Raw genomic sequence first — 101,899 nt, 5'->3', positions numbered from 1 at the left:
TAGGCCCCATCCTGGGGCCCAGCGCTTGACAGGCATCCATGCCTGTCACCTCCCTCCGCAAGACCTGCGTTCGGCCTTCTGAAGTCGCGAAGATCAAAAGCAAGATCAAAAGCCAAAGCAACAGCAACAGCAACAGCAACAGCAAGAGCAAGAGCAACAGCAAGAGCAAGAGCAACAGCAAGAGCAAGAGCGTCTACAGCGGGAATGATAACTTCAAACGTGCCGCGATATATAACCCGTGTAGGAGCGGCCTTGTGCCGCGATGGGCCGCGCAGCGGCCCCAGTAACAGCGATATTGCTCAAATTTTGGGGCCGCTACGCGACCCATCGCGGCACAAGGCCGCTCCTACACGAGAATTGAGTAGTCTTCAAAGAATATACAAGCTTAACCAGTATATTGGATTAACATGTGCTGTAGCGCTTACAGAGTAATAACAATGCACATAGAACCAAGCCAATAAGCCAGACGGCCGATACTGTGGCAGTTCTGACAACGCTCGCCATTGTACGTATTCCAATGGCGCGAATTTGCCAGCGCCCTGGAAGGCCCCAGGATCCGAGCCTACCTGCCCATCATGGCACCACTATCGCAGCACCCGACTTCATTCACCCAGTCGCTTCAACCCTTCCAGGCAGGTAGCCAGGTGATAAGGCGTAGTCGACGGCATATCATGCCGGCTGACATCGCCCTGCCCATCCCGGCATTCATACCATCCCGCCTGCCGCAAGAACCGCCCCTGCAGCGCCTGCAACAGCTGGGGCAGCTTCACGTCTGCGTCAGGGCGCAATGCCAAGGCCCTGGCGTATTCAGCCTGTGCCCAGATACGCTGGGTCGCATCCAGCACGTGCCCTTGCACATCCAGCATCGCCAGCACCGCCATGTTTTTCACGCCATGGCGCTCGGCAAAGGCGAACCCCCGCTCAATGGAAGCATGCAACGCCCTCTCACGCAGCAGCGGCGAGGTGTGCAGCAAATAGAACCACTCGAACTGGTGACCCGGCTCGAACCAGTTATCCACAGTGCCCCTGGGCTTTTCCAGCATCAGGCCGTGGGCAGGCTCGATGAAGTGGGCCTGCATCGCTGTGCATAACTGCAAAAGTGACTGCTGCACAGCCTGGTCATCACGCACGGCCAACACCTGCAGGAAGGCCTCTGCCAAATGCATCTGCGGATTTTGCAGCGCGCCACTGCCCAGGTTGCCCCAGTCCTCACCCAGGCTGGCCTCGTACAAGCCATCATCCCGGACAAAGCGATGCTCGATGACGTCCAGCGCAGCAGCCAGGGTGGAGACCACCAGGTTGTCGCGGACCTGGCCCCAATAGTGCGCGCAGGCGAAGACGATGAACGCGTGGGTATAGAGGTCCTTGCGCCGGTCCAGCGGCTTGCCCTGGGCGTCGATGCTGTAGAACCAGCCACCGTGTTCGGGATCATGAAAGTGCTTTTGCAAGGAGCGGAACAATGCCGCGGCGCGTTCGGCCGCACCCGGTTGATCGATGCGGCTGCTGAACAGGTACAACTGGCGCGCGCACGCCATGGCCCGATAGCGCTGCACAGGCAGCGGCCGATGCTCAGCGTCGAGCGCTTCGTAGGGCAATGCCAGTTCGGTGTTCCAGCCTGGCCCCTGCCATAGAGGCACGATGCACGTGGCAAAGTGCTGATTGAAGTGGGTCAGTTCGGGCAGGGTGGGGCGGGGGTTGGACATCTTGGCGCTCGTCGCTGTCGGGCAGGGCGCCATGGTAGCAGAAGTCGGGTTTGCCGAGCCCGTCAGCCAGGGTTGCCAAGGCCTTGCCAATGCCGCGCACCGACGAAGATGAAGCGCAGTTGCTGGGTGATCTTTTCCTGAGGCGTCAACGCCTGGGGTTCACCCCTGTCTGGCCTGTCGATCAATTCGGGCAGGGTGGCGAACACGGTCTTGACCACCAGGTCCGCCATGACGGTAAGCGCAGCATTGTCCAGGTGCTGCCAACGCTGCATCCGGCCCAGGTCGGTGGCCAGGTCAGCGGTGATGTTTTCACGCAGTTGGGCGATGGCCTGGCGCACGGGCTGCGACCCTCCGTACTGCTCACGTGCCAGGAACAGAAACTGGGCACGGTGGGCAGCGACCACGTCGAGGAATATACGGACCGACGCATCCGTGATACCGCCCAGCTCGAACTCGTTGTGTCGCACCAGCCGGATGGTCTGGCGGAAGGTATCGTCCACCTCGCTGACCAGTGCCAGGCCCAGTGCATCCATGTCCGGGAAATGTCGGTAGAAGCCGGTGGGCACGATGCCGGCCGCCTTGGCCACTTCGCGCAGGCTGATGCTGCCAAAACCGCGACCACTCTCCATGAGCAGGCAGGCGGCGTCGAGCAGGGCCTGGCGGGTCTGTAGCTTCTGTTCGGCACGCGGCAACATGATGCAGGTTTCTATAGAGGGTGGCTGGGCACTCTAGTTAAAAAAACGAAGCCCGGTCAATGGACCGGGCTCGAAGGGGTAGGTCAGGCAGACGACAGCGCGGTGCGTCTTGCATAAGGTCAGCTCACCCGTGCCGTTTGCGACAAGCGATCTGCACCGCCTTCGGCAACACGGCCGCTGCGCTCGATCAGGCGATCAGAACCACCTTCGGCAACACGGGCGCTGCGCTCGATCAGGCGATCGGAGCCGCCTTCGGCAACACGGGCGCTGCGCTCGATCAATCGGTCTGAACCGCCTTCGGCAAGTGTTTCAAGCGGTTGGATGTTTTGAACAGCGCTCGAACGTGATTCGGCGGTCAGGTGCTGCTCGGCACCTGGCAGGGCAAACGCATTGGCTGCAAGCAGGGAAAGGGTGAGGGTCAACAGGTGGCGTTTCATGATTCGGTGCTCCTGTGCGGGGCTGGAAAGTGGGTGTGTAGCCAATGCTACGCCGCGCACCGGCACAGAGAAGTTCATCCGGGTAATGGTAAAAATCGACCTCATTGATATCAGCCGCCAAAGGCTCTATTCAGAGCCCTGGCAGGGTCGCAGGTGGCTTGATGGCGTGGGTACGCACGAGATGCGCCAAGCGAACCGGACGCGCCAGGCGCACCCAGGCACGGGAAATTCTTGGCTATCCTCCCCCTGAGATAAAACCCTCACGCCTTTCATCAGTCCCAGATACATGACCCCTCACCGCTACGCTTGTTTTTGCCTTGCCGCATGGAGACTCACGCAATGACGCGCCCCGCCAGAATCATCCTCTGGACCCTGACCACACTGCTGACCGTGCTGGCAATCCTGGTCGTGGTGATTGCCACCTTCGACTGGAACCGCGTCAAGCCCCTGCTCAACGAAAAGGTGTCCGAGGCCTTGCATCGGCCCTTCGCCATCAATGGCAACCTTGCAGTGCACTGGCGCACCGAGCCTGAAGAAGGCGGTTGGCGGGCGTGGATACCCTGGCCGCATTTCACGGCTGAAGACCTTACCCTGGGCAACCCGGACTGGCTCAAAGAGCCGCAGATGGTTGCACTGGAGCGTGTAGAATTTCGCCTGTCGCCGCTGCCGCTGTTGTTCCACCAGGTCAGCATCCCGCGTATCAACCTGACCAAGCCGACTGCCAGCCTGACGCGTCTGGCGGACGGCCGGGCCAACTGGAATTTCGACTTCGGCCCGAAGGACGAGAACGAAGAGCCGTCCAAATGGCAGATGGACATAGGCGCGATCGGTTTCGACCAAGGCAATGTCAGCTTTGACGACCAGACGCTCAAGGCTCGCATGAAGGTCCAGATCGATCCTCTGGGCAAGCCCATTGCGTTCAGCGACATCGTGGGCAAGGCCACGGCCGAGAAGTCGGCGCCTGCACAGGACTATGCGTTCGGGCTCAAGGCGCAGGGGCGCTACAAGGATCAGCCCGTGTCCGGCACCGGCAAGATTGGCGGCCTGCTGGCACTCAAAGCGTCCGATCAACCCTTCCCGCTGCAAGCGGATGTGCGCATCGCCGATACCCATGTGGTACTGGCCGGTACCCTGACCGACCCGCTCAACCTGGGCGCGCTCGATCTGCGGCTGCGCCTGTCAGGCGCCAGCCTTGGCAATCTGTTCCCGTTGACCGGCGTGACATTGCCTGACACCCCAGCGTATTCCACCGATGGCCACCTCAACGCCAACCTGCACGCCGAGCAAGGCGCTACCTTCGAATACCAAGGGTTCAATGGCAAGATCGGTGACAGCGACATTCACGGTGACCTGGCGTACGTCGCCAGCAAGCCTCGGCCCAAGCTCACGGGCAAGCTCCTCTCCAACCAGCTCCTGTTCAAGGACCTTGCACCACTGATCGGCGCTGACTCCAATGCCGAGCAAAAAGCCCGTGGCGGTGCCAGCAAGCAGCCGTCCGACAAGGTCTTGCCGGTCGAGGAATTCCGTACCGATCGCTGGCGTGCCATGGATGCCGATGTCACCTTCACCGGCAAGCGCATCGTGCACAGCGAGCAGCTTCCTTTCAACGACCTGTCGGCCCACGTGATCCTGGAAGACGGCCTGCTGCGCCTGGAGCCGTTGAGGTTCGGCGTAGCGGGCGGCAACCTGGCATCACGCATTCGCCTGGACGGCCGCAACGTTCCGTTGCAGGGGCGTGCACGGCTTACTGCGAGGGGGTTCAAGCTCAAGCAACTGTTCCCCACCTTCGCACCGATGCAAAGCAGCTTTGGCGAGCTCAATGGGGATGCCGACATCACCGGTCGCGGCAACTCCGTGGCAGCACTGCTCGGTAGCGCCAATGGCGACCTGCGCATGCTGGTCAACGATGGCGCCATCAGCCGCAGCCTCATGGAAATCGCAGGTTTGAACGTGGGCAACTACATCGTCGACAAACTCTTCGGTGATGAAGACGTGAAGATCAACTGCGCCGCTGCCGATGTCGGTATCAAGGATGGCCTTGCCAGTACGCGGCTGTTCATTTTCGATACCGAGAACGCGATCATCTATATCAACGGCACCGCCAACTTCGCCAACGAGCGTCTGGACCTGAAGATCACCCCGGAATCCAAGGGGTTGAGGCTGTTCTCCCTGCGCTCGCCGCTGTATGTGCGGGGGGCTTTCGCCAAACCTAGCGCCGGGGTGCAGGCCGTACCGCTGGCACTGCGCGGCGCCGGTATGGTTGCCCTTGGGGTGGTCGCGGGGCCCGCGGCCGGTCTGTTGGCGCTGATCGCACCCAGCAGTGGGGATGATCCCAACCAGTGCACACCATTGTTGCAGCAGATGAAGGAAGGTAAGGCGCCGGCGGCCGTCAAAGGCCGCAAGTGATGGCGGGGCATGGGCCTGCGAGCTGAAACCTTGAAGCGGCTGCGCAGCCCATCGCGGCCGGTCCAGCGCCCCGGCAAGGTCGCTCCTTGAAATCGGTTAGCCTTCGAGGCGGCATCAGGCAGTTGCTTCTGCAAAGTCCAGGCCCCGCTATCGCAGCCCATACAGGACCAAGGTGAAAGCGGCCGAGTGCCGCGATGGGCCGCAGCGCGACCCTGGCAATATGCGCTGCGAAGCTCAGATCCTGGGGCCGCTGCGCGGCTTGCAGCCAGTCCAACGCCCCGGCGGAGCCGGTCACGGGCTTAGGCAACCCAGAGTTAAGGGAAAGATCGCCAGTGCTTCACGATCTCAGAGAATTGGGGGGATGGTCCGGTCAGGGCGCCAGACCGACCGCAATGGGCTGCGAAGCAGCCCTGCGTGAGCAGCATTGCCGCATCAGCGGCATTGCCAATTGCTACAGGCCTTACAGACCATCGAGCAGGTCGGACATGTCGTCGGCGTGTTCTTCTTCCTGCGCCAGGATGTCTTCGAAGATGCGGCGAGTGGTCGGGTCCTTGTCGCCGATGTACTGGATGATCTCGCGGTAGCTGTCGATGGCGATACGCTCGGCTACCAAGTCTTCCAGGACCATTTCCTTGAGGGTCGTGCCTGCCACGTACTGGGCGTGGGAGTTCTTGCTCAGGTTGTCCGGGTTGAAGTCAGGCTCGCCGCCCAGCTGCACGATACGCTCGGCCAGCTTGTCGGCGTGTTCGGATTCCTGATTGGCATGCTCCAGGAATTCTTCGGCAGCCACGCTGGCCTTGACGCCAGAAGCCATGAAGTAGTGACGCTTGTAGCGCAGGGTGCAGACCAGTTCGGTGGCCAGCGAATCGTTGAGCAGCTTGATGATGCGCTCGCGATCGGCATTGTAGCCTTCGGTCACGGCACCGTTTTCCACATGCTCGCGCGCGCGCTGGCGCAAGGTCTGAATGTCGGTCATTTCAGTCGTGTTCATGTTTCATCTCCAAAAAGCATCAGGTAGTCGTAGTCAGGTAGCGGAAGCCTTACGCGCCTTTGACGGCCTCGCGGTCTTCTTCACGTTGTTTGCAGGTCTTGAAACCCTTGGCATCCACATGGCCGGTGGCATCGAAGCGTACGTAGTACGGCTGCTGCTTGCCGTCGCGGTTGAGGATGTAGTCGTTGCAGGTACCGCCATTGGGCAGGTCGATGACGTTGGACGGGCTGCCGCCGATGGCGATGACGCGCTGCATGGTCATGCCATTTTCGACCTGCTTGACCAGGGGCTCGTTGCGGTAGGTCACGTAGTCCACCGGGTTTTCCGGGCGGCTGCCGCATGCCGTCAGGGTGGCGCTGGCCAGAAGGATTGCCAGAGTCTGCTTGAACATCGTCCCGCTCCTTGCACAAAAGGGTATGTGCAGGTTTTGAACCTCACGCAGCGCCAGGAGTTCGATCGAGGTAGCCAATTGCCTGCGTGCAAAAAGGTTGTCGTGCACTTGATGACAAAACGGGCCTCGCGTCAGCGCTTGTCTACACTGCAGGTGTCACCGTGCGTTGGGCGCGGGCTCAGGAGAACACGACATGAAACGGCTGCACATTCCGTTGCTGATGGTTGCGCTGTTGTTCAGCGCCCAAGGTTTCGCGGCAAATACCGCCCAGCAGGAAAAGATGAAAACGTGCAATGCAGATGCCACGGCGCAATCGCTCAAGGGCGACGCCCGCAAGGCCTTCATGAGTACGTGCCTGAAGAAACAGGTGCCACAGACCCAGCAGGAGAAGATGAAGACGTGCAATGCCGATGCCACCGCCAAGGTGCTCAAGGGTGATGAGCGCAAGGCCTTCATGAGTGAGTGCCTCAAGAAGAAATGATCGGTGCCTATGCCTGCAGGCATAACGCTGGCAGACTGCGGATCTTCTTCGTTGGCTGCCGCTGAGGCTGTATGACCTTCACCCCCCGCCAAGTCACCCTGGCCAGTTTGATTATCGTGTTCGCAGGCTTGCTGTTGGCGTTGCCGTTGAAGCTGCTGCCCAGCCTGCTGGCAGGCCTGCTGGTGTTCGAACTGGTCAACATGCTCACGCCGCGTCTGCAGCCATTGATTGCCGGGCAGCGTGCGCGCTGGCTGGCAGTGGCGCTGCTGGGCACGCTGGTGGTGATCAGCCTGGCGCTGCTGATCGCCGGGGCGTTCAGCTTCCTGTTGCATGAAGCGGAAAACCCTGGCGCTTCGCTGGACAAGTTCATGGCGTTGGTTGAGCGGGCGCGCGGGCAGTTGCCGCCGTTCATCGAGGGCTATTTGCCGGCCAGTGCTGCTGAGTTCAAGGTGGCGATCGGCGACTGGATCAAGAGCCATCTCAGTGATTTGCAACTGGTGGGCAAGGGCATGGCCCACATGTTCGTGACCCTGCTGATCGGCATGATCCTGGGGGCTATCGTCGCCCTGCAGCGCATACCCGACATCTCCCGGCGCAAACCACTGGCAGCTGCCCTGTTCGAGCGCCTGAGCCTGCTGGTACAGGCGTTTCGCAACATCGTTTTCGCCCAGATCAAGATTTCCCTGCTCAATACCGCATTCACTGGCATCTTTCTGGCCGTGGTGTTGCCGTTGTTCGGGGTGCACCTGCCGCTGACCAAGACCTTGATCGTGCTGACGTTCCTGTTGGGTCTGCTACCGGTCATCGGCAACCTCATGTCCAACACCCTGATCACCATCGTCGGGTTATCGTTGTCGGTGTGGGTGGCAGCGGCGGCGTTGGTATACCTGATCGTCATCCACAAGGTGGAGTACTTCCTCAACGCCAAGATCGTCGGTGGGCAGATCAGGGCCAAGGCCTGGGAACTGCTGTTGGCCATGCTGGTGTTCGAAGCGGCGTTCGGCCTGCCGGGGGTGGTGGCAGGGCCGGTCTATTACGCTTATCTCAAGAGCGAGCTGCGCAGGATGGAGCTGGTTTGAAGGCGGCCACGACGGGCCTGCTCAGGACATAACAGGGCCGGCGCCAGGCTTGGTCAGGCGGTTACAGCCAGCGCTACCGTCAACGAGGGGCGACACAAGCGCCCCTTACCCCGTCGTTTCGTCACGCGCCATAACGCTTGCGTGCCTCAATGGCCAGCCCACTGCCGATGCTGCCAAAGATATTGCCTTCCACGTGACGGGCATTGGGCAACATCGCCGCCACACTGTTGCGCAGGGCTGGAATGCCGCTGGAGCCGCCCGTGAAGAATACCGTGTCGACCTGGCCCTGACTGACCCCGGCCTTGGCCAGCAAGTCCGTGACACTGGCCCGCACCCGTTCCAACAGGCTTTCGATGGCCGTCTCGAACAGGTTGCGAGACAGGTCCACGCCAAGGCCTGGTTCGATGCGGCCGAGGTCGACGTGACGACTCGGCTGTTCGGTCAATTCGATCTTGCTGGCTTCCACTTCCATGGCCAGCCAATGCCCGGCGCGCTCCTCGATAAGTTTGAACAGCCGATCAACGCCAAGGGTGTCCTCGATGTCGTAGCGCATGTTGCCCAGCGCCAACTGCGACTTCTGTGAGTACAGCGCGTTGATCGTATGCCAGGTGGCCAGGTTGAGGTGATAGCTGGTTGGCATCAAGGCACCGCTTTTCATGCGGCTGCCATAACCGAACAGCGGCATCACCCCTTGCAGGCTCAGCTGCTTGTCGAAGTCCGTGCCGCCGATGTGTACGCCACCGGTTGCGAGGATGTCGCTCTGGCGCTCGGCCACCGCGTGCCGCTCCGGCGACAGCCGAATGAGGGTGAAGTCGGACGTACCGCCGCCGATGTCGACGATCAGCACCAGTTCTTCACGGCTGATGCCCGACTCGTAGTCGAACGCCGCGGCGATGGGCTCGTACTGGAACGATATGTCCTTGAAGCCGATCTTGCGTGCCACCTCGGCCAGCGTGTCCTCGGCTTCCTGGTCGGCTGCCGGGTCCTCGTCGACGAAGAATACCGGGCGGCCGAGTACCACCTGATCGAACTCACGCCCGGCCTCAGCCTGAGCGCGGTTTTTCAGCTCACCGATGAACATGCCCAGCAGGTCCTTGAACGGCAGTGCGCTGCCCAGCACGCTGGTGTCGTGCTTGATCAGCTTGGACCCGAGCAGGCTCTTGAGCGAGCGCATCAAGCGCCCCTCATAACCTTCGAGGTATTCGTGCAGGGCCAGCCGGCCATAGACAGGGCGGCGCTCCTCGATATTGAAGAACACCACCGAGGGCAAGGTGATCTTGCCGTCTTCCAGGGCAATCAGCGATTCCATGCCCGGGCGGTGCCAGCCAACCGTCGAGTTGGAGGTGCCAAAGTCGATGCCAAGGGCGCGGGCCGGGGATACGTCGGACATGGGGAAAAAGCTTCCGGAGGCAAAACGGCCGCGCAGTGTATGCCAGCTGGCGACAGAATCAAGACCGGTCGTCTGCCATGGAGCAACCCCAAGCGGGCCTTGAAAGGCTATGCTTGATCCCTATCTTCTCCAGCAACACGCACATTCACACTGGTGATCCCTAGATGGACTTCAAAGACTACTACAAGATACTTGGCGTAGAGCCCACGGCGGACGACAAGGCGATCAAGGCCGCGTACCGCAAGCTGGCCCGCAAGTATCACCCTGATGTCAGCAAAGAGCGCGACGCCGAAGACAAATTCAAGGAAGCCAACGAGGCCTACGAAGTGCTGGGCGACGCGCAGAAACGCGCCGAATTCGATGAAATCCGCAAGTACGGCGGCCAGCATGGCCGGCCGTTCCAGGCACCGCCGGGCTGGGAAAGCCGAGGCGGGGCCGGGGGTGGTTTCGAGAGTGGCGATTTTTCGGACTTTTTCAGCTCGATGTTCGGCGGTCGTGGAGGCAACCCGTTCGGGGGTGCCCGTCAACAACAGCGCAGTGCCGGCAGGCGAGGGCAGGACGTGGAGCTTGAACTGGCGGTATTTCTGGAAGAAACCCTGAGCAAAGAGTCCAAGCAGATCAGCTTTCAGGTACCGCAAACCAATGCCATGGGCCAGCGCACCGGGTTCACCACCAAGACCCTGAACGTGAAGATCCCGGCCGGCGTGACCGATGGCGAGCGCATTCGCCTCAAGGGCCAGGGTGCCCCGGGGGTCGGTGGCGGTGCCAATGGCGATTTGTTCCTGACCATCCGCATGGCCCCGCACCCGCTGTTCGACGTCGAAGGGCACGACCTGATCATCACCGTGCCGCTGGCACCCTGGGAAGCGGCCCTGGGCACCAAGGTGGCGGTACCTACGCTCGAAGGCAGGATCAACCTGACCATCCGCCCCGACAGCCAGAGCGGGCAGCGCCTGCGGGTGCCAGGCAAGGGCCTGGCCGACAAGCAGGGCCAGCGCGGCAACCTCTATGCACAGCTCAAGGTCGTAATGCCGACCACCTCTGACGAATCTACCCGGGAACTGTGGGCCAAGCTTTCCGAGAAGGCCGCGTTCGACCCGAGGGCACAATGGAGTAAGTGATCATGAGCAGCACCCTGATCGTTCAACTGGACATGCATACCTTGTGTCAGGAAGCCGACCTCACGGCGGACTGTGTGATCGAGATCGTCGAGCACGGCATTGTGGAGCCAACCGGGCGCAGGCCTGAAGACTGGCTGTTCGACGATCAGGCACCGCTGCTGGCAAGGCGCGCGGCCAAGCTGCACCAGGAGCTGGAACTGGAATGGGAAGGCGTGGCGCTGGCCCTGGAATTGCTCCAGGAGGTGCAGCAGCTACGCAACGAGAACAGCATGCTGCGCCAGCGCCTGGGCAGGTTCACGCAGATGTGAAGGGAAGCAGTCGCGGGCAGCGCTGGAACACTGGCCAACGCAGCCTTGTGACTTCAGGCAAGGCTGCATGATGGCTGCCTGGGCGAGGTGTCAGGGCAGGTCTGGCTCGGCCCCTGGGCTCAGCACCCGCTGCATGAAGGTCAGGTCCAGCCAGCGCCCGAATTTCACCCCCACCTGCGGCATCTGCCCGGTAACCACGAAACCCAGGCGCTCGTGCAGGTGCACAGACGCTGCGTTGCCGCTTTCGATGGCCGCGACCATGACGTGCTTGCCGCAGCCTTGGGCGCGCTCGATCAACGCATTCATCAGCGCCGGCCCAAGCCCTTTGCCGCGCTGATCGCTGCGCACATATACCGAATGCTCGACCGTATGGCGAAACCCCTCGAACGGGCGCCAGTCCCCGAAGGAGGCGTAGCCCAGCACGTCGGCGCCGTCCACGGCCACCAGTATCGGGTAACCCTGTTGCGCACGGGCGTCGAACCAGGCCTGGCGGTTGGCCAGGTCCACCGGCGTCTCGTTCCAGATGGCCGTGGTGTTGCGCACGGCATCGTTGTAGATGTCGAGGATGGCCGGTAGGTCGGCAGGCAGGGCGTCGCGGATTTCGTGACTCATGGCAGCGTCTCGCTAGGTCGAAGCGTGCAGGTTAAATGGTTACCAGCCCGCGTACACCTTCGGCCTGCATGTTTTCGCCCCGGCCACGCTGCACGATCTGGCCACGGGCCATGACCAGGTAGTGATCAGCCAAGGCCTCGGCAAAATCGTAGAACTGCTCGACCAGCAGGATGGCCATGTCGCCGCGCTGCGCCAGCCGCTGGATGACCGCGCCTATTTCCTTGATCACCGAAGGCTGGATACCCTCGGTGGGCTCATCGAGAATCAGCAGGCGCGGACGACTGGCCAATGCCCGGCCGATGGCCAGCTGCTGTTGCTGCCCCCCGGACAAATCCCCGCCACGGCGTAGCTTCATCTGCTCCAGCACAGGGAACAACTCGTAGATGAAGGCAGGCACTTCACGCGCCTCGCGCCCCGCAAAGCGTGACAGGCCCATCAGCAGGTTTTCCTCGACGCTCAGGCGCGGGAAAATTTCGCGGCCCTGTGGCACGTACGCAATGCCGGCCTGCACCCGGTGGTGCGGCTTGAGTGCGGTGATGGGCTTGCCTTCCCATTCCACGCTGCCTTCGCGCACGGGCACCAGGCCCATCAGGCAACGCAGCAACGTGGTCTTGCCCACGCCGTTGCGGCCCAGCAGGCAGGTGACCTCGCCCAGCCTGGCTTCGAAGGACAGGCCGCGCAGAATATGGCTGCCGCCGTAGTACTGGTGCAGCGTATCGATCTTGAGCATGCAAGGCTCCTGAAGTAACGGGGTTGTGCGCCCCCGGCAGCTCACCGGTGTACGCGGGAAGACGTGCGCCTGTTCAACGACCGAGGTACACCTCGACCACACGATCATCGGCCTGCACCTGCTCAAGCGATCCCTCAGCCAGCACCGAGCCCTGGTGCAGCACCGTCACATGGTCGGCGATGCTGCCCACGAACCCCATGTCGTGCTCGACCACCATCAGCGAGTGCTTGCCTGCAAGCCCCTTGAACAGCTCGGCGGTAAAGGCGGTTTCGGCGTCGGTCATGCCGGCCACGGGTTCGTCGAGCAACAGCAGTTGAGGTTCCTGGACCAGCAGCATGGCAATTTCCAGAAACTGCTTCTGGCCGTGGGAGAGCAGCCCGGCCTGACGCGTGGCCAGCCCGTTCAGGCGCACGGTGGTCAGGACTTCGTCGATCCTGTCGCGTTGCTCGCCGCTCAGGCGCGACCTCAGGCTCGCCCACACCGACTTGTCGGTCTTGAGCGCCAGCTCGAGGTTTTCATACAGGCTCAACGCCTCGAACACCGTGGGTTTCTGGAACTTGCGGCCGATGCCAGCCTGGGCAATCTGGTACTCGCTCATGCGCGTCAGGTCGAGCGTGTCGCCAAAGTAGGCACTGCCAGCGCTGGGCCGTGTCTTGCCGGTGATCACGTCCATCATCGTGGTCTTGCCCGCACCGTTTGGCCCGATGATGCAGCGCAGCTCGCCCACGCCGATATACAGCGTCAGCGCATTGAGTGCCTTGAACCCATCGAAGCTGACGCTCACCTCTTCAAGGCTCAGCACGGTGCCATGCCGCGCGTCCAGGCCTGGTACGCGGGCATGGCCCAGGCCTATGGCGTCGCGGCCGATACCCTGCGGGTCGAAGGCAGGTTCGAGCATGAACTCCGGGTGTACCGGGGGCAGGCCTCTCATGACTGGCTCCTTTTGTTCCACAGGCCAACCAGGCCCTTGGGCAAGTACAGGGTCACGAGGATGAACAGCGCGCCGAGGAAAAACAGCCAGAATTCCGGGAAAGCCACCGTGAACCAGCTCTTCATGCCGTTGACCAGCCCCGCGCCCAGCAGCGGGCCGATCAGGGTACCGCGCCCGCCCAGTGCCACCCAGACAGCGGCCTCGATGGAGTTGGTGGGCGACATTTCGCTGGGGTTGATGATGCCGACCTGAGGCACGTACAGCGCGCCTGCCAGGCCGCACAGCATGGCGCTGAGCACCCATACCAGCAGCTTGAAACCACGCGGATCGTAGCCGCAGAACATCAACCGGTTCTCGGCATCGCGAACGGCCGTCAACAGGCGCCCGAACTTGCTGCGCGTCAACCGCCAGCACAGGTACAGGCTGGCGACCAGCAGCGCAACGGTGAGCAGGAACAGTACGGCGCGGGTCCCGGGTGCGGCGATGTCGAAGCCCAGCAGGGTGCGAAAGCTGGTGAAGCCGTTGTTCCCGCCAAAACCGGTCTCGTTGCGAAAGAACAGCAACATCCCGGCAAAGGTCAGGGCCTGGGTCATGATCGAGAAGTACACACCCTTGATCCGCGAGCGGAAGGCAAACCAGCCGAACACCAGGGCCAGCATGCCAGGCGCCAGCACCGCCAGGCACAGGGCCCAGGCAAAGTGTTGGGTGCCGGCCCAGTACCAGGGCAGCTCGTTCCAGGACAGGAATGTCATGAAGCCTGGCAGCCCCTCCCCGGCGGCCTGGCGCATCAGGTACATGCCCATGGCGTAGCCGCCCAGGGCAAAGAACAGACCATGGCCGAGCGACAGCAGCCCCGCATAGCCCCAGACCAGGTCAAGGGCCAGGGCCACGATGGCATAGCAGAGGATCTTGCCCACCAGCGTGAGCACATAGGCCGACACATGCAGGGCGTGGTCGGCGGGCAGCAGCGACAACAGCGGCAAGGCGAGCAGTAGCGCCAGGGCGGCGATACCCAGCGCCAGCGACAGGCGAGGGCCGGCTTTGTGCGCAGCGGTGACAAGCAGTGGCTGGTTCATCAGTCGATCACCCGTCCCTTGAGGGCAAACAGGCCTTGCGGGCGCTTCTGGATGAACAGGATGACCAGCGCAAGGATGAGGATCTTGCCGAGCACCGCACCGATCTGCGGCTCCAGCAGTTTGTTGGCGATGCCCAGCCCGAACGCCGCCCAGAGGCTTCCGGCCAGTTGGCCGACACCCCCGAGCACCACCACCAGGAATGAATCGATGATGTAGCTTTGCCCCAGGTCCGGCCCCACGTTGCCGACCTGGCTCAAGGCCACGCCGCCCAGGCCGGCGATGCCCGAACCCAGGCCGAAGGCGAGCATGTCCACACGCCCGGTGGACACGCCGCAGCACGCCGCCATGTTGCGGTTCTGGGTTACGGCGCGCACGTTCAGGCCCAGGCGCGTGCGGTTGAGCAGCAGCCAGGTCAGCAGCACCACGGCCAGCGCGAACGCGATGATCACCAGGCGGTTGTAAGGCAGGATCAGGTTGGGCAGAACCTGGATGCCACCCGACAACCAGGCCGGGTTGCTGACCTCGACGTTCTGTGCGCCGAACAGCAAACGCACGGCCTGGATCAGAATCAGGCTGATGCCCCAGGTGGCCAGCAGGGTTTCCAGAGGGCGGCCGTACAGGTGGCGGATCACTGTACGTTCCAGTGCCATGCCGACACCGGCACTGACGGCGAACGCCACGGGCAGGGCGATCAGTGGGTAGAACTCCAGGGCACCCGGTGCATAGCGCTGCACCACTACCTGCACCATGTAGGTGCTGTAGGCGCCGAGCATCAGCATCTCGCCATGCGCCATGTTGATCACACCCAGAAGTCCGAACGTGATCGCCAGCCCCAGCGCCGCCAATAGCAGGATCGACCCCAGCGACAGGCCACTGAAGGCCTGACCGAGCACTTCACCGATCAGCAGCTTGCGCTTGACCTGGGCCAGGCTGGTTTCGGCGGCGGTACGCACCGTGGGGTCCGTTTCCATCTCGGGTTGCAACAGCGCTTCAAGGCGGGTGCGGGCCGTTGGGTCACCGGTTTCCCCTAACAGGCGTACGGCCGCCAGGCGCACCGAAGGGTCGCTGGCGCCGAGCTGCAGGTTGGCCAAGGCCAGGCCCAAGGCTGCCCGCACGGTCGCATCCGGCTCGCTGGCGTAGCGCCGGTCGAGCAAGGCGACCTGAGCCGGTTGTGCGCTCTTTTGCAACTGCCTGGCGGCGGCTAGCCGGGCGGCGCTGTCGTCACTGAGTAACCGGTGGCTGGCCAGGGCATTGTCGATCAGCCCGCGCAGGCGGTTGTTCAGGCGCACCTTGCGGCTGTCGTCCTTGGCGATTCGGCCGGCCTGCAGGTTTTCCAGCAGCGCCAGTCGGCCCGGCTCGGGTTGTGCGGCCCAGGTATCGAGCAGGCGCGCCTGCTCGGCGGGCTTGGCGGCGAGGAAAAACTCGCCTTCGCTGGCGTCTACTGCCATGGGCAACAGCAGTAGCAGGGTAAGCAGGAATCTGAGCATGAGGCTCTCCTGTGAATCAGCGCTTACGCGCAGGCGTGCCCGAACAGCGGGCCGCCCACGGGCGGGCTGCGGCGCAGCCCAGGGCCTCAGTTGCCTTTCACGGCGTAATCAGGGCGCTTGTCGTTGCCTGGGATGAAGGGGCTCCAGGGTTGCGCCCGCAGCGGTTGCTCGGTTTCCCACACCACGCTGAACTGCCCATCGTCCTGGATCTCGCCGATCATCACTGGCTTGTGCAGGTGGTGATTGGTCTTGTCCATGGTCAGGGTGTAGCCCGAAGGGGCCTTGAAGGTCTGCCCGGCCAGCGCTTCGCGCACCTTGTCCACATCGGTGGATTTGGCTTTTTCCGCCGCCTGCGCCCACATGTGAATGCCCACATAGGTGGCTTCCATCGGATCGTTGGTCACCGCCTTGTCGGCGCCAGGCAGGCCTTTGGCCTTGGCATAGGCCTTCCAATCAGCGACGAACTTCTGGTTGACCGGGTTATCCACCGACTCGAAGTAGTTCCAGGCGGCCAGATGGCCCACCAACGGCTTGGTGTCGATGCCTCGCAGCTCCTCTTCGCCCACCGAGAACGCCACGACCGGCACATCGGTCGCTTTCAGGCCCTGGTTGGCCAGCTCTTTGTAGAAGGGCACGTTGGAGTCGCCGTTGACCGTGGAAATTACCGCCGTCTTCGCCCCGGCCGAGAACTTCTTGATGTTGGCGACGATGGTCTGGTAGTCGGCGTGGCCGAACGGCGTGTAGACCTCCTCGATGTCCTTGTCGGCTACGCCCTTGCTGTGCAGGAACGCACGCAGAATCTTGTTGGTGGTGCGTGGGTAGACGTAGTCGGTGCCCAGCAGGAAGAAGCGCTTGGCGCCGCCGCCGTCCTCGCTCATCAGGTATTCCACCGCCGGAATCGCCTGCTGGTTGGGCGCAGCGCCGGTGTAGAAGACGTTCGGCGACATCTCTTCGCCTTCGTATTGCACCGGGTAGAACAGCAGACCATTGAGCTCCTCGAATACCGGCAATACCGATTTGCGCGACACCGACGTCCAGCAGCCGAACACCACCGCGACCTTGTCCTGGGTCAGCAACTGGCGGCTTTTTTCGGCGAACAGCGGCCAGTTGGACGCCGGGTCCACCACCACCGGCTCCAGCATCTTGCCGTTCACCCCACCTTTGGCGTTGATTTCATCGATGGTCATCAAGGCCATGTCCTTGAGCGACGTCTCGGAGATGGCCATGGTCCCGGACAGCGAATGCAGGATGCCGACCTTGATGGTCTCGGCTGCCTGGAGGCTCCAGCTAAGGCCCATCGCCGCCATCGAGGCGCTGAGGGTGAAGGCCTTGATCAGACTGCGTCGCTTCATGTGCTCTCTCCGCTGAGATCGGGTAGTGGTAGTCAGTGGAGAGATTGCAAAGGCTGTGCCTGACGACCGCGCACGCTCGGTAGAGCGGTTGTGCAAGGAATCGGCGCGCAATCGAGAGCCAGGTTGGTGCCTGCCGAGCTGGCCTGCACAGGAATGGGGCTGATGATGAATATTTTTGACACATAATGGGCACTTGAGTACCGTGCCGCATCGCAGTAGTTTCTGCGTTCGGGATTGGCGTCCCGCTGTCAGAACCGGGCACATCGCACCTGCGATAGCGTGTCCTGCATGGTTGCACCCGTCATGGGCGGATCCGTGTGTGGGAGCCTTCGGGCTCACCGGAACTTCTGACCGGTAACGCCAACCCGCACGGCTCCGTCCACCCATATTGGCGTATGGGCACGGAGATACACTTCAGAAGGCTTCAGGAGATGCACCATGCTCAAGAAGATCGTTCCAGATCCACCCCGCACATCTCGTTCCGTGACCGCCAGTGCCGATTTCGGCACCTGCAATCAGGCTCATGATCCAATACTGTCGGTTCAGGCTGGGATCGATAGCGAGGATGCACTTGTATGCGCCGTTGCCGCGCTGAAAGCGGCTTATGAAACCAATGCCGCAGCACTGGAAAGGGTGGGAGAGCCGCTTCGTAGTTTACTGACCGCGACGGAAAACTCGCTAGAGAAAGGTTTGGCCCTGGCCGAGGCAGTGCTCAAGGGGTTGGAGCAAGGCTGAAGCGGCCTGGCTGTTGTGCGCCCATTCGCCAGTTCTGCCTGAGAATGGGCTGCACAGTTTGCTGATCAGTTGCTCGACGACCCACGTACGGCAGTACGCGGCTGGCGCCGGCTACGCACGAACTGGTAGGTCACCGCCAGGATCACAAACCAGATCGGCGTCACCACCAGCGCCGAGCGGGTGTCGGCTTCAAGGCTCAGCAGCACAAGGATGCCGGCGAAGAACGCCAGGCACACGTAGCACATCAAGCGCCCGCCAGGCATCTTGTAGATCGACTGCTCGTGCAGCGCCGCGCGGTGCTTGCGGTAGCTCAGGTACGACAGCAGGATCAACGTCCAGACGAACATGAACAGTACCGCCGACACCGTGGTGACCAAGGTGAAGGCTTCGATCACGTTCGGGACCAGGTAGATCAGCACCGCGCCGAGCAGCAGGCACAGGCAGGAGAAGTACAGGCCGTTGGCCGGCACGGCGCGGCGGGACAGTTTTTCGAACGCTTTGGGCGCATCGCCTTCCTGGGCCAGGCCGAACAGCATGCGGCTGGTGGAGAACACCCCGCTGTTGGCAGACGAGGCCGCCGAGGTCAGCACCACGAAATTGATGATGCTTGCCGCCGCTGGCAGGCCAGCCAGTACGAACAGCTCAACGAACGGGCTCTTGCCCGGCACCACGTCGCGCCATGGGGTCACGGCCATGATCGCGATCAGTGCCAGTACATAGAACACGATGATGCGGATCGGGATCGAGTTGATCGCCCTGGGCAGCGTGCGCTCCGGGTTTTTGGCTTCGGCTGCCGTGGTGCCGACCAGCTCGATGCCCACGAAGGCGAAGACTGCGATCTGGAACCCGGCGAAGAAGCCCATCAGGCCGTGGGGAAACATGCCGCCGTCATTCCACAGGTTGGCCAGTTGAGCCGTGCGTCCGCTGGGGGAGGTGAAGCCGGTAATGACCATGTACAGGCCGGTGGCGACCAGGCCCAGGATGGCAATGATCTTGATCAGGGCAAACCAGAACTCCATTTCGCCGAACAGCTTGACCGTGACCAGGTTCAGCGACAGCAGCACGGCCACGCAGGTGAGCGCCGGTATCCACTGAGGCAGGTCGGGAAACCAGAACTGGGTATAAGCCGCAATGGCCACCACGTCGGCGATGCCGGTGACCACCCAGCAGAACCAGTAGGTCCAGCCGGTGAAGTAGCCCGCCCAGGGGCCGAGCAGGTCGGCGGAGAAGTCGATGAACGACTTGTAGTTCAGGTTCGACAGCAGCAGTTCGCCCATTGCGCGCATGACGAAGAACAGCATGAAGCCGATGATCATGTAGACGAAGATGATCGAAGGCCCAGCCAGGCTGATGGTCTTGCCCGAGCCCATGAACAGACCGGTGCCGATGGCACCGCCAATGGCGATGAGCTGGATGTGTCGGTTGGTGAGGTTGCGTTGCAGGTGTTGGTCGTCGGGTGGAGTCGGCGCAGTTAGCGTCATAGGCTGCATTCCCTTGTAGAGGTCAGTCGCATTGGCTGACGTAGCCGGCTAGGCTATCACGCACTGCAAAGGTGCGGGCGTGACAGATCGACACGATATCGCGAGTGCAGGGCGCTTTAGAAATGATCGGGGTCAAGCGTCGGCGCTTTAGAGAATAATCCTGCACCTACAGGCAGGGGCCGTGAAACGCTCGGCGGGCCTTTCGGCCCGCCTGGGGTTTCACGACAGCCGCCTACGGGCCGCTATGCCTGCGCCGCCGCCCTTGCCCGCCGCACCATCAGGTTGTCGAGTACCCACATCAGCACCATCGACACCCCCACCAAGGGGAAAACGAGCCCCAATGCCAGCATCACCACCACGGCCGTCTTCCAGCGCGGCAGGTCGTGGCGCAAGGGGGGAACGCCCAGGCCGCCTTCGGGCCGTCGTTTCCACCACATCACCAGGCCACTGACCGAACCCAGCAGAATCATCAGGCACACCAGTGCAATGACGATCTGGTTCAGCGGGCCGAACATCTTGCCCTCGTGCAGCATGACCCCAAGTTCCGTGGCGCGGGCTACAGGGCTGTAGTCCTGCCAGCGCACATCGGCCAGCACCTTGCCGGTGTACTGGTCCACATGCAGGGTGGCGTCGTTGCGTGGGTCGTCGGCGAATACCGCGACGGTGAATACGCCGTCGGCCGTGGTTGGCCAGGTGATGCTGTAGCCCGGCTCCACCTGCCGCGCAGTGGCGATGTCCTCGACCTGTTGCAAGCTCACATTCGGTGCGGCCGGTTGGCTGGACATTGTGTGATGCCCGGCATGCTCGGCATGGGCGCCAGATTGAGGCATCGGCGTGTTCTCCATGGCCCAGGGCACGGTCTGGCGGTGAGCATGGTTGAGCTCGCGCGCCTGCTGGTCCGACTTCGGCACATCGTTCCACATCGCTACCGGAAAGCGGTTCCACAGGTCGGCATATTGCTTGCCCCAGAACCCGGTCCAGGTCATGCCGCTGAGCAGCATCAACAACAACAGCGCCGAACCCCAGAACCCACTGACCGCATGCAGGTCGCGCCAGAACAGCCGGCCTCGGGCGGCCAGGCGCGGCCACAGCACGCCTGCGCCCAGGCGCCCGCGAGGCCACCACAGGTACAGGCCCGAAACCACCAGCACGATGCCCCAGCCTGCGGCCAGTTCCACCAGGCGATCGCCCAGGGTGCCCACCATCAATTCGCCGTGCAGGGCGCGGGCGATGGCCTGCAGATTGCGCTTGCCGTCCTGCTCGCCGAGGATCTTGCCGCTGTACGGGTCGACGAACACGTTCAGCTCGCGGCCCTCTTCGTGCACCACGAACTGCGCACTGCGCTGCGCGTTCAGCGGCGGCAGGTACTGGCCCACATGGCCTTCAGGGTGGGCCTTGCGCACTTCGGCCAGCATCACATCGGCCCCTTGGCGATGATGGCCGGCCTCAACCACCATCAGGTCGCGGTACAGCCATGGATCGAGCTGCGGCTTGAACAGGTATACCAGCCCGGTGAGGGCCAGCAGGATCATGAATGGGGCCACGAATAGCCCTGCATAGAAATGCCAACGCCAGGCCAGGTTGTAGAATGAAACGCGTGTTCCTCTCATGGGAACCTCCAGGTAAACCCGCACAGGGCGCAGTCACTGCCGCGCCCGCGGTGGATGTCAGAAGCTGAAATCGACTTTGGTCCAAACGCTCCGGCCGGGCTCATTGACCGGTTGAGGATCGCTGGCCGGGTAGCCGAAACCGGCATTGCCCGCCAGGTTCAGGTGTTCGGCGTAGGTCTTGTCGAACAGATTGTCGACCCCTGCACTGAGTTTCAGATTTTTGCTCACCTTGTACGCGCCGTTGAGCGAGAACACCCCAAACCCTGCACTGGCGTCATAGTCTTTGCCAACCACATTGCCCTGGTTGCGGGCGATGCGGTTCTGCGCTGCGACCAGCCGCCAGAGCGCGCCTGCGCTCCATGCATCGCGGCTGTAGGTCAGGCCCAGGCGGCTTTCCAAGGGCGGCATCTGGGGCAGTGCCTTGCCATCGCTGCTGTTCTTGCCCCAGGCGTAGGCCAGTGTGGCATCGGCCTTCCAGGTATCGCTCAGCGAGTAGGCCGCACCCACTTCGCCACCCATGATGCGGGCGTCGATGTTCTGCGCCTTCGAAGTCGCCATGCCCATCATGCCAGTGCGGTAGTCGAACAGGATGTAGTCGCGGATCTGCCCGACATAACCCGAAGCCCAGGCTTCCAGCCGTTCGCTGCGGTACTGGACACCGAAGTCGAGCTGCGTCGTCTTCTCGGGTTCGATGCCGTCGAAGGCATTGACCGACCCGGTGGGCGCTGTTTTCGGCGAAAACAGCTCCCAGTAGTCCGGGAAACGCTGGGCGTGCCCAAGGCCGATGTAGGCCGTTGCCGGCAGGGCTGCCAAGTCGTGTTCGTAGCGCACGAAGCCGCTGGGCAGCGTGTCGGCGCGGGTGTCGTTGCGGGTCGGGCTGGCCTGGCGCAGATCCCGCGCCGACGCGCGGTCCAGGCGGGCGCCGGTGATGACCCGGTCGTCGCCGCTGAGCGACCAGGTCAGCTCGCCGAACACGCCGTAGTTGTGAAAATCGGCATCCTTGGTCCAGGCCTGGCTTTTGTGCGCATCCACGCCCATGCCTCCGCGCTGGCGATGCGCGTTGGTCTGTGCGTCGATACCGCTGATCAACTGCACATCGGCCCAGCGCCAGGTCGCCTTGAGGCGTGCACCCATCGTGCGGCGGTCGACATTGCTGACCATCGGCATGCCCATCATGCCGCTGCCAGAGGGTGTGCGAAGGCTGTAGTTGTCCATCACATGGTCGGCATAGTTGTAATAGGCCTGGGCTTCGATCTTGTCGAGTACCTCGCCGAGGTTGGATTTTTCAAAGCGCAGGCCCAGGCTTTCACGCTTGAACTGCGAACCGTCCATGCCCCGACCGGCATAGCGCGCCTCCCCATCGCCCTTGCCGGCGGTGAGTTCGAGCAACGTATCGGCATCGGGCGTCCAGCCCAGGGCGACATCGCCGTTCCATTTTTCCCAGCGCGACGGCACTGAATCGCCAGCCCCGTCATGGTAGTCATCGGCACGCGACTGATTGCCGACGAAACGGGCATAGGCCTGACTGTTGCCGACAGCAGCGTCCAGCACCTTGTCAAAGCGGCCATTGGTGCCGGTGAGCAGGCTGGCATTGACGCGGCTGCCAAGGGTGCCGAATGCCTCGGGGTCACGCTCGAACAAGACGGTGCCTGCCGACCCGCCCGGCCCCCAGATCACGCTCTGCGGGCCTTTGATCACGGTCAGTCGGTCGTAGGTTTCCGGGGCGATGTAGGCGGTTGGGGCATCCATGCGGTTGGGGCAGGCGCCCAGCATCAGCCCGCCATTGGTGAGGATGTTCAGCCGCGAGCCGAACATGCCACGCAGTACCGGGTCGCCGTTGGTGCCGCCGGCACGAATGGCCGAAAAACCGGGAATGGTTTTCAGGTAATCGGCACCGTCACTGGCCGGCACGGGCTGGCGAGGGTCCTTGGGGTTGGTGACCACGGTCAGTGGTGAGCTGGGGGCGATGGCGGTGATGACCGTAGGGCCGAGCTCAGGTGCAGCGGATGAATGGGCAACGTGGCCAGGGTCTGCCGCCAGTGCGACAGGGGTCAGCAACGAGCCACACAGGGCGGCGATGGTCCCGCGCAGGGACAAAAGAGGGGTGCAGCCGGACATAATGATTCCAGTCGATCAGTCGTGAGAAGACGCGAAGCGATCAGGCTTCGTGCGCTAATGGGTCAAACACTGATCGAAACGGGCGGTGCGCGGCTGCGGGCGCCGGGGAAAACGGCCTGCCTGGCATGCCCGTGGCGCGTGGCAGGCTGAAGATGGACCTGAGACAGGGCGGCTGCCAGGTTGAGGGGGCTGAGCGCCTGGGGCAATGCAGGGCAGTTGAACAGCAGGCTGCAGTAGCCGCACTTTTCCCACATCACATGAAGCTGGCCGTCCTGGCTCGGGCCGTGATGAGCGTCGCCATGCTGATGAGCAGCCGGCATCGGCATGTCCATCGGCATGGCCATGCCGGCGCCGTGGTGATCCATGGGCATCGACTGGGAAACCAGCGGCCCGATGAAAATCATCCACATGGCGAACAGGCTCAGCCATCCGCCACCGGCGCGCCTGCGATCAGGGCGGGTGGTACGGAGCTGGCGGTGTGGCGACGAGCGCATCACGCCCTGTCAGCGGCAGTCAGTGCTGATGAGCCTGCGGCTGGCCAGTCGGCGGTGCTTTCTGCACAGCCACTTGCACGGTGATGGGGCCGGCTTTCTCGAAGCGAAGGGTCAGCGGGAAGCGCTGGCCATCGGTCAGCAGGCTGCGATCCTTGGGCTGCATGAGCATCACATGGTAAGCGCTGGGTGCAAACACCAGATCCTTGCCTGCGGGCACTACCACGTTTGGCACTTGCTGCATGCGCATGGCACCGGCCGCGCTCATGGCGTGCTCGTGCAACTGGGTGTCATCGCTGATGGGGGACTCGGCGCTCAGCAGGCGGTCATCGGTGTTGCCATTGTTGTGCACCACGAAATACGCGGCGACGTTGGGGGCATTGGGCGGCAGCTGCAATGACCACGGATGGGCGATATGCAGGTCGCCCACGGTGTATTCGTGAGCATGGGCGAAGGCGGTGGGCAGCAGGAGGGCGGCCACGGCAAGAGCGTGCTTGAGCATGATGGATGTCCCGATGGAATGAGGTTCAGGCAGGCAGCGTGAAACACTCAGGCAAGCGGGGAGGCACGGGGGTTGAGCGCGGGCCTGAGCTGGCGCGGCGTAGGCGTGGGTGGCGCATCCAGCGACAGTGGGCCGGCAAGACGAGCAGGCGGGGCATGCAGCTGTAACGCTTGGCCGCTCAATGCGAGTGGCGGCGCGGCACCCAGGCAGCACCAGCAGTGCATCGTGCTGGCGCTGTCATCGCTTTGCGGGCCCAGGTCGATCTTGGCCAGGGCCTGCACATCGACCTTGGCCTTGTTGGCCATGCTGGAACAGAAAGCCCCCCACAGCAGTTGCTCTGCCGGGCCTTTGGGCGCAGCAGAGGACAACGGCATGGCCAGCAGGTTGAACAGCACCGCTAGGCAGGCTATCCAGGCAATGTGCCGACGTGGGGGCATGGAGAGATCCGGTCAGGAATCGTGGTGACTATTGTACGGCCGAGTATAAGCAAATTTGGCAGGGTGCGGTGACGTGACGCAGGTGGCGTGCCTGGCCGCTGGCTTCGCGATGCCCTGGCACCGCGAAGCCGTTCAGGTTCAGGCCTTGTTGCGGCCCATCAGGCCGCGTACGGTTTCCTGCAGGTCGGCAGGCAGTACCACCACCTTGGCGTTATTGCTGCTCGCCAGGTTTTCCATGGCCCCGACGTAACGCTCACCGAGCAGGTACATGGCCGGGACGGTTTCGTTGCCGACCGCTTCCTTGACCAGCGAGATGGCCCGCGCCGAGGCTTCGGCCAGGCTGATCTGCGCCTCGGCATCCAGCCGGGCGGCCTGCAGGCGCGCTTCGGCTTCGAGTACTGCCGCCTGCTTGGCGCCTTCGGCACGGGTGACGTCGGCCTTGCGCTCCCGCTCGGCGGCCGCCTGGCGTTCCATGGCCAGCTGCATGTTCTGGGACGGCTTGATGTCCTGGATTTCCACCGAGCGCACGGTCACGCCCCAGTCTTCGGTCTGTTCGGACATGGCCTCGCGCAGGCGCGCCTTGATTTGCTCGCGGCTGGAAAGGGCTTCGTCCAGGTCCATGGCGCCGACGATGGCGCGCAGGGACGTCATGGTCAGGCTGGTGACGGCAAAGGCGTAGTCCTGCACGCCATAGGACGCCTTCTGCGGGTCGATGACCTTGGCGAAGCACAGGGCGTTGGCGACGATGACGGCGTTGTCGCGGGTGATGATTTCCTGTTCCTGCACATCGAGGATGATGTCCTTGGTCGGCAGGCGATAGGCAACCACGTCCATGTAGGGGATGACGACGTTGAGGCCAGGCTTGAGGGTGGTGTGGTAGCGGCCCAGGCGCTCGACGATCCATTCCTCACCCTGGGGGACGATGCGTACCCCCTTGAACACGGTGATCAGGACGAACAGGGCGATGGCGCCGACGACGATGAGGCTGGTCATGATGGCAAATTCCTTTTTTACGGATTCAGGCCCGGATGACGCGGGCGGTATTTCCTTCGACGGCGATCAGGCGTACCCGCTCGCCAGCCGGGATGGTGGTATCGGCAATGCAGGTCCACTCCTCGTTGCCCAGTACGGGCTTCTGAAAGCGCACCCGACCTTTCTGGAATTCGGACACACCCGTGGTCAGCAAGCCGACCTCGCCGATCACGCTGGCGGCGGTCCAGCGCTCATCCGGCTGCTTACGGCGAAACACCTTGAACCACAGCAGGGTAGTCAGCGATGAGAGCACGACCCAGAGCAACCCTTGCATGTCCAGCTCCAGGCCTGGAAACGCCAGGGAGGCCAAGGCCACCAGCACGGCACCGATACCGAACCACAGGATGAAGAACGTGGGCAGGACCAGTTCGAGCAACATCAGCGCGATGCCGAACACCAACCAGATCCACCATTGCAATTCCATATCAGGCACGTCTTCCGAGGGGGGCGCCCGAGTTTAAGGCAGGACTGCGACACATGGCCACTTGCAGGCGCTCGGAAAATGCCCAAAGGGGTGTAGGAGCTCAACCCCCCTAGGCGCTATGCAAGGGGCTTTCGTCACATAGCAGACAAAGCCGCCACCAGTTCCGGTAGGGCATGGAACGTCCGATCGGCAATCGGCAATGTCGGTCGCTTGAGAATGAACACCGGCAGGCCTAGCTCTCGGGCTACTTCCAGCTTGGGTTCGGTGGCGACGCTGCCGCTGTTCTTGCTGATCAGAACGTCGATGCACCGGTCGGTGAACAGCGCACGCTCCTGGTCCAGGTCGAAAGGCCCGCGGGCACCGATCACCTCGCAGCGCGCATTGCCAGGACAGGCCTGCAGGGCGCGTAATGTCCAGAACTGGCCATCCGGGATGGCGTCCAGGTGCTGCAGGGGTTCCCGGCCCAGGGTGAACAGCGGTCGGGCATACGGCCCAATGCCCTGCATCAGCGCCGGCCAGTCTTCGACTTCGCGCCAGTCATCCCCCGCCTGTGCCTGCCAGGCCGGACGGTGCAGGGCCCAGCAAGGGATCCCGACACGCTGCGCGGCGCTGGCCGCGTTGGCGCTGATACGGGCGGCGTAGGGGTGGGTGGCATCGACCAGCAGCGTGATGCCGTTTTCACGCAGGTACTGGGCCAGCCCAGCGGCCCCCCCGAAGCCGCCCACGCGTACCTGGCACTGCAGGTCGTCGGGCACCCGGCCGATGCCGGCAAGGCTATAGATGTGGTCTGGGCCCAGCAGGCGTGCGATGGCCAGCGCTTCGGTAATGCCGCCGAGCAGCAGAATGCGCGCCTTCATGGCTGGCCCGCTCGACCGACGATGCCGCCCTGGCGGTCGATGGCGACCACCTCGACGCTCACCTGCGCAGGCACGACGCTACGGGCGAAGGCCAGGGCATGCTGGCACACGGCATCGCCCAAATGGACACCGGCGCTGTGGGCCAACGCCAGGGCCTGCTGGCTGGTGTTGGCGGCCACGATGGCAGCCTGAAGCGCCGGATCGGCCCCGCCTGCTGCTGCCCAGCCCGCCAATTGCGGCAGGTCGATGCTCGAATGACGGCTGTGCAGGTCCATGTGCCCGGCGGCCAGCTTGCTGATCTTGCCGAAGCCCCCGCACAGGGTCAGGCGGGGCACCGGCACCTTGCGCAGATGCTTGAGCACCGCCCCAACGAAGTCGCCCATCTCGATCAGGGCGATTTCCGGCAGCCCGTAGACACGGCGCATGGTGTCCTCGCTGGCGTTGCCGGTGCACGCGGCAATGTGGGTGTAGCCGTTGGTGTGCGCCACGTCGATACCTTGATGAATGGAGGCAATGTAGGCTGCGCAGGAGAAGGGGCGCACGATACCGCTGGTGCCCAGGATCGACAGGCCGCCGAGGATGCCCAGGCGTGGGTTCATGGTCTTGAGCGCCAGGGCTTCACCGTCCCGCACGTTGAGGGTGACCTCGAACCCGCCGGTGTAGCCGCATTCGACGGCCAGGCCCTGCAGGTGGTCCGTGATCATACGCCGTGGCACCGGGTTGATGGCCGGTTCGCCCACGGCCAGGACCAGCCCAGGCCGGGTCACAGTGCCCACGCCTGTGCCTGCGACGAAGTGCACACCGGCCTGGGCACGCAGGCGCACCTGGCTGAACAGCAGTGCACCATGGGTCACGTCCGGGTCGTCGCCGGCGTCCTTGAGCGTGCCTGCTTCGGCGTAATCGTCAACCAGGCGGCAGAACTCCAGGCGCATCTGCACCACCTTGCCCTTGGGCAGGGTGATACTCACCGCATCGCTGTCTGCACCGGTGAGCAGCAGACGCGCTGCCGCCAGGCTGGTCGCGGTGGCGCAGCTGCCAGTGGTCAGGCCACTGCGCAGCGGGGCGGCCTGTTCGCGGGTTTCTTCACGCATCGGCCGGCTTGACCACGTCGAGCAAGGTGATGGGCAGCGCCTGGCGCCAGGTATCGAACGCACCCAAGGGCTGGGCATGGGCAACATGAATGCGTGTCAGTTCGCCACCGTGCTGCGCCTTGAAGTGGGCCAGGGCCAGTTCGCTTTGCACCGTCACGGCGTTGGCCACCAGCCGACCGCCTGGGCGCAGGCTGGACCAGCAATGCGCCAGTACCCCTGGACGGGTGACCCCGCCACCAATGAACACCGCATGCGGCGGTTCCAACCCTTCCAGTGCCATGGGGGCCTTGCCGCGCACCAGGTGCAGGCCAGGCACGCCCAAGGCATCGCGGTTGTACTCGATCAACCCCTGACGGCCCTCGTCGGCCTCGATGGCCACGGCGCGGCATGCCGGGTGTGCACGCATCCATTCGATGCCGATAGAGCCGCAGCCCGCGCCCACGTCCCAGAGCAGCTGCCCGGGCTCGGGGGCCAGCCGGCCCAGGGTGATGGCGCGCACATCGCGCTTGGTCAGTTGGCCGTCGTGCCGGTAGGCGTCATCGGGCAGGCCTGCCAGGCGGTGCAGGCGAGGCGCTTCGGGCGCTGCCACGCATTCGATGGCCACCAGGTTGAGCGCAGCCGTTTGCCCGTGCTGCCACGTGGACGCCTGCCCGTGCAACTGGCCCTGGGCCTCGCCACCCAGGTGTTCGAAGACCCATAGGCGGCTGGGGCCGAAACCCCGTTCGCGCAACAACGCGGCAATGGCCGCCGGGCTGTCTCCATCGTTGCTCAGTACCAGCAGGCGCAGGCCGCCATGCAGGTGCGCGTTGAGCGCGGCCAGGGGCCTTGCCACCAGCGACACCACCTGCACGTCCTGCAGCGCCCACCCAAGGCGCGCAGCAGCCAGGGCGCACGAGGAGGGCATCGACAGCACCTGCATTTCGTCGGCAGGCACCTGGCGCGCCAGGCTGGCGCCCACCCCATAGAACATCGGGTCGCCACTGGCCAGCACGCACACAGGCGAGCCGCGCAGCGCCAGTACCGGCGCTAGCGAGAAAGGGCTCGGCCAGTGCAGCCGTTCGCCGGTCACGCAACGCGGCAGCAGGGCCAGCTGGCGAGGGCTGCCGAAAATCCGTGTCCCACTGAGCAGCGCTCGGCGAGCCTGTTTGCCCAGACCGCTGAAACCGTCTTCGCCGATGCCTACTACTGTGAGCCAGGGTGCCATTGATACCTCTAGAGTTCGTGCGTGTGCAGCACGCCCAATTGTGCCTTTACCCGAAAGATGCTCGACCACCGGCTTTTCATGCGGGCGGCCAAAGCAGGCATAATACCGCGCCTTCTCCACTCAAGCGCAGTTTCACGGATTGCCGGACACCTCAGCGATGCCACCTCACGCTTCCTACAGTTCGCCTCGCCCCTCGGCTTGTCCGGGGTTGTGGCGTATCGTCAGCGCCCTGGATGGCGGCATTTGCCGGATCAAACTGCCAGGCGGGGTGTTGCTGGCCCAGCAGGCCGAGGCCGTCGCCAGCGCCGCCGAGCGCTTCGCAGGGGGGGTGATCGAGGCCACCAACCGGGGCAACCTGCAAATCCGTGGCGTCGGCCCTGATCACCAGGGCCTGGTGGCGGCGCTGCTTGCAGCTGGGTTGGGCCCGCGTGAAGCAGCCGGCGACGATGTTCGTAACCTGATGCTCAGCCCACTGGCCGGGCTTGACCCGGCGATGGTGCTGGACGTCAGGCCGCTGGGGGGGCAAATCCTTGACCTGCTCGAGGGCACGCCACGCTTTCACGCGTTATCGGCCAAGTTCGCCCTTCAGCTCGATGCCGGTGAACGCCTGGCCATGCTCGATCACCCGCACGACCTGTGGCTCTCGGTGCTTGAGCTTGAGCAGCAGCCCTGGCTCGCATTCGGCCTGGCCGGCAGCCTCGGGGAGAGTGACGTACTGGGTGCGGTGCCGTTCAGCCAGGGCTTGACCTTGGTACGCGCCGTGCTCGAACGTTTTCTGGACCTGGCCACCTCAACCCAGTCGCGCATGCGGCATGTGCTGCAGACCTGCACGGCTGCCGACTTCATCGGTGGGCTTGGCGTGGCGTTGCGCCAAGACCCCGCCGTGCTGGGCTGGCGCCGGCCGGTTCGCCCAGTAACGTGGCTTGGGGCACTGGCTCAGCGGCGTGGGGTTGCGCTTGGCGTGGCACCGCCACTGGGGCGGCTCACCCCGGCCATGCTGCGTGAGGCAGCGCGTGTCGCGCGTGAACAGGGCGACAGCAGCCTGCGGTTGACCCCCTGGCAGAGCCTGGTGCTCCCCAACCTGGCGCCCGGCGCCATCGATCAGGCGCAGCGCAGCCTGATGACGGTCGGGCTGCTCTGCCACGCGGCCGAGCCCTTGGCGCGCATCAGCGCCTGCACCGGCGCCAGCGGCTGTGCCAAGGCCTTGAGCGAGACGAAGGCCGACGCCGTGGCACTGGCCGCATTACTGGGGCCCGGAGCGCCTGCCAGCGTGCATCTTACTGGCTGCCCCCGGTCCTGTGCCCTGGCCCACACCGCCCCGGCCACACTGCTGGCCCGCGCGTCCGGGCGCTACGATCTTTACCAGCGTGACCCCCGCCTGCCGGGGTTCGGCGCCCTGCGCGCCACTGACATTACCTTGAATGAAGCAGGCGCCATGCTCGACCTGCCGACGGAGCACCTTGATGATTGACTACATCCGCGATGGTCAGGAGATCTATCGCAATTCCTTCCGGATCATTCGTGAGGAAGCCCGACTTGAGCGGATTCCCGCAGACCTCGAAAAGCTTGCGGTACGCGTGATCCATGCCTGCGGCATGGTCGATGCGATCGATGGCCTGCAATTCTCCGAGGGCGCCGGCCAGGCCGGCCGTCAGGCCCTGCTGCGTGGCGCGCCGATCCTGTGCGATGCGCACATGGTCGCCGAAGGCATCACCCGGGCACGACTGCCAGCGAACAACCCGGTCATCTGCACCTTGCGCGACCCGAGCGTACCGGACTTGGCCAAGGCTGCTGGCAATACACGCTCCGCCGTTGCCCTGGAGCTGTGGCGCCCCCACCTGGAAGGCAGCGTAGTGGTGATCGGCAACGCGCCGACGGCGTTGTTCTACCTGCTGGAAATGCTCGACGCCGGTGCGCCGCGCCCAGCTCTCATCCTGGGGTTCCCCGTCGGCTTCGTTGGCGCTGCCGAATCCAAGGCCATGCTGGCGGCCGATAGCCGTGGTGTGCCCTTCGTGATCATGCAGGGGCGGCTGGGCGGTAGCGCCATGGCCGCCGCGGCCGTGAACGCCCTGGCCACGGAGGTGGAATGATGGCCCCGCGCGGACGCCTGATCGGCCTTGGCGTAGGGCCGGGCGACCCTGAACTGATCACGCTCAAGGCCCTGCGCCTGCTGCGCGAGTCGCCGGTGGTCGGCTACTTTGTCGCCAAGGGCAAGCGCGGTAACGCATTCGGCATCATCGAAGCGCACCTGCAACCCGAGCAGACGCTACTACCGCTGGTCTATCCGGTGACCACCGAAGCCTTGCCCGCGCCTCTGTCCTACGAGCAGGTAATCAGCGACTTCTACGACGAAGCCAGTGTCCAGGTGGCCGAACACCTGGACGCAGGGCGTGACGTGGCGGTGATCTGCGAGGGTGACCCGTTCTTCTATGGCTCCTACATGTACCTGCACGACCGCCTGGCCCAGCGCTATGAAGCGCAGGTGATTCCTGGCGTGTGCTCCATGCTCGGTGGGGCCTCGGTGCTGGGTGCACCGCTGGTCTATCGCAACCAGAGCCTGTCGGTGCTCTCTGGCGTCTTGCCGGCTGAAGACCTCAAGCGCCGCCTGGCCGACGCCGATGCGGCCGTCATCATGAAACTGGGGCGCAATTTTCCCAAGGTGCGGCAGGTGCTCGGTGAGCTGGGCCTGCACGAGCGTGCGCTGTATGTGGAACGCGCCACCATGGCCAACCAGAAAATCGTACCGCTGGACCAGGTCGACCCGCAGTCCTCGCCTTACTTTTCGCTGATCATCGTGCCGGGGGAAAAATGGCAGGGCTGAACACGCAGGTGGCACCGGCCATCGTCATCCTGGGGCAAGGCAGTCTGACCACCGCCCGTTGCCTTCAGCAGGTCTACGCCCAAGCCACGATTTACGGCCTGCAAGGGCGCGTCCAGGGGGCGGACCAGGATTACAGCACTTTTGGCGATCTGCTGCGCAGCCTTTACCAGCGTGGTACGCCGATCATCGCTTTGTGCGCCGCGGGGATCGTGATCCGCAGCCTGGCCAGCCTGTTGGGCGAGAAAGGTAGCGAGCCGCCTGTGCTTGCCGTGGCAGAAGACGGCAGCGCCGTGGTTCCTCTGCTCGGTGGCCTCAGTGGTGTCAACCAGATGGCGCGCGACATCGCCGCTGCGCTGGGTGTTTCAGCGGCCATCACCACCAGCGGCGAGTTGCGCTTTGGTACGTGCCTGCTCAATCCGCCCCAGGGTTACGCCTTGGCGGATCTGGAACAAGGCAAGCGTTTCGTGTCCGACCTGCTGGCTGGAGAGCCGGTTCGCATCGAGGGTCAAGCACCGTGGCTGGCGCAGGCTCAGTTGCCTGCCAGTGATGCCGCGCAGCGCACCATCCATGTGGGCCATTTGGCGCGCCCCGCCAGCCGAGACGAGCTGTTGATCCATCCCCGCTCCGTCGTGGTCGGTCTCGCCAGCGGCGATCTGCAGACGATTCGTGACGCGCTGCAGCAGGCCGGTATCGCGCAGGCATCGCTGGCCTGCGTGCTGGCCGATGAGCGGGCCATGGCGGACCCCCGGTTGCATGCCGCCGCGCAGGCGCTGGGTGTCGAATTGCGCTTTGCGGCAAGGCCCGACGATGTGGCTGGCATGGTGGGCGCTGCACTGCCCGATGCGCGGTTGCAGTGCCAGGGTGAGGTAGTCATCGCCGTGGCACCTGCGCCGGTCGAGGTGACTCAGGTTGGCCGTCGCCGTGGACGGCTGGCCGTCATCGGTCTGGGACCCGGTGCAGCGGAGCTGATGGTGCCAGCGGTCGAGGCTGAGCTGGCACGGGCCGAGGATGTGCTCGGCTACGAAACCTACGTACGAATGGCAGGCCCATTCCGGGACGATCAGGTGCTGCACTGCACCGACAACCGTGAGGAGATGCAGCGCGCCCGCCACGCATTCGAACTGGCCGCGCGGGGCCGTTCGGTGGTGGTGGTGTCATCGGGCGATCCAGGTGTATTCGCCATGGCCGCTGCGGTCCTTGAGGCGTTGCACGAGTCCACGAATCCTGACTGGCACGCTGTCGATCTGGAGATACTGCCTGGCGTATCGGCCTCGTTGGCAACGGCTGCACAGGCTGGCGCGCCGCTGGGGCATGACTTCTGTGTCATGTCGCTGTCGGACAATCTCAAACCTTGGTCGATCATCGAAAAACGGCTGGACCTCGCTGCCCAGGCCGATCTGGTGCTGGCCTTCTACAACCCGATTTCCAAAGCACGTCCGCACCAACTGGGGACCGCGCTGGACGTCGTGCGCCGGCACCGTGGTGCTGATACACCTGTAGTCCTTGGCCGTGACATTGGTAGGCCGGGGCAGGCTTTGCGCGTCGTCTCTTTGGCCCAACTGGTGCCAGAAATGGTCGATATGCGCACCATGGTGCTGGTGGGCTCATCGACCACGTGCACCTTCGAGCGCCCCGATGGCGGGCAGTGGGTCTACACGCCGCGGTGGTATGGCGCCAAGCCCTGAAGCATGGCAGTTCGATCCGAGGGGGAAGCGTTTCGAGGCAGGATGAGTAGCGTCGAGCGGTTAGGTTCAAGGCCGAAACTACCTGGTTTCGACCGGACCCAACTGGAGCCTTAGACATGACCACCAACAAAGAAAACCTTGAACTGCAAGTCCTGCCTGACATGAACCTGTTCGTGTTCCCCGACACCATGAGCGAGGCCAACCGCAACGCGGCCAAGGCCTGTCACTCCCTTGCTACCCAGGGCGCCAACAGGCAGCACCACCCGATCCAGCAAACCCAGGCCTGGTTCAACCAGTACGTGTTCCTGATGTCGAAGATGGGTTGGACACCCACGCGCGTTGATGTTCAGCGTATTACCCAGAGCGACAGGCACCTGGAGATCAGCAACCTGATCGGTAAAGGGCTGCAAGCTGCCTATGGCGCCTTTACGGGCGACGTGGCATCGGCGCTGGAAGGCTTGGGCAAGACGGTCGTTTCCGCACTGGCTGCCAGCACCAAGAATGTCGAATTGCTGGATCGCAAGTCCGTTGAGGATGACCGCAACAGCCTGAGCCTGAACAAGTGTGAGCAGACCGGTGCTGGCCAGGTCGCCATGATGGTGAGCGCAGTCCAGACCGATGCCAAGCCTGACAAGAAAGCCAACTACCTGTTGGCCAAATGGGAGAGTAGCGGCACCACCAACTACGCCTGCGGTGCCGTTCTGAACCTCGACCAGCGCCAGTACGAGAAAGTGCGCGCCGTGGTTGAAACCAAGCTCGACGACAACGCCCTGGAAGTGTTGCTGGCCCTCGAAATCTAACCTGTCGGTGTGACTCACCGGGGCCTTGGCTTCGGTGAGCCTGGAGGGTGCATCAATGTCGAATAACTACAGCGTGTGGCGCAATGGCAACAGTCTGGTGCTCGTCGACAAGACCATCAGCGAGTCTTGCAGGCACGACATGCTCAATATCCAGTTGGCGGCCTACCTCGCCGCGTGCAATGGCGGTGACTCAGGGGCTGATGGTGACAGCTGGCTCAAGGAATACATACGTGTGCAGAGCAGTTTCGGCTGCACGCTTGCCACGCTGCGGTCGCAAACCATACCCATGGTGCCGGTTGCGGCGTTCAGGCCTTGGGACTTGCTTTGCGACAGTCTTCTCCAGGCTACGCCTCACCGCCTTCGCGAAGCTGTCGCGCAGTGTCTGGCAGCCTGCGCGAGCAGTGAAACACGTGATAACCGGATGGGGGAGCGCTGTGATCTTGGCGAACACCATGGCGACACTGGCCTGAACTACGCGCATGCCGAGGTTCGGCTGGTGCTGCCTGAGTATTCCATCATCAGCACTCAACTGAACCTGGGAAGTCGAGAGCCTCTTGATCCTGACTGGCTCTGGCAACCGTTCGACCCTCAGGCGGTGCAGGCGTGCTGGCAGTTCCAGGGGCAGTACTTGATCGATTCCAGGCGTATGAACCTCATCGGGCCGGGGCTGGCAAAAAAACTTCAAGGCAAGCTGGCCCATCATCGCAGCGAAATCAGCGCGCAGGAGCCGAACCATGACTAACACCGACGCATCATCTATCGCTGGCCAGCTGGTCCACAGCAGCGTGCTGGTTTTTCTGCCAGGCGTATGCCCGCAAGCACGTTCAGACATACTGTTGGCCAATGCCTTTGCGCAGCAGGTGGCATGGGGGGATTTGCAAGACGGTCTTGAACCTGACTGGTTCAGGAATTACTGGCGCAACCTCGCTGCCCTTGGCTTCGATGGCAAGCTGGCGCCAGTAGGGCGGCGGCCGGGGCCTGACCGCGGCAGCCTTGCTGCGCAGGCGGTCGAGCACATCAGTCAGGCGAGCTCTCCACGGCTGGCCGAAGCGGCCGACCAGGCGCTGGACGCCCTACGGCGTGATGACAGCGCGCTGAAACTGTTCAGCGCCCATTCGATCGTGGGCAATCAAGCGCGTGTCCAGTTGTTGCCCTGTGCTCAGCGGTCGAATGGTTTTATCGACATGGTGCTGCTGCACATGGATATCTCGATGAAGAAAAGCACCAGCGACTTCCTGTTCATGGGCGCAAGCGACGGGATCAGTGTGAGAGACCTGCGCCTGGAGGTGATCCATTTCAACCTGCAAGGGTTTCGTGAGGATTATCGGCGCAGGGCAGAGGCCAGCGTTGCGCGAACGGCCGAGCGTGTCATCAGGGATCTGGTGCTCTAGTTGCGCGGCTAACTGCCGTCAGGGCCCATGCCCTGATCAGCATTGGCCGGCTGTTGGCTGGCCCAGTGTTGGATCAACTCTCGCAGTTGGGACAATTCGACGGGCTTGGCCATATGGCCGTCCATGCCGGCTTGCTTGGCGCGGTCCTTGTGCTCGGCAAGGATATGCGCGGTCAGTGCAACGACGGGTGTGCGCACGCGCTGGTTGGCGGCTTCCCATTCGCGCAGGCGCCTGGTTGCCGAGAAACCATCCAGAACTGGCATTTCGCAATCCATGAGCACCAGGTCATAGCGCTTGGCTTTCATCGCTTCAAGGGCTTCTTCGCCGTTTGAGGCAGTATCGGGCTGCAGGCTGAGCTTGCCGAGCATGCCGCGGATGACCTTGGTCGAAATGGTGTTGTCCTCTGCGACCAGTACGCTGAAACCTGGGGGCAGGTCGAGGGCCTGGGGCTGGCCTGGTGCAGCAGCCGGCAGCGCCTGCTCGCGGCCGCGTTGAGCCAGTTCTTCGGCCAGCGTGGTCTTGAGCGTGTAGCCAGCGACCGGTTTGGCCAGTATCCGCTTGATCCCGGCATTGCGGGCGATGATCTTGCTGGGCGCGTTGCTGATACCGGTCAGCATGACCACCAGGATGTCGTGATTGAGGCTGGGGTCTTCCTTGATCTTGGCGGCCAGTTGCATGCCGGTCATGCCGGGCATGTTCTGGTCCAGGAGCACCGCGTCGAAGTAATCGCGAAGGTGAGCCTTGGTACGCAGCAGAGCCAGGGCTTCCTTGCCTGAAGGCACTGCGCTGACATTCATGCCCCAGGCGCTGCACTGTTGGACCAGTACCTTGCGGCACGTGTCGTTGTCGTCCACCACCAGTACCCGCGCATCGCGCAGCGGCCCGTCCAGGTCAGTCGGGGGTTGCTCGAGGCAGGCTGGGTCCAGGGGCAAGGTCAGCCACAAGGTATTGCCGGTGCCGGTGCTGCTCTTAATGCCAAACTCCCCATGCATCAGGCCAATCAGCTGCTTGGCGATTACAAGCCCCAGGTGGCCGCCCAGCCGATTACTGGACAGGAAGTGCCTGCTGTGCAGTTCCGCCTGCAGCAGCGCCTCGCGATCGGCTGCCGGCAAGGGGTCGCCGCTGTCCTGTACCGCGATGCGCAAGCGGGGCACCTCGCCGCGCTGGTCCAGTGCAACGACAAGCAGAATTTCCCCCTGGTCGGTGTTTTTCAGCGCGTTTTCCAGCAGGCTCGACAGCGCCTGGCGCAAGCGGGTGGGATCGCCGCTGACCACACGGGGCACCTGGGGCTGGGTGAAGCTGATCAGCTCGATGTTCTGCTGCTCGGCCTTGGCCCGAAAGATGTTCAAGCAGTCTTCGATTAGCGCGTTGAGGTCGAACTGGACATCGTCGAGTTCGATCTGACGGGATTCGAGCTTGGAGATATCGAGTATCTCGTTGATCAACGTGAGCAGCTCGTTGCCCGCGCTGTGAATGGTCTGAACGTAATCGCGCTGTTTGACGGACAACGGCGTGCCCAGCAGCAGTTCGGTCATGCCCAGCACGCCGTTCATGGGGGTACGTATTTCGTGGCTGATCTTGGCCAGAAATTCGGCCTTGGCGTTGATTTCGGCGTCACTGGCTGCCAAGGCGCGGCTGACACTGAAGCGCTCCTCATTGATGCGTCGCAGCCGGTCGCTGACCGCCAGGTTCAATAGCAGCCCGCTCGCCACTGCCAGCCCCAACAGAATGCACAGCAACCAAGGCGTGGGGGTGCGTGTAAGTCCAAGCAGGGCAGGCAGCAGCACCAGCCCGCCAACGTTGAAGATGATCATCGCCAGACCGAACAAACGGGCGGGTGCGTAACCGCGGTACCAATGGTAGCTGCTGACCACCAGCATCGTGACACTGCCCAGTGCCATCAAGGCATAGGTCATGAGATTGAGCGGCAAGGTGTCGATGAACAGCAGCACGATCCCGCTCACGCCCACCAGCAGCATCTCGCCGCTCAACAGCCGGTTAAGGCGCGGCGAGTTGCGCGGTGCGAAGAAGTGCTGGGTGAAGTACAGCCCTGCCAGCCCCGCCAGGACCAGCGTAAGGTACGCCGCTGGTGTCTGGGCGCTGTACCACACATGCCACCATGGGCCGCTGAGGTTCAGCAGGATCAAGCCGCTGAGCAACATCAAGCCATGGTAGAACGCCAGGATCAGGGCAGTGCTCGAGCGGCTGTAGATGAAGCGAATCAGGTTATGCAGGATCAGCATCACCAGGCCACCGAACAGCATGCCGAACAGCAACGGCTGGGTCTGATTGGCGGCGGCGCGCGCAGCGGGCTCAAGGCTGATGGCCGGGCGCAGCTGGTGTTCCGATACCAGGCGCAGGTAGATATCCAGGCTTTGCGTGCTGTTGGGCAACGGCAGCAAGTGGTCGCTGCCGCGCAATGTGGGGTTGGCACTGCCGGTGTGGCGGCCGTGATGCAGGTGGCGTATCAGCTTGTCGCCTTGCAGGGCGTATAGGTCCAGACCAGAAAGATCAGGCGCGAAGACGCGCAGCAGTTGTTCCTGCTCACCGGGCTCTAGTCGGTAATGCAGCCACAGGGCCTGGTCGGGGGGCGCCGCATCGAGTTCTGCCAGCTCCAGCGGGCTGAACTGGTTGCGATAACGGTCCGAGCGCACGTCGCTCAGTTGCAGGTTGCCCTGTTCGTCGAGCAGCAGGGCCCATCCACTGTCATGCTCCGCCATCGCGGGGAACATGCAGATCAGGGTCAGCAAGCTGACGATCAACGCTGAGGCAATCCGGAGCCGGCGCACTACGAAATCCCTTCTTGGCCCATGTGCGGGGTGCTAACTATGCGCGGCGTTTCGAGTTGAAGGCAAGGCCCGCGGGCACGCCAACGAGCCGGTTGCCGTGCGCCCGGCTGCACAGGTCCGGGCGCCTCGACAGTGCAGCGATAAAGCGGTTATTGCTCGCCACGTTCCCGGGCAATGGCCCGGTAGCCGATGTCGGTCCGGTAGAAGCTGCCGTCCCAGGTGATCTGCTCGGCCAGGCGATACGCTTGCTGCTGAGCGGATTCGACGGTCTCACCCATGGCCGTGGCGCACAGCACGCGCCCCCCAGCGGTAACCACGTCACCGTCCTTCAAGGCAGTGCCCGCATGGAATACCTTGCCTTCGATTTTTGCGGCCGCCTCCAGGCCTGAAATGGCTGCGCCCTTGGCGTAGTCACCAGGGTAGCCGCCTGCGGCCAGCACCACACCCAGACTAGGGCGTGGGTCCCACTGCGCCTCGACCTTGTCCAGGGCCTTGGCAAAAGCTGCTTCGATGAGCAGCACCAGGCTCGACTCCAGGCGCAGCATGATCGGCTGGGTTTCCGGGTCGCCGAAGCGGCAGTTGAATTCGATGACCTTGGGGTTGCCCGCCTTGTCGATCATCAGGCCTGCATACAGGAAGCCGGTGTAGACATTGCCTTCTTCAGCCATGCCGCGCACGGTCGGCCAGATCACCTGATCCATGACCCGCTGGTGCACCTGGTCAGTGACTACAGGGGCAGGGGAGTAGGCACCCATGCCGCCCGTGTTCGGGCCGCTGTCCTGGTTGCCGACGCGCTTGTGGTCCTGGCTGGTGGCCATGGGCAGCACGTTGTGGCCGTCGACCATGACGATGAAGCTGGCTTCTTCGCCATCGAGAAATTCCTCGATGACCACGCGCGAACCCGCTTGACCAAAGGCATTGCCCGCGAGCATGTCTCGCACGGCCGCTTCGGCTTCTGCCAAGGTCATGGCGACGATCACGCCCTTGCCAGCGGCCAGGCCATCGGCCTTGATCACGATCGGCGCGCCTTTTTCCTGCAGGTACGCCAGGGCCGGTTCGATCTCGGTGAAGTTCTGGTAGTCGGCCGTCGGGATCTTGTGGCGGGCCAGGAAGTCCTTGGTGAACGCCTTGGAACCTTCCAGTTGCGCAGCGCCCTGGGTAGGGCCGAAGCAGTCCAGGCCACGGCTGCGGAACAGGTCGACCACACCGATGACCAGTGGCGCTTCCGGGCCGACGATGGTCAGGTCGACGTTCTTCTCGGCAAAGTCAGCCAGTTGCTCCAGGGCGCAAACGTCGATGGCGACGTTCTCGCACTTGGCCTCGATGGCGGTGCCAGCGTTGCCTGGAGCCACGAAGACTTTTTCGACGCGTGGGTCCTGGGCGACTTTCCATGCCAGGGCGTGCTCACGGCCGCCGCTGCCGATGATCAAAACTTTCATGTCAAAACCTCTAGATCTGTCGAGCGAGAAGCTGTGCCCCTCGCTGTGCCAGGTCGCACCGCAGCAGTTGCCTGCCTGGGTGCGGCCGATTGCCCTGAATCAGTGGCGGAAGTGGCGCATGCCGGTGAACACCATGGCGATGCCGGCTTCGTCAGCGGCAGCGATCACCTCGGCGTCACGCATCGAGCCGCCGGGCTGAATGACCGCGCTGATGCCGACCTTGGCCGCATTGTCGATGCCATCGCGGAATGGGAAGAACGCGTCCGAGGCCATGACGGCACCCTGCACCTGCAAGCCAGCATGCTCGGCCTTGATGGCGGCGATACGGGCGGAGTTGACGCGGCTCATCTGGCCCGCGCCCACACCGATGGTCTGGCGCTGCTTGGCATAGACGATGGCATTGGATTTGACGAACTTGGCCACTTTCCAGGCGAACACCAGGTCGTGGATCTCTTGCTCGGTGGGTGCACGCTGGGTGACGATCTTCAGGTCATCGGCGGTGATCATGCCGATGTCACGGCTCTGGACCAGCAGCCCGCCGTTGACTCGCTTGAAGTCCCAGCCGGCAGCCCGCTCCGCTGGCCACTCGCCGCATTCGAGCAGGCGCACGTTCTGCTTGGCTGCAACCACCTCGCGCGCAGCCTGGGAGATCGTCGGTGCGATGATCACCTCGACGAACTGGCGCTCGACGATGGCTTTGGCGGTTTCGCCGTCCAACTCGCGGTTAAAGGCAATAATGCCGCCGAAGGCCGATTCGGTGTCGGTGGCGTAGGCCAGATCGTACGCTTTGCGGATACCACCTTCGTCTTCAGGCACCACGGCCACGCCACACGGGTTGGCATGCTTGACGATGACGCAGGCTGGCTTGACGAAGCTCTTGACGCACTCGAGCGCAGCGTCGGTGTCGGCCACGTTGTTGAAGGACAGCTCTTTGCCTTGCAGCTGCACGGCAGTGGAAATGCTGGCTTCGCCTTTCTTGGCTTCCACGTAGAACGCCGCGCGCTGGTGCGGGTTCTCGCCGTAGCGCATTTCCTGGGCCTTGACGAACTGGGTGTTGAAGGTGCGCGGGAAATCGCCGCGTGCTTCGGTGCTCAGGGTTTCCCTGGCCTGGTCCACGGTGCCCATGTAGTTGGCGATCATGCCGTCGTAGGCGGCGGTGTGTTCGAAGGCCTTGAGCATGAGGTCGAAGCGCTGGGCGTAGGTCAGACCGCCGGCCTTCAGGCCCTCGACGATGCTGGCGTAGTCACTGGCGTTGACCACGATGGCCACGTCCTTGTGGTTCTTGGCAGCCGAGCGGACCATGGTCGGGCCGCCGATGTCGATGTTCTCGATGGCGGTCGGCAGGTCGCAGCCAGGCTTGGAAATGGTGGCTTCGAAGGGGTACAGGTTGACCGCCACCAGGTCGATGGGCTTGATCCCGTGCTCGTTCATGATCGCGTCGTCGGTACCGCGACGACCGAGGATGCCGCCATGGATCATCGGGTGCAGGGTCTTGACCCGGCCATCCATCATTTCGGCGAAGCCGGTGTAGTCGGCCACTTCCACCGCGTTGACACCGTTGTCCTTGAGCAGCTTGTAGGTGCCGCCGGTGGACAGTATCTCGACCCCGAGCAGTTGCAGCTCACGGGCAAATTCGAGGATACCGGTCTTGTCGGAGACGCTGATCAGGGCGCGGCGGACTGGCAGGCGGGTAGTCTGGTCGGTCATTTCGGGTTCCAATAACGCGGTGGAGTCAGCAAAAAAGGCGTCTGTGTTGAGACAGGCGCCTTTTTCGATCGGGATTCTGGCTTACAGCAAGTCGTATTGCTTGAGCTTCTTGCGCAGCGTGCCTCGGTTCAACCCGAGCATCTCGCTGGCTTTGGTCTGGTTGCCCTTCACATAGCTCATCACGCTTTCAAGCAGCGGCGCCTCGACTTCGGAGAGCACCAGGTTGTACACGTCCGTGACGGTCGCGCCTTCGAGGTGGGCGAAGTAGTTGTGCAGCGCCTTCTCGACGCTGTCGCGAAGGGTCTGGCCCTCTTCGCTTGGCGTGTTCAGGTGCTGTTTCAGGTTGGCGTTGTCGCTCACGGGCGTTGTTCCACTCACAAATGTTTCGGTCATCATCGTCATGCGGCCACCCCTTGTCCGTCCTGTGTCTCAAGGCTCTGTCGACGTTCACTGAAAAACGCGCGAACGTTGGCGCACTGCGCTTGTGTGTCTTCCAAAGCGTTGAACCGGGAGCGAAACTCCTTGCCGCCGGGTCGTGTCGCCAGGTACCAGCCCACGTGCTTGCGGGCGATTCGCACGCCCATTACATCGCCGTAGAAGGCGTGCAGGGCGGCCAGGTGCTCTAGCAGGATGCGTTCCACCTCGTCCAGCTGCGGCGCTGGCAAATGCTCGCCAGTGCGCAGGTAATGCTCGATCTCGCGAAAGATCCAGGGCCGCCCTTGAGCGGCCCGGCCGATCAGCAGGCCATCCACGCCCGTGGCGTCGAGTACTGCCTTGGCCTTTTCCGGCGAGGTGATGTCGCCGTTGGCGAAGACCGGGATGGACACCGCTTGCTTGATAGCGGCGATGGTGTCGTATTCGGCTTCACCGGTGTACAGGTCGGCGCGTGTGCGGCCATGCACCGCAAGCGCCTGGATGCCAGCCTGTTCGGCGATCTTCGCCACGTTCAGGCCATTCTTGTTGGCCCGGTCCCAGCCGGTGCGGATTTTCAGCGTCACCGGAACGTCCACGGCGCCCACGACGGCGTGCAGAATTTCGCTGACCAAGGCTTCATCTCTCAATAAAGCAGAGCCTGCCGCCTTGTTGCAGACTTTTTTTGCCGGGCAGCCCATGTTGATATCTATGATCTGGGCGCCCGCGGCGACATTGGCCTGTGCAGCCGCCGCCATCATCTGTGCATCGCCCCCGGCGATCTGGACCGAGCGGGGCTCGGGATCGCCTTCATGGATGCGGCGCAGGCTCGACTTGCGGCTGTTCCACAGGGACAGGTCGCTGGAGACCATTTCCGACACCACCATGCCTGCGCCCATGCGCTGGCAAAGTGTTCGGAACGGCTGGTCCGTGACCCCAGCCATGGGTGCGAGGATCAGGTTATTGCGCAGTGTATAAGGGCCGATGCGTACCGCCGACATAGGTGTTCCCTGTTGTGGGGCCGAATCTTGAGGTTCGAAAAAGGGTTGGCATGATACCCGCTCTGGATGACCGGATAAAGATGGATTTGGATAAAATCTGAACAACTGCGGGTTGCCGCCCCTGCACCCTGGGCTCCGGGTCGTCAGACCCGGACAAGCGGCATCATGGCCGGCGTGGCGGCAGCGTACCGGGGAGGCCGCCTGGGTTTATTCCGGCGAGCGGAAGCTCAGGCTGTAGTTCACCGCTCGCTGACCTGGGTCGAGAATATCCAGTGCGATGTGGATCGGGGTCTGGCTGGGCATTTCGCCGCGTCCGGCCAGCTCCCCGGACAGGTATTCGGCCGGTTTGAAGCGGCGACTGGCGATCAGCTGGCCGTTGAGGTCCGAGAAGCGCAGTTCGAGCAGTGGAAACGGTTGGGCGAAAGGGGCGCGGTTATAGATGATGGCGTCCACGATCAGCGCCCCTTTGAAGTCCGGGTGGCTGCGCACCACCAGGTTGCTGCTCTTGATCCGGTTCACATCGACGCGAGAGGGGACCTGGCAGCCAACGACCGGGCACACCTGCTCGAACAGTGGGCGATACTGGTCCTGTCGGGACAGCTCGTCGAAATGGAACCACACATACTGCAAGGCTAGCGTGGCGGCAGCGATCAGCGTCAAGCCACCCCATAACAAACGCTTGCCCCAGGCCGGGGCCGGTTTCTCCCAGCCCAGTTGCAGCGGGTCGTCCACCACATCCACCAGGGGTTCCTTGCGCCTTGGGCGTTCGACCTTGTCAGTGACTTCAGGCTCCAGACGCCCCATGGGCAACGGCGCCTCGTCGTGTTCATCGTCGGCGCGCAGGCTAGTTGCCAAAGGTTCGTCGTCGTGCGCGGTGAGGCCGGCAATCGACACATCGTCATCGTCATCGGGGCGCAGCGGCGCTCCCAGTTTCGGCTCATCTTCACTCGTAACGATGCTGCCCAGCGGCGGCTCACCTTCTGCATCGGTGTCCAGGTCAGCGGTGAAGGTCGGCTCGGTACGCGCCTCGCGCCGTGAATCTGCCTGGGGGGCGGGCTTGAGCACGGGGGCGGCATCAGCCTGTTCCGGTTCAAACGGCTCGCCGGCTGCAGTGCCGAAGACCTCGTCCAGGCGTTCCTCTGTGTCCTCCTCGTGACGCCGTGCCTGCAGCACGGGCGTCTGCTCGGCCTTACCCACCTGTACAGGCGTGTGGCGGCGTTCCAGGCGCTCCAGTTCCTTGTCCAGATCGAGTTCGTCCAAGGCCTGGGCGGTCTGGGCCCAGGCCTCGTCGTCCGGCGCTATGGGGTGCCCTTGCGCGGGGGTGGGCGCGGCAGGTGACGGCGCTGCCTCGGTTGCCGGCAGCGGGTTCGCCTGAGGGGGGGCGCTGCGGTTCTGTGCCAGCAGCTGCTTGGCGGCATTGAACACTTGCAGGCACTGGCCGCAACGCACCACGCCACGGGCCACGCTCAACTGGTGGTGGGTAACACGAAAGCTGGTCTGGCAATGCGGGCACTGGGTGACGAAACTGTCGGTCATGCGGCGATCCGGAGGCTGTGCTGAGGGCTATTCTAGGTTCGACTAGCGGCGGCGACCACTGATTCGCACCCAGCCATCGCGAACGACGATGGGGTCCAGGTCGAAATCGGCAGCGTAGGCGGCAGCCACTTCTTCACCTTGTTCGGCGAGGATGCCCGACAGCGCCAGCAGGCCGCCCGGGCGAACCAGGCCGCTGAGTTGCGGTGCCAGCGACACCAATGGCCCGGCCAGGATGTTGGCCACCAGCACGTCGGCCTGCATGGCAGGCATGTGCTCGGGCAGGTAGAGCGCGAACAGCTCGTCGGCAATGCCGTTGCGCTGGGCATTGTCGCGAGAGGCCTCGATGGCCTGCACATCGATGTCCGTGCCTACCGCTTCGCGCGCGCCCAGCAGCAGTGCAGCGATGGCCAGAATGCCCGAGCCACAGCCGAAGTCCAGGACCTGGGTGCCTTGCAGTTGCTGACCGTCGAGCCATTCAAGGCACAGCGCTGTGGTGGGGTGCGTGCCCGTGCCGAACGCCAGGCCAGGATCGAGCAACAGGTTCACGGCCTCCTTTTCCGGGGCATCGTGCCAGCTGGGCACGATCCACAGCCGGCGGCCGAAGCGCATCGGCTGGAAATTGTCCATCCAGCTGCGTTCCCAGTCCTGGTCTTCGATCACTTCGGCCTGGTGCTGGGGCAGCTCGACCCCCGTCAGCAGGCGCAGGTGCGCGAATACCTGCTCGGGGTTGGTGTCGGCCTCGAACAGGGCCAGCAGATGGGTGTGCGACCACAGCGGCGTGGTATTGAGGTCTGGCTCGAAGATGGGTTGATCTTCGGCGTCCATGAAGGTGACCGACACCGCGCCGACTTCCAGCAGCGCGTCTTCGTAGGTTTCGGCTTGTTCCGGGCTGATGGCCAGACGTACTTGCAGCCAGGGCATGGCGTGTACCTTTGATAGATCCAGAAGGGCAGCCCAAGGCTGCGCGGGAGCCTGGCAGTTTACGCGAGTGCGTGGGGTTTGTAGAGACGCCTACGCCTGCCAGGTGCCGGTGCCTAGACAAAGCACAGGGACAGGGATTCGGCCCGGTAGGCGGGCTTGTCCTCGTCTTTTATCTCCAGTGTGGCGATGGCCTTGAGCAACCATTGGCCGGGGCGCTTTTGCTGCACATCGGCCAGCTCCACATGCAGGCGCACCTGGCTGTCGACCTTCACCGGCTGGATGAAGCGCACGCTGTCCAGGCCGTAGTTGACGACCATTTTCAACCCCTGTGGCAAGACCAGGATGTCTTCGATCAGCGCAGGTATCAGGGACAGGGTCAGAAACCCATGGGCGATGGTGCAGCCGAACACGGTCTGCGCCGCTCGCTGCGGGTCGACGTGGATGAACTGATGATCGCCAGTCGCCTCGGCGAAACGGTCGATACGCTGCTGGTCGATGGTCAGCCAGGCCGAGTGGCCGAGAGACTTGCCGACGTATTGAGTAAGCGCGGTGACCGGCACTAGCGGCATGGTGATCCTCCTGGGTATGAAATGGTACGTACGTGCAAGATCAACACGCCTGGCCTGGCCGGTCAAGTTGCGCTCGGCGCTGGCAGCGTGCCCATGCTTATAATGAGCCGCACGCCTTGAGGAGAACGTTATGCTGTTGCGGGGTTTGACCTGGCTGGTGCTGTTCCAGCTGCTGGGGACGGCAGTCAATCATCTATTGGTTCCCGTCTTGCCGGGGCCGATCATCGGCCTGTTGCTACTGCTGGGCTTTCTGATGGTGCGCGGCGAGGTGGGGGCCCCCCTCAACGAAGCTGCCGGCAGCCTGCTGCGCTACTTGCCGCTGCTGTTGGTGCCTCCTGCCGTGGGGGTGATGGTGTATGCCCGCGACATCGCCGCCGACTTCTGGGCCATTGTCGGTGCGCTGCTGATTTCCTGCCTGCTGACGCTGGTGGTGGTGGGCGTGCTGATGCAGAAACTCATTCATCGTCAGGCCCGGCGCGAGGACCAGCCATGATGCTCGACTGGCAAGGCGCAGTGAGTGCAGTGGTCCACCACCCGTTGTTCGGCATTGGCGTGACCTTGGGGGCCTACCAGCTGGTGCTGGCCGGGTATGAGAAGACCCGTTGGATCTTCCTGCAGCCGGTGCTGGTGTCGATGGCGCTGGTCATCGGCGTACTGCTGCTGTGCGGCATCGACTACGCCGAATACCGCAAGAGCACCGAAATCATGAACATCCTGCTGGGCCCTGCCACCGTGGCCTTGGCGGTGCCGCTGTTCTTGAACCTGCGGCGCATTCGTCAGTTGTTCTGGCCGACCTTGACTACGCTGGTACTCGGAGGCCTGTTCGCCACGGTGTGTTGCCTGTTGCTGGGGTGGTGGTTTGGCGCCGAGCACATGATCCTGATGACCATGGCGCCCAAGTCCGTCACCTCGCCCATCGCGATGCTGGTAGCCGAGCAGATCGGTGGGGTGGCGGCGCTAGCTGCGGTCTTCGTGCTGATTACCGGGGTAATCGGGGCCATTTTCGGGCCTGCCTTGTTGAGCCGCTGCGGTGTGCTCAGCCCCGAAGCGCGGGGCATGTCCCTGGGCATCACGGCCCACGCGGTCGGCACCTCGGTGGCCTTGCAGGAAAGTGACGAATGCGGCGCCTTCGCCGCGCTGGCGATGAGCCTGATGGGCGTGGCAACGGCAGTGTTCCTGCCGCTGGCCGTCAGCCTGGTGGCTTGAGGAGTGATGATGATGCTACCGCTGTTTCCCCTCGACACCGTGCTGTTTCCAGGGTGTTTTCTCGACCTGCAGATTTTCGAAGCCCGCTACCTGGACATGATCGGGCGTTGCATGAAACAAGGCGAAGGCTTTGGTGTGGTCTGCATCGTGGAGGGCGAGCAGGTCGGCAAGGCGCCGCCCGTGGTGGCGTCCATTGGCTGCGAAGCCGTGATCCGCGATTTCGTCCAGCAGGAAAACGGCCTGTTGGGCATTCGCGTCGAAGGCGTGCGGCGTTTCGATCTGCAGGCCACCGAAGTGCTCAAGGATCAGCTGCTGGTGGGGCAGGTGCAGTGGCTGCCTGATCTTGAAGACAGCCCCTTGCAGGAAGCGGACGACGACTTGCTGGCGCTGCTGCTGGCCTTGGGCGAACACCCGATGGTCGAGGCGCTCGACATGCCCCGGCCCGTGGACGGGCGTCAGGCGCTGGCCAACCAACTGGCCTACCTGCTGCCCTTCACCGAGCAAGACAAGCTGGACTTGCTGGCCCAGGACTCGCCCGAGCAGCGGCTGGGCGAGATCCACAGGTTGCTCGAGCGCATCCAGGGTGAGCTGTTTGCCTAAATAGCGCCGGGCGTCAGTACTGGTACCTGAGCAGCGCGTGGGGCAGGGCGTGGGTGGCAAAGAAGGCCAGCAAGGCGATGCAGGCCGGCAACACCAGCCACCAGACTTTCAGGGGCAGGGCCGGCAGGGTCTGCCGGTACTGGGACAACGTCAGGCTGATCGCGCAGACGCAGCAGGCCAGCAGGGCACCGGCCAGGATGTCGGTGGGCCAGTGTGCACCCAGGTACACCCGCGACAGGGCGATGGCCAATGCCGGAATGCAGCCCAGCATGATCCAGGTCAGGCGCATGCGCGGTGGCTGGCCGCGGCCGGCGAGCACCGCCAGTACCAGAAAGAACGCAAACGACGCCGAGCTGTGGCCGCTGGGCATGCTGTAGCTGGTCAGCGGGTCGGTCAGCACTTCCGGGCGGGCCCGGGCGAACAGCCACTTGAGCGTGCCGTTGGCGATGGCGGTGCCCATCAGCGCCCCAGCGGCGAAGAAAGCGTGCCGCCACTGACGTACCACCAGCAGCAAGCCTGTCAGCAGCCCGCCCAGAAAGAATTGCGTGCGAAAATCCCCAAGCCGCGTCACCACCACCACGGCGCCGTCGATGGCCTGGCTGCGATGCTCCTGGACCAGGGTCATCACCCCGTCGTCGAAGGCGTGCAGGTAGGGCCAACCGAGAAATACCCCGGCCAAGGCCAGCAGGCACAGGGCACCAATTAGCCGTGTGCCGTGCCGGCGGTCGCGGATGCTGGTGCTCAGGCTAAGGCCGATGATCACCGCCAGCGTGCCAAAAATGATGCCGGCCTGGGGCCAGAAGCCTTCGGGCAGGGGCAGGCGCATGGCAGCGCCGGTGGCCCAGCCGGGCAGCAGGTAGGCGATCGACCACCCGGCAGCTGCCACCAGGCTAACGGCGACGAAGCGCAGCAGGGGCATGTCGAACATGCCTGCGACCATTGGCAGCATGGGCCGCAATGGGCCGATGAAACGGCCTACGAGCAGGCTGGCGATGCCATAGCGCTTGAAGTAGGTTTCGGCGCTGCCGATCCATTCCGGGTGGTGTCGCAACACCGGCAGGCGGCGAATGTTCTGGTGGAAATGCTTGCCGATCATGTAGGACAGCGCGTCACCCAGTAACCCACCCAAAAAGCCCAGCAGCAAGGTCTCGCCAAGGCCCAGCACGCCGCTGCCTGCCAGCACGGCTACCGCGAACAGCAGCACCGTGCCGGGGACGATGATGCCGGCGATGGCCAGGCATTCGATGCACGCGACCAGGAAGATCGCGACGCCCAGCCACTGTGGGTTGGCGCCCAGCCAACCGGTCAGGCCGTCGAGCCATTGTTCCATGGTTCAGTTCTCTTGTTCGATGATGGAGAAGTCACGGCCTTCGACCTGGCCGCGCCGCAATGGGTTGCGCGTGCAGAACCGGGCGTACGCGGCATCGACGAAGCGGTACGGCAGGTGCTCGTCACGCCCGTGGGGAATGCCCAGGCGCGCTGCCTGGATCACCCGGGGCACCGGGTTGGCGCAGTCGTCCACATACAGCCGCTGCGGGTCGAAGCGCTGCGCATCCCACTGTGGCACCTTGAGGCCCAGCGCCCGGCACAACAGCGTCTGCCCTGCGCACAGGCGCTCGACGGGGCGCAGGTTGCCGCTGGCGTCGGGGTTGTTCAGGTGCATCTGCGCCAGGCTGTCGGGCCCGGACAAGGCATCCTGCCACGGGTAGGCAGACTTGATGAGCACCGCATTGCCGGGGCCCTGGGCGCTGAAGTTCAGGGAGTCCCCGCCGCGGGCGTAGTACATATAGATGTGCCCACCATCGAGAAACAGCGCCTTGCGCTTTTCGGTATAGCCCAACGACGCATGGCTACCCTTGTCGGTGAGGTAATAGGCCTCGGTCTCGATGATGCGGGCGGCAAGCCACAGGTTGCCCTGGCGGTGGCGGATGACCTTGCCCAGCAGGGCTTTGGCCAAGGTCTGGGCGTCGCGGTCGAAAAAGCTGTCTGGCAGTGCTGGCATGCAAGGGCTTCGCAGGCTAAAGGCATGAGGGTAACAAGCGCTACCTTAACCGAATCTGAAACCTGCGAATATGCGACGGCGCACGTCAGCGATTTCCACAGAGTCCTGCGTTCTTATGGATAAGCCCGGTTACATCTTTCCTACGGATTACCCACAGCTTTTTTTACCATCCGCCACCCACCGCTGGGCGTACACCTGCGCGACAGTTATAATCAGCCGTTTCCCCACCGCCAAGACACCGAGCCCATGACTGAGTCCGTTCTTGACTACATGACCCGCCTGGGTCGCGCAGCCCGTGAAGCGTCCCGGGTAATCGGCCGTGCCAGTACCGCGCAGAAGAACCGTGCGCTGCACGCTGCCGCCGACGCGCTGGATGCAGGGCGTGACGCGCTGATCGCAGCCAACGAGCAGGACTTGGCCCACGGCCGTGCCACCGGGCTGGAAGCCGCGTTGCTCGACCGCCTGGCCCTGACCCCGGCGCGCATCGATGGCATGATCACCGGCCTGCGCCAGGTGGCCAGCCTGCCTGATCCGGTCGGCGCCATTCGCGACATGAGCTACCGCCCATCGGGTATCCAGGTCGGCAAGATGCGCACGCCGCTGGGCGTCATCGGCATCATTTACGAATCACGCCCGAACGTCACCATCGACGCGGCCAGCCTGTGCCTGAAGTCAGGCAATGCCACCATCCTGCGCGGTGGCTCCGAAGCCATCCACTCCAATCGCGCCATTGCCGCCTGCATCCAGCGCGGCCTGGCGGCGGCAGGCCTGCCCGCGGCCGTGGTCCAGGTGGTGGAAACCACCGACCGCGAGGCGGTGGGCGCGCTGATCAGCATGCCCGAGTTCGTCGATGTCATCGTGCCGCGCGGCGGCCGGGGCCTGATCGAGCGCATCAGCCGCGACGCCCGGGTACCGGTCATCAAGCACCTCGACGGTATCTGCCATGTCTATGTCAGTCAGCATGCCGACCTGGACAAGGCCTGGCGCGTGGCGTTCAACGCCAAGACCTACCGTTACGGCATCTGCGGGGCAATGGAAACACTGCTGGTGGACCAGCAGGTCGCCGAGCGCTTCCTGCCCGAGATGGCGCGCCGCTTCCAGGAAAAGGGCGTTGAGTTGCGCGGTTGCGAACGTACCTGTGCGCTGATCGACGCGCACGCGGCCAGCGAAGATGACTGGCACACCGAGTACCTCGATGCAGTACTGTCCATCCGTGTGGTGCAAGGCCTGGATCAGGCCATCGAGCACATCAACCACTATGGCTCGCACCATACCGACTCGATCATCACCGAGCATCAGGGGCAGGCGCGCCAGTTCATGGCGGAAGTCGACTCGGCCTCCGTCATGCTCAACACCCCGACGTGCTTCGCCGACGGCTTCGAATATGGCCTGGGTGCCGAGATCGGCATTTCCACCGACAAGCTTCACGCCCGTGGCCCGGTCGGCCTCGAAGGCCTGACGTGCGAGAAATACGTGGTGATCGGCGACGGTCAACTGCGCGGCCAGGAGTCCTGCTGAGTTGAATCAGGCCCAGGCAGTGCGCCGCGTCGGCATTCTTGGCGGCACCTTCGACCCGGTTCACATCGGTCATCTGCGCAGTGCGCTGGAAGTCGCCGAGTTCATGGCCCTGGACGAGCTGCGCCTGCTGCCCAATGCTCGCCCGCCGCACCGAGACACGCCGCAAGTGGCCGCGCATGATCGTCTGGCCATGGTGCGGGGCGCCGTCGCGGGCGTTGCAGGCCTGAGCGTGGACGCACGTGAACTGGCACGGGACAAACCGTCGTACACCATCGATACGCTGGAGTCGATCCGTGCCGAGCTTGCCGCTGACGACCAGCTGTTCCTGGTGCTGGGCTGGGACGCCTTTTGCGGACTGCCGGGTTGGCACCGCTGGGAAGAACTGCTGCAACACTGCCACATCCTGGTGCTGCAACGCCCGGATGCGGACGTAGACCCCCCCGACGAACTGCGCAACCTGCTGGCTGCCCGTTCGCAGAGCGATCCCACCGCCATGTCCGGCCCGGCGGGAAACATTTCGTTCGTCTGGCAGACACCGCTTGCGGTGTCGGCTACACAGATCCGACAGCTGCTGGCCAGCGGCAGGTCGGTGAGGTTCCTGGTGCCGGACGCCGTACTGGCCTACATCGAGGCGCACGAACTGTATCGTGCACTCAACTGACGGTGCCCCTGGCACCTCATCCTACGAGTTGAACGAGTTTTATATGACCAAGCAGAAAATTTACGGCGACGAACTGGTCGCAGTGACCAAGGCAGCGCTGGAAGACGTCAAGGCCCAGGATATCCAGGTCATCGACGTGCGTGACAAGCACAGCCTGACCGACTACATGATCATCGCCACCGGTACCTCCAACCGTCAGATCAACGCCATGGCCGAGAAGGTCCGCGAGGCGGTCAAGGCCAAGGGCGCGCAGCCGCTGGGTGAGGAAGGCAAGGGCGACAGCGATTGGGTGCTGCTGGACCTCAACGATGTCATCGTGCACATGATGACCGCGGCTGCACGCCAGTTCTACGACCTCGAACGCTTGTGGCAGGGTGCCGAGCAGAGCCGCGCCGCCGATGGCAAGCACCACAGCCCGGACCATGTCCACGAGTACTCCGACAAGCTCAAAGATCGCGAATAAGGAAAGCGCCGTGCGTCTGCGCCTGATCGCGGTCGGCTCGCGCATGCCGAAGTGGGTCGAGGAGGGCTGGCATGAGTATGTCAAGCGCCTGCCGGCCGAACTTTCGCTCGAGCTGGTGGAAATACCGCTGAACACACGCGGCAAGAATGCCGACGTCGCCCGCCTGATTCGCCAGGAGGGCGACGCCATGCTCAGCAAGGTGCAACCCGGCGAGCGCGTCGTGACCCTTGAGGTTCATGGCAAGCCGTGGAGCACCGAGCAGCTGGCTGGTGAGCTGGACCGCTGGCGCCTGGATGCGCGCACGGTGAATTTGATGGTGGGTGGGCCCGAAGGGCTTGCGCCGCAAGTGTGCGCCCGCGCCGATCAGCGCTGGTCCCTGTCGCCGCTGACCTTGCCGCACCCGCTGGTCAGGATACTCATCGGCGAGCAGGTCTACCGGGCCTGGACGGTGTTGTCCGGCCATCCCTACCACAAATGAGCCTGTAAGCAGCCCGATGTCGCAGCCGATCCGCCTCAAGGACCACGAAAAAGACGCCCGTCTGGTGCGCAACCGCGTCGTGGTCGGCGCCGTGGCGGTCATGTTGCTCATCTGCGTGCTGATTGCGCGGCTGTACTACCTGCAGATCATCCAGTACGACTACCACTCCACGCTGTCGGAGAACAACCGGGTGCACGTGCAGCCGATCCCGCCGACACGCGGGCTGATCTTCGACCGCAACGGGGTAGTGATCGCCGACAACCGGCCCAGCTTCAGCCTGTCCATGACCCGGGAGCGTGCTGGAGACTGGCAGCAGGTACTGGACAGCATCGTCGAGATACTGGAACTCACCCCAGACGACCGCGCATTGTTCGAAAAGCGCATGCGCCAGGGGCGCAGGCCGTTCGAGCCGGTACCTATCTTGTTCGAACTCAACGAAGAACAGATCGCCCGTGTGGCGGTGAACCAGTTCCGCTTGCCAGGGGTGGAAGTGGTCGCCCAGCTGGTACGTCACTACCCACAGGGGGCGCATTTCGCGCATTCTGTGGGCTACGTCGGGCGTATCAACGAGAAAGAGCTCAAAACCCTGGACCCTGTGAACTACAGCGGCACGCACCACATCGGCAAGACCGGCATCGAGCGGTTCTACGAGGCCACGCTGCACGGCCAGGTCGGCTACGAAGAAGTCGAGACCAACGCCCGCGGCCGTGTGCTCAGGGTGCTCAAGCGTACCGATCCCAAGCCTGGCAAGGACATCGTGCTGAGCCTGGACATCAAGTTGCAGGAAGCGGCCGAGGCCGCCCTGGCCGGGCGCCGTGGCGCGGTGGTTGCACTCGACCCCCGCACCGGTGAAGTGCTCGCCATGGTGAGCCAGCCCAGCTTCGACCCCAACCTGTTCGTCACTGGCATCAGCTTCAAGGCCTATGCCGAACTGCGTGATTCGATCGACAGGCCGCTGTTCAACCGCATCCTGCGCGGCCTCTACCCGCCCGGCTCGACGATCAAGCCCGCCGTGGCGATCGCCGGCCTGGACAGCGGCGCGGTGACTCCGAGCAGCCGGGTGTTCGACCCTGGGTACTACCAGTTACCCAACTACGATCACAAATACCGTAACTGGAACCGCTCGGGTGACGGCTGGGTGGACCTGGATACCGCCATCATGCGCTCCAACGACACCTACTTCTACGACCTGGCCCACAAGATGGGCATCGACCGGTTGTCCAGCTATATGAACAAGTTCGGCATCGGCCAGCGGGTATCGCTGGACATGTTCGAAGAGTCCGCAGGGTTGATGCCGTCGCGGGAATGGAAGCGGGCCACGCGCCGGCAGGCCTGGTTCCCGGGAGAGACCTTGATCCTGGGTATCGGCCAGGGCTACATGCAGGCCACGCCCCTGCAGCTTGCGCAAGCGACGGCGCTGATTGCCAACAAGGGTGTGTGGAACCGGCCGCACCTGGCCAAGACCATCGAAGGGGAACCGCCGGTGGATGAAAACCCGATGCCGGACATCGTGCTGCGCGACAAGGCCGATTGGGCGCGCGTGACCCATGGCATGGAGCAGGTGATGCACGGCGCGCGCGGTACTGCCCGCAAAGCCGCCATCGGCGCCCAATACCGCATTGCCGGCAAAAGTGGTACCGCCCAGGTGGTGGCCATCAAGCAGGGCGAGAAGTACGACCGCAACAAACTTCAGGAGCGTCACCGCGATCATGCCTTGTTCGTGGCCTTCGCTCCGGCAGACGACCCCAAGATCGTGGTGTCGGTCATGGTCGAGAACGGTGAGTCGGGTTCTGGGGTGGCTGCGCCAGTGGTGCGCCAGATCATGGATGCCTGGCTGCTGGACGAAAACGGCCGGCTCAAACCTGAGCTTGCGCCGGCTACCGCTACTCAGGAGTCGCCGCTGTGATGAACAATTTCGATCGCATGCTCTCCAGCGAGGATGTGATGCGTCGGCGCGCCAGCTTCCTGCAGCGCATCCACGTCGATGGTCCTTTGCTGATCATCCTCCTGACCCTGGCCGCAGGCAGCCTGTTCGTGCTGTATTCGGCCAGCGGCAAGAACTGGGACCTGTTGCTCAAGCAGGCCACCTCGTTTGGCATCGGCCTGGTATCGATGTTCGTCATCGCCCAGCTCGAGCCACGGTTCATGGCGCGCTGGGTGCCACTGGCCTACCTCACCGGGGTGTTGCTGCTGGTGGTGGTGGACGTGATGGGCCACAACGCCATGGGTGCGACGCGCTGGATCAACATACCCGGGGTGATTCGCTTCCAGCCCTCCGAGTTCATGAAGATCATCATGCCGGCGACCATCGCCTGGTACCTGTCCAAGCGCACCCTGCCGCCACACCTCAAGCATGTGGCCATCAGCCTGGTATTGATTGGCGTGCCGTTCATCCTGATCGTGCGCCAGCCGGACCTGGGTACGGCGTTGCTTATCCTGGCCTCCGGTGCCTTCGTCCTGTTCATGGGCGGCCTACGCTGGCGTTGGATTCTCAGCGTGCTGGCGGCCACGGTGCCGGTGGCGGTGGCCATGTGGTTCTTCGTGATGCATGACTACCAGAAGCAGCGGGTGCTGACCTTCCTCGACCCGGAGAGCGACCCGCTGGGTACGGGCTGGAACATCATCCAGTCCAAGGCAGCGATTGGTTCTGGCGGCGTGTTCGGCAAGGGGTGGCTGCTGGGCACCCAGTCGCACCTGGACTTTCTGCCTGAAAGCCACACCGACTTCATCATCGCCGTGCTGGGCGAGGAGTTCGGCCTGGTGGGCATTTGCCTGTTGCTGATCGTCTACCTGCTGCTGATCGGGCGGGGCCTGATGATCACGGCGCAGGCACAGACATTGTTCGGCAAGCTGCTGGCAGGCAGCTTGACCATGACGTTCTTTGTATACGTGTTCGTCAATATCGGAATGGTAAGTGGCCTTTTGCCCGTCGTCGGCGTGCCGTTGCCCTTCATTAGCTATGGCGGAACTTCATTGGTGACGCTGCTGTCAGCGTTTGGCGTTCTGATGTCGATCCACACGCATCGAAAGTGGATTGCACAGGTTTGAATAAGGTGAACAATTACATGCAAGCAGTGCGTAACTGGGCTACCCGTTGTGCGCCGTGGTTTGGTGCGGTGAGCCTGTTTGGCGCTGTACAGCTGGCCGAGGCCGGCGACTACGACAACTCGCCCCAGGTGGCCGAATTCGTTGGCCAGATGAGCCGCGACCATGGTTTTGCCCCAGAACAATTGATGGGCGTGTTCCGTGAAGTGCAGCGCAAGCAGTCGATCCTCGATGCGATTTCGCGGCCCGCTGAACGGGTCAAGCCCTGGAAGGAATATCGCCCCATGTTCCTCACCGACGCGCGCATCGCGCGGGGCGTGGACTTCTGGCGTCAGCACGAGGCCGTGCTGGCGCGGGCCGAGCAGGAATACGGGGTGCCGGCACAATACATCGTGTCGATCATTGGCGTTGAAACCTTCTTCGGGCGCAACACGGGCAACTTCCGGGTGCTCGACGCGTTGTCCACCCTTGGCTTCGATTATCCCCCCCGCGCCGAATTCTTCCGCAAGGAACTGCGTGAGTTCCTGCTGCTGGCCCGTGAAGAACAGCTCGATCCCCTGACCCTTAAAGGCTCCTACGCCGGGGCCATGGGGCTGCCGCAATTCATGCCCAGCAGCTTTCGCAATTACGCCGTGGACTTCGACGGTGATGGGCACATCAACATCTGGACTAACCCCGATGATGCCATCGGCAGCGTGGCGAGCTACTTCAAGCGCCATGGCTGGATGGCCGGACAGGAAGTGGTCAGCCGCGCAACGGTGCAGGGCGAGCGCGCCGATCAAGGCCTGACCACCGGTATCGAGCCGGCCAGCACGGTCGGAGAGTTGCGTGCCCTTGGCTGGTCGGTTCATGATTCGCTGCGCGATGATCTGCCCGTCACGGCCTTCCGCCTGGAGGGTGAGAACGGCCCCGAGTACTGGGTGGGGCTGAAGAATTTCTACGCGATCACTCGCTACAACCGCAGCGTGATGTATGCCATGGCGGTGCATCAGCTTGCGCAACAGCTGGTCCAAGCACGGGGCGTCAACTAATGCGCGCAATTTTCTCTACCACTTCCTTCAAAGTGATCACCTGCGCAGCCATCGGCCTGGCGCTGGTCAGTTGCTCCTCCAGCCGCCCGGCGCCCAAGAGTTCCAGCGGTGCGAGCGTGGTGCGCAGCCAGCCCGGCCTGGACATCAACCGTGCCCACAAGGACGGTGCGCCGTGGTGGGATGTGGACGTCAACAAGATCCCCGATGCCACGCCCACCCTGCACACCGGCAACTACAAGGCCAACCCCTACACCGTCCTGGGCAAGACCTACTACCCGATGCAGGATGCGCGCAACTACCGCGCCGAGGGCACGGCGTCGTGGTATGGCACCAAGTTCCATGGCCAGAACACCGCCAACGGCGAGCTGTACGACCTGTACGGCATGAGTGCCGCGCACAAGACACTGCCACTGCCCGCCTATGTGAAGGTGACTAACCTGGCTAACGGTCGCAGCGTTATCCTGCGGGTGAACGATCGCGGCCCGTTCTATTCCGATCGCATCATCGACTTGTCGTACGCGGCGGCGAAGAAGCTGGGCTACGCCGAGATCGGCACTGCCCATGTGCGCGTCGAAGGCATCGACCCCCAGCAGTGGTGGGCGCAACGTGGCCAGACGCCACCCATGGTGCTCAAGGAGCCCCAGGTGGCCCAGACCCAGGCGATCCCGGCCAGCTCCGGTCGGGTAGAGCAGTGGACGCCGCCGCCACAGCAGCATGCAGCACCGGTGGTGCCGGTGCAGGTGGGCGGCAACAACGTGCCTGCTGGCACTGGCGGCAGCTTCCTGCAAGTCGGCGCTTTCGCCAACCCGGATGCGGCCGAGCTGCTGCGCGCCAAGCTCAGCAGCATGGTCAGCGCACCGGTGTTCATCAGCTCGGTCGTGCGTAACCAGCAGACATTGCATCGTGTACGCCTGGGGCCGATCAACAGCCAGGGTGAAGTCCAGCAGGCGCAGAACAGCATTCGCCTGGCGAACCTGGGGCAGGCCAAGCTGGTCACAGCTGACTGACCAGGCGTCCCGGCAGGATGACCTACCCCTCGCGCACGGTATGAACAGCCTGCGTGTGGGGTTCACCCAAGGGCAAGCACGGTGCAATGTGGCGGTTTTGTCATGAATTGACAGGCCCAGCCATGTACAATGCCGGTTTTGCCCGCAACGCCACCCTGTCGCACGTTGCCGGGCCAGGCCTCAGGCCAATAACTAGACTGACCGGTGCTGGGCCGTGTGCTTGCCCAGAAAACATCTCCAGACCATTAAGCGATTTTCGAGAGACGGATGAACATCACCAACCTTGCCAAACGACTTTGCTTGCCCGTATTGCTCCTGCTCACTCCGGTAGCCTTCGCGGCCGAGCAGATGACGCCCGCGCCGCCTCAACTGGCAGCCAAGTCCTACGTACTCATGGACGCGTCCAGCGGCAACGTGCTGGTCGAGAACAACGGTGACGAGCGTCTTCCGCCAGCCAGCCTGACCAAGCTGATGACCGCCTACATCGCCACGCTGGACATCCGCCGTGGCCAGATCGGCGAAAACGACCCTGTGACCGTCAGCGAAAACGCCTGGCGCACCGGGGGCTCGCGCATGTTCATCAAGGTGGGCAGCCAGGTGACCGTCAGCGACCTGCTGCACGGCATCATCATCCAGTCCGGCAACGATGCGTCCGTCGCCCTGTCCGAGCACATCGCCGGCAGCGAAGACGCGTTCGCCGACATGATGAACAAGACCGCTGCCGACCTGGGCATGACCAACAGTCACTTCATGAACCCCACCGGCCTGCCGAACCCGGAGCATTATTCTTCTGCTCACGACATGGCGATCCTGGCCCGTGCGATCATCAACGTCGATCCGGCTCACTACGCCATCTATTCGCAGAAAGAGTTCTTCTGGAACAACATCAAGCAGCCTAACCGCAACTTGCTGTTGTGGCGTGACAAGACTGTGGACGGCCTGAAGACCGGCCACACCGAAGAGGCTGGCTACTGCATGGTGGCATCGGCCGTACGTGACGGCCAGCGCCTGATCGCCGTGGTGTTCGGTACCAACAGCGAGCAGTCCCGTGCTGCCGAAACCCAGAAGCTGCTGACCTACGGTTTCCGCTTCTTCGAAACCCAGACCTTCTATCAGAAAGGCACCGAGCTGACCAAGGCGCCGGTCTGGAAAGGCGCCACCAGCGAAGTCAAGGCAGGCCTTGCCGAAGACCTGACCATGACCATGCCCAAGGGCCAGCTCAAGCGCCTGCAGGCTTCGATGACCATGAACCCGCAACTGACCGCACCCATTGCCAAGGGTGACGTGATCGGCAAGGTCGAAGTCAAATTGGACGACAAAGTGGTTCACAGCGCCGACCTGATCGCCCTCGATGGCGTCGAGGAAGGTGGTTTCTTCCGCCGTATGTGGGATAGCATCCGTCTATTCTTCTACGGGTTGTTCAACTGACACGTGACCTGCACGCCCCCGCGTGATCGCGGGGGTGTTGTTGTTGCCACGGCTTGCGAGGCCGTTTCCGCCATGAGCGAACCAGACGTCAAGTCTCATAAAATCGAATTTCCCTGTGCTGACTACCCGATCAAGGTCATCGGTGACACCGGTGTCGGCTTCAAGGACACCGTGATCGAAGTGCTCAGCAAATACGCCAAGGTCGATCTTTCCACGCTGGCCGAACGCCAGAGCAAGGAAGGCAAGTACACCACCGTGCAACTGCACATCGTGGCCGAAAGCGAAAACCAGCTCCACGACATCAACAGCGCCCTGCGTGCCACCGGCATCGTGAAAATGGTGCTGTGATGCCCGGCTGCCTCGGTGTCCGCGAACTTGGCCTGCAGCCCTATGAGCCGGTGCTCGAGGCCATGCGGCGTTTCACTGAGCAGCGCACTGCCGATACCCAGGATGAAGTCTGGTTGGTCGAACACCCGCCGGTCTTCACGCAAGGGCAGGCTGGCAAGGCCGAGCACCTGCTGGTGCCGGGCGATATCCCCGTGGTGCAGACCGACCGTGGTGGCCAGGTGACCTATCATGGGCCAGGCCAGCTGGTGGCCTACCTGCTGCTGGATGTACGCCGCCTGGGCTTTGGCGTACGCGACCTGGTCAGCCGCATCGAGCGCAGCCTGATCGCCCTGCTCGATGGCTATGCAGTGCAGGCCGCTGCCAAGCCCGATGCACCCGGTGTGTATGTGGACGGCGCGAAGATCGCTTCGCTTGGCCTGCGTATCCGCAACGGCCGCTCCTTTCATGGCCTTGCCCTGAACGTTGACATGGACCTGGCGCCCTTTTGCCGAATCAACCCCTGCGGTTATGCGGGGCTGGCGATGACCCAGCTGCGTGACCTGGCAGGCCCGATCGAACTCGACGAGGTCAGGACAAGGCTGCGCGAACAGCTGGTCAAGCACCTCGACTACGCAGAGCAGACGACCCTCACGGGCGGAATCGACTGAATATGACTACTGTGCAAGAAGCCGTGCCGAACCTGATCCCAACCCAGGACGCTACGCCGCGCTCCGCCCCCAAGAAGGTCGAAGCCGGGGTCAAGCTGCGAGGCGCCGACAAGGTCGCGCGCATCCCGGTCAAGATCATCCCCACTGACGAGCTGCCCAAGAAGCCTGACTGGATCCGTGTGCGTATCCCGGTCTCGCCCGAGGTAGACCGCATCAAGCAACTGCTGCGCAAGCACAAGCTGCACAGCGTCTGCGAGGAGGCCTCCTGCCCGAACCTGGGCGAGTGCTTCTCGGGCGGCACCGCCACCTTCATGATCATGGGCGACATCTGCACGCGCCGCTGCCCGTTCTGCGACGTGGGGCATGGCCGTCCCAAGCCGTTGGACGTGGACGAGCCGAAGAACCTTGCGGTGGCCATTGCCGACCTGCGCCTGAAGTACGTGGTCATCACCTCGGTTGACCGTGATGATTTGCGCGATGGCGGCGCCCAGCATTTCGCCGACTGCATCCGCGAAATCCGCGCTTTGTCGCCAGGCGTGCAGCTTGAAACCCTGGTGCCGGATTACCGGGGCCGTATGGACGTCGCGCTGGCGATCACGGCTCAGGAGCCGCCGGATGTGTTTAACCACAACCTCGAAACCGTGCCCCGTCTGTACAAGGCCGCTCGCCCGGGTTCGGACTATGACTGGTCGCTGGACCTGTTGCAGAAGTTCAAGCAGCTGGTACCGCATGTGCCTACCAAGTCCGGCCTGATGCTCGGGTTGGGCGAGACCGACGAAGAAGTGATCGAGGTCATGCACCGCATGCGCGAACACGACATCGACATGCTCACCCTGGGTCAATACCTGCAGCCATCGCGCAGCCACTTGCCGGTGCAGCGTTTCGTGCACCCTGACACCTTCGCCTGGTTCGCCGAGGAAGGCTACCGCATGGGCTTCAAGAACGTCGCTTCCGGCCCGCTGGTGCGCTCGTCCTACCATGCCGACCAGCAAGCGCACGAAGCCAAGATCAAACTCTGATCTGACCGTAAAAAGAGAAATGCCGATGCGCCGCAAGGCCGCGTCGGCATTTTTTTTTCAGCCAGCAAAGCCGTAAGCTGTTTGTGACAAGCCGTATGGAGTTGCCCGATGAACTGCGTAGAACCTTCTGCCTTGCCACTGCGCAAGGCCATTGAGCCCAATGCCTGCTTTGCCGTGGTTGCCCCGGCAGGCCCGGCGCGTCTGGATGTGCACAAAGCCGTCCAGTGGTTCGCCGAGCGCGGCTACCGCTGCCGGGTCTATCCGGGTGCGACTCAGTCCGAGGGCTACCTGGCAGGCGCCGACGCGCAGCGGCTACAGGATCTGCACGACGCCTTCCGGGACCCTTCCATCGACGCGGTCATGTGCATGCGTGGCGGCTACGGCAGCATGCGCCTGCTGGACAAGCTCGATTTCGAGCTGTTGCAACACCACCCCAAGCCTTTGATTGGCTACAGCGATATCACCGCCTTGCATGCGGCGCTCTACCGTCACACAGGGATGATCAGCTTCCACGGCGCCATGCTCAACGCCGACCTGCTGGGTGACAAGCAGGCACCGACCGAATCGTCGCTGGTGGCGCAGTTGAGCGGGCAGGTGGCAGCCGGTGACCCGATCACGCACCCGGCGCAGTTCCCCTTGCACACGGTCTTCCCTGGCCTTGCCAGTGGCCCGTTGCTGGGTGGGAACTTGTCGATGCTGGGTGCGACCCTTGGGACCTTGGCAGAGCTGGATACCCAGGGCTGCATCCTGTTCATCGAAGACGTGAACGAGCCGTTGTACCGAGTCGATCGCCTGCTGACGCAGTTACGGCTAGCCGGCAAGCTAGAAGGCATCAGGGGTGTGCTGGTAGGGGACTTTGCTGGCATTACCGCGGCGGCGCTGGCACCGCTGCTGCGCGACACGTTCGGCCCTCTGGGCGTCCCTGTGCTGGCCGGATGGCGCAGTGGGCACTGTGACCCCAATATCTGCCTGCCGCTAGGTGCTCGAGTAACGCTGGACAGCGAGCGGCAACGCCTGGTGCTGGAGCAGGCGCTGTTCCAGGCATGAGCGTGGCGCCAAGGCCACCCCAGGGTCACGGTTACCGTGCCTAGGGGGACCCGCATTGTTGCCAGTAAGCGCGAGCCTGTGGCTACCGTAGGCTCTCCAGGAGCTTGTGCGTCGGATAGCCATCGGCTGGCCAGCCCAGGCCCTGCTGGGCATTACGGATGGCCTTGCGGGTGTTGGCGCCAATGATCCCATCGGCGTTGCCCGCCTCAAAGCCCTTGGCATTGAGCAAGTTCTGCAACTCCATGCGCTCGCTGCGGCTCAGGGGGGTGTCGTCCTTGGGCCAGCTGCCAGCGATGAAGCCCCAGCCGGTGAAGCGATCGCTCAGGAGGCTGACGGCCAGCGCGTAGGCCGATGAGTTGTTGTATTTGAGGATGGCGCGGAAATTGTCGAGAACCAGGAATGCCGGGCCTCGCGCGCCAGCGGGCAGCAACAGGGCGGCTGGCAGCTCATTGCTACCGGCTGGCAACTGCGTACCCGCAGGCAGTGTCAGGCCCATGGCCAACCATTCGGCGATCGGCTTGCGCGAGGTCCCGTCAGCTTGCCAATAATCGAAGCCTGCCGGTACCTGCACCTCGAACCCCCAGGGTTGGCCACGCTTCCAGCCTGAGCTTTGCAGGTAGTGTGCAGTGGAGGCCAAGGCATCGGGCGTGCTGTTCCAGATATCGCGGCGGCCATCGCCGTCGAAATCCACGGCATGGGTGTTGTAGGTGGTCGGGATGAATTGGGTCTGGCCCATGGCGCCGGCCCAGGAGCCGCGCATCGCGTCAGGCTGAATATCACCGTGCTGGATGATCTGCAGGGCGGCAATCAGCTGGTCTTGGGCAAACTGTGGGCGTCGCCCTTCGTAGGCCAGAGTGGCCAGTGAGCGGATCACTGACTTGCTGCCCTGGAACTGGCCGAAGTTGCTTTCCATGCCCCATACCGCGACCAGGATCTGGCGATCGACGCCATAGCGCTGTTCCAGGCGGGTCAGCAGCTCGGCGTTCTGCTCCAGCAGCCTTTTGCCGTTGCGTACGCGCACGGGGGACAAGGCACCTTCCAAGTACTCCCAGACTGGCCGGGTGAACTCTGGCTGGCTTCGGTCAGCCTTGATCACGTCCATGTCCGGCGTAACGCCGAGAAACGCCTTGTCGAAGATTTCCGGGGCAATGCCCGCTTGCAGGGCCTGTTGGCGGAAACCTGCTTGCCACTGGGCAAAGGTTTGGGACGGCTGGATATCTGGGTTGCTGTCTGGCGCCTTGCCAGGTGCATTCACGACAGGTGCCGGCTGCGCCTGGGCGAGGGGCAATGCATCGGCTGCCGTGGGTTTTTCCGCACAGGCAACGAGCAGGATGAAGCTGGAGGCCGCAACGAGCTGGCGGGTTTCCCAACGAGGAAAAAGACGGTAGAGCATGCACAGGTCCAGGTCTGCAGGTCAGGTGATGACCATATCATGCCTGCGCTACGGATGCCTTCATGCCGCCAAAAAGTAAGAAGCCTCCCAATCTCTCGATTGGAAGGCTTCGCGGCGGTAGCTGCCCTTGCCTTTCTCCGGCCGTTCCTGACGACAACGGAACAGGGGCTGGGCGACGATGGACTTGGCCTTGTTATGGCCTTGCTTGTTTGGTTTTTTGCTCATGAGGGTGGTTCCTGCGTCGGGACAGTGCGGGCTGCACTGTGCAGGCTTGGCCGTGAGCAGGCCAATTGATTGTTTATATGGTCGTGAGCATTATCCAGGCCTCGTGAGGCGGCTTGCCGGCGATGGCCAACAAGCGCGGGCTCTATAGGCAGGGCGTCGACTATTGGGCAGGCAGCGCTAGGCGCTGGCCGGCCATCAGCAGCACCAGGCGCGCCAGGCCTGTCCAGGGAGAACCTTGCGCCTGGCCCTTGATCTGGGCGTCGATACGCTGGGCGTCCTGCAGCAGCTGCGACCAGCGCTGCGCGGGTAACCGCTGCAGGGCCTTGCTTACCAAGGGGCGGCGTTTGTCCCAGATGGGTGGGCGTGCCTGGCTGAAGGCCTTGTCCAGGGGAACGCCCTGGCTGAACTGCTGGGCCAGGCCCGCCAGTTGCCGCAGTTCACGGGCCAGGGCCCAGAGGATCACCGGGGGCTCCACGCCTTCGCCGCGCAGGCCTTCGAGCATGCGCAAGGCATGGGCGGCTTCACCCTTGAGAATGGCGTCGACCAGCCCGAAGACGTCAAAGCGCGCGCTGTCCGCCACCGCGGCCTGGACCGTTTCCAGGGTGATGACGTTGTCCTCGGCCAGCAGTTTGAGCTTTTCGATTTCCTGCGCGGCCGCGAGCAAGTTGCCCTCCACGCGCGCAGCAATCAGGTCCGCGGCGTCACGCTGGGCACTCAGGCCTGCCTGTTGCAGCCGCTGATTGATCCATTGGGGCAACTGATGCGCGTCTACGGGCCATATCTGGATGAACTGGCAATGATCACCCTCGACCAGTGCCTTGCCCCATTTGGTCTTCTGCGCGCTGGCATCGAGCTTTGGCAAGCTGATCAGCAGCAGCGTGTCTTCGGCAGGGCGGGCGCAGTATTCCAGCAATGCGGCAGCGCCCTTGTCACCCGGCTTGCCCGAGGGCAGGCGCAGTTCCAGCAGGCGTCGCTGGGCGAAAAGCGACAGGCTCGCACCCGCTTGCAGCAGGGTGCCCCAATCGAAGTTGGCATCGGCACTGAATACCTGGCGCTCGTCGAAACCTTGCTGGCGGGCGGCGCTGCGGATGGCGTCGGCCGCTTCCTGGCACAGCAACGGGTCATCGCCGCTGACCACGTAGACGGGCGCGAGTGAGCCTTGCAGGTGTTTGGTGAGTTGAGCGGGGGCGAGTTTCATGGCATCGGGGGCAGGGCGCCAGACGGCGCCCTGCACGGGCTCAGTTGCCCGGCACTTCCAGCGGCGACTGCTGCGGTGTCTCGGCCTGCTGGCGGCGCGCGGCTTCCAGCGCATCCGCTTCGGCCTTGGCACGCTCATCGGCCTTGCGCTGCAATTCATCGAGCTGGGCAGGGGTGAGGTTTTGCAAGCGCACGATCATGGCATTGACCAGGTCGCGGCGCATCTCGTCACGGGCGCGTTTGGCATCCTGCTCGGAACCGGTGATGTTCGAGGCGTCACGCACATAGACTTTGCGCACTTCGACCTTGTCGCTGGTCAGCTCCAGGTTGTTCAGGCCCTGGATGCTGTAGTCCAGCTCGGTGGTGAGCTCGAATTCCGCCGTGCGGTTGCCGCTATTGTAGGTAACGGCGCGCTGGCGCTCCTGCTCGTTGGTCAGCACCAGGCGGTACGGTGCGCCTGCGTGGACGTTCACGCCGCTGCGCTCGAGCACTTCGCGCAGTTGAACCACGGTTGGGCCGTAGGCGTTGCGCGCGCTGACGTCCATTTCCTTGACGCTCATTTCGCTGGTGCCCGTGCCGCGCAGCTGGAACCCGCAGGCGCTGAGCATGACCGCCAGGCCAACTACCAGCAGATTGCGTTTGATCATGTTGTTGCTCCCTCGTGAGCCTGTTCCGCCCGTGCGCAGAGCCTGCGAACGGGCGTTGCCATCAGTTGGCGACGATATTGACCAGTTTGCCCGGCACCACGATGACCTTGCGGATGGCCAGGCCATCGATGAAGCGCAGGACATTCTCGTTGCTGCGCGCGGCGGCTTCGACTTCTTCACGGCTGGCTGCGGCTGGCATCTCGACCTGGCCACGCAGCTTGCCATTGACTTGCACCACCAGGGTCACGGTGTCCTGTACCAGCGCGGCTTCATCCACTGCAGGCCAGGCGGCATCGATGACGGCCTGGTCATGGCCCAGCTGCTTCCACAGCTCGTGGGCGATGTGCGGCGTGATCGGGGCCAGCAGCAGGGTGACGGCTTCGAGGCCTTCCTGCAGCAGGGCACGGTCTTGCGCGGTGGCCTGCGGCGCCTTTTCCAGCACGTTCATCACGGTCATCACCTGGGCGATGGCGGTGTTGAACTTGTGGTACTGGCCTACATCAGTACTGGCTTGCTTGATGGCGGCGTGGATGGCGCGGCGGATCACTTTCTGCGCGTCATCCAGGGTTGCCACCTCCAGCTTGCCAGGCAAGCCCTGGGCAACGTGGGCCTGGGCCAGGCGCCAGACGCGGCGCAGGAAGCGGCTGGCGCCCTCCACACCTGAGTCGGACCATTCCAGGCTCATGTCGGGCGGCGAGGCGAACATCATGAACAGGCGGCAGGTATCGGCGCCGTACTGTTCGATCATCGACTGGGGATCGACGCCGTTGTTCTTGGACTTGGACATCTTCTCGGTGCCGCCGATTTCAACCGGCAGGCCATCGGTCTTCAGGCGTGCGCCGACGATCTTGGCCTTGGCATCGCGCTCGACTTCGACATCGGCCGGGTTGAACCAGTCCTTGCCGCCGTTGCTGGCGACGCGGTAGTAGGTTTCGGCCACGACCATGCCCTGGGTCAGCAGGTTCTTGAACGGCTCGTTCGAGGTCACCAGGCCTTCGTCACGCATCAGCTTGTGGAAGAAGCGCGCATACAGAAGGTGCAGGATGGCGTGTTCGATGCCGCCGATGTACTGGTCGACCGGCAGCCAGTGGTTGGCCGCTTTCGGGTCTACCATGCCGCCTTCGTAGTTGGGCGAGGCATAGCGCGCGAAGTACCACGAGGACTCGACGAAGGTGTCCATGGTGTCGGTTTCGCGTTTGGCCGCAGTGCCGCACTTGGGGCAGCTGCATTCGTAGAATTCGGGCATGCGTGCCAGTGGCGAGCCTGCACCGTCCGGTACCACGTTTTCGGGCAGGGTAACTGGCAACTGGTCTTCCGGCACCGGCACATCGCCGCAGGACGGGCAGTGGATGATCGGAATCGGGCAGCCCCAGTAACGCTGGCGGCTGATGCCCCAGTCGCGCAGGCGGAACTGGGTGCGGGACTTGCCCAGGTCCTTGCGCACCAGCGCCGCTTCGATGGCGTCGAAGGCGCCGGCGAAATCCAGGCCGTCGAATTCGCCGGAATTGATCAGCTGGCCATGCTCGCCATAGGCGGCCTGCCACTGGGCGCCCACCTCGTCACCGGCACTGGTACGCACCACGGCCTTGACCGGCAGGTCGTACTTGCGGGCGAACTCGAAATCGCGTTCGTCGTGGGCTGGCACAGCCATGACTGCACCGTCGCCGTAGTGCATCAGCACGTAGTTGGCGACCCAGACCGGCAGCTTCTCACCGGTGAGCGGGTGCTCGACCAGCAGGGAAGTGGCCATGCCCTTCTTTTCCTGGGTGGCCATGTCCGCTTCGGCCACGCTGCCGCCCTTGCATTCGTCGATGAAGGCTTGCAGCGCCGGGTTGCCTTGGGCAGCCTGGGTGGCCAGCGGGTGCTCGGCGGCGACTGCCACGTAGGTAGCGCCCATCAGCGTGTCGGGGCGGGTGGTGAAGACTTTCAGCGTGCCGGTGTGGCCAATGCTGGCCTGATCGTACGGGAACTGCACTTCCATGCCGCGGGACTTGCCGATCCAGTTGCGCTGCATGGTCTTGACCTGCTCAGGCCAGCCCGGCAGCTCGTCGAGGCTTTCCAGCAGCTCGTCGGCATAGTCGGTGATGCGGAAGTAGTACATCGGGATTTCGCGCTTTTCAATCAGCGCGCCGGAACGCCAGCCGCGTCCGTCGATGACCTGTTCGTTGGCCAGCACGGTCTGGTCAGCCGGGTCCCAGTTAACAGTGCCGTTCTTGCGATAGATGATGCCCTTCTCGAACAAGCGGGTGAACAGCCACTGCTCCCAACGGTAGTAGTCAGGCTTGCAGGTGGTGACCTCGCGGGCCCAGTCGATGGCAAGGCCCAGGCTCTTGAGCTGGGTCTTCATGTAGTCGATGTTTTCGTAGGTCCACTTGGCCGGGGCGACGTTGTTCTTCATCGCCGCGTTTTCGGCAGGCATGCCGAAAGCGTCCCAGCCCATTGGCTGCAGGACGTTCTTGCCCAGCATGCGCTGGTAGCGGGCAATCACGTCGCCGATGGTGTAGTTGCGCACGTGGCCCATGTGTAGCTTGCCGCTCGGGTACGGGAACATCGACAGGCAGTAGTACGTGTCCTTGCCTGGCTGTTCGGTAACAGCGAACGATTGTTGCTCGTCCCAGAATGTCTGGGCGGCGGCTTCGATATCACGGGGCGTGTATTGTTCGTGCATGGCTACTTTTGGCTGAGAGAGAGGAGACCTTTCCAGGCAGCGAACCTCGCTGCGTCCGGCACTCCGGTGTCATCGGGAGTGAACGCCGTAGCATACAGCAGCGCCGCGCATCGTGGGAAACGTTCGTTGCGAATGGCCGCTGGTCGCGGCGTCAGGCTGCTTTTCGCAACGACGCTAAGCTCTGGGGTGGGGGAGATAATCGTTATCTTCAATGAGGTGAACGAATGGGAGAGTCGCAGCTACCTGCAGGAAAACCAGAGCTCTATGAGCGCCTGATCGATAGGCTCGGGCTTGCCCTGGATACAGCCAGAACGTCCATGCGGCTTCGGGACGAGGCGCCAGCCGAGTTGGAGTTGCGTGGTTTGAGCCGCGCCGAGTTCGAGGTGATCAAAACTTATCTGGATACCTTCCAGAAACGCGCCGACGAGGCTGCAAACCTCAGGCCGCAGACTGAGCCTGCGTCGGCCAGGATCATCTGGCTCAAGGACATCAAGCGCACAGTGCGTACGCCACGCCCACGCAAGGCCTCCCGCCGCTAGGGGTTGGGCGGAGCCTTTCGAAGGTTTGCACAGTTATCCCACCTTGATCGACGCCGGCCATGTTGTTGGCCGGCGCCGATGCTTTTAGTCTGCACACCTTCGAAGGAGGTGTGCATGCCCATCCGGTATTTCATCAAACAGTGGTTGTTACCCCCAGGCGTGCTGTTTCTCCTGCTGCTTGCAGCCTGGTGGCTGCGCAGGCGTCGCCCCCGGCTGGCCGCTGTGTGCTTTGTGGCAGGGCTAGGCGGGCTGTGGATGACCAGCTTGCCGGTGGCCGTTCAGCACCTGGCAAGAGCCCTGGAGACGGAGCCTGCGCTAGCCGGGCAGGACTGGGCTGGCCTCAAGCAGCGGGCCGATGCCATTGTCGTGCTGGGCGCAGGGCGTGAACGGGGCGACCCTGCCTGGGCGGGTGTCGACCAGCCGACGCCTACGGCCCTGGAGCGGCTGCGCCTTGCCGCTCGCCTGGCCAAGGCGTCCGGGCTACCGGTGCTGACCAGCGGCGGGCTGCACTACGGCACACCGCCCAGCGAGGCGCAGCTGATGGCCGACAGCCTGCATGACGACTTCGACGTTGAGGTGAAGTGGTTGGAGCAGTCGAGCCGCACCACCTGGGAAAATGCCCAGCACTCGGCGAGTGTGCTTGAGCCGTTGGGGATACGCCGCGTCGTGGTGGTGACCCAGGCCTGGCACATGCAGCGCTCGCGCTGGAGCTTCGAGCAGGCAGGTTTCGAGGTGGTACCCGCGCCAGTCGGCTTCCTCGGCCGTGATCCGGCGCGGCCATTCGGTGGTTGGCTGCCGGAAAGCCGGGCAATGTGGCAGAGCGGGCAGTTGCTCAATGAGGTGGCTGGGCTGGTGGGGTATCGGTTGTTCTACTGAAGGGGCTGAGCAGCAGCCCCTTGGAACGTCAACTGCAAAGCCCCGTCACACAGCCCTGGCCACACGCCCGGCCATCAACGCCCAGACCAGCAGCAACCCACAAATGATTGCAAGCGGCCAGGAACGCCATTGCAGATAAGGCGTCAGCTGCTGCATCGGCACCACCTCGCCGTACATCACTGCCTGCTGGAACTGAGGCACTTGGGTCGTGATGCGCCCGAACGGGTCGATCAAGGCCGTCACGCCATTGTTGGTGGCCCGGATCATCCAGCGGCCGGCTTCAAGCGCACGCATCTGGGCCATCTGCAAGTGCTGCAGCGGGCCTATGGAAGTGCCGAACCAGGTGTCGTTGCTGATGGTCAGCAGCAAGTCGCTACGTGCCGCCAGGCCGGCGGCAAACTCGGGGTAGACCACCTCGTAGCAGATATAAGGCGCGATCTGATAACCCTTGGCCTGGAGCAGCGGTTGGTCCTCAGGGCCCCGGGCGAAATCCGACATGGGCAGGTTGAAGAACTCGATCAGCCCCCGCAGCATGTCCTGCAGCGGGACATATTCGCCAAAGGGCACCAGCTTCTGCTTGAGGTAGGTGCCGTCCCCTTCGCCCGTGACGGTGATGCCGTTGAAGTAGCGACGCTGGCGGTGCACCACTTCGCGAACCGGCACGCCGGTGATCAGGGCCGAATGCCGGTCTGCGGCGAAGCGCCCCATGATGTCGATGTACCCTTGCGCCTGGTCCTTGAGCACAGGTACCGCCGTTTCCGGCCAGACCAACAAGTCCGCAGGTTTTGAACTGAAACTCAGGTCGCGGTACAGGGCCAACTGGGCGTCGATATGCGCCGGGTCCCACTTCACGTCCTGTTCGACGTTGCCCTGAATGGCAGCGACCTTGAGTGGGTCGCCTGCCGGAGTAGTCCAGGCATGCCCTTTGAGTGCCAATCCTACTGCCCATGGAGTGAGCAGCAGCACGCAGGCGATGGCAAGAAAGCCCGGACGGGTACGCAAACGGTTGAGGTTGCACAGCAGCGCAGCCGTCAGGGCCAACGCAAACGACACCAGCCACACCCCGCCCAGAGGCGCCAGGCCGGCCAGCGGGCCGTCCAGCTGACTGTAGCCTGCGTACAACCACGGGAAGCCGGTGAGGAACCAGCCGCGAAACGCCTCTTGCGCCACCCACAGGGCAGCAAAGCCCAGGGCATCGGCAAGCGGCGCTTCGTTGCGCCGCAACCAGCGTGCCCACAACCAGGTTGGCAGCGCAAAGAACCAGGCCAAGGCCGCAAAGAACGCAACCAGCAGCGCGATGGCCAACAGCGGCGAGGCACCGCCGTAGTTCGTCATGCTGACGTAGATCCACCAGGTGCCGGCGCCGTAGAGGCCGAAGCCGAACCACCAGCCACGCCACAAGGCCTGGCGCGGGCTAAGCTCGCGCAGGCCCAGGTAGAGCAGGGCGATGGACAGCAGCGCCAGTGGCCACAGATCGAATGGCGCCAGGGCCAGGAGGGTAGAAGCGCCGGCCGCCAGGGCCAGCAGGTTACCGGGCCAGCCGGGGCGGGTGATCCAGCGCATGTCGTTCCTTAACGGTTGATCGGGGTCAGGCGCAGCAGGTGTATCCGGCGGCTGTCGGCGTTGAGTACGCGGAACTTGTACGCGCCGATTTCGGTGGTTTCGTTGCGCTTGGGCAGATGGCCGAATGCACTCATCACCAAACCGCCGACGGTGTCGAACTCATCGTCGGAGAACGCGCTGTCGAAGGACTCGTTGAAGTGCTCGATCGGCGTCAGCGCCTTGACCAGGAAGTCGCCGTTGGGCAGCGGCTTGATGTAGCTGTCCTCTTCGACGTCGTGTTCGTCTTCGATATCGCCGACGATCTGTTCGAGCACATCCTCGATGGTCACCAGGCCAGCCACGCCGCCATATTCATCGATGACGATGGCCATGTGGTTGTGGTTGGCGCGAAACTCGCGCAGCAGCACGTTCAGGCGCTTGGACTCGGGCACGAAAGTGGCCGGGCGCAGCAGCGTCTTGATGTCGAAGTTGTCGCCGTTCTCCTTGAGAATCAGCGGCAGCAGGTCCTTGGCGAGCAGGACACCGAGCACATCGTCATGGCTTTCGCCGATTACCGGGTAGCGCGAGTGCGCCGCGTCGATCACTGCCGGCAGGAACTCGCGCGGCGACTGGCCGGCCTTGATGCTGTTCATCTGCGAGCGCGGCACCATGATGTCACGCACTTGAAGGTCCGCCACCTGGATGGCACCTTCGACGATGGTCAGCGCCTCGCTGTCCAGCAGCTTGTTCTGATGTGCTTCACGCAGCAGCTCCAGGAGCTCCTGGCGGTTTTTCGGCTCATGGGCAAAAGCCTGGGTCAGTTTACCCAGCCAGGACTTCTGCCCGTTGCTCGATCGATCTTCGCTCATGGCGGTTCTCGTGATCCTTGGTCTATCAGTGTGGGGTTGATTCGGTTTCGTCATCGGCGTATGGGTCCGGGTGACCCAGTTGCGCCAGCAATTCTCGTTCCAGGCTTTCCATCTCCTCGGCTTCCTCATCCTCGATGTGGTCGTAACCGAGCAGATGCAGGCAGCCGTGAATGACCAGGTGCGCCCAGTGCGCCGCCAGCGACTTGCCTTGCTCGGCCGCCTCGCGTTCGACCACCGCGACGCAGATCACCAGGTCGCCCAGCAAGGGGATGTCGAGCAATTCGTCTGGCACGTCGGCCGGGAAGGACAACACGTTGGTCGCATAGTCCTTGTGCCGATACGTGTGATTGAGCTCGCGCGCTTCCGCTTCGTCCACAAGACGAATGGTCATCTCCGAGTCGGCCTTGCGTTGCTGCAAGGCCAGCTCGCACCAGCGGCGAAAGTCGGCATCGACCGGGGCGACAGCCTGTGTCGCCCGTTGTATGTCCAGTTCAAGCATTTTTGCCGGGCGCCTCGGGAGTGGCCTGGCGGGCTTCGAAGCGGTCATAGGCCTCGACGATGCGCTGCACCAAGGGGTGACGTACCACGTCCTTGGGCTGGAAGTGGGTGAAACTGATACCCGGCACGTCCCGCAGCACCTCGATCACATGCGCCAGGCCCGACTTGGTGCCCCGGGGCAGGTCGACCTGGGTGATGTCGCCGGTGATCACCGCCGTGGAGCCGAAGCCGATACGGGTGAGGAACATCTTCATCTGCTCGAGCGTGGTGTTCTGGCTTTCGTCGAGAATGATGAAGCTGTTGTTCAGGGTGCGACCGCGCATGTAGGCAAGCGGCGCAATTTCGATGACCTGACGCTCGATCAGCTTGGCCACGTGCTCGAAGCCCAGCATTTCATAAAGGGCATCGTAGAGCGGGCGCAGGTAAGGGTCGATCTTCTGTGCAAGGTCGCCAGGCAGGAACCCGAGCTTCTCGCCAGCTTCAACGGCCGGGCGCACCAGCAGGATGCGGCGAACCTGTTCACGTTCCAGCGCGTCGACAGCACACGCCACGGCCAGGTACGTCTTGCCGGTACCGGCCGGGCCGATGCCGAAGTTGATGTCGTTGGCCAGGATTTCCTTGACGTAGCGCTGCTGGTTGGCGCCCCGTGGTCGGATATTGCCCTTGCGCGTGCGCAGCGAGACGCTGACCTCGTTCACCGCCGGATTGTCGATGTGCTCGACGGCCGATTCCTGAAGGTACAGGTGCACGGTTTCCGGCGACAGCTCGGTGGCCTGGGTCTCGCGGTAGAGACGGCGCAGCAGTTGCTCGGCAGCATGGGTGGTCTTGGATTCGCCGATCAGTTCGAACTGATTGCCGCGGTTGCGGATCTCGATGGCAAGGCGTTGTTCGATCAAGCGCAGGTGCTCGTCGAACTGGCCACACAAGTTGGCGAAACGGTGGGCCTCGAAAGGTTCGAGGATGAAACGATGGGGTTCGATGGGTGCGTTCAAGGTCGTTTTTAGCCGCCCGACGGCAATGAGTGTGAGCTCAAGAATAACCCTTGAATGGCAGTGGCGAAAGTCCTGATGGGCTTAACGGCATTATGCCGAGCAAAGCCTAGGGCAGCGGGGAGAACGGCGAGCGTCCCTCGGCGTTCTGCAGCTCCAGCAGGTATTTGCGGAAGATCTGGCCGAGCACCTGCGTCGCATGCTCCAGGTCGTCTCGGGGCATCTGTTCGGTGACTTCGTCCGCCATGTCCAGGGCATCTTCAGCGCCGTTGACTGCCGCCATCTTCAACAGGATGTAGGCCTGCACGTTGTTGGCCTTGACCCCTTCGCCGCGGAAAAACATCGACCCAAGGCGGTACTGGGCCTCGGCATGGCCTTGCAGGGAAGCTTTCTGGTACCAGTCCAGTGCCTTGTTGAGGTTCTTCGGCGCTTGCGCATAGAAGTACTCGCCCAGCTCGTACTGTGCCTGGGCATCGCCGGCATCGGCCACCTGTTCACAGGTCTTGAGTGCGCTTGCCAGGTCCTGCGGCTGCACGTTCAAGGTGCAGCGACCCGTCGTCGGGATGAGCAACGAGTTACCGCCCTCCGCCAGGGCCAGCAGGGGCTGGAGAAGCAACAGGCAGCCCAGGGTGAGGGCGCGGCCGGTGCGGTTCATGGGGATCGACTTACCTCTGCAAAGCTGCGGCCAATGTCTCTGGTGGCACATTATGGGATAAGCAGCGCCAACCTTACAAAGTTTTACTCGAATTTATGTCGGCGTGGCGAAACAGGCTGATGGCAGGACCCCTTCGTTACCTGTATGGCCGCATTGCACGTGCGCCCGTTCCCATGGGGTATGCCCCTGGCGATGGCCGGTATACCCACCGTGATAGCGGGTGCTACCGGCTACCAAGGTGGGAAGGCGCCGGGTTACTTCAGGGCTGCGAAGGCTTTTTCAGCCGCATCCAGGGTGATCTGCAGCTCTTTGTCGCCATGAACGATGGAGGTGAAGCCAGCCTCGAACGCGCTCGGCGCCAGGTACACGCCACCGTCGAGCATCAGGTGGAAGAACTGCTTGAAGCGACCGGCGTCACTGGCCATTACGTCATCGAAGGTGACGATGTCGTCGGCCCCGCTGAAGTACAGGCCGAACATGCCGCCAGCCTGAGTGGTCACGAACGGCACGCCGGCAGCATCGGCGCGCTGTTGCAGGCCGTCGAGCATGCGGCTGGTGTAGTCGGTCAGCTCGGCGTGGAAGCCCGGGCGGCTGATCAGCTTGAGCGTGGTCAGGCCGGCGGCCATGGCCAGCGGGTTGCCCGACAGCGTACCCGCCTGGTAGACCGGGCCCAGCGGGGCGATGCAGCCCATGATTTCGCGCTTGCCGCCAAAGCAGCCGACCGGCATGCCGCCGCCGACGATCTTGCCGAAGGTCGACAGGTCGGGGGTAATGCCGTAGTGCGCCTGCGCACCACCCAGCGAAACCCGGAAACCGGTCATCACTTCATCGAAGATCAACACCACACCATGCTTGTCGCACTGCTCGCGCAGGCCTTCGAGGAAGCCCGGCGCCGGCGGTACGCAGTTCATGTTGCCGGCAACCGGCTCGACGATAATGCAGGCTACGGTCTGGCCCACTTCAGCCAGCGTCTTCTCGACGGCGGCGATGTCGTTGAAGGGCAGCGTCAGGGTGTGCTTGGCGAAGTCGGCGGGCACGCCGGCCGAGCTGGGCACGCCTTGGGTCAGCAGACCGGAACCGGCCTTGACCAACAGGCTGTCGGAGTGGCCGTGGTAGCAGCCTTCGAACTTGATGATCGCGTCACGGCCGGTGTAGCCACGGGCCAGGCGGATGGCGCTCATGGTCGCTTCGGTACCTGAGCTGACCATGCGCACCATTTCCATGGAAGGCACCAGCGAGCACACCAGGTCTGCCATTTCGGTTTCCATGGCGGTCGGGGCGCCATAGGACAGCCCGTGTTCCAGCTGGCGACGTACCGAGTCCAGCACGTCAGGGTGGCCATGACCCAGGATCATCGGGCCCCAGGAGCCCACGTAGTCGACGTAGCGCTTGTCATCTTCGTCGACGACGTAGGCGCCCTCGGCATGCTTGAAGAACAATGGGGTGCCGCCCACGCTCTTGAACGCGCGCACGGGCGAGTTGACACCACCAGGGATGTGTTTCTGGGCTTGGGCGAAAAGTGCTTCGGAACGGGACATGGAAAGTTCTCTCGAATCAGGATGCGAACAAGGCATTGAAGGCGCGGGCGCGGCGGGTGACTTCCTGCGCACTGTCGGCACCGAACAAGCCGTGGATCACCGCCAGCAGGTCGGCACCGTGGTGCACCAGTGCGGCGGCATTGTCGAGGGTGACCCCGCCGATGGCGGCGATCGGCAGGTTCACCTGGGCGCGAGCCTGCGCCAGAAGACGGACGTCGGCAGCCGGAGCGCCGGGTTTGGTGCTGGAGGTGAAAAAGCGGCCGAAGGCGACGTAGCTGGCGCCTTCGCGGGCTGCCTGGGCGGCCAGGTCGAGGCTGGCATGGCAGGTCGAGCCGATGATCGCCGCGCTGCCCAGCAGGGCGCGTGCAGGGGTCAGCGGCCCGTCGGTTTGCCCCAGGTGTACGCCCACGCCCAAGTGGCTGGCCAGTTGGGCATCGTCGTTGATGAGCAGCTGGGTGCCATAGCGCTCGCACAATTGCTGGAGTGCCTGCGCTTCACGCAAGCGCCGCGCGGCGTCATCGCTTTTGTCCCGGTACTGCAGAAGGCATACACCCCCTTCGAGGGCTGCCTCCACATGAGACAGGAATCGGCCGGCCAGCAGTTGGCTGTCGGTGATGGCATACAGGCCGCGTAGGGTCATCGAGCACCTCGAGTCAGGAGCAGAAATCCAGGGGCAGGCGCCGAGGCACGAACTGGCCCCGTCCCAACTGCTCCGCATCGCGCAGGGTGCGCCAGGTGTAGTCCAGGGCGGTGCGCACGGCGCTTTCCAGGTGCTCGCCCAGAGCCAATCGACCCGCCAGGGCGCTGGCCAGGGTGCAGCCTGAGCCGTGGTAACTGCCCGGCAGGCGTTGGCAGGTCGAGGTGCTGCGGTGACCGTCGCGGCTGTACAGACGGTTGTGGATTTCGACCTCGTCGCCGTGTCCGCCGGTGATCAGCACGTGCTGGCAGAACTCCAGCAGCCTGGCAGCGCACTCGTCGGCGCTGCCTTCGGGCAACTCGGCGAGAATGCGGGCTTCGGGCAGGTTCGGCGTGGTGATGGTCGCCAGCGGCAACAGGCGTTCACGCAGCGCATAGCCTACTTCATCCTTGCCCAGGCGCCCGCCGCCGCCTGCGCGCAGCACCGGGTCGCACACCAACGGCAGGTGCGGGTGTGCAGCCAGCAGCTCGGCCACGGTATCGACCATGTCGATCGAGCCGAGCATGCCCAGCTTGACCGCAGCCACCGTGGAGTCGGTGAGCACGGCATTGGCCTGGGCCAGTACCCACTCACGGTCGAGCACGCGGAAGTCGGAGACATTGACGGTATCCTGCACGGTCAGGGCGGTCACCGCGGGCGCGGCATGACAGCCTTGTGCAAGCAGGGCTTCGATATCTGCCTGCAAGCCGGCGCCGCCACTGGGGTCGTGGCCGGAGAGACAGAGGACAACGGGGCGGGAGGCGTAGGTATTCATGGTCGGCGAGCTTACCACCAAACCTGTTTGTGCGGACCTTGCCCGTGCAGGTCGGTGGACTTTTTGGTGTGCGATGCGCGGCCTTCAATGCCGCTTATGCCCGTGCCAGAGCGGTCCTGTGGTTTTTTTGCCGCCGCTCGACGCACCTTGACGCTGTGCTAGAGTGCGCAGATAAATCGATGAACAGGTTCTGCAGGATTTCGTCGTCTCAAACGGAAAGGGGGCAACCGCGACGCGACCGGACAGGCCATGCTGGGGCTGTATGCGCTATTTGCTGATTGTGCTCATGGGTTTGCTGCCCGCATTCGCCGAAGCGGTGGACATCACCGCGGCCACCCGTCACCTGCCCCTGGGCAAGGTCATGCAGGTCTACGAAGACCCGGACGGCAGCGCCAGCATCACGGAGGTCAGTGCGCCCGACTTCGCACAGCATTTTCTTTCCCACCCTGAAGACGTGCTCAATGCCGGGTTTTCCAAGTCGGTGTTCTGGCTCAAGCTCGAGCTGCACCCTGACGCGGAGCCGGGCATGCCCCGGCACTGGTTGCTGGAACTGGCCTACCCACCCCTCGACCACCTCGAGCTTTACCTGACGGGCCCGGACGGGCGCTTTCACCTGGCCCAGCGCACGGGTGATGCACTGCCTTACTCAAGCCGGGAGGTTCGGCAGGACAACTATCTGTTCAACCTGCAATTGCCGCCTGGGCATGTCACCACGGTCTTCCTGCGCCTGCATAGCCAGGGCTCGGTGCAGGCGCCGCTGGCCCTCTGGTCGCCCCAGGCCTACCTGGAAACCCAAGCCACGCGCTTGTATGTGCTGGGGATGATCTACGGGGTGCTGTTGGTGATGCTGGTGTACAACCTGTTCCTGTACCTGAGCGTGCGGGACGTCAGCTACCTGTACTACATCCTCTACATCGCCTCCTTCGGTCTTTACCAGGTCTCGGTCAATGGCGCGGGCATCGCTTACCTGTGGCCCGACAGCCCATGGTGGGCCAATGCCTGCACACCGTTGTTCGTCGGCGCAGCTGCGCTGTTCGGCTCCCAGTTCGCCCGGCATTTTCTGCAACTTCGCCATCAAAGCCGCGGCTTTGACCGGTTGCTGCAGGTGCTGATGCTGGGCGGTGCCGTGGTGATGGTGCTGGCCGTGAGCGTGCCCTATGGCGTGGCCATGCGCCTTGCCACCGCCTTGGCGCTCGTCTTCAGCCTGGGCGTTTTCTGCGCAGGGCTCAACGCCTGGCGGCGCGGCCTGCGCGTGGCGCGCTGGTTCATCATCGCCTGGACCGCGTTCCTGCTCGGGGGGCTGGTCAACACGCTGATGGTGCTGGGCTACCTGCCGAACATGTTCCTGACCATGTATGCCAGTCAATTGGGTGCTGCGCTGGAAGTGGCGTTGCTATCGCTAGCCCTGGCAGACCGCATCAAGACGCTGCGCGATGAGCAGGCCCGTACCCTGCGTGAAACGGGGCAGCAACTGGAGCTACTCAACCAGCAACTGGCCAACAGCAACCGGCTCAAAGACGAGTTTCTGGCCTGCGCCACCCATGAACTGCGCACCCCAATGAATGGCGTGATCGGTTCCCTGGAGTTGATGCATACCCTGCCGATGGACGCGGAAATGGCCCGCTTTCACCAGACAGCGGTGGGTTCGGCCCAGGGCATGATGAACATGGTCGACGCCATCCTGACCTTGTCCGAACTCCAGGCAGGGCGGCTGCGTGCGCAGCCAGCACCCTTCGACTTGCGGGCACTGCTGCAAGGCGTGCGCGCCAGCTATGCCGGCCAGGCACTGGGCAAGGGCCTGTATTTGAGTGTGGACATGCCGGCGGACCTGCCCGACCGACTGGTGGGCGATGGGCCGAAGCTGGCCCGCTGCCTGGGATGTCTGGTGGACAATGGCCTGAAATTCACCCATCAGGGTGGTGTGATGATCCAGGTTCGCGGACAGCGCAGGGGGCCTAATCAACTGGCCTTGACGTTCACCGTGAGCGACACGGGTATCGGTTTCGAAGACCTTGACCAGTCGATTCTTTACCAGCGGTTTTTCCAGGTAGATGGGTCCATGACCCGGCGCTACGGCGGGTTGGGCATTGGCCTTGCCATCTGCCGGCAGATGAGCGAATTGCTGGGGGCACGGCTGTCACATCAATCGGCGCCTGGGGTGGGCAGTCGGTTCGAGATGAGTGTGGAGTTGGCGATTTCGCAGGGGCAGGTGGCTGTGCAGGGGAGTGAGGGGCGGCGTTGGCGGTAAGCATCAGTAGGTTAGGACGATTTGCTGTTAGCTAAATCGGCAGTGCGATAACGTGGGCGTGCGATTCGGGGTATCAAAGAAAGTAAGAACCTATGATTAACCAGCCGAAGGCGACTGTGTTAAGCCATGAGGCGGCCACAATCCGCTTTCTCATGGATGGTGGAAATTGCTCATAGTCTTGTGCGTCAAGCATGCCTTGTCGAATACTTGATTTTGGATACTTTATGACCCCGGCGACCATGAATGTCACAAACATTCTCGCACGCAAAGTCTTTTCACCACAAAGGGTGACAATAAAGGGTAGGCACGCACTGCGCTGCAGGGCCCCGATCATGATTTTGTATTCTTTGGAGCCTGCGATACGCAGATCCATGACGAGGCCGGTCAGTCCGAGGGCAAAGGGAGTGGCAAGAAAAAGTAATTGAAACGTAATGTCAAAATTCTTGATCATTCTCAAAGCCTCGAAAGTTTTCGCTTAATTGCATGCACGAAGACTTCCCGTCAGAGGCGCTGTTGCAGGGGTCGAGATGCCATATGCAGCGCCGTCAAGGCAGTTCTTCGGGAAGAAATAAGTATCACTTCATTAGCTACTTTGGCCCCCGACCATTTTGGGCAGGCCAAAATCGTCAGGCTCAGTAAATAGTGTTCTTCAACATGGCTTCGTATTCCCGTCCGCCGTGCGAGCTTCGAGTACCTGGCCTACTTGCCAGCTCGCCCAGATGCGTCGAATACCCAATCATCAGCGTGGATCCATGGTGCTTGCAATGAGTAACAGCTTCACCTTGGTAGTAGGAAAAAGTAACCGACTGTTAGCCAAGTGAACGCTACTGTGTTCAGCCAGGATGCGGTGTTGATCTTCTTTTTAAGGGAGGCTGGAAAATTCTGATAATCGAGTGGATCAAGCGCACCTTTGCGAATGTGGTAGGTTGGAAATGCTATGAGCCCACCCACCATTGAGATCACCAATAATCGTGCGCGTACGCTTTGTTCTCCCCAGAGTGTTGTAATAAACTCTAAGCAAGCACTGCGCTGGAGCGCTGCGATCATGACGTCGTATTCTTTTGAACATGCAATGCGCAGGTCCATGGCCAGTGAGATAAAGCCTATGATGAAAGGGGAAGTGAGCAGAAACAACTTCAGTTTTATGTCAAGGTGGTCAATCATTCTGCAAAGCCTCGAAGATTACCTCTCCTACGTATTCGCCGAATTCCATTCCTTCTAGGCTTCCAGCCAATGCTCCAGCCCCTGTCACCACTATCCCACAGGCCCATGCCTTTGGGCCGGTCCACCAGCAAATCCCGGGCGTTAATCTGCTAGCTAGCTTCGCTCCCCCCCATCCACCTACTAAACCACCCGAAAAATTACCAGCCTCAGTAAAACGCATTTTTCTACATGCTTTGGTATTCCCCACCCGGCACGCATCGGCAATCTTCATCGCTGATCCAATACCCCCGAGCGCAATACCCACTGCCCCTCCCGCCTTTAAATACTTGGCCATCCTTGCCAGCTTGTCCAAGTGAGTGGAATACCCCGGTATGTCCGTGGGCCCGCCTGCTTTGCTCCAGTGGTGCACCAGGCTTTTGGAAGAGATACCCAAGTCTCGGCGCAGTGTTGAGTAATCCCCAAGATTAAGCCGCTTATTGAGAAGGGTGGCCTTCAAACCGGCACTCAACTGATTGAACAGCTGCTGGCGCTGGGCGAAGAATTCCGGGTGGCGAAGGTGCCCGTGCTTGGCAAATTGCGCTTTGTGCAGGTCTTCGATTTTGCGCAAAAGGCTGGTGATCTCATCCAGTGACTTACCCGCCACTGTCTCGGCTACGCCCATGGCCAGGCTGGTATCACCAAACAGCGCGGCTATCTCGGCCTGATGCTGCATCATGAAGCCGGCTTCCTCCTCTGTGAGGCCGGCCAATGCAGCGCGCGCCTGCTCCGCTGCACTCATAACCGACATCTCCTGCCGGGTACACATCGGGTACCTCGATTCTTCACCCACGACGAATATCTCGCCCGGTTTGAATCCGTTCCGGAAGGTTGGATTAAGCCGTTCCAATGCTGACCGAGACAGGTGCGCGTGGGGCGAACCGAGTTCTACCAGCACCTCTTCATACGACATGCTGCGCGGCACGATGTAGAAACCAGGTTCATTGCTGTGCTGAGCCGCTGAAGGCGCGGCGTCCCGGAAGCGCTCCGGACTGATCGCCCTATTGCGTGCTTGAGGATGTCGCAGTGCGTCACTGACCGGTTCAGATGCAGGTGCCCTGAACGTTGCAGGTACTGCAGATCCGCCTGCAATTACGCGGTTGCTGCCTGTAGGGCACCCACACTCCACCAATGCGCCGTCAAGGACCGTAGGTATGCCGTCCTGCTTCCAACGGGGCTCGCCCTCCACCAGCGTGCCAGGTTGCCCGCAGCGGGGGCAGGGCGTGGTCTTGTCGCCTTCCAGCAGCCAGTTACGGCCATGGACGCGACCTCTGGATTGCCCGGCAATGCAAATGGCGCCGGTGGTGGTTTCATCGCTGTCCAGGCCTTGGTACCGACCCAGGATGCTGATGCGCATACTCATGGCTTGCCTGCTGTTCATGAAAGAACCCGCAACCTAGCAGGCGGTATCCACTTATGTGCGCTTGATTCAGCTTCTAGGAAGACTCCCACGGACTATTGGGAACTGGATTACAAGTTCCTGACGACCTCACCTGTTCGTGCGCCGCACGAACACGCCGCTGGCGACCCCGATAATGCAGGTCTCAAAAGCGCCGCTCATCACGCACCCCTGCCTTTAGTCAGGAATGCCCCTTTGTCCACCGACCAGACAGTGCTTCACTGGGTATCTCACGCCTGCCCGGATTCAGGAGCGCCTCCATGAACCTGCACCAGTACGCTGAAACCCACGAGGTCACCAACCAGCCGCCACCGCTGGACGGGGCCAACCTGTACCGCCTGGACCTGCCGCTACAGGAGTGGTCCAGGCGCTTTGGCGCCGACTGGGCGCAGTCGCGGATCGATGCGTACGGCGCGCTGGCCGGTGGGCCGTTGATGCAGGCAGGCTTTCTGGCCAATGCGCACAAGCCGGTGTTCAGCAGCCATGATCGATACGGCCATCGCATCGACCTGGTCGAATTTCACCCCGCTTATCACCAATTGATGCGTACCGCCGTCGAGCATGGGCTGCCGTCGCTGCCCTGGGCCGAGCCGCGCCCGGGCGCCCATGTGGCCCGCGCGGCGATGACCTATCTGCACAGCCAGGCCGAGGCCGGGACGGGCTGCCCATTGACCATGACCTTCGCTGCGGTGCCGGCCCTGCGCCTGCAACCGGAAATCGCCGATTACTGGCTGCCCAAGGCGCTGTCGCGTGAATATGACCCGCGCAACGTCGGCGACCGGCACAAGGCTGGCGTCACGTTGGGCATGGCCATGACGGAGAAGCAGGGCGGCACGGACGTACGCGCCAATACCACCCGTGCCTACCCCGTGGGCGCGCCGGGGCCCGGCCAGGCCTACGAGCTGGTGGGTCACAAGTGGTTCTGTTCGGCGCCCATGTGCGACGCCTTCCTGGTCCTGGCTCAGACCGAGCGCGGCCTGAGCTGCTTCCTGCTGCCCCGCCACCGCCCGGACGACAGCCGCAATCAGTTCTACATCCAGCGCCTGAAGGACAAGTTGGGCAATGTCTCCAACGCTTCCAGCGAAGTGGAGTTTCGCGGTGCGCTGGCCTGGATGATCGGTGAGGAGGGCCGGGGCGTGCCGACCATCATCGAAATGGTGGCCATGACCCGTTTCGACTGCATGGTCGGCTCCAGTGCCTTGATGCGCCAGGCGCTGACCCAGACCCTGCACCACTGTGCGCATCGGCAGGTGGCGGGCCGCCTGTTGTCCGAGCAGCCGCTGATGCAGAACGTGCTCGCCGACCTGGCGCTGGAAAGCGAAGCGGCATTGGCCCTGAGCCTGCGCATGGGCCACGCCCTCGAACAGCTCGACGACCCCCAGCAGGCGCATTTCGCGCGCTTGGTCACGGCGGTGGGCAAGTACTGGATCTGCAAGCGTGCCCCGGCCATGATCAACGAAGCGGCCGAGTGCCTGGGTGGGGCAGGGTATGTGGAGGACAGCATCCTGCCGCGGCTTTACCGCGAGGCGCCCGTCAACTCGACCTGGGAGGGGTCAGGCAATGTGCAGTGCCTGGATGTGCTGCGCGCCTTGTCCAAGGAGCCGGGTGTGCTGGAGGCGTTGTTCGCCGAACTGGGGGACGGGCACGGCGACAAGCGCCTGGCCACCTGCATCGTCAACCTGAAGGATGCGTTTCTCGACACGGGCGATATCCAGTACCGGGCGCGACAACTGACCGAGGCCATCGCCTTGGCCTTGCAGGCCAAGTTGCTGCTGGAGGCTGGTCATTCTGCGGTCAGCGATGCGTTCATCGCCAGTCGCCTCACAGGGACGGGGCGCGCCTATGGCACGCTGCCGCGCGGTGTGGACGTACAGGCCGTGATGGCGCGGGCCATGGCCAACTGACCAGGCCAGCCCTGTACGCCCCAGCTGCACCTCCCTGCATCATCAAGGGGATGAATTTACCCAAGAAGGCAGGCAAGATGGTTCGCATGCATGTCCAGACAGGAAGCACAGTGTGAGCCACGCGTTTGAAGTCGTTGATACTCCCGAACAGGCCGTCGATCGTCTGGCGGCCTTGCATGAGCAGGCCACCGGTGCCCTGAGCCAGGCCCTCAAGCGTTACCTCAAGGACCGCACCGAGCCCGACGCCCAGGAGCGTGACCTGTTCCGCTACCCGGCGCTGCGCCTGACCTACCACAGCAATGGCGAGGTCGCTGCCACCACGCGGGCCTATGCCAAGGTCCAGGTGGCTGGCACCTACAGCGTCACCATCACCCAGCCGGCTGCTTTTCGCGGCTACCTGCTGGAGCAGTTGCGCCCGCTGATGCACGACTACACCGTCACCGTTGAAGTGGGGGTCAGCGAGCAGCCCATCCCGTATCCGTACGTGGTCGACCAGGGCGACGAGCTGGCCGGCAGCGGCATCACCGCCGCGCAGCTGGCGCGGGTGTTCCCCAGCACCGACCTGTCCTCGGCCACCGACAACATCGCCGATGGGCTCTACGACTGGGACAGCACCGATACCTTGCCCCTGGCCCTGTTCGATGCCGCGCGCGTGGACTTCTCGCTGCGGCGCCTGGTGCACTACACCGGCAGCGACTGGCGCCATGTGCAGCCCTGGATCTTGCTGACCAACTACCACCGTTACGTGGACCAGTTCATCAGCCATGGCCTTGAGCAGTTGCGCGATGATCCGCGTTTCGTGCGCATGGTGCTGCCGGGCAACGTCGTGATCGAAAAGAGCATGGACCACGGCGAGGCCCAGGCGCTGGTCGCCGGTGTGGTCTGGCACCGCTACCAGATGCCGGCCTACCACCTGATTGCAGGGGACGGCGATGGCATCACGCTGGTCAACATCGGCGTCGGCCCGTCCAATGCCAAGAACATCACCGATCACCTGGCAGTGCTGCGCCCGCATTGCTGGCTGATGATCGGGCACTGCGGCGGGCTGCGCCAGTCGCAGACCATTGGCGACTACGTGCTGGCCCACGCCTACATGCGCCGCGACGGTATCCTCGACCGCGTGGTGCCGCCGAACATTCCAATCCCGGCGCTGGCGGAGGTGCAACTGGCCCTGCAGGAAGCCGCCGCCCAGGTGACCGGCGAGCGGGGCGAGCAGCTCAAGAAGCGCCTGCGCACCGGTACCGTGCTGACCTACGACGACCGCAACTGGGAGCTGCGCTGGGCTCAGGAACGGCCCTTGATCAACTTGTCCCGCGCCGTTGCCGTGGACATGGAAAGCGGCACCATCGCAGCCCAGGGCTATCGCCTGCGGGTACCGTACGGCACCTTGCTGTGCGTGTCCGACAAACCGCTGCACAGCGAGATCAAGCTGCCAGGCTCGGCCAACGCGTTCTACAACCGCGCGGTCAGCCAGCACCTGAAGATCGGTATTGCGGCGCTGGATCTGTTGCGCACCGAGCTCAATTCGTTGCACTCGCGTAAACTGCGCAGCTTCGACGAGCCGCCGTTCCGCTGAGGATCCATGTCACTGCCACCCCGTTCCAAGCCGCGCCGCCCCCAGGGGCGGCCTGCGCCTGGTGCTCATCGCCAGCCCAAGGCGCCACCCGCCGAGCCGCGGTTGATCCTGTTCAACAAACCCTTCGACGTGCTGACGCAGTTCAGCGACGGCGAGGGGCGGGCCACGCTCAAGGATTTCATCGACATCCCGGGCGTCTACCCCGCCGGCCGGCTGGATCGGGACAGTGAAGGCCTGTTGCTGTTGACCAATGACGGCGCCCTGCAGGCGCGTATTGCCGACCCCAAACACAAGCTGCCCAAGACCTACTGGGTACAGGTCGAGGGCGAGCCCACCGAGGAGCAGCTGCGCCAACTACGCGAAGGCGTGCAGCTCAATGACGGGCCAACGCTGCCCGCCGAGGCCCGCAGCCTCGAAGAGCCCGCGCTGTGGCCGCGCAACCCGCCGGTACGCTTTCGCAAAAGCGTCCCGACCCGTTGGCTTGAATTGGTGATTCGCGAGGGCCGCAATCGTCAGGTACGGCGCATGACCGCCGCCGTGGGCCTGCCCACCTTGCGCCTGGTGCGCGTGCGCATTGGCGATTGGGCACTCGATGGGCTGGAGCAGGGCTGCTGGCGCGAGGTGGCGCCGACCCTGCGGCGCTAGGCGTCATGGCCTGCGCGCAGGTAAAGACCGCGCCGGCTACACCCCCTCGATGAACCCCACCACCACGCTCTTGATGATGAACGCCAGCACACCCAGGCCGAGCACGAAGAACAGGATCAGGGTGCCGAACCGCCCTGCCTGGGATTTTTTCGCCAGGTCCCAGACGATGAAGCCCATGAAGCCGATCAAGGCGGTCACCAGGATGATCATCATCCACTCTTCGAATACGGCAGGATCCATTGCAGTGCTCCAGGCGGGTTGAGGGGGCAAGTATACGCGTGAGGTGGCAACCGATCAGCGAAGGTGGGTCAATGGAAGCTCGGTGCTGGCCAACACCTGGTTGAGCACGAAGCTTGAACGCACGCTGGTGACGCCCTCGATACGCGTAAGGCTGCCGAGCAGCAGCTTCTGGTAGTGGTCCATGTCGGGCACGACGACCTTGAGCTGGTAGTCGGCGTCCATCCCGGTCACCAGGCTGCACTCCAGCACCTGGGGCAGGTTGCGGATGGTGGCCTCAAAGGTTTCGAAACGCTCGGGGGTGTGCCGGTCCATGCCGATGAGTACGTAGGCGGTCAGGCTCAAACCCAGCTTCTTGCGATCGAGCAAGGCCACCTGGCGGGAAATGTAGCCGTCGTCTTCCAGTTGCTTGACGCGGCGCGAGCAGGGTGAGGGTGAAAGGCCGATGCGTTCGGCCAGCTCCTGGTTAGAGATGCGCGCGTCACGCTGCAATTCAGCCAGAATGCTTAGGTCGTATCGGTCCAGCTTGCTCATGAATCATGCCTTTTCTGTTCGGATTGCGGCGAATTATCAATCCAGGGTTAAAAATTGCGCAAGTGCTATTTATCTGAGCAATCTTCGCAATCCTGTGCCGGTGCGCGCCCGGTATCTTTATCACCAGAATCACTGCCCGGACATCAGTCCACGGCGATGCGCCCCAGACGGGCGCTCGCGGCCAAGCCATCCAACAGGATGGGCCAGGCCCCCGGGCTACGCACCTTCCAGAAGACGGTGTGAGGTGAGCCGGGGCCACAAGCGCCGAGCACGGACGACAATTGCTGAAGGGAGGCCCACATGGCCTCCCTTTTTTCATGGCTGAAATTTAATGGGCGGCGCGGTGGGGCGCGGTAGACTGGCGCAGTCAGCCGTTTTCCCGTCGAGAGGACTACCATGAAGTCGCACATCTGGCAGTGGGCAGGTGTTGGTTTGCTGGGCATGGGCATCAGCGTGGCAGCCCTGGCAGCCGGGCCCAACGACGGCCCAGGTGCGTTGCCCCCCGCCGCCACAGGGCCAGGTATCGAGGCAGGGCCCGCGCCTGGGCGTGCGCTCAATTCACGTGACGAAGTCGGCCAGACGCAGCCCCCACGGCCAGGGTTCTACCAGGATATTCCCCGCCGCCCCGGTGATGGCCCGCGGTGGCAGGGGCGCCCTGGTGGCCACGGTGAAGGCTGGGGCCCCGGGCCGCATTACCGGCCCGGCCAGACCGTGGACCGGTTCCCTGACCGCTTCTGGAAGGTGCCCTACCAAGGGCAGGAATATTTCTACTCGGGCGGGTACTGGTACCGCCCCTGGGAACGGGGTTACCAAGTCGTGGTGCCGCCCCCAGGTGCGCGAGTCAGCTACCTGCCGCCCTATGCGCACAAGTTCCGCGTGGACGGTGCGATGATGTACCTGGTCGCCGACACCTACTATCGGTACCTGGAAAACAGTCGCGAGTACGTGGTGGTCAATCCCCCTGAACCTGCGCCAGCAGCGGCGCCGGGGTATGACGTGGTGGCTTATCCGCGTTATGGGCAAGGGCAGGAGCAGCAGGACCAGGATCGCTACCAGTGCCACCGCTGGGCGGTCAGCCAGTCGGGGTTCGATCCTGCCATGGCTGCCTATGCGCCGGCGCCTGCGGTTGCAAGCACCTACCAACGGGCGCTTGGCGCGTGCTTGTCCGGGCGGGGCTACAGCATCAACTGAAGGGCTACACCGGGTCGGCGTGCACCATTACATCGGCCTTGGGGTACTGATCGCGGATCACCTCCGAGGCCTGCACGCACAGGCCATGGGCGTGATGCAGCGGCAGTTGCCCAGGCAGCTCGATGTGCAACTGCACGAACCACTGGTTGCCCGATACCCGGGTGCGCAGGTCGTGCACGCCCAGCACGCCATCGATAGCCAGCACGCGGTTGGCCATGTCTTCACTGACATCCACGGGCAGCTCCTTGTCCATGAGAATCGCCGTGCTTTCACGCGCGATCTGCAGGGCGCTCCACAGGATGTACAACGCGATGCCCAACCCGAACAGCGCATCGAGTTGCGGCCAGCCGAAGCGCGCCAGCAGCAATGCCAGCAAGATGCTGCCGTTGAGCAACAGGTCGGAGCGGTAGTGCAGGGAATCGGCGCGTACCGCCGTGGAGCCTGTGGCGCGGATGACCTTGCGTTGCAGGGCCAACAGCGCGACGGTCAGCACCAACGACAACAGCATCACCCCGATGCCGATGGCGGTATCGCCCAACGGCTGCGGGTTGCGCAGACGCTCCAACGCCTGCAAGGCGATCAGCACGGCACTGCCGCCGATGAACAGCGCCTGGGCGATGCCAGCCAGGGCTTCTGCCTTGCCATGCCCGAAGCGGTGGTCGTCATCGGCCGGGCGCAGGGCGTAGTGCACGGCCAGCAGGTTGAGGAAGGACGCCACGGCGTCCAGGGCCGAATCGGTCAACCCGGCCAGCAGGCTCACCGAGCCGCTCAACCACCAGGCCAGCGCCTTGCTGACCACCAGGATGCTGGCCACCGCCAGGGAGGCGCGCGTGGCCAGGCGGAGCAACCGTTTGTGTTCGGCCGAGGTGGTCATGTCAGGCGGTTGTCCTTGGCATCAGGCGGCAGGTACCAGCCCCAGGCTGGCCAGTTGTTCAGCACTGCCGCGGTGCTGGATCAGGCGTGGGTCGTCCAGCGGCAGGCGCTGCCCCAGTTCGCTTTCCAGGATGGCCTGCAGCTTGAGGTTGTCCACGGTGCCATCGGCATTGACGGCGTCCTTGAGCTTGGCAGGGTCCACCTGCGCGGTCTGCCCTGGCGGGTAATAGATGGCGCCGGTGGCGAAGTCGATGCCGAAGGCGATCAGCCCTGGGATGACGTAGAACAACAGGCCAACAGCGTCCAGCACGGCGATCGCCGGGTCGACCTTGCCGTCGATCTGGCCGCGACGGTCTGGATAGAAGATAGAGCCGCAAGCCGTCAGTTGCGTCAGCAAGGTGCCCACGAGGGCAGCACCGATCAGGCGGGAAGCAATGCGCATGTGAATCTCCGGGCGTGGCGTTCGGCAGGCCAGGCAAGGCGCCTGGGCCCGCGGTTAAGACCATGATAGGACAACGTCGGTTCGCCGTTATACTCGCCTGCTTGTTCGAGGGCCACCATGATTTCATTACCTATAGACCTTGTACTGCCAGATCTGCGACAGGCCCTGGCCAGTCGCAATGAAGTGATACTCGAAGCGCCCCCAGGTGCTGGCAAGACCACTCGGGTGCCCCTGGCGTTGTTGCATGAACCCTGGCTGGCCGGGCAAAAGATCCTGATGCTCGAACCCCGCCGACTGGCCGCGCGGGCGGCGGCGGAGCGTTTGGCCAGTGAGCTGGGCGAGCAGGTGGGTGAGACGGTCGGCTACCGCATTCGCCTTGAAAGCAAGGTAGGGCCGCGTACGCAGATCGAAGTGGTCACCGAAGGCATCCTGGCTCGCCGGCTTCAGGATGACCCGGCGCTAGAGGGTGTGGGGGTGGTCATCTTCGATGAGTACCACCTGCGCAACCTCGATTCTGACTTGGCGCTGGCGCTGTGCCTGAGCGCCCGTGAACTGCTGCGCGATGAACCCCCGCTCAAGCTGCTGCTGATGTCTGCAACGCTGGAGGGTGCTCGGCTCTCGAAGGTGCTGAACGATGCACCTGTAGTCACCAGTGAAGGGCGGATGTATCCCGTCTCGACGGTATGGGGCAGCCCCTATCAGCCGGGCGAGCGAGTCGATTCGCGCATCACGGACACGTGCCTGGCCGCCATTGATGAACAACCTGGCAGCCTTCTGGTTTTCCTGCCGGGGCAGGCGGAAATTCGACGGGTGGCAGAGGACCTCAAGGCGCAGCTCGGCAGCCGTCCAGAGGTAATCGTGTGCCCGCTGTACGGTGACCTAGACCTGCAGGCGCAGCGTGCGGCGATAGACCCGGCACTCAAGGGCTCGCGCAAGATCGTATTGGCCACGAACATCGCCGAGACCAGCCTGACCATCGAAGGGGTGAGGGTGGTGGTGGACAGTGGCCTTGAACGAGTGCCCAGGTTCGACCCCCGCAGCGGCATGACCCGACTCGACACACAGCGCATTTCCAAAGCCAGCGCTACCCAGCGTGCGGGGCGGGCGGGGCGCCTGGAGCCCGGCGTCTGCTATCGGCTGTGGTCGCAGTCCCAGCACGAACAGATGGCCGGCTACAGCACCCCTGAAATCCTGCAGGCAGATCTCGCAGCCTTGGCGCTCCAGTTGGCCCGATGGGGCATGAAGCCGCAAGAGATGACCTGGCTCGACCAGCCGCCAGCAGCGCCCTTCGCTCAAGCCAGAGACTTGCTCAAGCGCCTGGGCGCCCTCGACGATGCTGGGCAGCTCACGCCACACGGTGCGGCCATGAGCGCGCTGCCAGCCCACCCCCGGATCTCCCACATGCTCATAAAGGGCAATGCGATGGGCCTGGATGACCTGGCATGCAACATTGCGGCACTGCTAGGCGAAAAGGACATTCTGCGCGGGGCCGGTGCTGACCTTCACACCCGGCTGAGTGCTCTGTCAGGGGAGCAACATTCACGTCGCAGTGGCGGTTCTCTCCAGCGGGTGAAGCAGTCGGCTCGGCAGTACCGATCCCTACTGCGTGGGAAGGCCTCCAGCCCTGTCAGCGAGCCCGATCACCCACGGTGGGTAGGGTGTCTCCTAGCGTTTGCCTACCCTGACCGAATCGGCCAGCAGAGGCGTGCAAGTGCATCCGAATACCGTCTTTCCAATGGTCGTGCTGCGGTGTTCTCAGAGCCCGATGCACTCACCAAGCATGAGTGGCTGGTGGTCGCCGACCTGGGTAGCCGGCAAGGGCAGCGTGAGGAGCGGATCTACCTGGCGAGTGACCTCGAGCCTGCTCTGTTCGATGACGAGCTGGCTGACCTTGTGAAGTCTGTCGATGAGGTTGACTGGGACGAAAGGGAAGGGGTGCTGAAGGCTGAGCGGCAGTTGAAGGTTGGGCAGCTGATCTTGTCGACGAAAGCCCTGCCGAGTCTTGATGAGCACACCCGTTCGCTGGCCTTGGTCAACCTGGTGAGGCGCAAGGGCATCGAGCTTCTGCCCTGGAACCCTGAGCTGCGGCAGTGGCAGGCCCGGGTGGGTCTGCTGCGCCAACTGGATATCGAGGGTGGGCAGGCACACAGCAAGTGGCCTGACCTGAGCGACGCCAACCTGCTGGACACGCTGGACCAGTGGCTCACGCCCTACCTGGGTAAAGTCACGAGGCTCAGCCACTTCAGCCAGTTGGACCTGCCCTCGATCATCAGAAACCTCCTGCCCTGGCCGCTTCCACAGGAGCTGGACACCCAGGCACCCCAGGCGATCCAGGTGCCGTCCGGCTCGAATATCCGTATCGACTATTCGCAGCATCCGCCAATCCTGGCCGTGCGGCTTCAGGAGCTGTTTGGCCTGGCAGAAACCCCACGCATCGCCCAGGGCAGGCAGCCGCTGGTGCTGCACCTGCTGTCGCCGGCTCGCAGGCCTGTGCAGGTCACCCAGGATCTGGCGAACTTCTGGCGCAGCACTTACGTGGAGGTGAAGAAGGATCTGAAGGGGCGATACCCGAAGCATTATTGGCCTGAAGACCCGCTGGTAGCCGAAGCGACGGCCAGGGCTAAGCCTAGGAAGTAGCGATGCGCACCAGGAACTCCGCCTGCGCAGAGCGGTCTGTCTCACCGATGTGAAAAATGATGTCATATCGCTGGTATTGGCCGCCTAGGCGCCTGCTGCACTGACTGCCTGTATGTCCAATGGAATCACTATGCCTTTATCTACAAGGATGTGGATGGCCGCCAGTGCGGCCGTGCTGAGCCTCGCCGCTTGTTTCTCCGTGCAAGCCGCAACCCCGGGTGAGCAGGACCTTATCCGCGACCGCCAGGACCGCCTGCTCGAAGAGCAGCGTCGGCGCCTGCAGGAACTGCAGGATCTACCCGGCAAACCGGCCACGCCTGCAGCGCCCCAGACGCCCACCGATACCCGCTGTTTCACTATCCAGCGTATCGAGCTGCAAGGCGCCAATGCCTTGTCCGAGGCCGACCGCCGAGCGCTGACAGCGCCCTACCAAGGCAAATGCCTGGGTGTGTCGCAGCTCAACGGTCTGCTCAAGGCCATCACCGACCACTACCTCAACAAAGGCTGGGTCACCACCCGCGCCTACCTGCCGCAACAGGACTTGTCCGCAGGCCGGCTGAAAGTGCTGGTGGTTGAAGGCACCCTGGAAAAGCTGCGCAGCGACGCCGCCAGCGGCCTGTCCGAGCGCGAGCTGGCACTGACCTTTCCCGGTAAAGAAGGCCAACCCCTCGATTTGCGCGAGATCGAGCAGATGGTCGATCAGCTTAACCGCCTGCCTTCGAACAACGTGCGCATGGAGCTGAGCCCCGGACAGAATGTCGGCGGCAGCGACGTGCTGGTGCGCAACGAAGCCGACAAGCCCTGGCGTGCGCACCTGTCGCGCAATAACGATGGCCTGCGCAGCACCGGCGAGCAGCAGTGGAACGCGGGCCTGGACTGGGATAACCCGCTGGGCCTGGCCGACCAGTTCAGCGTGCGCGGCGGCCATGACGCGGTCAGCGACCACCAGCGCAGCTCGCGCAACGGCTTGCTGGCGTACAACATTCCCTGGGGCTGGTGGACCTTCAGCTACTTCTACAGCGAAAGCCACTACCGCTCGCGCATCGACGTGCAAGGCAGTGAAGTGGAACAGGACGGCGACAGCCAGACCCACCAGTTCAGCGCCGAGCGGGTGATCCACCGCGACACTCTGAGCAAGACCTCGGTCAGCCTGGGCCTTGCGCACATCCGCACCAACAACTTTTTCGGCGACACCCGCCTGGACCTGAGCAGCAACCGCATCAGCGAAGCGCAGGTGGGCCTCAACCACGGCCGACGCATCGGCTCGGCCTTCGTCAACCTCGACCTGGGCATGCAGCAAGGCATCGGCCTGTTCGACGCCCAGGGCAACCACGACCCGGGCCCGGGCGAAGCCGACGCGCGTTACCGCAAGTACACCGGTACCCTCAGCTACCTGCAGCCGTTCGAGCTGTGGGGCGAACGCCTGGCCTTCACCAGCCTGGCTACCGGTCAGCGCAGCGAAGACGCGCTCTTCAGCCCGCAGCGCCTGAGCCTGGGCGGGTCGTCGTCGGTACGCGGCTACAAGGATCAGTTCCTGACCGGCGACAGCGGCGGCTACTGGCGCAACGAACTGCGCTGGACGCGCCCGGTGACCTTCGACGCGCTGCGCCCAGTGCTCGGGGAATACGGCGTGGCGCTGGGCTACGACCAGGGCGTAATCCGCAACGACCGCTACAACGGCCAAGAGCACGGCCGCCTGAGCAGCAACTCGCTGGAGCTGTTTGCCCGCGGCAAGCATCTCGCCGCCTCGGTCACCTTTGCCCATTCCCTGGAACGCCCGGATGTGCTGGACCGCGAAGCACCGATCTATTTCCGCATGGATTTCTATCTTTAATTTTTGCTCGTCGACGACGTAGTTTCGAGGTTGCACACATGGACGTTCGCCAACTGACCCTGGCTGCCCAACCTACCGCCGTACTCGCCGACCGGCCGAACTTCCTCGGCCTGCCCAAGCGCCTGCTGGCCGTGCTGCTGGCCAACGTCATGTTCTGGCAGCCGATCTGGGCGATGGCCGACGGCATCGCCGTGAGCGGCACGACAAATACCCAGGTCGGCAAGGCCGGCAACGGCGTGCCGGTGGTCAACATCGCCGCGCCCAACGCGGCAGGCCTGTCGCATAACCAGTACGAGCGCTACAACGTCGACAGCCAAGGGCTGATCCTCAACAACTCGACTCAAGCCATCCAGGGCACGCAACTGGGCGGCAACATCCTCGGCAACCAGCAGCTGGGCGGGCGCGCGGCGAGCACCATCCTCAACGAAGTCAACGGCGCCAACGCCACCCAGCTCAAGGGCTACACCGAAGTGGCCGGGCAGGCGGCGCGGGTTATCGTCGCCAACCCCCATGGCGTGACGTGCAACGGGTGTGGCTTCATCAACACCCCGCGGGTCACCCTCAGCACCGGCAAGCCGGTGCTGGATGCGACCGGCAAGCTCGACCACTTCGCGGTCGATGGCGGCAGCATCAGCATCGAAGGGCAGGGCCTGGACGCCAGCAACATCGACCAGTTCGACCTGATCACCCGGTCGGCCAAGCTCAACGCCGACCTGTACGCCAAGCGCCTCAACGTGGTCGCCGGCGCCAACGACGTCAATGCCGACACCCTGGCCACCACCCCGCGCCAGGGCGACCCGGCTGACAAACCGCAACTGGCCATCGACTCCTCGGCCCTCGGCGGCATGTACGCCGACACCATCAAGCTGGTGGGCACCGACCAGGGCGTGGGTGTGAAGACCGCCGGCAACCTGGCCGCCAGCGCCGGCGACATCCAGATCGACGCCAACGGCCAACTGAACATGGCCCAGGCCTCGGCCAAAGGCGCGTTGAACGTCACCGCCCCCAGCGTCGAAATGACCGGCAAGGCCTACGCCAACAGCGTCAACGTGCGCACCCCCGGCGAGCTGGTGAATCGCCAGAGCCTCGCAGCGCGCGAGCGGGTTGAGATCGACGCCGGCACGCTCAGCAACCCCGGCACCGTTGCGGCCGGCATCGAAAACGACAACAGCCGCAACGCCGTCGGCGACGTCACCGTCCGCGCCGCCTTGCTCGACAACACCGGAACCCTGCAAGCCAGCCGCAACCTGACCGTCGAAGCCAGCCAGCGCATCGACAACCGTGGCGTTCTCCAGGCCCAGCGCACGCAACTGACCACCGCCACCCTGAGCAACCAGGGCAAGGCCGCCCGCGTGGTCGGCGAACAGGCGCTGTTCGTGTCGGCACCTGCCATCGTCAACCTGGGCGGGGTGCTGCTGTTCGGCAACGGCCAGGACGTCACCCTCGACCTGGCGCGGCTGGATAACCGCGACGGCCTGCTGCAAGCCGTCAACGGCAAGCTGACCCTCAACGTCGCCACCCTCGACAACGCCGCCGGGCAAATCGATGCCAAAACGCTGAACGTGAGCAGCGACACCCTCGACAACCGTGCCGGCCTGCTCTCGGCCAGCGGCGGCGACGCGCAGGTCACTGCGCGCATGCGCCTGGACAACCGCGACGGCACCGTGCAGGCCCAGCGGCACCTCGACGTGTCCACAGGCCAGGCCGACAACCAGGGCGGGCGTCTGCTGGCGGTCATCGGCGACCTCGACCTCGCCACCGCCGGCCTCGACAACCGCAACGGCAGCCTGCTCGGCACCGGCATTCGTGTGACCGCACCCCAGGCTGACATCGACAACCGCCAAGGGAAGATCATCGGCGAGCGCCTCGACCTCGACGTCGCCCAACTCGACAACCGCCAGGGCCAGGTCATCGGTGAACAGCTCGCCATCACCGCCAAGCGCCTGGACAACCGCGACCAAGGCCTGGTGGCCGCCGGCATCCAGGGCCTGACCCTGGACTTCGCCCGCAGCGCCACCCAGGCCCAACTGCTCAACGACGGCGGCCGGGTGCAGAGCGACGCCAGCCTGCTGCTGCGTGGCGCCTGGCTGGACAACAGCGGCGGCACGGTGATCGGCCGCAGCCTGAGCCTCGACACCCAGCGCCTGTACAACGACGCCAAGGGCGCGCTGGTGAGCGACGGCGGCGACGTGCAGCTCAGTGTCAGCGATGTGTTGAGCAACCTCACCGGCATCATCGACGCTGGCCAGCACGGCGTGACGCTGGACGGTGCCGCGGCTGTGGATAACAGCGGCGGCAGCCTGCGCGGCCAGCGACTGGACCTGCACGCCAACACCCTGAACAACGGCCAGGGCGGTCAATTGGTCGCCGGCAGCGACGGCCTGCGCTACACGGGCGGCACCTTGAACAACGACGCCGGCATCGTGCTCGCCACAGCGGGCACCACCGCCCTGCAACTGGGCCAGGCGGCGCTGAGCAACCTGGGCGGCATCGTTCAGGGCGACAGCGTCGAGATCACAGCCGCACGCCTGGACAACGGCAGCCAGAACGGCAAGGCCGGCTCCGTGGCCAGCCTGGTCGGCGGCCTGACGCTGAACGCTGCCACCCTCGCCAACGCCGGCGGCACCTTGTTCGCCAAAACCGCATTGCGTTCGATCGGCACCATTCTGAGCAACACCCAAGGCGGGCAGATCAGCGGCGAGACCCTCGACCTCGAGGCCAGTCAGGTGGACAACCACGGCGGCCTGATCGAAGCCAACAGCCGCTTCACACTCAGCGCCAGGGCCCTGGACAACCGCGACGGCCAACTGACCGCCCTGGGCCATTCCCCTGTAGGCCTGACCGCCGCAAGCGACCTAAGTCGCCTGGAACTGACCGGCAGCCTGCTCAACCAGAACGGCCGCATTGCTGCCGGCAACACCGATTTCAGCCTCAAGGCCGCCCTGCTGGACAACCGCAGCGGCCGCATCGAACACGCAGGCGACGGCCTGCTGAGCCTGGCCTTCGACCGCGTCAGTGGTGCCGGCGGGCGCATCACCGCCCTGGGCGCCGGCGACTGGCAGTTCGGCCAGGTCGACGGCCTGGGCAGCGTGCAGCTCAACCGCGCCCTGACCTACACCAGCGCCGCGCTGGCCCTGCAAGCCGGCGACCGCCTGGCCAGCGCCAGCGGCCTGACCTTGAACCTCGCCAGCCTCGACAACGGCGGCGAGCTGCTCAGCGACGGTGACCTGACCCTCAACCTCAGCGGCGACCTGAACAACCGCGGGCGCCTGTCGGCCCAAGGCCTGGTGGCCATCAACGCCGGCAACGTCACGCAGAACGGCGGCCGCATCGGCGCCGGCACGGACGCGCGCCTGAGTCTGACCGGCAACCTCGACAACCTCGGCTACCTCACCGCCCGCCATGCCCTGGCCATCGACGCCGCGCAGATCCTCAACCGCGGCACCCTCGGCGCCCAAGGCGCAGTCACGCTCAACGCCGAGCGCATCAGCAACGACCCCGACACCCTGCTGTTCAGCGGCGGCGCCATGGCGCTGCGTGCGCAGGTGTTCAGCAACCTCTATGGCGACGTGTACAGCCGTGGCGACCTGAGCGTCGCCAACCGCGACGGCAACGCCGCGCAGCGCTTCAGCAACCTGTCCGGCACCGTCGAAAGCGAAGGTGCCATCACCTTGAACGCCGCCAGCGTGGAAAACGCCAAGGCCAGCTTCGAGCTGGGCGAGTCGATCGTCAGCGGCAGCCTGAGCTGGGTGTGCGGCCAGCACTGCGCCGGCCACGACTCGTTCAAGCGCGGCACCATCACCATCGAACAAACCCTGCTGGAACGCGCCACCCAAGACAGCCCCGGCGCGCGCCTGGTGGCCGGCAAAGACCTGACCATCCAAGCCAGCGACGTGCAGAACCGCTACAGCCTGCTGGCGGCCAACGGCAACCTCAGCATCACCGCCAACGACCTGCTCAACCTCGGCGCTACCGAGCGCACCGGCCAGCAGAAGATCGTCATCGGCACGCCCGGGCGTATCGACACCGGTTACTGGGACCAGATGGAATACATCGACGTCCCGGCCTTCAACGCCGCCGTGGCTGCCGGCGATTTCGACCTGGCGCGCTTCGAGCTGCTCAAGGCCCGTTCAGCCGATGCGCGCTTCAGCGAAGAAAGCAACGTCACCACCTGGAGCGACAGCTCCAAAACGCTCTACGCCGCCACCCTGCAAGCCGGCGGCACGGTCAACCTGAACGTCGCCCGCAGCGTGCAGAACGGCTCGGTGAGCGAACACAACGCCCTGGAAATCCTCACCGGCAAGCTGGGCGACGACCAGACCGGCGTGCCGGTCGGCGGCATCGACATCACCCTCAACAAACAGGCCGTCGACGCCAGCGCCGCCACCGTAGCCGCACTGCCCAGCGTGCAGCGCGTGACCGACGCCAACGGCCAGACCACCATCGTCCCGGTGGACTACAGCGGCATTCCATTCGCGGCGGTCGACCCCACCGCCGGCCCGAGTTTCCAGCTGCCTCAGGGCGACTACGGCCTGTTCGTGCGCAACCCCGATCCGAACGGCCACTACCTGATCGAAACCAACCCCAACTTCACCGACCTGTCGCGCTTCCTCGGCTCCGACTACCTGCTCGAGCGCCTGGACATCGGCCCCGACGCCAACTGGCGGCGCCTGGGCGACGGCCTTTACGAACAACGCCTGATCCGCGACGCCGTGCTGGCCCAGACCGGCCAGCGCTTCCTCGCCGACGGCCTGGTCAGCGACTACGACCAGTACCGCTACCTGATGGACAACGCCCTGGCCAGCAAGGACGCCCTCAACCTGAGCCTGGGCGTAGCCCTGACCAGCGCGCAGGTCGGCGCGCTGACCCATGACATCGTGTGGATGGAAAACCGCGTCGTCGACGGCCAGACCGTGCTGGTGCCGACCCTGTACCTGGCCCAGGTGGACGCCCGCAACGTGCGCGGCAGCAGCCTGATCCAGGGCCGCGACCTGAACCTGATCAGCGGCGGGGATCTGGTCAACGTCGGCACCCTGCGCGCCAGCCGCGACCTGAGCGTGAGCAGTGGCGGCAGCATCTACCAGGGTGGCCTGGTGGAGGCGGGCAACAACCTGCAACTGATCGCGCAGGACAGCATCCGCAACGCCATGGCAGGACAGATTCGCGGGGAGAACGTGAGCCTGGCGGCGGTGCGCGGCGACGTCACCAACGAGCGCACGGCGATTCAGGTGCGCGATGGGGCGGGGTACCGCACGGTGACGGATGCCGGGAGCGGGGTGAGCGCTCGGCAGGATTTGGCTGTGAGTGCCGGTCGGGATGTGACCAATTATGGGACGTTGCAGGCTGGGCGGGATGTAGCGTTGCAGGCAGGTAACGACGTAAGCCTGCTGGCAAAAACCGACAACACGCAAAAGCACGAGTCCTTCGAGGGCGGCCACCGCTACGTCGTCACCACGCAGGCCAAGCAGCTGTCCTCCAACGTAAACGCCGGCAGCGATTTGAACTCCGACGCCGCTCGCGACATCAACGTCGTCGCCAGCCGCGCCAACGCCGGGCAGAACTTGGCACTCGACGCCGGGCAAGATGTGAACATAGCCTCGGCTCAGGATGAAAACGCCTCCTACTCGTTCAAGAAGAGCAGTGGCTCGTTTGGCCGCAAGAAAAAGCATCAGGAGGAAACCTACGATTCCACCAATGTCGCCTCGGTAATCGAGGCCGGCCAGGACCTGACCATCAACACCCGCAAGGCTGCCGACGGCAGTGTCGGCATCAACGTCGGTCGCGACGTCAATATCGTCGGCAGCCAGCTGTCGGCAGGCAATGACCTGATCCTGGGCGCCACAAACGACGTCTCGGTCAATTCTGGCGTAGAGCAACACGGCACCTACAGCAAGACCACCAAATCCGGGGCCTTCGGCCTGTCGAAGAGCGGCAAGAGCCAGATGACCCGCAACGTCGATCAAGTCGGTAGCGAGCTGACTGCCGGCAACGATGCGATGATTGCGTCAGGTCGCGATGTGAACCTGCGGGCCAGCACCCTCAATGCTGCGAACGACGCAGATGTCAGAGCGGGCTTGGTCGATGAAAACGGTGACATCAACCTGCTGTCGGCCAACAACGAAGCCTCCAGCCACCAAGAGAAATACAAGAAGAAAACCGGCCTTTCCCTGTCCGGTGGCTTCCTGTCGTTCTCCTCGGCCAAGGAAGCGGGCAACGAAGCGCAGGGCCGTACGGCCGTGGGCAGTCAGATTACGGCCATGCGCGATGCCTACCTGCACAGCGAACGGGACATCAACGTCGTCGGCAGCCGTGTGGATGCGGCGGGCGACGTTGGCCTGCAAGCCGGGCGCGACGTCAACGTGCTGGCGGCGCAGAACACCCACTCCAGCCAGGATTGGAAGAGCAAGAAGCAGTCCGGTATCGGCATTTCCTCGGACGACAACGGCGTCAGCCTGTTCGCCGGCTCCGAGCGCAACAAAGCCAAAGACCGTCTGACCCAGGAGACCAGTGCCGCCAGCCAGATCAGCGCCGGTGGCGATCTGAATGTGGGTGCCAAGCGCGACATCAATCAGGTCGGTTCGGACCTGCAAGCCTTCAACGACATCAACCTGGCCGCCGGTCGCGACGTCAATGTCGACGCTGCCAGCGAGTCGCAGGTGACCGAGCGGGAACGCGAGCGCTCGCGCAACGGCCTGACGGCGACCATCAACCATAACTTCGGTAGCACCAAAGATGCCGTCAATGGTGCCGGCAAAGGCGAGGACGCTACCAGTAAAGCCTCAAGCACATTGCGGGCCGTGGACAGCATTTCGCAGTTCCTGAGCGGGCCTACGGCCGATGCGAAGTTCGGCAACAGCAAGGAAAGCAGTCGCCAAGTTGTGTCGCAAACGAGCAATCGCGGCTCGACGCTGGATGCCGGCAACGACTTGAACATCGCTGCCAACAATGATGTGCGCATCCGCGGCGGACAGTTGCAGTCGGGGCGCGATATCAACATTCAGGGCCGTGACATCACGCTCGATGCGGCCAAGGGCAGTTATGGCGAAGAGAGCAGTGAGGAGAAAAGCTGGAGCGGCATTCATGGCGGCACCAGCGGTGGTTTCAAAGTGGGTGTTGGCGGCAGTCGCGGAGTTGCCGATAGCGATCAAAGCCAAGGCTCTTCGACGGTCACGAGTTTGCAGGCTGGACGCGATGCCAACCTCAAGGCGAGCAACGACCTGAATCTGATCGGCACGCAAGTGCAAACCGTGCGGGATATCGATCTTCAGGCGGGTAATGACCTCAACATCAGGGCGGCGCAGAACGACAGCGCCAGCTCCAGTAGCCGTCGTAGTGGCGGGGGTGAAGTAG

General features: G+C 63.5%; 93 protein-coding genes. 39 read left to right on the top strand and 54 right to left on the bottom strand.

The features are described 5' to 3' along the window. The 4 genes from FS767_RS23070 to FS767_RS16875 form a co-directional block, all read right to left on the bottom strand. On the bottom strand, positions 1 to 187 hold a 187-nt coding region (locus tag FS767_RS23070; RefSeq protein ID WP_218571735.1), incomplete at its 3' end, for a hypothetical protein. A 415-nt stretch (positions 188 to 602) separates the two neighbouring features. Next, a complete protein-coding gene (locus FS767_RS16885) occupies positions 603 to 1,703 on the bottom strand; it encodes an AGE family epimerase/isomerase (protein WP_144966971.1) in 1,101 nt (366 codons plus the stop codon). Between the two features lie 62 nt (positions 1,704 to 1,765). Beyond that, positions 1,766 to 2,398, bottom strand: a complete 633-nt coding sequence (locus FS767_RS16880) for a TetR family transcriptional regulator (protein WP_144966970.1) — start codon at positions 2,396 to 2,398, stop codon at positions 1,766 to 1,768. A 119-nt stretch (positions 2,399 to 2,517) separates the two neighbouring features. Further along, positions 2,518 to 2,835 carry a hypothetical protein gene (locus FS767_RS16875; protein ID WP_058638240.1) on the bottom strand — a complete coding sequence of 106 codons (318 nt, stop codon included), beginning with the start codon at positions 2,833 to 2,835 and terminating at the stop codon, positions 2,518 to 2,520. 339 nt (positions 2,836 to 3,174) lie between these two features. On the opposite strand from FS767_RS16875, the gene FS767_RS16870 reads away from it, so the two are divergent. Beyond that, a complete protein-coding gene (locus FS767_RS16870) occupies positions 3,175 to 5,241 on the top strand; it encodes an AsmA family protein (RefSeq protein ID WP_144966969.1) in 2,067 nt (688 codons plus the stop codon). Positions 5,242 to 5,701: 460 nt separating this feature from the next. On the opposite strand, the gene FS767_RS16865 is transcribed toward FS767_RS16870, so the two are convergent. Continuing rightward, positions 5,702 to 6,232, bottom strand: coding sequence for a bacterioferritin (locus tag FS767_RS16865; RefSeq protein WP_058603494.1), 531 nt, complete (start codon positions 6,230 to 6,232; stop codon positions 5,702 to 5,704). Positions 6,233 to 6,281: 49 nt separating this feature from the next. Continuing rightward, positions 6,282 to 6,623 (bottom strand): osmotically-inducible lipoprotein OsmE, encoded by a 342-nt coding sequence (gene osmE / locus FS767_RS16860; protein WP_058638237.1) that lies wholly within the window; start codon positions 6,621 to 6,623, stop codon positions 6,282 to 6,284. A gap of 193 nt (positions 6,624 to 6,816) precedes the next feature. Here osmE and FS767_RS16855 point away from each other — a divergent pair, with 193 nt between their 5' ends. Together FS767_RS16855 and FS767_RS16850 are read left to right on the top strand one after the other, a co-directional pair. Beyond that, a complete protein-coding gene (locus FS767_RS16855) occupies positions 6,817 to 7,104 on the top strand; it encodes a PsiF family protein (RefSeq protein WP_144966968.1) in 288 nt (95 codons plus the stop codon). Positions 7,105 to 7,175: 71 nt separating this feature from the next. Beyond that, a complete protein-coding gene (locus FS767_RS16850; protein WP_023534518.1) occupies positions 7,176 to 8,183 on the top strand; it encodes an AI-2E family transporter in 1,008 nt (335 codons plus the stop codon). 121 nt (positions 8,184 to 8,304) lie between these two features. Here the strand turns inward: FS767_RS16850 and FS767_RS16845 are convergent, their stop codons facing one another. Then, complete coding sequence (locus tag FS767_RS16845) at positions 8,305 to 9,573, bottom strand: Hsp70 family protein (RefSeq protein WP_144966967.1); 1,269 nt, start codon at positions 9,571 to 9,573, stop codon at positions 8,305 to 8,307. 164 nt (positions 9,574 to 9,737) lie between these two features. Between FS767_RS16845 and cbpA the strand changes: the two genes are divergently transcribed. After that, positions 9,738 to 10,694, top strand: coding sequence for a curved DNA-binding protein (cbpA, locus tag FS767_RS16840; protein WP_027915300.1), 957 nt, complete (start codon positions 9,738 to 9,740; stop codon positions 10,692 to 10,694). 2 nt (positions 10,695 to 10,696) lie between these two features. Next, complete coding sequence (locus FS767_RS16835; protein WP_023534557.1) at positions 10,697 to 11,002, top strand: chaperone modulator CbpM; 306 nt, start codon at positions 10,697 to 10,699, stop codon at positions 11,000 to 11,002. A 90-nt stretch (positions 11,003 to 11,092) separates the two neighbouring features. On the opposite strand, the gene FS767_RS16830 is transcribed toward FS767_RS16835, so the two are convergent. The 6 genes from FS767_RS16830 to urtA form a co-directional block, all read right to left on the bottom strand. Beyond that, a complete protein-coding gene (locus FS767_RS16830; protein ID WP_144966966.1) occupies positions 11,093 to 11,614 on the bottom strand; it encodes a GNAT family N-acetyltransferase in 522 nt (173 codons plus the stop codon). Between the two features lie 31 nt (positions 11,615 to 11,645). Then, complete coding sequence (urtE, locus tag FS767_RS16825) at positions 11,646 to 12,344, bottom strand: urea ABC transporter ATP-binding subunit UrtE (RefSeq protein WP_144966965.1); 699 nt, start codon at positions 12,342 to 12,344, stop codon at positions 11,646 to 11,648. A gap of 73 nt (positions 12,345 to 12,417) precedes the next feature. Further along, positions 12,418 to 13,275: an urea ABC transporter ATP-binding protein UrtD gene (gene urtD / locus FS767_RS16820; protein ID WP_144966964.1), complete on the bottom strand. Its 858-nt coding sequence runs from the start codon at positions 13,273 to 13,275 to the stop codon at positions 12,418 to 12,420. Continuing rightward, positions 13,272 to 14,351: an urea ABC transporter permease subunit UrtC gene (urtC, locus tag FS767_RS16815; protein ID WP_144966963.1), complete on the bottom strand. Its 1,080-nt coding sequence runs from the start codon at positions 14,349 to 14,351 to the stop codon at positions 13,272 to 13,274. The genes urtD and urtC overlap by 4 nt, the downstream gene beginning before the upstream one ends. Next, positions 14,351 to 15,838 carry an urea ABC transporter permease subunit UrtB gene (gene urtB / locus FS767_RS16810; protein WP_144966962.1) on the bottom strand — a complete coding sequence of 496 codons (1,488 nt, stop codon included), beginning with the start codon at positions 15,836 to 15,838 and terminating at the stop codon, positions 14,351 to 14,353. The genes urtC and urtB overlap by 1 nt, the downstream gene beginning before the upstream one ends. Positions 15,839 to 15,924: 86 nt before the next feature. Beyond that, the gene (gene urtA, locus FS767_RS16805; RefSeq protein ID WP_027915294.1) at positions 15,925 to 17,190 is read right to left on the bottom strand and encodes an urea ABC transporter substrate-binding protein; all 1,266 of its coding nucleotides are present in this window, start codon (positions 17,188 to 17,190) and stop codon (positions 15,925 to 15,927) included. A gap of 438 nt (positions 17,191 to 17,628) precedes the next feature. Here urtA and FS767_RS16800 point away from each other — a divergent pair, with 438 nt between their 5' ends. Beyond that, positions 17,629 to 17,925: a hypothetical protein gene (locus FS767_RS16800; RefSeq protein ID WP_027915293.1), complete on the top strand. Its 297-nt coding sequence runs from the start codon at positions 17,629 to 17,631 to the stop codon at positions 17,923 to 17,925. 65 nt (positions 17,926 to 17,990) lie between these two features. Here FS767_RS16800 and cycA read toward each other — a convergent pair whose 3' ends face one another. From cycA to FS767_RS16745, 11 genes are all read right to left on the bottom strand, one after another. Then, positions 17,991 to 19,406: a D-serine/D-alanine/glycine transporter gene (gene cycA, locus FS767_RS16795; protein WP_144966961.1), complete on the bottom strand. Its 1,416-nt coding sequence runs from the start codon at positions 19,404 to 19,406 to the stop codon at positions 17,991 to 17,993. A 242-nt stretch (positions 19,407 to 19,648) separates the two neighbouring features. Then, positions 19,649 to 21,016 (bottom strand): PepSY domain-containing protein, encoded by a 1,368-nt coding sequence (locus tag FS767_RS16790; protein WP_144966960.1) that lies wholly within the window; start codon positions 21,014 to 21,016, stop codon positions 19,649 to 19,651. 57 nt (positions 21,017 to 21,073) lie between these two features. After that, positions 21,074 to 23,134 carry a TonB-dependent copper receptor gene (locus FS767_RS16785; protein ID WP_144966959.1) on the bottom strand — a complete coding sequence of 687 codons (2,061 nt, stop codon included), beginning with the start codon at positions 23,132 to 23,134 and terminating at the stop codon, positions 21,074 to 21,076. A 62-nt stretch (positions 23,135 to 23,196) separates the two neighbouring features. Next, positions 23,197 to 23,628, bottom strand: coding sequence for a DUF2946 domain-containing protein (locus FS767_RS16780; RefSeq protein WP_144966958.1), 432 nt, complete (start codon positions 23,626 to 23,628; stop codon positions 23,197 to 23,199). 19 nt (positions 23,629 to 23,647) lie between these two features. Continuing rightward, the gene (locus FS767_RS16775; protein WP_144966957.1) at positions 23,648 to 24,127 is read right to left on the bottom strand and encodes a copper chaperone PCu(A)C; all 480 of its coding nucleotides are present in this window, start codon (positions 24,125 to 24,127) and stop codon (positions 23,648 to 23,650) included. 47 nt (positions 24,128 to 24,174) lie between these two features. Next, positions 24,175 to 24,564 carry a DUF2946 domain-containing protein gene (locus FS767_RS16770; RefSeq protein ID WP_144966956.1) on the bottom strand — a complete coding sequence of 130 codons (390 nt, stop codon included), beginning with the start codon at positions 24,562 to 24,564 and terminating at the stop codon, positions 24,175 to 24,177. Positions 24,565 to 24,702: 138 nt separating this feature from the next. Then, a complete protein-coding gene (locus FS767_RS16765; RefSeq protein WP_023534515.1) occupies positions 24,703 to 25,557 on the bottom strand; it encodes an SPFH domain-containing protein in 855 nt (284 codons plus the stop codon). 25 nt (positions 25,558 to 25,582) lie between these two features. After that, a complete protein-coding gene (locus tag FS767_RS16760) occupies positions 25,583 to 26,020 on the bottom strand; it encodes an NfeD family protein (protein WP_058638227.1) in 438 nt (145 codons plus the stop codon). Positions 26,021 to 26,154: 134 nt separating this feature from the next. After that, positions 26,155 to 26,877: a cobalt-precorrin-6A reductase gene (locus tag FS767_RS16755; protein WP_144966955.1), complete on the bottom strand. Its 723-nt coding sequence runs from the start codon at positions 26,875 to 26,877 to the stop codon at positions 26,155 to 26,157. Then, positions 26,874 to 27,968, bottom strand: a complete 1,095-nt coding sequence (locus FS767_RS16750; protein ID WP_144966954.1) for a cobalt-precorrin-5B (C(1))-methyltransferase — start codon at positions 27,966 to 27,968, stop codon at positions 26,874 to 26,876. Before FS767_RS16750 ends, FS767_RS16755 begins: the two co-directional genes overlap by 4 nt. Next, on the bottom strand, positions 27,961 to 29,172 hold the full coding sequence (locus FS767_RS16745; protein ID WP_058638224.1) for a bifunctional cobalt-precorrin-7 (C(5))-methyltransferase/cobalt-precorrin-6B (C(15))-methyltransferase: 1,212 nt from the start codon (positions 29,170 to 29,172) through the stop codon (positions 27,961 to 27,963). Before FS767_RS16745 ends, FS767_RS16750 begins: the two co-directional genes overlap by 8 nt. A 157-nt stretch (positions 29,173 to 29,329) precedes the next feature. On the opposite strand from FS767_RS16745, the gene cobG reads away from it, so the two are divergent. The 7 genes from cobG (at position 29,330) to FS767_RS16710 (ending at position 35,869) form a co-directional block, all read left to right on the top strand. After that, entirely contained in the window at positions 29,330 to 30,643 is a 1,314-nt protein-coding gene (gene cobG, locus FS767_RS16740; RefSeq protein WP_144966953.1) for a precorrin-3B synthase, read from the top strand. Then, on the top strand, positions 30,636 to 31,262 hold the full coding sequence (locus FS767_RS16735) for a precorrin-8X methylmutase (protein WP_027915280.1): 627 nt from the start codon (positions 30,636 to 30,638) through the stop codon (positions 31,260 to 31,262). Before cobG ends, FS767_RS16735 begins: the two co-directional genes overlap by 8 nt. Then, complete coding sequence (locus tag FS767_RS16730; protein ID WP_058603631.1) at positions 31,262 to 31,993, top strand: precorrin-2 C(20)-methyltransferase; 732 nt, start codon at positions 31,262 to 31,264, stop codon at positions 31,991 to 31,993. Before FS767_RS16735 ends, FS767_RS16730 begins: the two co-directional genes overlap by 1 nt. Next, on the top strand, positions 31,981 to 33,678 hold the full coding sequence (gene cobJ / locus FS767_RS16725; RefSeq protein WP_144966952.1) for a precorrin-3B C(17)-methyltransferase: 1,698 nt from the start codon (positions 31,981 to 31,983) through the stop codon (positions 33,676 to 33,678). Before FS767_RS16730 ends, cobJ begins: the two co-directional genes overlap by 13 nt. A 116-nt stretch (positions 33,679 to 33,794) precedes the next feature. Then, positions 33,795 to 34,478 carry a hypothetical protein gene (locus tag FS767_RS16720; RefSeq protein WP_144966951.1) on the top strand — a complete coding sequence of 228 codons (684 nt, stop codon included), beginning with the start codon at positions 33,795 to 33,797 and terminating at the stop codon, positions 34,476 to 34,478. Positions 34,479 to 34,533: 55 nt separating this feature from the next. Further along, positions 34,534 to 35,220 (top strand): hypothetical protein, encoded by a 687-nt coding sequence (locus FS767_RS16715; RefSeq protein ID WP_144966950.1) that lies wholly within the window; start codon positions 34,534 to 34,536, stop codon positions 35,218 to 35,220. After that, entirely contained in the window at positions 35,213 to 35,869 is a 657-nt protein-coding gene (locus tag FS767_RS16710; protein ID WP_144966949.1) for a hypothetical protein, read from the top strand. The genes FS767_RS16715 and FS767_RS16710 overlap by 8 nt, the downstream gene beginning before the upstream one ends. 8 nt (positions 35,870 to 35,877) lie before the next feature. On the opposite strand, the gene FS767_RS16705 is transcribed toward FS767_RS16710, so the two are convergent. The 8 genes from FS767_RS16705 to FS767_RS16670 all read right to left on the bottom strand — a co-directional run bounded on the left by FS767_RS16705 (position 35,878) and on the right by FS767_RS16670 (position 46,242). After that, positions 35,878 to 38,658, bottom strand: coding sequence for a hybrid sensor histidine kinase/response regulator (locus tag FS767_RS16705; protein ID WP_144966948.1), 2,781 nt, complete (start codon positions 38,656 to 38,658; stop codon positions 35,878 to 35,880). 149 nt (positions 38,659 to 38,807) lie between these two features. Then, complete coding sequence (gene purD / locus FS767_RS16700; RefSeq protein ID WP_144966947.1) at positions 38,808 to 40,097, bottom strand: phosphoribosylamine--glycine ligase; 1,290 nt, start codon at positions 40,095 to 40,097, stop codon at positions 38,808 to 38,810. A gap of 99 nt (positions 40,098 to 40,196) precedes the next feature. Then, complete coding sequence (purH, locus tag FS767_RS16695; protein WP_144966946.1) at positions 40,197 to 41,804, bottom strand: bifunctional phosphoribosylaminoimidazolecarboxamide formyltransferase/IMP cyclohydrolase; 1,608 nt, start codon at positions 41,802 to 41,804, stop codon at positions 40,197 to 40,199. A gap of 81 nt (positions 41,805 to 41,885) precedes the next feature. Beyond that, positions 41,886 to 42,206 (bottom strand): DNA-binding transcriptional regulator Fis, encoded by a 321-nt coding sequence (gene fis, locus FS767_RS16690; RefSeq protein WP_023534526.1) that lies wholly within the window; start codon positions 42,204 to 42,206, stop codon positions 41,886 to 41,888. Then, a complete protein-coding gene (gene dusB, locus FS767_RS16685; RefSeq protein WP_144966945.1) occupies positions 42,203 to 43,216 on the bottom strand; it encodes a tRNA dihydrouridine synthase DusB in 1,014 nt (337 codons plus the stop codon). The genes fis and dusB overlap by 4 nt, the downstream gene beginning before the upstream one ends. Positions 43,217 to 43,423: 207 nt before the next feature. Beyond that, the gene (locus tag FS767_RS16680) at positions 43,424 to 44,752 is read right to left on the bottom strand and encodes a DUF3426 domain-containing protein (protein WP_144966944.1); all 1,329 of its coding nucleotides are present in this window, start codon (positions 44,750 to 44,752) and stop codon (positions 43,424 to 43,426) included. Between the two features lie 42 nt (positions 44,753 to 44,794). Then, entirely contained in the window at positions 44,795 to 45,673 is an 879-nt protein-coding gene (gene prmA / locus FS767_RS16675) for a 50S ribosomal protein L11 methyltransferase (RefSeq protein WP_058603525.1), read from the bottom strand. Between the two features lie 113 nt (positions 45,674 to 45,786). Beyond that, positions 45,787 to 46,242 (bottom strand): MaoC family dehydratase, encoded by a 456-nt coding sequence (locus tag FS767_RS16670; protein ID WP_144966943.1) that lies wholly within the window; start codon positions 46,240 to 46,242, stop codon positions 45,787 to 45,789. Positions 46,243 to 46,372: 130 nt separating this feature from the next. Between FS767_RS16670 and FS767_RS16665 the strand changes: the two genes are divergently transcribed. From FS767_RS16665 to FS767_RS16655, 3 genes are read left to right on the top strand one after another with little or no spacing between them, the layout of a single operon-like run. Further along, positions 46,373 to 46,735, top strand: coding sequence for a CidA/LrgA family protein (locus FS767_RS16665; protein ID WP_023534554.1), 363 nt, complete (start codon positions 46,373 to 46,375; stop codon positions 46,733 to 46,735). Then, on the top strand, positions 46,732 to 47,448 hold the full coding sequence (locus tag FS767_RS16660; protein WP_144966942.1) for an LrgB family protein: 717 nt from the start codon (positions 46,732 to 46,734) through the stop codon (positions 47,446 to 47,448). The genes FS767_RS16665 and FS767_RS16660 overlap by 4 nt, the downstream gene beginning before the upstream one ends. A gap of 9 nt (positions 47,449 to 47,457) precedes the next feature. Then, positions 47,458 to 48,048: an LON peptidase substrate-binding domain-containing protein gene (locus FS767_RS16655; protein ID WP_058603632.1), complete on the top strand. Its 591-nt coding sequence runs from the start codon at positions 47,458 to 47,460 to the stop codon at positions 48,046 to 48,048. 13 nt (positions 48,049 to 48,061) lie between these two features. On the opposite strand, the gene FS767_RS16650 is transcribed toward FS767_RS16655, so the two are convergent. Continuing rightward, a complete protein-coding gene (locus FS767_RS16650) occupies positions 48,062 to 49,378 on the bottom strand; it encodes a bifunctional DedA family/phosphatase PAP2 family protein (RefSeq protein WP_100850729.1) in 1,317 nt (438 codons plus the stop codon). A 3-nt stretch (positions 49,379 to 49,381) separates the two neighbouring features. Further along, a complete protein-coding gene (locus FS767_RS16645; protein WP_144966941.1) occupies positions 49,382 to 50,050 on the bottom strand; it encodes a DNA-3-methyladenine glycosylase in 669 nt (222 codons plus the stop codon). A gap of 246 nt (positions 50,051 to 50,296) precedes the next feature. Here FS767_RS16645 and FS767_RS16640 point away from each other — a divergent pair, with 246 nt between their 5' ends. The 13 genes from FS767_RS16640 (at position 50,297) to FS767_RS16580 (ending at position 62,742) form a co-directional block, all read left to right on the top strand. Next, positions 50,297 to 51,568, top strand: coding sequence for a glutamate-5-semialdehyde dehydrogenase (locus FS767_RS16640; protein ID WP_144966940.1), 1,272 nt, complete (start codon positions 50,297 to 50,299; stop codon positions 51,566 to 51,568). Between the two features lies 1 nt (position 51,569). Next, positions 51,570 to 52,229, top strand: coding sequence for a nicotinate-nucleotide adenylyltransferase (nadD, locus tag FS767_RS16635; RefSeq protein ID WP_144966939.1), 660 nt, complete (start codon positions 51,570 to 51,572; stop codon positions 52,227 to 52,229). Between the two features lie 43 nt (positions 52,230 to 52,272). Then, a complete protein-coding gene (gene rsfS / locus FS767_RS16630) occupies positions 52,273 to 52,692 on the top strand; it encodes a ribosome silencing factor (protein WP_144966938.1) in 420 nt (139 codons plus the stop codon). 10 nt (positions 52,693 to 52,702) lie between these two features. Continuing rightward, entirely contained in the window at positions 52,703 to 53,170 is a 468-nt protein-coding gene (gene rlmH / locus FS767_RS16625; RefSeq protein WP_023534514.1) for a 23S rRNA (pseudouridine(1915)-N(3))-methyltransferase RlmH, read from the top strand. A gap of 16 nt (positions 53,171 to 53,186) precedes the next feature. Next, positions 53,187 to 55,076 (top strand): penicillin-binding protein 2, encoded by a 1,890-nt coding sequence (gene mrdA, locus FS767_RS16620; protein ID WP_058603532.1) that lies wholly within the window; start codon positions 53,187 to 53,189, stop codon positions 55,074 to 55,076. A gap of 38 nt (positions 55,077 to 55,114) precedes the next feature. Next, entirely contained in the window at positions 55,115 to 56,218 is a 1,104-nt protein-coding gene (rodA, locus tag FS767_RS16615) for a rod shape-determining protein RodA (protein WP_042139378.1), read from the top strand. A 17-nt stretch (positions 56,219 to 56,235) separates the two neighbouring features. Continuing rightward, positions 56,236 to 57,246 (top strand): lytic murein transglycosylase B, encoded by a 1,011-nt coding sequence (gene mltB / locus FS767_RS16610; protein WP_144966937.1) that lies wholly within the window; start codon positions 56,236 to 56,238, stop codon positions 57,244 to 57,246. After that, positions 57,246 to 58,253: a septal ring lytic transglycosylase RlpA family protein gene (locus tag FS767_RS16605; RefSeq protein WP_144966936.1), complete on the top strand. Its 1,008-nt coding sequence runs from the start codon at positions 57,246 to 57,248 to the stop codon at positions 58,251 to 58,253. The genes mltB and FS767_RS16605 overlap by 1 nt, the downstream gene beginning before the upstream one ends. Before the next feature lie 267 nt (positions 58,254 to 58,520). Next, complete coding sequence (locus FS767_RS16600; RefSeq protein WP_023534573.1) at positions 58,521 to 59,681, top strand: D-alanyl-D-alanine carboxypeptidase family protein; 1,161 nt, start codon at positions 58,521 to 58,523, stop codon at positions 59,679 to 59,681. Positions 59,682 to 59,753: 72 nt separating this feature from the next. After that, positions 59,754 to 60,029 carry a DUF493 domain-containing protein gene (locus FS767_RS16595; protein ID WP_058603535.1) on the top strand — a complete coding sequence of 92 codons (276 nt, stop codon included), beginning with the start codon at positions 59,754 to 59,756 and terminating at the stop codon, positions 60,027 to 60,029. Beyond that, complete coding sequence (gene lipB, locus FS767_RS16590) at positions 60,029 to 60,676, top strand: lipoyl(octanoyl) transferase LipB (RefSeq protein WP_027915256.1); 648 nt, start codon at positions 60,029 to 60,031, stop codon at positions 60,674 to 60,676. The genes FS767_RS16595 and lipB overlap by 1 nt, the downstream gene beginning before the upstream one ends. 2 nt (positions 60,677 to 60,678) lie before the next feature. Further along, complete coding sequence (lipA, locus tag FS767_RS16585; RefSeq protein WP_058603537.1) at positions 60,679 to 61,695, top strand: lipoyl synthase; 1,017 nt, start codon at positions 60,679 to 60,681, stop codon at positions 61,693 to 61,695. A gap of 108 nt (positions 61,696 to 61,803) precedes the next feature. Continuing rightward, on the top strand, positions 61,804 to 62,742 hold the full coding sequence (locus tag FS767_RS16580) for an LD-carboxypeptidase (RefSeq protein ID WP_144966935.1): 939 nt from the start codon (positions 61,804 to 61,806) through the stop codon (positions 62,740 to 62,742). Positions 62,743 to 62,824: 82 nt separating this feature from the next. Here FS767_RS16580 and FS767_RS16575 read toward each other — a convergent pair whose 3' ends face one another. From FS767_RS16575 to leuS, 5 genes are all read right to left on the bottom strand, one after another. Then, the gene (locus FS767_RS16575; protein ID WP_058638953.1) at positions 62,825 to 64,135 is read right to left on the bottom strand and encodes a lytic murein transglycosylase; all 1,311 of its coding nucleotides are present in this window, start codon (positions 64,133 to 64,135) and stop codon (positions 62,825 to 62,827) included. Positions 64,136 to 64,195: 60 nt separating this feature from the next. Beyond that, on the bottom strand, positions 64,196 to 64,360 hold the full coding sequence (arfA, locus tag FS767_RS16570; protein WP_027915252.1) for an alternative ribosome rescue factor ArfA: 165 nt from the start codon (positions 64,358 to 64,360) through the stop codon (positions 64,196 to 64,198). A 160-nt stretch (positions 64,361 to 64,520) separates the two neighbouring features. Further along, positions 64,521 to 65,558 (bottom strand): DNA polymerase III subunit delta, encoded by a 1,038-nt coding sequence (gene holA / locus FS767_RS16565; protein ID WP_144966934.1) that lies wholly within the window; start codon positions 65,556 to 65,558, stop codon positions 64,521 to 64,523. A gap of 40 nt (positions 65,559 to 65,598) precedes the next feature. Then, positions 65,599 to 66,204: an LPS assembly lipoprotein LptE gene (gene lptE / locus FS767_RS16560; RefSeq protein WP_144966933.1), complete on the bottom strand. Its 606-nt coding sequence runs from the start codon at positions 66,202 to 66,204 to the stop codon at positions 65,599 to 65,601. Positions 66,205 to 66,265: 61 nt separating this feature from the next. Next, positions 66,266 to 68,872, bottom strand: a complete 2,607-nt coding sequence (gene leuS / locus FS767_RS16555; RefSeq protein WP_144966932.1) for a leucine--tRNA ligase — start codon at positions 68,870 to 68,872, stop codon at positions 66,266 to 66,268. A 224-nt stretch (positions 68,873 to 69,096) separates the two neighbouring features. On the opposite strand from leuS, the gene FS767_RS16550 reads away from it, so the two are divergent. Then, positions 69,097 to 69,411 (top strand): hypothetical protein, encoded by a 315-nt coding sequence (locus tag FS767_RS16550; RefSeq protein ID WP_144966931.1) that lies wholly within the window; start codon positions 69,097 to 69,099, stop codon positions 69,409 to 69,411. Positions 69,412 to 69,525: 114 nt separating this feature from the next. Next, complete coding sequence (locus tag FS767_RS16545) at positions 69,526 to 70,287, top strand: YdcF family protein (protein ID WP_144966930.1); 762 nt, start codon at positions 69,526 to 69,528, stop codon at positions 70,285 to 70,287. Between the two features lie 45 nt (positions 70,288 to 70,332). Here FS767_RS16545 and lnt read toward each other — a convergent pair whose 3' ends face one another. The 8 genes from lnt to FS767_RS16505 form a co-directional block, all read right to left on the bottom strand. Further along, positions 70,333 to 71,850: an apolipoprotein N-acyltransferase gene (gene lnt, locus FS767_RS16540; protein WP_144966928.1), complete on the bottom strand. Its 1,518-nt coding sequence runs from the start codon at positions 71,848 to 71,850 to the stop codon at positions 70,333 to 70,335. A gap of 8 nt (positions 71,851 to 71,858) precedes the next feature. Beyond that, on the bottom strand, positions 71,859 to 72,698 hold the full coding sequence (locus FS767_RS16535; protein ID WP_023534628.1) for an HlyC/CorC family transporter: 840 nt from the start codon (positions 72,696 to 72,698) through the stop codon (positions 71,859 to 71,861). Between the two features lie 25 nt (positions 72,699 to 72,723). Continuing rightward, positions 72,724 to 73,197, bottom strand: a complete 474-nt coding sequence (ybeY, locus tag FS767_RS16530; RefSeq protein WP_058638960.1) for an rRNA maturation RNase YbeY — start codon at positions 73,195 to 73,197, stop codon at positions 72,724 to 72,726. Further along, complete coding sequence (locus FS767_RS16525; protein ID WP_028687151.1) at positions 73,190 to 74,188, bottom strand: PhoH family protein; 999 nt, start codon at positions 74,186 to 74,188, stop codon at positions 73,190 to 73,192. The genes ybeY and FS767_RS16525 overlap by 8 nt, the downstream gene beginning before the upstream one ends. A 106-nt stretch (positions 74,189 to 74,294) precedes the next feature. Beyond that, entirely contained in the window at positions 74,295 to 74,840 is a 546-nt protein-coding gene (locus FS767_RS16520) for a tetratricopeptide repeat protein (protein ID WP_058603547.1), read from the bottom strand. Positions 74,841 to 75,094: 254 nt separating this feature from the next. Next, positions 75,095 to 76,378: a glutamate-1-semialdehyde 2,1-aminomutase gene (hemL, locus tag FS767_RS16515; RefSeq protein WP_058603548.1), complete on the bottom strand. Its 1,284-nt coding sequence runs from the start codon at positions 76,376 to 76,378 to the stop codon at positions 75,095 to 75,097. Between the two features lie 16 nt (positions 76,379 to 76,394). After that, positions 76,395 to 77,018 carry a thiamine phosphate synthase gene (gene thiE, locus FS767_RS16510; protein WP_144966926.1) on the bottom strand — a complete coding sequence of 208 codons (624 nt, stop codon included), beginning with the start codon at positions 77,016 to 77,018 and terminating at the stop codon, positions 76,395 to 76,397. Positions 77,019 to 77,031: 13 nt separating this feature from the next. Further along, positions 77,032 to 77,829: a hydroxymethylpyrimidine/phosphomethylpyrimidine kinase gene (locus tag FS767_RS16505; protein ID WP_144966924.1), complete on the bottom strand. Its 798-nt coding sequence runs from the start codon at positions 77,827 to 77,829 to the stop codon at positions 77,032 to 77,034. Between the two features lie 262 nt (positions 77,830 to 78,091). Between FS767_RS16505 and FS767_RS16500 the strand changes: the two genes are divergently transcribed. Then, positions 78,092 to 80,077 (top strand): hybrid sensor histidine kinase/response regulator, encoded by a 1,986-nt coding sequence (locus tag FS767_RS16500; protein WP_144966923.1) that lies wholly within the window; start codon positions 78,092 to 78,094, stop codon positions 80,075 to 80,077. A gap of 73 nt (positions 80,078 to 80,150) precedes the next feature. On the opposite strand, the gene FS767_RS16495 is transcribed toward FS767_RS16500, so the two are convergent. From FS767_RS16495 to FS767_RS16485, 3 genes are all read right to left on the bottom strand, one after another. Further along, positions 80,151 to 80,528, bottom strand: coding sequence for a hypothetical protein (locus FS767_RS16495; RefSeq protein WP_100850739.1), 378 nt, complete (start codon positions 80,526 to 80,528; stop codon positions 80,151 to 80,153). A 326-nt stretch (positions 80,529 to 80,854) separates the two neighbouring features. Continuing rightward, entirely contained in the window at positions 80,855 to 81,241 is a 387-nt protein-coding gene (locus tag FS767_RS16490; RefSeq protein ID WP_144966921.1) for a hypothetical protein, read from the bottom strand. Continuing rightward, the gene (locus tag FS767_RS16485) at positions 81,234 to 82,640 is read right to left on the bottom strand and encodes a PAAR domain-containing protein (RefSeq protein ID WP_144966919.1); all 1,407 of its coding nucleotides are present in this window, start codon (positions 82,638 to 82,640) and stop codon (positions 81,234 to 81,236) included. The genes FS767_RS16490 and FS767_RS16485 overlap by 8 nt, the downstream gene beginning before the upstream one ends. Positions 82,641 to 82,936: 296 nt before the next feature. Between FS767_RS16485 and FS767_RS16480 the strand changes: the two genes are divergently transcribed. The 3 genes from FS767_RS16480 to FS767_RS16470 all read left to right on the top strand — a co-directional run bounded on the left by FS767_RS16480 (position 82,937) and on the right by FS767_RS16470 (position 86,801). Continuing rightward, complete coding sequence (locus tag FS767_RS16480; RefSeq protein ID WP_144966917.1) at positions 82,937 to 84,580, top strand: acyl-CoA dehydrogenase family protein; 1,644 nt, start codon at positions 82,937 to 82,939, stop codon at positions 84,578 to 84,580. Positions 84,581 to 84,692: 112 nt separating this feature from the next. Then, entirely contained in the window at positions 84,693 to 86,156 is a 1,464-nt protein-coding gene (gene amn, locus FS767_RS16475) for an AMP nucleosidase (RefSeq protein WP_023534634.1), read from the top strand. A 6-nt stretch (positions 86,157 to 86,162) separates the two neighbouring features. Next, positions 86,163 to 86,801, top strand: coding sequence for a pseudouridine synthase (locus FS767_RS16470; RefSeq protein ID WP_144966915.1), 639 nt, complete (start codon positions 86,163 to 86,165; stop codon positions 86,799 to 86,801). Between the two features lie 36 nt (positions 86,802 to 86,837). On the opposite strand, the gene FS767_RS16465 is transcribed toward FS767_RS16470, so the two are convergent. Continuing rightward, positions 86,838 to 87,041, bottom strand: coding sequence for a DUF2788 domain-containing protein (locus FS767_RS16465; RefSeq protein ID WP_023534618.1), 204 nt, complete (start codon positions 87,039 to 87,041; stop codon positions 86,838 to 86,840). A 54-nt stretch (positions 87,042 to 87,095) separates the two neighbouring features. Then, complete coding sequence (locus tag FS767_RS16460; RefSeq protein ID WP_023534579.1) at positions 87,096 to 87,572, bottom strand: Lrp/AsnC family transcriptional regulator; 477 nt, start codon at positions 87,570 to 87,572, stop codon at positions 87,096 to 87,098. A 396-nt stretch (positions 87,573 to 87,968) separates the two neighbouring features. Here FS767_RS16460 and FS767_RS16455 point away from each other — a divergent pair, with 396 nt between their 5' ends. Further along, complete coding sequence (locus tag FS767_RS16455; protein WP_144966913.1) at positions 87,969 to 88,763, top strand: DUF6515 family protein; 795 nt, start codon at positions 87,969 to 87,971, stop codon at positions 88,761 to 88,763. Between the two features lie 4 nt (positions 88,764 to 88,767). Here FS767_RS16455 and FS767_RS16450 read toward each other — a convergent pair whose 3' ends face one another. Further along, positions 88,768 to 89,637 carry a cation diffusion facilitator family transporter gene (locus FS767_RS16450; protein WP_058603559.1) on the bottom strand — a complete coding sequence of 290 codons (870 nt, stop codon included), beginning with the start codon at positions 89,635 to 89,637 and terminating at the stop codon, positions 88,768 to 88,770. A gap of 21 nt (positions 89,638 to 89,658) precedes the next feature. Next, complete coding sequence (locus FS767_RS16445; RefSeq protein ID WP_058638971.1) at positions 89,659 to 90,078, bottom strand: hypothetical protein; 420 nt, start codon at positions 90,076 to 90,078, stop codon at positions 89,659 to 89,661. A gap of 117 nt (positions 90,079 to 90,195) precedes the next feature. On the opposite strand from FS767_RS16445, the gene hrpB reads away from it, so the two are divergent. The 3 genes from hrpB to FS767_RS16430 form a co-directional block, all read left to right on the top strand. Continuing rightward, positions 90,196 to 92,715: an ATP-dependent helicase HrpB gene (gene hrpB / locus FS767_RS16440; protein ID WP_144966911.1), complete on the top strand. Its 2,520-nt coding sequence runs from the start codon at positions 90,196 to 90,198 to the stop codon at positions 92,713 to 92,715. Positions 92,716 to 92,863: 148 nt separating this feature from the next. Beyond that, entirely contained in the window at positions 92,864 to 94,549 is a 1,686-nt protein-coding gene (locus tag FS767_RS16435) for a ShlB/FhaC/HecB family hemolysin secretion/activation protein (RefSeq protein WP_178102744.1), read from the top strand. Positions 94,550 to 94,587: 38 nt separating this feature from the next. Then, positions 94,588 to 101,899, top strand: a 7,312-nt coding sequence (locus tag FS767_RS16430; protein ID WP_144966907.1) for a hemagglutinin repeat-containing protein, incomplete at its 3' end; no start/stop codon positions are given.

Origin of the sequence: Pseudomonas sp. DE0010 (assembly GCF_007680745.1) — a bacterium.
In the GTDB taxonomy this organism is placed as follows: Bacteria; Pseudomonadota; Gammaproteobacteria; order Pseudomonadales; family Pseudomonadaceae; genus Aquipseudomonas; species Aquipseudomonas parafulva_B.
Note: the sequence above shows the minus strand (reverse complement) of the source record. Positions and strands in the feature narration are given on the sequence as shown.

Excerpts from the sequence above, each read along its gene's own strand:
- FS767_RS16885 (WP_144966971.1), bottom strand. The coding sequence starts at position 1,703 with ATGTCCAACCCCCGCCCCACCCTGCCCGAACTGACCCACTTCAATCAG.
- FS767_RS16880 (WP_144966970.1), bottom strand. The coding sequence starts at position 2,398 with ATGTTGCCGCGTGCCGAACAGAAGCTACAGACCCGCCAGGCCCTGCTC.
- FS767_RS16875 (WP_058638240.1), bottom strand. The coding sequence starts at position 2,835 with ATGAAACGCCACCTGTTGACCCTCACCCTTTCCCTGCTTGCAGCCAAT.
- FS767_RS16870 (WP_144966969.1), top strand. The coding sequence starts at position 3,175 with ATGACGCGCCCCGCCAGAATCATCCTCTGGACCCTGACCACACTGCTG.
- FS767_RS16865 (WP_058603494.1), bottom strand. The coding sequence starts at position 6,232 with ATGAACACGACTGAAATGACCGACATTCAGACCTTGCGCCAGCGCGCG.
- osmE (WP_058638237.1), bottom strand. The coding sequence starts at position 6,623 with ATGTTCAAGCAGACTCTGGCAATCCTTCTGGCCAGCGCCACCCTGACG.
- FS767_RS16855 (WP_144966968.1), top strand. The coding sequence starts at position 6,817 with ATGAAACGGCTGCACATTCCGTTGCTGATGGTTGCGCTGTTGTTCAGC.
- FS767_RS16850 (WP_023534518.1), top strand. The coding sequence starts at position 7,176 with ATGACCTTCACCCCCCGCCAAGTCACCCTGGCCAGTTTGATTATCGTG.
- FS767_RS16845 (WP_144966967.1), bottom strand. The coding sequence starts at position 9,573 with ATGTCCGACGTATCCCCGGCCCGCGCCCTTGGCATCGACTTTGGCACC.
- cbpA (WP_027915300.1), top strand. The coding sequence starts at position 9,738 with ATGGACTTCAAAGACTACTACAAGATACTTGGCGTAGAGCCCACGGCG.
- FS767_RS16835 (WP_023534557.1), top strand. The coding sequence starts at position 10,697 with ATGAGCAGCACCCTGATCGTTCAACTGGACATGCATACCTTGTGTCAG.
- FS767_RS16830 (WP_144966966.1), bottom strand. The coding sequence starts at position 11,614 with ATGAGTCACGAAATCCGCGACGCCCTGCCTGCCGACCTACCGGCCATC.
- urtE (WP_144966965.1), bottom strand. The coding sequence starts at position 12,344 with ATGCTCAAGATCGATACGCTGCACCAGTACTACGGCGGCAGCCATATT.
- urtD (WP_144966964.1), bottom strand. The coding sequence starts at position 13,275 with ATGAGAGGCCTGCCCCCGGTACACCCGGAGTTCATGCTCGAACCTGCC.
- urtC (WP_144966963.1), bottom strand. The coding sequence starts at position 14,351 with ATGAACCAGCCACTGCTTGTCACCGCTGCGCACAAAGCCGGCCCTCGC.
- urtB (WP_144966962.1), bottom strand. The coding sequence starts at position 15,838 with ATGCTCAGATTCCTGCTTACCCTGCTACTGCTGTTGCCCATGGCAGTA.
- urtA (WP_027915294.1), bottom strand. The coding sequence starts at position 17,190 with ATGAAGCGACGCAGTCTGATCAAGGCCTTCACCCTCAGCGCCTCGATG.
- FS767_RS16800 (WP_027915293.1), top strand. The coding sequence starts at position 17,629 with ATGCTCAAGAAGATCGTTCCAGATCCACCCCGCACATCTCGTTCCGTG.
- cycA (WP_144966961.1), bottom strand. The coding sequence starts at position 19,406 with ATGACGCTAACTGCGCCGACTCCACCCGACGACCAACACCTGCAACGC.
- FS767_RS16790 (WP_144966960.1), bottom strand. The coding sequence starts at position 21,016 with ATGAGAGGAACACGCGTTTCATTCTACAACCTGGCCTGGCGTTGGCAT.
- FS767_RS16785 (WP_144966959.1), bottom strand. The coding sequence starts at position 23,134 with ATGTCCGGCTGCACCCCTCTTTTGTCCCTGCGCGGGACCATCGCCGCC.
- FS767_RS16780 (WP_144966958.1), bottom strand. The coding sequence starts at position 23,628 with ATGCGCTCGTCGCCACACCGCCAGCTCCGTACCACCCGCCCTGATCGC.
- FS767_RS16775 (WP_144966957.1), bottom strand. The coding sequence starts at position 24,127 with ATGCTCAAGCACGCTCTTGCCGTGGCCGCCCTCCTGCTGCCCACCGCC.
- FS767_RS16770 (WP_144966956.1), bottom strand. The coding sequence starts at position 24,564 with ATGCCCCCACGTCGGCACATTGCCTGGATAGCCTGCCTAGCGGTGCTG.
- FS767_RS16765 (WP_023534515.1), bottom strand. The coding sequence starts at position 25,557 with ATGACCAGCCTCATCGTCGTCGGCGCCATCGCCCTGTTCGTCCTGATC.
- FS767_RS16760 (WP_058638227.1), bottom strand. The coding sequence starts at position 26,020 with ATGGAATTGCAATGGTGGATCTGGTTGGTGTTCGGCATCGCGCTGATG.
- FS767_RS16755 (WP_144966955.1), bottom strand. The coding sequence starts at position 26,877 with ATGAAGGCGCGCATTCTGCTGCTCGGCGGCATTACCGAAGCGCTGGCC.
- FS767_RS16750 (WP_144966954.1), bottom strand. The coding sequence starts at position 27,968 with ATGCGTGAAGAAACCCGCGAACAGGCCGCCCCGCTGCGCAGTGGCCTG.
- FS767_RS16745 (WP_058638224.1), bottom strand. The coding sequence starts at position 29,172 with ATGGCACCCTGGCTCACAGTAGTAGGCATCGGCGAAGACGGTTTCAGC.
- cobG (WP_144966953.1), top strand. The coding sequence starts at position 29,330 with ATGCCACCTCACGCTTCCTACAGTTCGCCTCGCCCCTCGGCTTGTCCG.
- FS767_RS16735 (WP_027915280.1), top strand. The coding sequence starts at position 30,636 with ATGATTGACTACATCCGCGATGGTCAGGAGATCTATCGCAATTCCTTC.
- FS767_RS16730 (WP_058603631.1), top strand. The coding sequence starts at position 31,262 with ATGGCCCCGCGCGGACGCCTGATCGGCCTTGGCGTAGGGCCGGGCGAC.
- cobJ (WP_144966952.1), top strand. The coding sequence starts at position 31,981 with ATGGCAGGGCTGAACACGCAGGTGGCACCGGCCATCGTCATCCTGGGG.
- FS767_RS16720 (WP_144966951.1), top strand. The coding sequence starts at position 33,795 with ATGACCACCAACAAAGAAAACCTTGAACTGCAAGTCCTGCCTGACATG.
- FS767_RS16715 (WP_144966950.1), top strand. The coding sequence starts at position 34,534 with ATGTCGAATAACTACAGCGTGTGGCGCAATGGCAACAGTCTGGTGCTC.
- FS767_RS16710 (WP_144966949.1), top strand. The coding sequence starts at position 35,213 with ATGACTAACACCGACGCATCATCTATCGCTGGCCAGCTGGTCCACAGC.
- purD (WP_144966947.1), bottom strand. The coding sequence starts at position 40,097 with ATGAAAGTTTTGATCATCGGCAGCGGCGGCCGTGAGCACGCCCTGGCA.
- purH (WP_144966946.1), bottom strand. The coding sequence starts at position 41,804 with ATGACCGACCAGACTACCCGCCTGCCAGTCCGCCGCGCCCTGATCAGC.
- fis (WP_023534526.1), bottom strand. The coding sequence starts at position 42,206 with ATGACGATGATGACCGAAACATTTGTGAGTGGAACAACGCCCGTGAGC.
- dusB (WP_144966945.1), bottom strand. The coding sequence starts at position 43,216 with ATGTCGGCGGTACGCATCGGCCCTTATACACTGCGCAATAACCTGATC.
- FS767_RS16680 (WP_144966944.1), bottom strand. The coding sequence starts at position 44,752 with ATGACCGACAGTTTCGTCACCCAGTGCCCGCATTGCCAGACCAGCTTT.
- prmA (WP_058603525.1), bottom strand. The coding sequence starts at position 45,673 with ATGCCCTGGCTGCAAGTACGTCTGGCCATCAGCCCGGAACAAGCCGAA.
- FS767_RS16670 (WP_144966943.1), bottom strand. The coding sequence starts at position 46,242 with ATGCCGCTAGTGCCGGTCACCGCGCTTACTCAATACGTCGGCAAGTCT.
- FS767_RS16665 (WP_023534554.1), top strand. The coding sequence starts at position 46,373 with ATGCTGTTGCGGGGTTTGACCTGGCTGGTGCTGTTCCAGCTGCTGGGG.
- FS767_RS16660 (WP_144966942.1), top strand. The coding sequence starts at position 46,732 with ATGATGCTCGACTGGCAAGGCGCAGTGAGTGCAGTGGTCCACCACCCG.
- FS767_RS16655 (WP_058603632.1), top strand. The coding sequence starts at position 47,458 with ATGATGCTACCGCTGTTTCCCCTCGACACCGTGCTGTTTCCAGGGTGT.
- FS767_RS16650 (WP_100850729.1), bottom strand. The coding sequence starts at position 49,378 with ATGGAACAATGGCTCGACGGCCTGACCGGTTGGCTGGGCGCCAACCCA.
- FS767_RS16645 (WP_144966941.1), bottom strand. The coding sequence starts at position 50,050 with ATGCCAGCACTGCCAGACAGCTTTTTCGACCGCGACGCCCAGACCTTG.
- FS767_RS16640 (WP_144966940.1), top strand. The coding sequence starts at position 50,297 with ATGACTGAGTCCGTTCTTGACTACATGACCCGCCTGGGTCGCGCAGCC.
- rsfS (WP_144966938.1), top strand. The coding sequence starts at position 52,273 with ATGACCAAGCAGAAAATTTACGGCGACGAACTGGTCGCAGTGACCAAG.
- mrdA (WP_058603532.1), top strand. The coding sequence starts at position 53,187 with ATGTCGCAGCCGATCCGCCTCAAGGACCACGAAAAAGACGCCCGTCTG.
- rodA (WP_042139378.1), top strand. The coding sequence starts at position 55,115 with ATGCGTCGGCGCGCCAGCTTCCTGCAGCGCATCCACGTCGATGGTCCT.
- mltB (WP_144966937.1), top strand. The coding sequence starts at position 56,236 with ATGCAAGCAGTGCGTAACTGGGCTACCCGTTGTGCGCCGTGGTTTGGT.
- FS767_RS16605 (WP_144966936.1), top strand. The coding sequence starts at position 57,246 with ATGCGCGCAATTTTCTCTACCACTTCCTTCAAAGTGATCACCTGCGCA.
- FS767_RS16600 (WP_023534573.1), top strand. The coding sequence starts at position 58,521 with ATGAACATCACCAACCTTGCCAAACGACTTTGCTTGCCCGTATTGCTC.
- FS767_RS16595 (WP_058603535.1), top strand. The coding sequence starts at position 59,754 with ATGAGCGAACCAGACGTCAAGTCTCATAAAATCGAATTTCCCTGTGCT.
- lipB (WP_027915256.1), top strand. The coding sequence starts at position 60,029 with ATGCCCGGCTGCCTCGGTGTCCGCGAACTTGGCCTGCAGCCCTATGAG.
- lipA (WP_058603537.1), top strand. The coding sequence starts at position 60,679 with ATGACTACTGTGCAAGAAGCCGTGCCGAACCTGATCCCAACCCAGGAC.
- FS767_RS16580 (WP_144966935.1), top strand. The coding sequence starts at position 61,804 with ATGAACTGCGTAGAACCTTCTGCCTTGCCACTGCGCAAGGCCATTGAG.
- FS767_RS16575 (WP_058638953.1), bottom strand. The coding sequence starts at position 64,135 with ATGCTCTACCGTCTTTTTCCTCGTTGGGAAACCCGCCAGCTCGTTGCG.
- arfA (WP_027915252.1), bottom strand. The coding sequence starts at position 64,360 with ATGAGCAAAAAACCAAACAAGCAAGGCCATAACAAGGCCAAGTCCATC.
- holA (WP_144966934.1), bottom strand. The coding sequence starts at position 65,558 with ATGAAACTCGCCCCCGCTCAACTCACCAAACACCTGCAAGGCTCACTC.
- lptE (WP_144966933.1), bottom strand. The coding sequence starts at position 66,204 with ATGATCAAACGCAATCTGCTGGTAGTTGGCCTGGCGGTCATGCTCAGC.
- leuS (WP_144966932.1), bottom strand. The coding sequence starts at position 68,872 with ATGCACGAACAATACACGCCCCGTGATATCGAAGCCGCCGCCCAGACA.
- FS767_RS16550 (WP_144966931.1), top strand. The coding sequence starts at position 69,097 with ATGGGAGAGTCGCAGCTACCTGCAGGAAAACCAGAGCTCTATGAGCGC.
- FS767_RS16545 (WP_144966930.1), top strand. The coding sequence starts at position 69,526 with ATGCCCATCCGGTATTTCATCAAACAGTGGTTGTTACCCCCAGGCGTG.
- lnt (WP_144966928.1), bottom strand. The coding sequence starts at position 71,850 with ATGCGCTGGATCACCCGCCCCGGCTGGCCCGGTAACCTGCTGGCCCTG.
- FS767_RS16535 (WP_023534628.1), bottom strand. The coding sequence starts at position 72,698 with ATGAGCGAAGATCGATCGAGCAACGGGCAGAAGTCCTGGCTGGGTAAA.
- ybeY (WP_058638960.1), bottom strand. The coding sequence starts at position 73,197 with ATGCTTGAACTGGACATACAACGGGCGACACAGGCTGTCGCCCCGGTC.
- FS767_RS16520 (WP_058603547.1), bottom strand. The coding sequence starts at position 74,840 with ATGAACCGCACCGGCCGCGCCCTCACCCTGGGCTGCCTGTTGCTTCTC.
- hemL (WP_058603548.1), bottom strand. The coding sequence starts at position 76,378 with ATGTCCCGTTCCGAAGCACTTTTCGCCCAAGCCCAGAAACACATCCCT.
- thiE (WP_144966926.1), bottom strand. The coding sequence starts at position 77,018 with ATGACCCTACGCGGCCTGTATGCCATCACCGACAGCCAACTGCTGGCC.
- FS767_RS16505 (WP_144966924.1), bottom strand. The coding sequence starts at position 77,829 with ATGAATACCTACGCCTCCCGCCCCGTTGTCCTCTGTCTCTCCGGCCAC.
- FS767_RS16500 (WP_144966923.1), top strand. The coding sequence starts at position 78,092 with ATGCGCTATTTGCTGATTGTGCTCATGGGTTTGCTGCCCGCATTCGCC.
- FS767_RS16495 (WP_100850739.1), bottom strand. The coding sequence starts at position 80,528 with ATGATCAAGAATTTTGACATTACGTTTCAATTACTTTTTCTTGCCACT.
- FS767_RS16490 (WP_144966921.1), bottom strand. The coding sequence starts at position 81,241 with ATGATTGACCACCTTGACATAAAACTGAAGTTGTTTCTGCTCACTTCC.
- FS767_RS16485 (WP_144966919.1), bottom strand. The coding sequence starts at position 82,640 with ATGAGTATGCGCATCAGCATCCTGGGTCGGTACCAAGGCCTGGACAGC.
- FS767_RS16480 (WP_144966917.1), top strand. The coding sequence starts at position 82,937 with ATGAACCTGCACCAGTACGCTGAAACCCACGAGGTCACCAACCAGCCG.
- FS767_RS16470 (WP_144966915.1), top strand. The coding sequence starts at position 86,163 with ATGTCACTGCCACCCCGTTCCAAGCCGCGCCGCCCCCAGGGGCGGCCT.
- FS767_RS16465 (WP_023534618.1), bottom strand. The coding sequence starts at position 87,041 with ATGGATCCTGCCGTATTCGAAGAGTGGATGATGATCATCCTGGTGACC.
- FS767_RS16460 (WP_023534579.1), bottom strand. The coding sequence starts at position 87,572 with ATGAGCAAGCTGGACCGATACGACCTAAGCATTCTGGCTGAATTGCAG.
- FS767_RS16455 (WP_144966913.1), top strand. The coding sequence starts at position 87,969 with ATGAAGTCGCACATCTGGCAGTGGGCAGGTGTTGGTTTGCTGGGCATG.
- FS767_RS16450 (WP_058603559.1), bottom strand. The coding sequence starts at position 89,637 with ATGACCACCTCGGCCGAACACAAACGGTTGCTCCGCCTGGCCACGCGC.
- FS767_RS16445 (WP_058638971.1), bottom strand. The coding sequence starts at position 90,078 with ATGCGCATTGCTTCCCGCCTGATCGGTGCTGCCCTCGTGGGCACCTTG.
- hrpB (WP_144966911.1), top strand. The coding sequence starts at position 90,196 with ATGATTTCATTACCTATAGACCTTGTACTGCCAGATCTGCGACAGGCC.
- FS767_RS16435 (WP_178102744.1), top strand. The coding sequence starts at position 92,864 with ATGTGGATGGCCGCCAGTGCGGCCGTGCTGAGCCTCGCCGCTTGTTTC.